The following is a 106,720-nucleotide window of genomic DNA, read 5'->3' as shown; positions in this document are numbered from 1 at the left end:
CTCGCGTGAGGCTCTACCCGGCCTATCCGAGCAACCCTCGCAAGGCGCATCGAGGACGGGCCGCCCCGCCTCCGCAAGGACATACAGTCTTCGTCGCTTTGCTCCTCGCAATGACGGGGTTGGGAGCTACCCTTCGCCGCATCGGCGTTCCGGCGTCTTTCTGCCCCCGCGAAAAAAGCGAAAATCGAGGCCGCCGGGCCACCGTCCCTTCGCTCGGAGCCGCCGTGGCGTTGCGTCGACCCCCGGCGCCCCTCACGACTCCTTCATCGGGCTCAGGACCATCGTCCCCGCGAACGCGACTGGATTGCCGCGCCGTTGTCATCTGGTAACGTTGACTCCGGAACGCCGGTCACATAGCCTTCGTCAAGGTCTTGTAAGCGTTGAACCGCTGGATGTTTGTAACATTCAGGCGCTGCGGGCTGACATAATAGGGGGTTTGACTACATGAGCGGAATCTTGACTGCGGCTCTCGCCGCCGCTGGCCTATTCGTGGCCGCTTCGGCAAGCGCAACCACGTTGGATGTCACCCTGTTCGACGGCAGCGGAACGATCGCGTCCTGGACGCAAGACTCGCAGCCTGCACTGGCCGGAAGTAACGATGGGTTCGGGACTGCCCCCTACGTCTCCAATTTCACGTCCGGGACTCTGTCTTCGGTCAGCTTTGTGTGGTACTACGACTCTACGGCAAGCCAGTTTGCCTTCATCCCTAACGACGGCAACTTCTACGTATCGACCCCTGGTCAGGCCTATACTGGAAGCGAAAGCTCCCCGACGTTCGCAGCGGGCACGTATGACGGCACGTGGGTCCCGTTCACCGGCTCGACCGTTTCGGCGACGCTGAAATTCAGCGTGGAGGGTTCGACCCCGACCGTGCCCGAACCCTCGACCTGGGCGATGATGATCGCGGGCTTCGCGGGGCTGGGCTTCGTGGGGTATCGGGCCTCGCGGAAGGCCGCCGCCGCCACGGCGTAATCGCCGTTCGATCCATCGATCCTGCGACGCCGCCTTTAGGGCGGCGTTTTGCGTCGGCCGCCGGTCTGGTCGTCGACCCGCGCCGGGGGAAGCTCGCTTTGCGCGCGGAGCGCGGCGCGGCGCGCGCGCCTCGACTGCGGACGGCCGATGGCGTTTTCCCTCACTTCGGCCGCATTTCGCGCACCGGCGCCGCCCAGTCGAGGCCGACGTCGTAGATCGGCGGCTCGGTGTTGGAGAGCAGGTTCCACAGGCCGGTCTGCGGGCTCTTCTTCAGCGCCTTGATCAGCACCCGGCCGTCGGTCAGGCCGCACACGCACATGCGCCCGATCAGGCTCTCGTCGGGCGGGTCGCGGACGTCGTCGTAGAAGACGAGCCAGTTGTCGAACAGCGCGCCGAGCGAATGGCCGCGGATCTGCACCGCGACGGTGTTGGGCTTGGCGCCGATCGGGGCGTCGACGTCGTCGAACGGGCCCTGGCCTTCGGCGTAGAAATGGGCGACGGCGCCGGCCCCGACGTAGCCGACGAGGGGCGCCTTGGGCTGGATCGGCTTGCCGCCGCCGCCCAACGGTCGAGGCGGATCGATGCCGAGGTATTCGGCGACGATCGGGATCTCGTCGGCGCGCAAGCGGCGATGGCCGTTGAGCAGATCGGTCACGGCCGAAGGCGAGCGGCCGAGCGCCTTGGCGAGGCCGCTGCGGGTTTTGCCGGTGTGCTTGAGCCCGGCGCGGATCCAGTCGACGGTCACGTGCTCCATCCCCTGTTTCGCAGGCGCCGGGCGCATTTTGCGCGCCCGAATCGGCGACGCCTTGCGACTGGTGTGATTAACCACGCTTTCCGAAAAACAGCAATATCGAAAAAACAAAATGTTGACGAACGATTTGGATTCGCAGAAAGTGAACAAACCAAGAACGTGACTTGAAGCGTCCCTTACCGGCCGTGTTCCCGGCCACGCCGAACAGACCATGAGGAGGCCATCGATGAAGGCCCCCCGCAAGCCCGCCAAGACGGATACCGCTCGCGCCGAGGCGAAACGCGCCTCAGCCGCCCATCTCGCCGACCTCCGCCGCGCGCATCGGTCGCCGCCGCCGGACGTGGGGCTTCCGAGCCGCGCGGCGGTCCGGCTCGTCTGTCCGATCCCGGACGCCTCCTGGTGCTCGTCGCCGGCGCAGCTGTGCGCGGAGCTGGCCGAATGAGCGCCGCCTGCAAAAAACCCGCTGCCAAGGGCTCCGGCAAGAAGTCCGGCCGTTCGGCCAAGACCCTCGCCGAGGCTGCCGAAGCGCGGCTCGACGCGACGCCCGAGCGGCTCGCCCGGGCGCAAGACGCGGGCGCGGCGGCCACCCGCGACGCCGACCCCCGGGCCGAGACCCGGGGGGTGCGGCGCATCCTCGACCCGTTCGACGTCATGCGGGCCAACCGCGTGCTCGCGCCGCACGACCCGAAGCTCAACGACATCCGCTGGCTGATCGGCGAGCAGCTGCGCAGGACCCACCAGCGCGCAAGGCTCGACAACCTGCGCGCCGTCGCCCTGGACCGGGTCGGAACCACCGGCTTCGGCCCCCGCCCGGGCTTGCCGCAGGGCGAGGCGGCGCTGCACGCGCGCGACAAGCTGCGCAAGGCCGAAGACCGGGTCGGCCCGGCCGCCTGGCCGATTCTGACCCGCATCGTCATCGACGGGGCCGGGGTGCGCGAGTGCCGCGGCTTTATCCCGGAACTGGCGACGCCGTGGCGGGCGGACGCGGTGGTGACGGACCGGCTGCGAGTCGGGCTCGACCTCCTGGGCGAGCTTCTGGGCGTGACGGCGAGGGGAAGGGGCGCGGGCGACCGTGGCTGAGGGCCGCTCGTTTCGCGCGCCGTCCGACGGCGCGGCCGCGCTCCCCGAGCGCGGTTAGCGGTCACAAGAGCGGCCGGCGGCCGGATTCCCCCGGTCGCCGCGCGACGCCTCGGCCCCTCACCCCCCGCCGACCGCCAGCGTCACGATCCGGACCAGCACCAGGCCGCCGGCGACGACGAGGTAGAGGCGCATCGCGCCCATCCAGGTTTTCGCCGCGAACGACACCCTTGCGGGCGGCAGGGTCGCAAGCGGCGGCATGCGCCAAGTGTCGCGGTTGATCGCAAGCGTCGAGGCCGGTTCGGCCGCGCCCTTGCGCCCGAACGCCATCGACATGAGCGCGATCGCCGCCGCCGCGACCCCGCCGAGGACGAGAATGACGACGATGGTCCGCGGGCCGGTCGAGTCGGGGAACAGGACCGACGCGGTCAGGATCACCGACAGCGCGACCAGCCCCGCGATCACCGCGCCGGTCAGCGCGTTGACGAAGCGTCCGTTGACCCACGGCCCGAGCACCGCCCTGTCGTTGCACAGCAGCAGCAGGAACACGGTCGCGCTCGGCAGCAGCACGCCAGCCAGCGTCTGCACCGCGACGGTGAGCAAGCCGAGCGGCGCGCCCGGCGTGAGCACGATTCCCGCCGCGATCGCGATCAGGAGGACGTAGACGGCGTAAAAACCCTTGGCGTCCTTGACCCCGCGATGCAGCGAGTGGCGCACCGAAAACACGTCGCCGAGCGCATAGGCCGTCGACAGCGACACCGCCGAGGCGCCGATCAGCGCCGCGTCGATCAGCGCGATCGCGAACATCACGCCCACCGCCCGGCCGGCGTATTTCTCGAGCCCGACCGCGATCGCGCCGGCGTCGCTGAAGTTGCCGAATTCCGGCGTTCCGGCAAAGGCCTGCGCGGTGAAGGCGATGATCGCCGCGGCGCCGACGATCACGAGCGCGATGCCGAGCCACAGGTCGAGCCGCTCGTAGCGGATGAACCGGGGCGTGATGCGCTTGTCAATGACGTAGCTCTGCTGGAAGAACAACTGCCACGGCGCGACCGTCGTGCCGACGATGGCGATGACCAGCAGCATCACGTCGCTGAGCTTTCCGGTCGCCGGCAATTGCGGAACGACGAAGTCGTGCGCCGCCTGCCCGAGCGGCGGGTTCACCATCAGACAGATCGGGATCAACAACAGGCTGCCGAACACCAGCGCCAGCGAGAACCGCTCGAACCGCCGGAAATCGCCCGTGCTCGCCGCGGCCACGATCAGCCCGGCCGCGATGACGACGCCCACGACCTTGTTGAGGCCGAGGTAGTCGAGCGCCAGGCTGATGCCGATGAACTCGGTGACGATCGTCAGCGCGTTGAGCAGAAACAGGTCGACGACGCTGAAGGCGCCCCAGAATTTTCCGAACCGCTCGAAGATCAGGCGGGCGTGGCCGACGCCGGTGACGGCGCCGAGGCGCAGCACCATCTCCTGGTTGACGTAGAGCACCGGAATCAGGAGCGCGAGCGTCCACAGCAGCGTCGTGCCGTAGGTCTGGCCCGCCTGTCCGTAGGTGGCGAACGCGCCCGCGTCGTTGTCGCCGGCCATGACGATCAGGCCGGGGCCAATGATGGCGAGCAGGGTCGTGAGGCGATGCTTCCAGGTTTCGCGCGGGGCGACGTCGCCGTGCAGGATCGTGCCGAAGGCGCCCTGGATGTGGCCTATGTGGGCGACGTCGAGCACGGCGGCCTCGACCGGCTCGGCGATTGTGACGTTTACGCTCATGGGGTTCGCTCCTTTCGCCGACGCCGGCGCGAGGCGCGAACCCGCCGACGATCAGTCGGCGACAGGTCGCAACGGCGCGGAGGCGGCGTCGGGTCGGATGGGGAAAACTAGGGGTCCCGCCGGACGCCGGAGCGCTGCGACGGGGCGACTAGGGCCGTCGTTCAAGTCTGTCTCCTCTTTACGGCCGCGAGCGATCGCGGGTCCCTGACGGGACGCGCCGTTCGTGCGGCAATCGAACCGTCGCGCGCCGGCCGACCGTCATCGAATCGTCACAACCCACGCGAACGCGTTCAAAGTGAGCATGATCGAAGGCCGAGGTCAACCGGGGCCATGCGGCGCGATTTGTCGCGCTCACGCCCGCCAAACCAAAAACCGGCGCGGCTGAGCCACCCGCAGGCGGCGGACCTCAGTCCCCGTGCTTGCAGTCGCGCATGAAGCGTTTGCGCGGCTTGCCGTGCAGGTCCTTCGCGTCGGCCTTCTGCGAACATTCGAGCGACCTGGCCGTGCGGGCGCCGGCGTCGCCAGGGGCGCCGCCCGTCGGCGCCGCCGGGTCGGATGCGGCGTCGAACGCCCAGGCGCCGCCGGAGACGAGCGCCGAGAGCGCCGCCGCGCAAGCCAGTCCCTTGATCCGCATGTCGAAGCCCGTCCCGTCCTGTTCGGCCCGCGCCGCCCGGGCGCCGCTTATAGGCGCAGTCGACGGAAATTCAACCGGAGTTGACGGACGTGACCGCCACAGTCCATGGGCGAGCGCGCAACGCCTGCAGTCGATCGGCTCCCCGACGACAGCCCCGCGTGTCTAGCGCTTCGCCTGCCCGAGCAGCGTCTCGACCGACGGCAGGATTCGCCCGACGATCACGGCCGCGCCGGCCGCGGTCGGGTGCAGGCCGTCCGGCTGGTTGAGCTTTGCGTCGCCGGCGACGCCGTCGAGATAGAACGGGTAGAGGACCGCGCCGTACTCGGCCGCCAGCGCCGGATAGATCGCGTCGAACGCCCGGTCGTAGTCGGCGCCGAGGTTCGGCGCCGCGCGCATGCCGGCGACGAGGGTCGGCAAATGCGCCGCCTTCGCCCGGTCGAGGATCGCGGCGAGCGTCTGTTTCGTGCGCTCGGGCGGCAGTCCGCGCAGCATGTCATTGGCGCCGAGCTCGACGATCAGCGCGTCGGCGTCGGGCGGAACCGCCCAGTCGAAGCGCGCGAGGCCGTCCTCGGCCGTGTCGCCGGAGACGCCGGCGTTGACCACCGCCACGTCCCAACCCTTGGCGCGCAGCGCCGCCTCGAGCTGGTCGGGAAAGGCCTTTCCGGGCGGCAGGCCGTAGCCCGCGGTCAGGCTGTCGCCGAGCGCGACGACCTTCAGGGTTCGAGCGGAAGCGGGGGCGGCGAAGGCGAGCGCCAGAAGCCAGAGGAGGGCGGCCATTCGCAACGATCGGGGCGCGCCGCCTTGCCGGACCCCGCGAGGCGCCCTTTCGACGTCGTGACGCCCGGCCGCCGGGGCGGTCGGCTGGACGAACGCCCGTCCGTAACCATATGTGTGCGGCCCCGCCGTCAGGATTTCCCGCATATGAGCCTTCCCGCAGTCGCGATGCGCGGCGTCGACCTCAGCCTCGGCCGAGGCGCCGCCCGCGTGCATATCTTGCGCGACGTCGGCCTGACAATCGCGCGGGGCGAAGCGGTCGGAATCGTCGGGCCGTCCGGATCGGGCAAGTCGACCCTGCTCATGATCATGGCCGGTCTCGAGCGGCCGGACCGCGGCGAGGTTGCGATCGACGGGGTGAGCGTCACGACGTTGAGCGAGGACGCCCTCGCCCGATTCCGCGGCGCCCGGGTCGGCATCGTGTTCCAATCCTTTCACCTCATCCCCACCATGACGGCGCTCGAGAATGTCGCAGCGCCGCTCGAGCTCGCCGGCCGGCGCGACGCCTTCGCCCGCGCCCGCGAGGAACTCGATCTGGTCGGCCTCGCCAGCCGGATGAGCCATTATCCGACGCAGCTTTCCGGGGGCGAGCAACAGCGCGTCGCGCTCGCCCGCGCGCTCGCGCCGAAACCGTCGCTGCTGATCGCCGACGAGCCGACCGGCAATCTCGACGAGACGACCGGCCGCGCGATCATGGACCTGATCTTCGAACTGCCGGGCCGCTTCGGCGCGACGCTGGCGCTCGTCACCCACGACCCGGCGCTCGCTGCGCGCTGCGACCGGGTCATCCGGATGCGCTCGGGCGCGGTCGAGGGTGCGCTCCTGGTCCCGGCATGAACGGGGTCCCCGCTCCCCCGGTTCCGCAAACCCTCGCGCTGCTGCGCTTCGCGCTGCGCGATCTGCGCGGCGGCCTCGCGGGATTGTGGATCTTTTTCGTCTGCATCGCGCTCGGGGTGACGGCGATCGTCGGCGTCGAGAGCCTCGCCGGCGCGCTGAACCACGGCCTCGCCCGCCAGGGTCGCGTCCTTCTCGGCGGCGACGCCTCGTTTTCTCTGATCCACCGCCAGCTCACGCCCGAGGAGCGGGCGTTTCTCGCGCGTTCCGGAACGCTGTCGACGGTCGCCACCCTGCGGGGAATGGCGCGCGCGGCGAGCGGCGACGCGGCGCTGGTCGAGGTCAAGGCGGTCGAGCCGTCGTGGCCGTCGCTGGGCGAGGCGACGTTTGCGCCCCCGATCGCCCCCGCCGAGGCGCTTCGCGAAACGAACGGCGTGTTCGGCGCCGCGGCGGAGGAGGCGCTGCTCGCCCGCCTGAACCTCGCGGTCGGCGACACCTTTCACCTCGGCGAGGCGACCTTCGTCCTGCGCGCGGTGGTCGCGAGCGAGCCCGATCGGCTCGCCGTCGGCGTCGGCTTCGGGCCGCGCCTGCTGATCTCGCAGGCCGCGCTCGAGGCGACCCGCCTGGTGCAGCCCGGCTCACTGACGCGCTGGACCACCCGGATCGTGATGGACGGGCCGCACGGCGCGCCGGACGAAGCGGCGGTGCGGGCCTTCGTCGCGGCGGCGAACACGGCGTTCCCGGAAGCCGGCTGGGAGACGCGCTCGCGCCTCGCGGTCTCGCCCGACTTCAGCCGCAGCGTCGACCGCTTCGCCGAATTTTTGACGCTCGCGGGCTTGCTGTCGCTGGTCGTCGGCGGCGTCGGCGTCGCCAACGCCGCGCAAGGGTTCGTCGAGCGCAAGCGCGCGACGCTGGCGATTCTGAAAGCAATCGGGGCGACGGGAACGGGCGTCGTGGCGATCGCCGCGGTCGAGTTCCTGATCGTCGCCCTCGCTGGGGCGCTCGCGGGCGCAGCCGCCGGAGCAGCCATTCCCTTCGCCGTCGCGGCGCTGCTGGCGAACATCATTCCCGTTCCGCTCGAGCCTTCGGTCGAGGTCCGCGTGGTCGGGCTCGGGCTCGCCTACGGACTCCTGACGGCGCTCGCCTTCGCCCTGCCGCCGCTGTCGCGCGCCCACGACCTGCCGGTCACGACGCTGATCCGCGACCTCGCCGAGGAGCGGCAGGGTTTTCCACGCGCCCGTTACCTCGCCGTGGCCGGGCTCGCCGCCGCGGCCCTCGTCGCGCTCGCCGTGCTCACGAGCCCGCAGCCGACGATCGCGCTCGCCGTCGCCGGGGCGACGCTCGCGGCCTTCGTCGTCCTGCGGCTGGTGGCGCTCGGCCTCGCGCTGGCGGCCCGGCGCGCGCCGGTCAAGCGGCCGGTGGAACTGCGCATGGCGCTCGCCGCCATCCATCGCCCGGGCGCGCTGACGCCGTCGATCGTGCTGTCGCTCGGCCTCGGGCTCGCGGCGCTGACGAGCCTCGGCCTGATCGACTTCAACATGCGCAACGAGCTGCGCGAGACCCTGCCCGGGGTGACGCCGAGCTTCTTCTTCCTCGACCTGCGCGGCGCCGAGGCGCCGCGTTTCCTCGACTTCCTGAAACGCGAGGCGCCCGGCGCCAAGGTCAGCGAGACGCCGATGATGCGCGGCCGGTTCGTCACCCTGGCCGGGACGCCGGCGGCCAAGGTCAAGGCGAGCGAGAAGGTCGCCTGGGCGCTCGAAGGCGACCGCGGCGTGACCTTCGCCGCGACCCCGCCCGAGGGCTCCGAGGTCGTGGCGGGACAATGGTGGGCGAAGGACTATGCCGGGCCGCCGCTCGTCTCGATGGAGCGGGACGTCGCCGAAGGGCTCGGCGTCAAGGTCGGCGATGCGGTCACCGTCAACGTGCTCGGGCGCGACATCACGGCGACCGTCGCGAACCTGCGCAAGGTCAACTGGCGCAGCTACGCCATCAATTTCGTCCTCGTCTATTCCCCGAACACGTTTAGGGGCGCGCCATTCAGCGAGCTGGTGTCGGCCGCGCTGCCGGCGGGCGGCGCGCCGGAGACGGAGATCGCGCTCTTGCGCGCCACCGCGCGCGATTTCCCGTCGGTGGTCAGCGTGCGCGTGCACGACGCGCTGGAGACGATCGAGGGGCTGGTGGCGAAGCTGGCGCTGGCGATTCGCGCCGCGACCGGTGTCGCGCTCACGACCTCGGTGCTGGTCCTGGCCGGCGCGCTCGCCGCCAACCGGCGCGCCCGCCTCGCCGACGCGACGATTCTGAAGATTCTCGGCGCGACCCGCACCCGCCTCAGCGGCATGTTCCTGATCGAATACGCGATTCTGGGCAGCGCGACCGCCGCGTTCGGGATCGCGGCCGGGACGCTGATCGCCTGGGCGGTGGTGACCCGCATTCTGTTCGCCGAGTTCGTGTTCGACTGGACCTCGGCGCTCGCCGCGGCGGGCGGCGGCCTCGCCTTCACCGTGATCCTCGGCATGATCGGCGCGTGGCGGATTCTCGGGACAGCGCCGGCGGCTTTCCTGCGGGAATTGTGACAGGCATCGCCTTGAGGATAGAGTCTGTACCTCTTGATTAGCGACGTATCTTCCAACCCCGTCATTGCGAGGAGCAATGCGACAAAGCAATCCACGACGCCATTTGCGTCCATTTAGCAAGGATTGCTCCGTCTTCTGCTCGCAACGAAGCCCGAGGGACGGCATGGCGGTTCACGAGCCGCAACAGCAGCGCAAGCGGCCCCTGGATCGCCGCGCTTCGCTCGCGATGACGGCGTTCTTCGGCGTCCACCTTGGGCGTTACCAAACGACTCTGTTGTTCAGACTTGCTATTGAAGTCATTCTTTCTAGAGCATGATGAAATCAGGGGGAAAGACCGCCGTCCTTGCGAGCCGAAGGCGAAGCAACCCAGGCGCCGCAGCGTCCCTGGCGTAGATTGCTTCGCTTCGCTCGCAAGGACGGACCTCGAGTCATCCTGCGCTGGTTCTTCGGCCATTTGCCCGAAGTCGCGCATTTTCCCACATGAGCCGGGCTCTGTCTGCGGGACTTGGGGCGCCAACCGCATCTGGGACGCCGCCCCCTCGAGATCGTGATCGGATTGCGCGGAAGGGATCAGGCCCATGACGTTCACCGCCGCCCGCGTCACCGCCGCCGCCGAGGGGGCGCCGCGCCGCCGTTTCACCGTCGCCGAGGTCGAGGCGATGGTCGCGGCCGGCGTTTTGGACGAGGACGAGCGCATCGAGCTGATCGGGGGGAGTTGGTTCCGATGTCGCCCAAGGGGAGCCGCCATGAAGCCGTGAAGATTGCGCTCGTGGACAGATGGATCCGCGCGCGTCCCGCCGGCCTCGTCGTCGCCCAGCAAGCAACCAGCGCTGACTGAACGCAAATGAAGAAACGTTCCGCGCCGCGGGTCGTGTCCCACGAGCAAAAGCCCGCGACATCCCTGCGCGCATCGTGATACGGAAGCGGATCGGAGACGCGGTCGGTCGGCGATCGGATTCGCCGAGAGCGGCTTCAAAAACGATCGCGGGGGAGGGAACGTCGTGGCCTTGTTGACCCAATCCTACGTCCATGGCGCGAGCGCGACTCCGCTGCTGGGCGAGACCATCGGGGCGATGCTGCGGCGCGTGACGGCGGAAGGACCCGGCCGAATCGCCCAGATCACCCGCCATCAGGCCGTGCGCTGGAGCTACGCCGATCTCCTCGGCCGCGCGGAAGACCTCGCCGTCGGCCTTCGCCGGCTCGGCCTTAAGCCCGGCGACCGCATCGGCGTCTGGGCGGCCAATTGCAGCGAGTGGGTGCTGGCGCAGTTCGGGACGGCGCTCGCGGGGCTGATCCTGGTCAACATCAACCCGGCCTACCGGGCGCACGAGTTCGAATATGCGGTGAAGAAATCCGGCTGCCGCGCGCTGATCCTGAGCCCCGGCCACAAGAGCAACGACTATTTCGCCTGCCTTCGCTCGGTCGCCCCCGAGATCGACAGGGCCGCGCCCGGCCGGCTCAAGGCGGCGAAGCTGCCGAAGCTCGAAATCGTCATCCGCCTCGGGACCGAGCCGACCGCCGGCATGTTCAATTTCGAGGACGTGGCGGCGCCGGCCGACGAGGCCGAGCGCGCGGGGCTCGCCGCCTTCGGGGCGACGCTTCAGTTCGACGACCCGATCAACATCCAGTTCACCTCCGGCACCACGGGGGCGCCCAAGGGCGCGACGCTCACCCACCACAACATCCTCAACAACGGCTTCTTCATCGGCGAGGCGATGCGGCTGACGCCGGCCGACAGGCTCTGCATCCCCGTGCCCTACTACCATTGCTTCGGCATGGTGCTCGGCAACCTCGCCTGCGTCACCCACGGCGCGACGATGGTGAGCCCGTCCGAAGGCTTCGACCCCGTGGCCACGCTCGAGGCGGTCGAGGCCGAGGGCTGCACCGGCCTGCACGGCGTGCCGACCATGTTCATCGCCATGCTCGACCACCCCGAGTTCGACCGCTTCGACCTGAGGACGCTCAGGACCGGCATCATGGCCGGCTCCCCCTGCCCGGTCGAAGTGATGCGACGGGTGATCGAGATGATGCACATGCGCGAGGTGACGATCGCCTATGGCATGACGGAAACGAGCCCGGTCAGCTTCCAGAGCGCCTGCGACGACCCGATCGGGCGCCGGGTGTCGACGGTGGGGCGCGTCCAGCCGCATCTCGAAGTGAAGATCGTCGATCACGAGGGGCGGATCGTCCCGCCCGGCGTCGCCGGCGAACTGCTCACCCGCGGCTACAGCGTCATGCGCGGCTATTGGGACGATCCCGCCGGGACCGCGGCCGCGATCGACCCCGCCCGTTTCATGCACACCGGCGACCTCGCGACGATCGACGCGGAAGGCTATTGCAACATCGTTGGCCGGCTGAAGGACATGGTGATCCGCGGCGGCGAGAACATCTATCCGCGCGAGATCGAGGAGTTCCTCTACACCCACCCGGCGATCGCCGACGTCCAGGCGTTCGGCCTGCCGGATCCGAAATACGGCGAGGAGTTGTGCGTCTGGATCCGCCGCCGCGACGGGGCGGCGCTGACCGAAGAGGAGGTCGTCGCCTTCTGCAAGGCCTCGATCGCCCATTACAAGGTCCCGCGCTACGTCCGCTTCGTCGACGAATTTCCGATGACGGTGACCGGCAAGGCGCAGAAGTTCCTGATGCGCAAGGCGATGATGGACGCCCTGGCGCTGAGGGAAGAGAAGACGGCGTGACGGTCGCAGTCCCTCATCCGCCGCCATAGCCGGTCGTGAGGCGGGCGTCCTTTCGGACGCCTATGGCGGCCACCGGTCCCCCCTCCCGTGGGGGCAGGATCGCCCTCTCCCACAGCGAGAGGGACAGCCGCGAAGCGGCAGGGCGAGGGTCCGAGACGGGCGCCCTCCCGTTCATCCCGGCGCCCCGCCCAGCGCTCCCGTGGCGAGCGCGAGCGTCGCTGCTGCGGTCAGGACGGCGTTGGTGGAGTCGGCATAGGCGAGTTTCGCCTGCAGGAGCTGGGTCTCGGCGATGGTCGCGTCGGTGATCGAGCCGACGCCGTTGCGGTAGGCGGCGAGCGCGGCGTCGAACGTGGTCTGCGACGCCGACACGAGCGCGCTCGCGGCCGAGACCGCCGCGAGGCCGGTGCGCAGCGCGTTGTCGGCGACGACGATCTGGCGGACCGCGTCGTTGCGGATCTGGTCGAATTTCGCGCCGGCGCTGTCGGCGTCGGCCTCGGCCTGTTTCAGCGCCGCTTCGCGCGTTCCGCCGTCGTAGACGGGGACGGTCACCCCGGCGAGGATCGCGGCGCCGAGGCGGTTGTTGTTGATGTTGACGGTGGAGGACGCGGCGCCCAGCCCGGGAAGCGCGGTCACATCCAGACTGCCGGGATTGTAGGAGCCGGTGGCGCTGGTGAACACCTTCGGCAGGAACTCGGCTTCCGTCGCCCGCACCTTCGCCACAGCAGCCTTTTGCGCGGCATAGGCGCTCTGGATGTCGGGGCGACGCGCGATCGCCGCGGCGATCACGCCCTCGACCGGCTTCAGCATCGATGGCGAGAACGTCCGGCGCCCCGTGTCGGCGATCCGGATCGTCGTCAGCGGGGAGAGGCCGACCGCCGACAGCACGGCGACATAGGCGTCCCGCGCGCCCCCCTCCGCCTGGACGAGCGCCAGCCGCGCCTGCGCCGTCGCCTGACGCGTCTGGTCGCTCTCGACCACCGTCCCGACGCCGCGCCTGAACCGCTCTTCCGCGGCCGCCTCGACCGCGAGCGCGTTCGCCAGCGACTGCTTCGCCGTCGCAAACCGCGCCCGCGCGCCCTGGCAGCGATAATAGGCGAGCGAAACCTCGTAGATCACCTGCTGATGGGCGGCGGTGAAGGCGACGTCGGCGATGAACGAGGCCTGTTTCGCCGCCTCCACCACCGCCGCGCGCTCGCCGAAATCGAACAGCAGCCATTCGACCGAGACGACCGAGATCGCGCCGTGGCTCGAGCCGGCGCCGGCGAGGTTCACGCCGGCGGTCGAGTCGGAGCCGTTGGTCGCCTGGTAGCCGCCGACGACGCTGGCGCTGACCCTCGGCAGGTAGGCGCTCTCCGCGACTCCCGCCGCCAGCGCTGACCGCCGGGCGTCGTTCCAGGCGACGCGCGTGGCCGGATTGGTCGATTCGGCGAGGTCGATCAGTTGCGGCAGCGTATAGGTCTTGGCGCTGTCGATCTCGGGCGAAGCGGGAAGCGCGCGCAAGGCCGGATTGGGCGGCAGGACGTAGCCGGCGCCGCCGCCCGAGACGCCGGGCGCGCCGGCGATCGGTTCGCCCGCCGCGGTCGTCGCGGGCGTCCACGGCTTGTCCGGGCGGTCTGGCGCCATGTCGAGCGCGGAGGTCGCGCAGGACCCGAGCGCCAGCGCCGCGGCGAGCGCCGCCATGCGTTCAGGCGGGCGCATGACGCAATTCCTGCTCGTGAGGGGCCGGGGCCTGTTGCGCCGCGATCTGTTCCAGCGCAGTCAGCGGACCGTCGATCAGCGCCCGGACGGCTGCGGCCGCGTCGTCGTCAGGGGCCGCGCCCCCGCCCTGCGGCGGGGCGTCCGCCGGGACGGGGACGCCGGAAAACGCGTCCGCGATCCGCTCGAGGCGCCAGCGAACGGCGTCGCCCGGACCGGAAAGGAGCAGCATCGGCGCCGGCAGCGCCCTCATCTCCGCGACCGTCTCCCGGCGCCGGTCGAACCAGGCGCGGCTGGGCAGGATCGACTTCGGCTCATAGCGGGCGATCGCGAGGTCCTGGGCGAGCGCGTCGAGGTCGGTCTGCGCCGCCGCGACCAGCGCGCGGCGCGCCGGGGCGGATGCAGCCGCGGCGAGGGCGGCGAGCCGCCTCGCGAGCGCGGGAATCGCCCGGTCGACCTTCGCCGCGACGCTGACCGGCCGGACGCTGGTGAAGATCGCCGCGACCACCAGTTCGCCGAACAAAATGCCGACGATGCGGTCGCGGATGTCGCTCATGTCGAAGCTCGGGCCGGAACCCTGGGCGACGCAGATGTAGAAGGCGAGCGCGAGCTGGAACCCGACATAGCCGATGCGCGGGCTTCCGGCGGAAATCCAGGCCGACGCGAGGGCGCCGGCGAACACGATCGCCATCAGGGCGCCGATCGATTCGAGATGCGGCATCACGAACACGAGGGTCGCAAGGCCGACAGCGGCGCCGATCAGGCAGCCGGCGATGCGCAGGGTGATCTTCTCGATCGTCTCGGCCGTGGTTTCGAGGGCGACGACGTAGCAGGTGATGAGGCAGGTGTGGATGCCCGGCCAGTCGATCACCGAATAGACGAAGTAGCAGAAAAGCGCGGCCGCCGTGGTTTTCAGCGCGAAATAGACGTGAGCCGGGTCGGTGAAAGCGTCGTCGCGAAAGAAGCCGCTGTGTTCTTCCTTGGTGGATTCGGCCGCCGCGTCCGGCGGAGGCGGCTCGGCGAACGTCGCCATCGCGCCGCGCAGTCGCTGCAGCGCGCGCGCCGCGAGGGGCGGCAGGGCCGGGTCGTCGGCGCCCGGGTCCACGTCGACCGGATAGCCGCCGCTGTCGAGGATGTCGGCCATGTCCGCGAGCTTTGCGGACAGGTCCGCGCGCACCGAGGCGGGCCATTCCGCTCCGGGCGCCCGGTCGGCGAGGCCGATCAGTTCGAGAATCACCGCCGTCGAGCGGTCGGCCTCGGCGAGGGCTGCGACGATCGTGGGCGGCGTGCGCTCGACGCCGGCGAGCCGCAGCCGCGCCGGGACTTCCCCCGGGCCCTCGCGCAGGGCTTCCTCGAACGCCTGCCTGGCGCGCGCGTCGGGGGCGCCGAGCATCGCGGCGGCAAGTCTGAGCCGATGCGCCAGCGCGCGCTCGACCAGCCGGCGCGGCGACGGGCCGAAGGCGACGCTGACGACGATTGAAACGGCCGCGGGAATGCCGACGAACAGCCAGGCGTAAAGGAGCGCGCGCGTCGCGATCTCGCCGGACGGGACGGAGCCGAGCTTGTCCAGCGCATAGACGACGACGAGCGCGATCGTGCTCGCGACCGGCTTGAGCTTCGAGGCCGACCCGAGGAACAGGAGCCCGAACGACAGGACCGCAATCGCGACGACGCGCCGCAGCGGATCGTCCACCACTTCGGCCGCGATCAGGAACAGGAAGCCGACCAGCAGCGTCACCAGCGCCGTCATGACCACGCCGCCGAGGACGCTCGCCGTCCGGTCCGGCTTCATGATGAAGAAGACGAGGTAGATCGCGAGCCACGGCTCGGGGGTCTGGTAGACTTCCGTGATGAGCGCGACCAGGGCGCTGACCGCCGCGAGCCGCAGGGCGAAGGCGAGACGGCCGGGGAACGGGGCGAGGAGGTCGGCGAGCCTCGCGAGCCGGGGCGGCTCGCGGTCAGCGGCAGGCGGCGCCATGCTTCACCTCGACGACGGCGGAGGCGCCGAGCCTCATGAGCCCGGGCGGCGGGTTGTCCAGCCGCACGCGCACGGGGAATCTTTGCGCGACCCTGACCCAGTTCAGCGACCGCTCGACATAGGGCACGGATCGCAGCAGCGGGATGCGGTCGGTCGTGAGCACGCCGGCCGCGACGCCCTGGACGGTCCCCCGGATCGGCCGGGCGCGGTCGATCATCGAATAGACCGTGGCGCAATCGCCGACGGCGATGGCGGAGAGCTCCGTTTCCCGGAAATTCGCGATCGCGGCCCAGTCCTCGTCGCCGACCAGCGTGAACAGGTTCTGCGACGGCGCCACCATCTCGCCCGAAAGGACCGAGAGTCCGACCACGTGGCCGGACTGCGGCGCGCGCACCGCGGCGTCGTCGAGCGCGCGCTCGGCGATGGCGAGCGCGGCCGTGCGGGCGGCGACCGCGGCCTCCGCCCCGGCGACGCTGTCGATCGCCGCCACCGCGGCGGCCTGCTGGATTCTGGCCTGGCGCAGCGAGGTCGCGGCGTCCCGCTCGGCCGTCTCCGCCTGGTCGAGCTGCTGTTTGGGCGCATAGCCCTGTTGCGCGAGCGGGCGGAGCCTGGCGACGGTCCGGGTCGCGAGGTCGAGATTGGCCTCGGCGCGCCTGACCTGGTCGGCGGCGAGCGCCGCGGCGGCGCGCTGGGTCTCCACCGCGCGCGTCTGCGTCGCCAGCGCCGCGCGCGCCACGCCGAGGTCGGCGCGCGCCTGGTCGGCGGCGAGCCGGTACGGCGTCGGATCGATCTGAAACAAGAGGTCGCCCCGGTTCACCCGCTGGTTTTCGGCGACCGCAATGTCGACGATCCGTCCCCCGACCGCGGAGGCGATATGGACCACGTCGGCGTCGATCGTCGCGTCGTCGGTCGCGGGCGCCTCGGCGGCCCTGCGCAGCATCGAGGCGGAAAAGGCGATCGCGCCGGCGATGATCGCCAGCGAGACCAGCCAGCCGAGCAGGCTCTTCCGGGACTTCCCCGCCGCCCGCATCGCTAGCGCCCGAACCAGACGAGGGAACAGCCCAGCGCGGCCAAGACGCCGATCGCGCCGCAGACGAAAAACTGCAGCGGCAGGACGCCGGCGAGCCCGGTCGCGACGAAGATCCCGCGCGCGCCGGCGGCGGCGGCGAAACCGATCGCCGCGCACGCCATCCAGGCGGGAAAGAATGCGCCGGCGACCACGAAAGACGGAGCGCCCTGAACCGCGCAGCCGCTCAGGCACAGGGCGGAGACGAGGCCGAGGAGCCATGCCGGCGCGCGAAAAAGAGAATCCGGCAACCGCGCAACCCCGCTGAAACCATGCCCGTTGCGCAACCCGTCACGCGAGTCCTCGGCGCGAGGCGGCCTTTCGCCGCCACTATAGGCGCAAACCCGGTCGGCAGGCCACTCCGCAAGAGGCCCGCAATTCACCCTCCCGCGAGAGGCGACTTTTTTTCGGAGCGGCTCGGCCTCGGCGATCGGCCCCGGCGCGCTCGATCGACGGCGTCACCGCGCCGCGCCGCTCACGCCTCCCTTCCAATCGGCGGCTCAGGCCGGCTGGGCTCGGGAGCGGCGCGCCGGCGCACGACCAGATTGGCGACCAGCTCCTGCACCGGCTCGTCGTTCTGGTTGAAGGTCGTCGAACGCATCTTGACCAGTCCCTGCTGCGGACGCGACTTCGACGGGCGAATCTCGAGGACTTCGCTTTCGACGCGCAATTCGTCGCCGGGACGCACAGGGCGGCTCCAGCTGATCTCGTTGCCGGCGCCGACGAGGCCTCCGGCGGGCTTGAACGCTCCGGTCACCAGGAGTCGCATGGTCAAGGCGGCAGTGTGCCAGCCGCTGGCGGCGAGCCCGCGGAAGATCGAATTCCTGGCCGCCTCCTCGTCCAGATGGAACGGCTGGGGATCGAATTCGGCGGCGAAGGCCTTGATCGCCGCGGCCTCCACGCGCACCCGGCCCGAGCCGAACGTCTGTCCGACGGCGAGATCCTCGAGGTAGAGTTCTGTCATGTGGTCCTCCCGATGAATGGATCCGGCGCCGCGTCGGGTTGCCTCGTCAATGGCCGCCGGCAGCCGCGCCCGTTGTCTTGCGCGCGAACAGGAGCGCGATCGCAGCGACGACCAGGACGACGCCGACGACGGCGAAGGCGTCGCTGAAGGCCATGATCAGCGCCTGCCGATGCACAATCCTGCCGATCGCCACGATCGCCTCGCGCTGGGCGGCGGCCGGGTCGGCCATTCCGTGCGCCTCGAAATAGGCCGTCATCCCGGCGATCCGCCGGCGGGTCTCCCCGCTGGCGAGGGTGATCGACTGGCCGATGACGTTCGAGTGAAACTGCTCGCGCTTGGTGATGATGGTCGCGAGCGTCGCCGTGCCGACCGCGCCGCCGAGGTTGCGCAGCATGTTGGACAGGCCCGAGGCGGCGCCGGCTTCGCTCGGAGCTATGCCGGCGGTGGCGATGGCGCTGATCGGCGTCAGCACCAGCGCCTGCCCCAGCGCGCGCACGACGTTTGGAATGAAGAACTGATCCCCCGAGCTGTCAGCCGACAGCGTGACGTTCATGAAGCAGCTCGCGGCGAAGACGCCGACGCCAACGAAAGCGATCGCCCGCACGTCGAACCGCCTCATGAGCATGGGCACGAACGGAATCACGACGAGTTGCGGCAGACCGGTCCAGGCGAGCACCGCGCCGATCTGCTCGGCGTTGTAGCCCTGCGCCTGCGCCAGATATTGCGGCAGGATGTAGATCGTGCCGAACAGCGCGTAGCCGACGAGGACGAAGACGAACACGCCGACGGCGAAATTGCGGCGCTTCAGGAGCCGGAGGCGCACGAGCGGCTTCCCGACGGTGAGTTCGATCGCCACGAAGGCGGTCAGGAAGACGGCTGCGACGACGGCGAGGCGGAGGATGAAGGGCGACGAGAACCAGTCGTCCTTGTTCCCCTCCTCGAGCACCGTCTGCAGGGCGGCGAGGCCGATCGCCATCGTCGCGATCCCGGCCCAGTCCCCCTCCTTCAGCAGCGACAGACGCATCGGCTGGCGCTCGAGAGTGAACGCCAGCGCGCCGACCATGACCGCGCTCGGGACGGCGTTGATCGAGAAGATCGTCTGCCAGCCGTAGGTCTCGGTCAGGTAGCCGCCGATGGTCGGGCCGATCGCCGGCGCGAAGGTCACGGCGATCGCGAACAGGGCCAGACCGATCGGCTGCTGCGGCTTCGGCAGCCGGGTCAGGACCATGGTGAAGGCGACGGGGATCAGGATGCCGCCCGTGAACCCCTGCAGGCCGCGCATCAGGATCATCGAGCCGAGATCGTGGGTGAAGCCGCAGGCGATCGAGAACACCGGAAACAGGACGGCGTTGACGAGCACGTAGCGCCGGAACGAGAACACCCGGCTCAGGTAGTCGGTCAGCGGGATGACGACGATCTCGCCGACGAGATAGGCGGTCGAGATCCAGGACCCGTTGTCGACCCCCGTCCCGATCCCGCCCTCGATGTCGAGGAGCGACGCGTTGGTGATCTGGATGTTGAGGATCGCCATGAAGGCGCCGATCATGCCGGCGAGCACGGCGATCCAGGCCGTGAGGCTCGCCTTTTCGGCGGAATGCGCGACAGCGGCGGGCAGGTCTCGCCCGCCCTGCGCGACCTCGGCGGCGCTGGCCATGGCTTATCCGTTCCTGATGCTGGAGGCGGCGCTCAGCTCGCGGGCGCGGCCGCGGAAGCGGCTTGAAGCGCCGGGGCCCTGGTGTCGATCGTCGGCGTGACCGACATGCCCGGCCGCAGCCGGTTCGCCAACGGGCTCCCGGCTTCGAGCACGATTTTCACCGGGATGCGCTGCACGACCTTGGTGAAGTTGCCGGTCGCGTTGTCCGGGGGCAGGAGCGCGAATTCCTGGCCGCTCGCCGGCGCGATGCTGTCGACGCGGCCGACGAGCGGGCGCCCCGGGAAAGTGTCGACCGTGATCGTCACCTTCTGCCCCGGCCGGACGTCGCGGAGCTGCGTTTCCTTGTAATTGGCGACGACGTAGGCGGTCGCCGCCGGGACCACCGCCATGAGCTGCGCGCCCGCCTGAACGTATTGGCCGACCCGCAGCGACCGCGCGCCGACGACGCCGTCGACCGGTGACACGATGGTCGTATAGGCGAGGTTGAGCTCGGCCTGCCGGACGGCCGCCTGATCGCGCGCGAGCGTCGCCCGGGCCTCGGAAAGCTCGGCCTCGAGCACGCCGCTCTGGCCGATCGCCGCTTCGAGCGCGGCCTGATCCCTCTGGATCGTGGCGCGCGACGCCGCCGAGCGTGACGCTGCGGACTGCGCGTTCTGCAGGCTGCCGTAGCCGGAGGCGGCGAGCGTCGCGTAGCGCCTGTCGTCCTGATCGGCGAAAGCGGAATTGGCCTCGTCGACCCGGATCGCCGCACGGGCGGCCGCGATCGCGGACTTCTGCGCCTCGATCGAGGCCTGCCGGGTCGCGATCGCCGCCGAGGCGCCCGCCACCTCGGCTCTCGCCTGGTCGAGGGCGACCCGGACGTCGCGGTCGTCGATCCGCGCCAGGATCTCGCCGGCTTTCACCGGCTGGTTGTCGCCGACCAGAACCTCGGCCACGTAGCCCGAAATCTTCGGCGCGATCGTCGTGGTGTCGGCCTGGACATAGGCGTCGTCGGTCGACACCTGGAACCGGCCGACGGTCCAGTAGTCGGCGCCGAAAACGCCCGCGGCGGCGATGGCCGCCGCGCCTGCCGCAACGAGCAGCGCCCGGCGGAGCGCGAGCATGGATGTGCGCGAAGCCGGCGTCGCCAGCGCCGCGGGCAGGGCGTGCGCGGCTTCCTCGACGTCGACCGGTCGATCGGGCGCAAACGCTCGTGGATGCTGACTCATCGAACCGTTCCCCGCGTTCGACCGGGCCGCGCCGAGCGCTGCCCGCGACAATTTAGAAACTTGCCGCTTTCCAAAATAGGCGGTAGTGGTCGCTTGTCAAGAGAATTTGGAAAACGGACATGGTCGAAAATACGCCGGAGGGCGCCTCCCGCCGTTGCCGGGGGCGCCCGCAAGTGCGATCGGACGAAGAGACGCTGGCGTTGATCCTGGAGGCGGCGGGCCGCGAGTTCCAGGCGAACGGCTACGGGGCGACCTGCATCGCCGATGTCGCCGAACGCGCCGGCGTTTCCACCAAGACGCTCTATCGGCTGGTTCCGACCAAGGCGGATCTCTTCGCCAGCGTCGTCGCCGACCGGATCGGCCGGTTCGTGCTCGAATACGATCTGAGCCGGCTCGATTCGCTGGGCGCGCAGGCGGCGCTGGAGCGGATGCTGACCGTTTTCGGCGCGTTGACGCTCGAGCCGCGGACCATCGCCCTCACCCGGCTCGTGCTCGGGGAGTGCTGCTCCTTTCCCGAAGTCGGCGCCGCCTTCTACGACAATGCGATCGTGCGCACGAGCCAAGCGATGGAGGAGGGACTCCGCCGTCTGTGCGCCCGCGGCCTGATCGCCCTCGACGATCCGCACGAGGCCGTCGGCATGCTGCGCGGCATGATGATCCTCGAGCCGCAGCGCGCGGTCATGCTCGGCCAGCGCGAGCCGCCGGACCCGGCCGAGATCGCGGCCCGCGCCAACCGGTGCGCGCGAATGTTCCTGAACGGCTGCGCAACGGGGCGGACCGGCTGACGCACGGGACGACCCTCGATCCGGGGCAACGGCGCCGCGTCGACGCATTGATCCTGCGCCGCTTTGTCGCGCCTCGCTTGCGCGAAGCATTCGTCGGCGCCTGCGCCCAGGAAGCGCCCGGCTTGCCTATGCCCTATGCAAGATTTGCGTGCTCCTTGGGCAGCGGCGCGGGAGAACGCCCAGTCCATTGCCAGGAGGGGCGCCGCGTCCTCTTTTGTAAATTGATGCATATCAACAAGGAGCGCCGCCGTTTCCCTGTAACTCGTCAACCGCGCCTGTCTCGATGCGACGCCGGCGCAGGCTCGCAACGGCAAGGCTCGCGAGAAAGGGAACCAAGATGGCTATCGGACTTCGACGTCGAGATTTTCTGGCCGCCGCCGGGGCGACCGTCGCCGGGGCCGCTCTGCCCTGGAGTCCGGCGCGCGCCGCTTCGACCGAGATCGTCTGGAGCACCTGGAACAACCTCGGCCTGCCCGACTACATCGACCCCTTCACCAAGGAGACCGGGATCAAGGTCGACCAGACCTACATCACCACTGACGACGAGCAGTTCGCCAGATTCAAGGCCGGCGGCGCAGCGGACGTCGATGTGTTCGTCCCCGGCCAGTGGGAGATGTCGCGCTACATCGCTTCGAACCTGGTTCAGCCGCTCGATCTGCGAAAGATCCCCAACGCCGCGCACATGTACCCGGTGTTCCGCGACAACGCCCTCAACAAGAAAGACGGCATACAATATTCCCTGCCTTATTACTGGGGAATCAACACCATCGTCTACCGGGCCGATCTCATGGACGAGAAGCCGGACTGGTCGGTGTTCTTCAAGGGCGACAAATATAAAGGCAAGCTCGCCATGCGCGACTATGCGGTGGAGGGCATCATGATCGCGGCCCTCTACCTCGGCATCCCGCAGACAGAGATCTTCAGCATGGACGACCGCCAGCTTGCCGAGTGCAAGAAGGCGCTGATCGCCGAGAAGGCGCTGTTGCGCACCTACTGGACCTCGATCGCCGATCTCACCAACCTGTTCGCCACCGGCGAAGTGGTCTGCGCCTTCTCGTGGCTGCCGCCCTACTACGACCTCACGAAGCGGGGGATCAAGATGGCCCTGTCGCTGCCGAAGGAAGGCGTGCCGTCCTGGTGCGACGTGCTGGCGATCCCGGCCGGCGTCGAGGGCGAGAGGCTCGAGGCCGCCTACAAGCTGGTCAACTACCTGCTCGGTCCCGAATACGGGCTCAAGCTCGCCTACGGCGGGCCGTACGCCCAGTCGACCGACCTCGTTCGCGACAAGCTCCCGCCCGAGCAACAGGAACGCATCTTCATCAAGGACCCCGCCGTGATGGACTCGTTCGTCTGGCCGCAGATTCCGCGCCGCTACAACGAATGGGTCACGATGTGGAACGAGGTGAAGGCGAGTTGATGTGAAGGCGGCGGCGTTGGCCCCGGGAGAGGGAGGCCAGGCCCCTCTCCTCGCGGGGCGCGGGTTGCACAAACGCTATGGCGCGGTCCACGCCGTGCGCGGAGTCGACATCAGCTTGTCGACCGACCGATACGTGACCCTGCTCGGCCCTTCGGGCTGCGGCAAGACCACGATCCTGCGCATGATCGGCGGCTTCGAGACGGTGACGGCGGGCGTGATCGCGCTCGACGGGCGGCCGCTGCTCGACACGCCGCCGAGCCGACGTCCGGTCAACACCGTGTTTCAGAGTTATGCGCTGTTCCCGCACCTGAACGTGGCCGATAACGTGGCGTTCGGCCTCGCCCTGCGGCGTCTGCCGCGCGACGAGATCGCGCGGCGGGTGGCCGAGGCGCTGCAGATGGTGCGCATGGACTCGATGGGCGCGCGGCGGCCGCGCGAGCTGTCGGGAGGCCAGCAGCAGCGGGTCGCGCTCGCCCGCGCGATCGTCAACCGGCCGCGCCTGCTCCTGCTCGACGAGCCGCTGTCGGCGCTCGACCGCAAGATGCGCAAGGAGATGCAGATCGAGCTGAAGGACCTTCAGCGGCGCCTGGGTCTGGCGTTCCTCCATGTCACCCACGACCAGGAGGAGGCGTTCGCGCTGTCGGATTCGATCATCGTGATGAACCACGGGGTGATCGAGCAGGAGGGCGACCCGGAAACCATCTACCGCCGGCCGTCGAACGCCTATGTCGCCGACTTCATCGGCGGCTCCAACCTCGTCGCCGGCAAGGTCGTCGCCTGCGCCGGCGGGGAAGCGACGCTGGAGACGGCGTTCGGGCCCGCCCGCGCGCCTTGCGCGCCCGGCGTCGCCGTCGGCCGGCGCGCGTCCCTCTGTCTCAGGCCGGAGCAACTCGTCATCGGAGTCGGCGGAAGCCTCGGCGGGACGGTCCGCCACACGGTGTTCCAGGGCGCCGACTGGCTGGTCGAGGTCGCGGCCGGCTCCGCCGCCCTGCGCGTGCGCTGTCCCGACGAGGAGCCGCCCGCCGTCGGGGGCGCCGTTTCGCTCCGCTACGATCCGGCCAAGGCCTGGATCGCCGACGGCGCGCTCGCCGGGGACGCCTAGGCGATGGACGGCGGACGAACATTTCTCGCGGCGACCGTCGGCCCCGTGCTCGTCGCCCTGATCGTGCTGTGCCTCGCGCCGCTCGGCGTCCTGCTCGTCGTGAGCTTCTTCCGCGTCGATTTCGTCTCCATCGTGCCGGACCCGAGCCTGCACAATTATGCGCAGGTCCTGTCCAGCGGCTCCTATCGCTATTTGATCGCCAAGGCGCTGATGAGCGGCGCGACCATCGCCGCGATCACCGCCGTCATCGCCTATCCCGTCGCGTTCTTCATCGCCAAGCGGATCCGCGAGGTGAAGGCGGCGCTGCTCACCGCGCTGCTCATTCCCCTCTATACCGGCGATCTCGTCCGCATCTTCGCCTGGCGGCTGATCCTGGGGCGGGAAGGCGTGCTCAACAGCTTCCTGATCTGGACCGGCGCGATCGACCGTCCGATCGAGACCCTGCTGTTCAGCCCGACCGCGACGACGATCGTCCTCGTGTACAATTATCTTCCGTTCATGGTGCTCGGGCTGTGGCTGAGCTTCGAAACGCTCGATGATCACCTGTTCGAGGCCGCGGCCGATCTCGGCGCCGGCCGGACGACGATCCTGCTCCGACTCGTTCTGCCGTTGACCGCGCCCGGGCTGGTCGCCGGCGCGCTGATGGTGTTCGCCCTGGTCGTGGGCGACTTTATCACCCCCCAACTCATCGGCGGCGCCTCCGGCGTGACGGTGATCAGCGCAATCGCGGACCTGTTCGGCGCGGCGTTCGATTGGCCGCTCGGCTCCGCCATCGCCTGGACGCTGCTTGTGGCCATGGTCGGGGTGGTCGCCGCCGTTGTCGTCATCCTTGGGCGAACGCCCTGGGGAAGCGCTGCGTTCGGCAGGGGCTAGCCGGCGATGGAGCGCCTCCTCAGGACCTATGTCGCGCTGGTCTACGCGTTCATGTACCTGCCGGTGGCGGTGGTGGCGCTGTTCTCGTTCAACAGCTCCGAGATGCTGGCCTTTCCGATGACCGGGTTCACGCTGGGATGGTACGACGTCGCGATCCACGACAGTCGCCTGCTCGGCGGTTTCCTGAACGCCCTCACGATCGCGGCGCCGACGGCGGCGATCGCGACCACCCTCGGCGCCATGGCGGCGTTGGCGCTGACCCGCCGACGCTTCCGCGGCTGGACCCTGTTCGCGGCCTTGCTGATCGTCCCGTTCTTCATTCCGAAAATCATACTGGCCGTCGCCGACGTCATCGCCATGGCGGCGCTCGGCGTCCCGCACGGCGTTCCGGCGATCATCGCGGCCCAGTCGCTGATCATCCTGCCGTTCTCGGCGATGGTGATCGCATCGGTGCTGATCCGCCTCGATCGCAGGCTCGAGGAGGCCGCGGCGGATCTCGGCGCGTCGGGCTGGCAGGTGTTCACGCGGGTCCAGCTGCCGCTGATGCGCAACGGCCTGATTGCGTCCTTCTTCATCGCCTTCGTGCTGTCGACGTCCGAATATCTCGTGACGTCCTTCGTCAGCGGACGGACGCAGCCGCTCGCGATCATGATTGCGTCGGACTTCCGCTTCCGCCTGTCGCCGAAGCTCGACGCGCTCGCCACGCTGATCGTGTCCGCCAACGTCCTGCTGGTGGCGGCCAGCGAACTCGTGCGCCGCCGCGCCAAGGGCGCTGTCGGATGAAGCGCGTCCTGATTCGCGGCGGCGAGGTGACGACCGCCGTCGACCGCTGGCGCGGCGACATCCTGATCGAGGACGGAAGGATCGCCGCGCTCGGCGCGGCGCTCTCGGCCGACGCCGAAATCCACGAGGCGGCGGGCCTGCTGGTCCTGCCCGGCGGCGTCGACGTGCACACCCACATCGACTACGACACCGGCTCCGCCCGCACCGCCGACACGTTCGAGACCGCGACGCGCGCGGCGGCCTTCGGCGGAACCACGACGATCGTCGACTACGCCTTCCAGCCGCGCGACGTCCCCAGTGTCGCCGCGGCCTTCGACGACTGGCTCGGGCGGGCCGCGACCGCCTGCGTCGACGTCGGCGCCCACATGATCCTCACCGCCGTGACGCCGGCGACGCTCGCCGAGACGCGCCGGCTCGTGCGCCACGGCGGCGTGACCAGCGTCAAGCTGTTCATGGCCTATCCCGACACGCTGATGGTGGACGACGGCGCGCTCTGGCGCGTCATGCGGCAAGTGGGCGACGATGGCGGCCTGGTCTGCCTGCATGCGGAAAACGGCCCGCTCATCCAGGCGCTGGTCGAGGAGGCGCTCGCCGCCGGACACACCGCGCCGCGATGGCACGCAGCGACCCGGCCGAGTTGCGCGGAAGGCGAGGCGGTCGATCGCGCCGTCGCCGTCTCGGAACTCGCCGGCGCGCCGGTCTACCTCGTCCACCTCTCAACCCGCGAGGGGGTCGAGGCGGTGGCGCGGGCGCGCGACCGGAACCTGCCGGTCTGGGCCGAGACCTGCCCCCATTACCTGTTTCTCGACGAGAGCGCCTACGACACCGACGATGTCGAGGCCGCGGCCAAGGTCGTGTTCACGCCGCCGCTGCGCGGGCTCGAACACCAGCGGGCGCTCTGGCGCGGCCTCGCGACCGGCGATCTGCAGGTCATCTCCACCGATCACTGCCCGTTCTGCATCTCGGAGACGACGCTGACGCCCTATCACGCCAAGCGCGCGGCGGAGGCCTGCGATTTCACCCGAATCCCGAACGGCGCGCCGGGGATCGAGACGCGCATGCCGCTGCTGTTCGACGCCGCGGTGGCCGGGCGGCGGATGGACCTCCATCGCTTCGTCGCGCTCACGGCGACCAACCCGGCGAAACTGTTCGGCCTGTTTCCGCGCAAGGGCGCGATCGCGGTCGGCTCGGACGCGGACCTGGTGCTGTTCGACCCTGACGCGACGACGACGGTTCGGGCGAGCGAGCACCACAGTCGGGTCGATTACAGTTTGTTCGAAGGCTGGTCGCTGCGCGGCGCCATTCGCAAGGTGTTCTCCCGCGGCGAGCTGATCGTCGACGGCGCGATCTGGCGCGGGCGCGCCGGCGCGGGACGCTTCCTCAGACGCGAGGCCTCCGGCGGGCTGTAAACAGGAGACGCTTTCCGCCGCGGCGCGCGCCAATCGGCCGCCGCGGCCCGCCCGGCCCGGCCGTCCGCATCCCGGATCGGGCGGCGCCGCGACGGGCGCAATCGCCATCCGCCGCCAAAAGGCTGCAATTTTCGGATTGTCTCAGGTTCGTCAAGGTCGCCGTTCCCTTGGCAATCCGGACCGGCGCGCTTAAATGGACAGTGATCGACGGCGTCTGGACGGTCCAGAAGGGCTTCCTTGTCCGTCACGGGAAGACGATGAACGCAAATTATCGAAACTTCGCCCTTTGGGTGATCATTTTCCTGCTGGTTCTGGCCCTGGTCACCCTGTTCCAGAGCCCTGGCCAGAAGGCGCCGTCCAGCGAGATCACGTTCAGCCAGCTCCTCACCGACGCCGAGGGGGGCAACGTTCGCGACGTCACCATCGCCGGGCCGGAGATCACCGGCCACATGAAGGACGGCCGCGCGTTCCAGACCTACGCGCCCAACGATCCCTCGCTCGTCCAGACCCTGTTCAAGAAGGACGTGACGATCACCGCCAAGCCGCCGTCCGACGGCAACAACTGGCTGCTGACGATCGTCTCCAGCGTCCTGCCGGTTCTCCTGTTCCTCGGCCTGTGGATCTACATGACCCGTCAGATGCAGGGCGGGGCGGGCAAGGCGATGGGTTTCGGCAAGTCCAAGGCCAAGCTTCTGACCGAGGCCCAGGGCCGGGTCACGTTCGAGGACGTGGCCGGCGTCGACGAGGCCAAGGAAGACCTGCAGGAGATCGTCGAATTCCTGCGCGATCCGCAGAAGTTCCAGAAGCTCGGCGGGCGCATCCCGCGCGGCGTCCTGCTGGTCGGCCCCCCCGGCACCGGCAAGACGCTGACTGCGCGCGCCGTCGCCGGCGAAGCCAATGTGCCGTTCTTCACCATCTCGGGCTCCGACTTCGTCGAGATGTTCGTCGGCGTGGGCGCGAGCCGCGTGCGCGACATGTTCGAGCAAGCCAAGAAGAACGCGCCCTGCATCATCTTCATCGACGAGATCGACGCGGTCGGCCGGCATCGCGGCGCGGGCCTGGGCGGCGGCAACGACGAGCGCGAGCAGACTTTGAACCAGCTGCTCGTCGAGATGGACGGCTTCGAACAGAACGAAGGCATCATCATCATCGCCGCGACCAACCGGCCCGACGTGCTCGACCCCGCGCTGCTGCGTCCCGGCCGCTTCGACCGCCAGATCGTGATCTCCAATCCCGACTTCATCGGTCGCGAGAAGATCCTCAAGGTCCATGTGCGCAAGGTGCCGCTCGCCCCCGACGTCGACCTCAAGGTGGTTGCGCGCGGCACGCCCGGCTTCTCGGGCGCCGACCTGATGAACCTCGTCAACGAGGCCGCCCTGCTCGCCGCCCGTCGCGGCAAGCGCGTGGTGACAAGAGCGGAGTTCGAAGACTCGCGCGACAAGATCATGATGGGCGCCGAGCGCCGCACCCTGATCATGACCGAGGACGAGAAGCGCCTCACCGCCTATCACGAGGCGGGCCACGCGCTGGTCTCGGTGTCGATGCCGGCGTCGACGCCCATTCACAAGGCGACCATCATCCCGCGCGGACGTGCGCTCGGCATGGTCCAGTCGCTCCCCGAGCGCGACCAGATCTCGCAGAGCTACGAGCAGCTGATCGCCATGCTGGCGATGGCGATGGGCGGACGCGTCGCAGAGGAGCTGGTGTTCGGCAGGGAGAAGGTGACCTCAGGCGCCGCCGGCGACATCCAGCAGGTGACCAAGATCGCCCGCGCCATGGTCACTCGGCTCGGCTTTTCCGACAAGCTGGGCACGGTGATGTATGGCGAGAACCAGGACGAGGTGTTCCTCGGCTATTCGCTCGGGCGCCAGCAGAACATTTCCGAGGCGACCGCCGAGACGATCGACCAGGAAGTTCGCCGTCTGGTTCAGGAAGCGCACATCACCGCGACCCGCATCCTGACCGAGCGCCGCGCCGACCTCGAGGCGCTCGCCAATGGACTCATGGAGTTCGAGACGCTGACGGGCGACGAGATCGTCGGCCTGATGCAGGGGATCCGGCCGGTTCGCGAATCGGCCGCCGATCGCGAGCCGCCGGCGCCGCCGCGCGCCGTGGTGCCCTCGACCGGCAAGCCCCGGCCGCTGGGTCCTGAGGCTGGCGGCCTCGAGCCGCAGCCTCAGACCTGAGAATGGGGGCCGAGCCGGGGGGTTTTCCTCCGGCCCGGCCGCCTGGCGGGACCTTTCGACAAGGTGAAGTCGGCTCACCGAGCCGCCGGGGAGAAATGGGGCGACGCAAGCGTCGCTCGGACGGCTTGAGTCGAGCCGGCCGCCGCCGCGGACACGGGCCGCCCACTCCGCCGATCGGGCGGCCGTCGCCATGAAACGTCCGGGGCTTTAGCGATCCTGTCGCAGCGCCTTCTCGACCGCGTCGAGCACCGGCTGGACATCGATGGCGGCGATGCAGGGGCTCGGGCCGAACTTGCCGGTCAGACTGCAGCGCAGGTCCTCGTTTCGCCAGCATGGCGCGCAGGCGAAGCGGTCGTTGGCGGTGATCACGGTCGCCTTGCGGTGATGCCGGGTGAACAGTTTGCCGTCGGTCGGACCGAACAGCGCCACGACGGGAACGTCGAAGGCGGAGGCCGCGTGGAGAAACGCCGAATCGACGCACACCATCGCCTCGATAGCGGAAACGAGGGAGAGCGAATTGGCGAGCGACAGGCCCGCCGTCGACACGATTCCCGGGCCTTCCCCGAAGCGGGTTTCGAGGTGATGGAAGATGATGAGATCGTAGCGCTTGCTGAGCGCGGCGATGAAATGGGCGATCTCCTGGTGGTCCTTGTAGGAGTCCCGGGCGTAGGGCTGGACGCCGACGATGGGCCGCGACCCGAGCCCGGCCGCGCGCAGAAAGTCCTCCCGGAATGTCTTCTGCGCCTCGTCGAGATCGTATTCGACGTGCCATCCGTGGGCGTTCAGAAGGCTCTTTCCGACGCCCATTCCGCCGGCGAACAGTTGGACACGGCCTTTTTTCACGAACGGAGTCCGTTTCGACTCGTATTTCGCCGCGGGGCAGAGGGTGAGGTTGCGCCAGACCTTGCATTCGGCGACGTCGAGCGGGGGTCCGTCGATGTCGACCAGTTCGACATAGGGGTTGTTCCGGAACAGGTCGAAGAATTTTCTCTCGATGACCAACTTGATCCGTGTCGACCGCTTCCTGGAGAGCGCGCGGAGGCCTGCGGTCATCATCAGCAGGTCGCCGATTCCTCCCATCGCCCGGGTGACCACGATGTCCTTTTTCGCCGCCTTGCGATCGACACCGTGGGGACGCTGCGTCCAGCGCAAGTCCCCCCAAAGCAGCAGAAACAGGCAGACGGACGCGATCGCCTGACTCGTCGCCAGGGCGGGAATCCGCCCGGCGCGCCGCAGCAGCGGCCCCCCCGGAACCCGCGAGCGGACGGCCAGACGGGCGCTGGCGGCCAGAATCCAGGCGAGCGCCCCGTCGCCGACGGGGGCGCGGTAGAAACTGATGAAGTCGCACAGGGACGCGGCGATGGAGCGCACCCCGAACGGCCAGAGCCTCGTCACGGCCCGCGCCCGAGCGATGGCGATCTCGCCGAGCCCCTTGATCCTTCCCAGCGCAGCGCGGGCCTCGCAGTCGAGCCGCATGATCCGGAGGATGTCGTCGCGGTCACCCTCGATCTTGTAGATGCGGTCCGCATAGGGACTGACGAGTTCGAGCGCTTGGCGCGGGTTGTTGAGCAGCAGCAGCGCCTCGGCCTGAAGCGTGCGGGCGCGCATCAGCTCGCGCGGATAGGAGCGCACGTCGGTCTTCTGGAAGTTTTCCAGAACCTCCTCGAAACGGCGCACGATCCAGGGATCCGCGGTGACGAAAGAGCGATGGTACGAGTCGAACACGAGGCGCATCGCGCCGAGAAACCGGTCGCAGTCCGCGGGGCGGATCCGCGGATAGCCCGAAATCGTCTTGCCCTGACGCTCGAGGGCGTCGACGATCCGTTCCGCGCCGCGGAACTCCGACGCTCCGAACTCGTCGAGCAATTGCCCGACGAACTCCGAAAGCCGGTGCGTGGGCAGCTCTGTGGCGTTGAGTCGCCCGATTCCCTCCCGCACGTGGAAGTGCGGGCCGACAGAGCTACGCTGAGCTTCCTTCGTGGTCATGCGGCGGTCCGTGAATCGGCGCCCGAGGATCGGGTCGGCCTGGAAAATTCGGCGCCGCCGCTGTCCGCGGGGACGACACGCCTCAAATGAATGCCGCGGAGCATGAGCTGGCCTTCGATGGCGCCGGTCAGCAGCTGCAACCGAAGTTCCACCGGATTCGCCGGAACGGTGATCTCGAACGGAATTTCGCAGCTGTAAACGCCTTGCGGCGGGAGCTTCATCTTGCGCGCTGTCAGAATGGTTCCCGAGACGACGTCGATGGCGATCTGGTTGTCCGAAAGGCACTCGCTGACTTCGATGACGAGATCAGCCAACCACCGGCCTTCGGGGAGCGCGAAGTACGGTCCATAATGAATGAAGCGCGCGGGACCGGTCAGGTCGATCGGACCGACCGTGAGACGATCGGGGAAATCCGGGCGCAACAAGGCGAAGGGCGGCCATTCCAGCGCTTCCAGGCTGCGACCCTGTGCGATTGGCGCGTAACTCCCGGCGAGAACGTCGAGGAGTTCGTTTTCGAGCGGACTGCGGTCCTCGAGCATCGCGCGGGCGGGTCGGAAGTCCGTCAGACATGTCGCGGCGTAGTCGTTCAGACTTTCGTCGCCGTCTTCGGCTTGTCCGAGCACGCGCCGCACGACCCGGAGCGCCGCGTCGTCGAACGGAAGCTGATAGAGATCGGCGAGGCGAGCGGCGAGATCGCGCAACCGGATCGAGGGATCGTTGACGAGGAGCGACAACGCCGGCGGGGCCGAGATCACCGGCTCGATGTTGACCAGGGCCATGGAAGCGAAACGCGCCGCGTCGACTCCGCCGTATTCGCGCGAAACCACGGAATAGTGGGCGACGGTCAGAAAATCGTCGGCGCAGATCACGAGCGGCGCGCTCAACGCGCCGTAGGCCGCCAGGACCTCCCTCTGAGGGTAGTCGGAATACGCCATGGCGCAGCGATCGCCGGCCCGGGACAGGTCGGCCAGCCGCGCCTCCAGTTCAACGGCCGTGTTGGCGCAGAAGACGTCATGGTCTCCAAAGGCGACCTGGATCAGCGCTCGCACCATATTCATGGTCGCGTAGAGGACAGGCGAGGGCGTGCCGATCAGAGCGAAGACTCTGCTCATCGCCGTGAACCCTCCCCCTCTCGAGCGGCGGCGCGACGGCGTGTCATCAGCCCGCTCGAATCAGCGTCCAGGCGCTCCAGTTGGGGTACGAATCGAAGAAAGAGCGCGGGTCGCCGGCGGTCGGTCCACGCTGCGAGCGCGCGAAGCGGTTGTACGCCTCGATGTCGAACAACAGCCCCCGCTTCTGCAGCTTTTCGGTCCAGTACAGAACCGGCTGGATGTTCACGTGCGTCGGGTCCCCCATGTACATTTCCTTCGTTTCGCCCTCTCGCATGGCGTCGAGACAGAGAAACGCGCGCCCGCCCGGGCGGAGCACCCTGGCGAACTCGTCGAAAACGCGATCGATGAGTTCATCGGGAATGTGTTCGAGCACCTGGGCGGAGTGCATGAGGCTGACGCTCCCCGACTCGACCGGGATCTCGGCGATCGACCCCGCGATCAGTTCCTCGTCCCGGTACCGGAAATGCTTTCGGCCGATGGCGATCATGTGTTCGGACAGGTCGACGCCGAGAACCCGCTCGAAAATCTCCGTGTTCTTGAAGCCCTTGAGGATGGAGCCGCAGGCGCAGCCCGCGTCGACGACGAACGGGCTGGCGTAGCCGGCCTGCAGCGTCGCCTCGGACACCATCGCCCCGTAGCTCTCGTGCCAGAACCCGTGTCCCAAATAGTCGAGCCCGGCGTCGGCGTGTTCGCGGTAATACTGCTCGTCGTAGCTCGTCGCCGTCAGCGGCGAAGCCGCAGGTCCTTGCTCCGACCGAGTCGCGTCGACCGGGTCGGAATTCGATGCATCGCCTCGCTCGGATCGTGATGCATTGCGATCCGAGCCCAACAATTTACTGACTAACCACATCGTTTTGTCCAAGCGTCGCCAACGTCAAGTCACGGGATGTTTTACAGTGTTCTCCCAACGCCGTAAAGATTATTGCGACACGGCCTCGGGCCGCCCCTGGCGTCAGAGAGTCGAGTAGATCTTCAGCGCGAGTTCGAGGTCGTCGAAAACTCTTCCACGCCCGGCCTTCAGAACCAGGGCGGTGCGGCAATATTCCCTGATGATGCCCGGGTCGTGACTCACCAGGATCATGGCGTGGTTTTTCCGCCCGAACAGCATTTCATGGCACTTGGCGTGAAAACGCTGATCGCCCACCGACATCACCTCGTCGATCAGCAGGCATTCGAAGTCGACCGCGAAGGTGAGCGCAAACATCAGGCGGGAGCGCATTCCCGAAGAATAGACCGAGAGCGGGATGTAGAGCTGTCGCCCCAGCTCGGCGAAATCGTCGACGAAATCGAGCACCTCGCGCTCGTCGCGATTGTAGAGCCGCGCGACGAAGCGGGCGCTCGCGGCGCCGGTCATGTTCGACGTGACGCCGCCGACGAAACCGAGCGGCCAGGACATCGACAGGCCGCGTGTGATCGTGCCGGACGTCGGATACTCGACGCCGCCCAGCAACTTGACCAGCGTGGATTTGCCGGAGCCGTTGCGGCCGAGCACGGCGATCTTTTCTCCTTCACGCACCTCGAAGGAGATGCCGTCGAGCACACGCCTGACGCCGATCTGGGAGTGGTACGCTTTCGTCAGGCGCTCGACCCGGAGGGAGCGCTGCGGCGCGCCGCCAGTCTGCGGCAGCGCGGGGATTTGACGACGGTCGCCCGGATTGCCGTCGATGACCGCGAGCGAAGGGAGGGTGGTCACAAGCGATGCTCCGCGGCGATGCCGCCCAGCTGGCGAAGCAGGAAAAAGACACCGAGGCAAATCGCCAGCAGCGCCAGCAGGTCCAAGCTGACACGCGGGTACTTGGCGAAATCGGTCGACAGGTTCGGCTTGCTGATCAACTGGACGTAAAGGTGCTGGCTCTCCGTATCCTGCTGCGCCTGGTCCCGCTCCGCTGAGGCGACGGCCAGCGCCTTGCCCGCGAGGTCGCGCTGCAGGACGAGTTTTTCGTATTGCTCGAGCTTGGCGGCCTCGGACCCGACGGAACCGGCGATCTCCAGCTGACGCTTTCCGATTTCCTTGCGATACGAATCGGCCTGCGCGCGGAGCCCGGCGAGCGACGGCGCGTTCGGCGCAATCGTCGCCTGCTGGGCGATCGAGGCCTCGACCTCGGCCAATTCGGTCGACAGGCCCTGAATCACCTGAAGCTTGGATTGCGCGACGAGGCTGGGATCGACCGAGCCCGAGGCGTTGCGAAAGGCCTTCAGGGCGCTTTCGACCGAATCGAGATCGTCCTTCGCCTCCGTGACGGAGCGCTCGGCGTTGTCGAGCCCGTCCTTGTAGGCGCGCTCGTTCATCTGATTCACCAGCGCCTCGGCATAGCCGAGCATCGCCTCGGCGACGGCCTTGGCGTCTTCGGCGGTGAAGGCGTTGACCTCGATCGTGCTGATGTTGGTGATCGGATCGACGTTGACGTCCGCCATCCACTGGAATCGTTCGTAGAGATACTCCTTGTTGTCCGGCAGCCAGAAGGTCGGATACCGGAACAGGAAATCTTTGTCCGCCCGCCCGAGGATCGCGCGCAGATTGTCGTTCTTCGCCAGTTCGTCCACGACGTCGCGCGAGGTCAGGTAGGCCTGGACCGCGTTCGTCTCGTCGAGCGCGATCGTGCTGCTGGCTCCCTGCGTCACCGAGGAGAGGGGGGCGGCGGCGGCCTGCGGCGTGGCCGAGCGGATGATGAAGCTGACGGACGAGGCGTACCGGGGCGCGGCGTAGGTCAGAAGGTAGACGCAGGCTGCCGCCATGGGCAGCACGACCGTGAGGACGAACAACCAGCGCCAGCCGATCGCGCCGGCCTGGGGCTCGAAGGCCGGCGCGTCCGCCATCGCCGTGAGGAGTTGCGGACGGACAGCCAGCGTCTTCAGGCTGGCTTCCGCAATGGCGGGCACGCCCTCCCCGGCCATGACAGCGATCGCACTCTTGGCGGGATCCGTGCGGGTCGCCGGAGGCTTCTCCACGTCGCTGTCGCTCACTGACCGTGCTCCCTAACTCCGACTGTGAGGAGCCACCATATCGCCGCTGCGGCGCAGGAGACGGCGAACACGGTCGCAACCGATCGAATCCGCCGCGGTTGCGTCGACTCGTCGGGAAGATTCGGCGCCGAGATCACCTCGAGATACACGTGCTGGCGGCGGGCGTCGGCCCGCGCCTGGGTGAGCGCCGTCGTGGCCGCATCGAGACCCGAGTCCGCGAGGGTCCTCAGCAGGGCCAGCCGCTCGTAGGCCGACACCTTGTCGGCGACGGCGGAGCGAGGGCCCGCCAGCGCCCTCTGCTCGGACGCGATCTGGGCGGCGAGCGCATCCGCCTTCGCTCTCAGCGGGGCGACCGACGGACTGGAGGGCGAAATCGTGTTGGTCTGCGCAATTTGCGCAAGAACCTGATCGACCTGGGCAGAAAGCGTGGAGATCGTCGTCAACTGCGCAATTGCGTTCTGCGCCGGATCGACCACCAACTCGGCGTTTCGGAATCGCGTCACCGCGTCATGCGTCTCGAGGACGGCCTTCCTCGCCTCCGCGACCGTGGTTTCGGCGGTTTGCACGGTGCCGGCCTCGAGGCGGGCGTTCATGGCGTTGACCAGCGCCTCCGCCTGCGCCAGAAGGCGCCGCGTGATGGCCTGGGCGTCTTCCGGCCGAAAGGCCTCGGCGGTGACGGTCACGATGCCGGTGTCCGTATCCAGGATCGCCGAGACGCGATCGCCGTAGTAGTGGTAGAGCCACTCGAAGCTGTCGCCGAGAAACGGGCGAGGGAAGCGCGACAGAGCGTCGGCCTCTTTGAGACCGTACATCTGGCGCAGCGGCAGCGCCGCCTCGAGTTCGGACAGGACTTGCCGCGAAGCCAGGTAATCCATCACCACGTTGGAGTCGTCGCTCGAGCGCGAAATCCCGAACGCATGCATCAGGCTTTCCAGGCCGGGAGCAGCCGTGCTGCTGCTGATGCCCCTGACAATGAACTCAGTTTCCGACTCGTAGCGCGGCGACGCCACGAGACCGAAGTAGATCGCCGCCAGGATCGTGGGCGCCGAGAAGACGCCGACGGTCAGCCACCGTCGAGCCCGTTCCCACACACGGCCGAGCGGGGAACCGTCCCCTCGCGCGCCGCTGTCCGTCCTCGGATCGACCTCGCCGGAAGACACATCGAGCAAAGATACCCTCATTCCCAGAATCAGGCCCCCGTCGTCCGACATACCAACACCGTCAACCGGCCTTATATCGTGCCGGCGCCGGAAAGTCAGCGTCCGTTCCAAATGCTGCGTCTGCGGACTTGACGTAGCGCCCGACTGTGTTCACGCTGTGTCAGACGCCTGCAGGAGGTCCGCTCAGAGCGTGTCCCGTTTATCCGAATGATTGCGACCGGTCGACCTCCCTTCACGCGAGCGCGGACGGTCTCGCCTTGGCGGTTTCGCGACTCTCCGCTAATTGAGTTTGATGACGCTCCACTTTGACTTGACGGACGTGGCCGCCCATGCGTCGGCGTGTCGTTCCATGACCGGCGTGCAGCGTGTTCAGATCGAATACGCTCGCTATCTTCTCGGCCATCGCGAACTCAGCGTCGACGTGTTCGCGAACCTGCACGGCGCCCATGCGGATCTCGCGCCTCTCTTTCAGGACCCGCATTCGCTCGGGGACGAGGCGGTCTTTCTGCAGATTCGCCGCCTTTTTCAACTGGCGCCGCCGGTTGGATTTTCGCGCCGGACGTTCGCCGACGCCCGGGCGAACGGCGCACTGAAGGTTCGCAGCGCGACAGCGCGGCTGCGAGACGCGGTGGCGTCGCCGATGCCCCGATTCGGCCCGTCCAGCTCTCTCTACGTTGGCGGGGCCTTCTGGGCGCATCCGCGCAGCGTGCGAATCTACGAGCAGGCGGCGAAGGCCGGTTGCGATGTCGTGGTGCTGTATCACGACGTTCTTCCCATCGTCGCGCCCGACCTGGCGAACAGCAATTGCCGCCCGCTCTACGAGCGCATGCTTCGGCTGCCGACGCGCGCGCTGACCGTTTCGAAGCATTCGCAGGCCCAGATCGAACGCGCCCGCCATGCCGTCGGCGCGCCCCGCAATGCGTCCCCGGTTCGGATCGTGCCGCTGGCGCACGAGTTCTCGGCCGCCCCGCGCAATTTTGTCCCGGACGAAGCGCCAAGCCCGCGCGTCGCCGCGCTCGACCGCGACGGCGAGCCCTTCGTCCTCTGCGTCGGCACGATCGAGGCGAGAAAGAACCAGCTTCCCCTGCTCGGCCTGTGGGAAAAGCTCGCGCGCGAGATGGGCCCCGGCTGGCCGCGGCTGGTGGTGGCCGGAAAGCGCGGATGGCGAGCCAGCGAAGCGATTCGCGCCCTCAGGCGCGGCGATCCCGCGGGCCCTTATGTCTGGCTCGAGACGCCGACGGACGCGGAACTCGCCTTTCTCTACGCGCGGGCGAAATTCACCGTCTTTCCCAGCCTCATCGAGGGCTGGGGACTGCCGATCGGAGAAAGCCTCTGGTTCGGCAAGCCCTGCGTCGTGTCGAACACCTCCTCGATGCCGGAAGTCGGCGGGGCGCTCTGCTCCTACGCGGATCCGCACGCAATCGACAGTTTCGCTTCGCCGATCATCCGGCTCGTCCAGGACGCCGAATTCTTCCGGTCGTCGGTCGCGGCCATTCGGGCGAGCCGCCTGCGGACCTGGCGGGAGTCGGCCGAGGCGCTGTTCGAGGCCCTGACGCTGCACGAGGGCGTCCGGACGACGAGCGCTCGGACGGCCGACGAGCGCGAGGCCGCCGTCTAGTCGCCCAGCCCGGGTCGCCGACTCACAAGATCGATCGTTCGATCGCCGCTTCCGCTTCGGCGATCGCTTCCGGGCGGCCGACGTGCAGCCACAAACCGTCGAGGCGAACGCCGTAGAGCCGGCCGCGGGCGGCGGCGGCGTGAAAATACGGAGCGAGGCGGACGACATCGCCGGTTTCGTCGGCGAACAACCGAGGCTTCTGCATCCCGACCCCGGTATAGACGAAGGGCGCGACATGGCGGTCGAGGCGGGACCCGAGCCGTCCGTCGCGCGTCATGGTGAAATCGCCCGGCCAGTCGACGCCGACCGAGCCGGCGCTCGCAGCCACCAGGAGCGCGATGTCCATGGTCTCCGGATCGAACGCCTCGGCGAGGCGGGCGATGTTCGAGCGCGGCCCCTCGATCCAGAACGCGTCGGTGTTGCAGACCAGAAACGGCGCCTCGCCAAGCAGCGGCAAGACCCGCTTGATGCCGCCACCCTGGTCGAGCAGCTTGTCGCGCTCGTCGGAGATGACGATGCGCGGACGCTCCCGGCGCGCGAGATGCGCCTCGATCTGATCGGCGAGCCAATGGACGTTGACGATCGCAGTCTCGACGCCGTTTTCCGCCAGCCGATCGAGACAATGGTCGATGAGCGCGCGGCCGCGAATCCTGACGAGGGGTTTGGGCAACGTGTCGGTGATCGGGCGCATGCGCTGCCCCAGCCCCGCAGCGAACACCATGGCCGTTTTGGGAATCGGCGCGCTCATCCTCATGGGTTCCCGAAGGCCACGATCAGGCGTCCTGCGGCCCGAAATTCGGGCCGAGCGCGCGCGGCAGGTGCGTTTGATACCAGAGCGCCACCGGGCGAAGCAACGGATGAGCGAGGTTTTTGGCGAGGTATCGCTCGATCCGGGGCAGATGACGGAGGTATTGCGGCTTGCCGTCGCGCTTGTCGAGCCGGGCGAAAATCCCGAGGATCTTGGTCGTGCGCTGCGCGGCCATGGCGGCGTAGGAGGCCGCGAAGCGCTCGGCCGCGAAAGCGGGAGACGCCGTTTTTCGCAGCCGCACATAAAACGCCATCAGCCGCATCTCGAGGTCGTCCGGCACATCGATCCGCGCGTCCTGGAGCAGCGAAGCCAGATCGTAGGCCGGCGGGCCGATGACCGCGTCCTGGAAATCGATCAGGCCGATCCGCGCGATTCCGGTGCGCCCGGGCAGCCAATGCAAGTTCGGCGAGTGGAAGTCCCTGAGCGTCCAGGTGGTCGGTTCCTCGAGAATGGGCGCCAGAATCTCGCGCCAGGCGGCGAGAAACTGCATGCGGGCGCCCGACGGCACCGCCATCCGGGCGATGGAGGAGGCATACCAGTCGACGACCAGTTCGACCTCGATCAGCATCGCCTCGACGTCGTATGCCGGCAGGCGATAGGTCTCGCTGCCGACCGGAAGCGCGTCGGGCAGCGCGCGCCCGTGCAGGTCGGCGATCAGCGCCACCGCTTCGGCGTAGCGCGCGGGGTTCGGCGCGCCGGCCTCGGCGACGGTCTCGGCGCCGAGGTCCTCGATCAGCGCCAGCCCGTCGTCGACGCTTCGCGCGAAGACTTTCGGGGTCGAATAGCCAAGGGCCCGCAGCCCCTCGGCCATGGCGAGAAAGGCGCGGATGTCGGGGGAGAGCTTCGCGATCGCGGCATAGGGCTTGCCGAAGCGGATGACGGGACCCTCGGGCCGAGGCGGCGACACCATGAGAATGGCCGTCGTCCCGTCGGGCCTGGTGAGGCGCTCGTACAGCCGCACCGACGCGTCGCCCTGCACGAACTCCCGCCGCGCCTCGGTCCACCCGGCGGCGTGCAGGAGGGTCCCGACGCTGAGCGCACGCGCCAGGCGCCGCCCCATCCGGCCGCGACCGCGCATCTCGAGCACGCGCGCCTCGATCCCGCGCGCGGGATCGAAGCGGATCGTCACCTCGAGCCGGTCCGCCGGAAGCGCTTCCGCAACGCGCTCGGGCCACTCGACGATGGCAATCGCGTCGTCGATCGCCTCGCTCCAGCCGAGGTTCTCCAGTTCGGCCGGCCCGCGCAGGCGGTAGAAGTCGGCATGGACAACGGCGCCGCGGGGCGCGTCATAGACCTGCATCAGCGTGAAGGTCGGACTCGGCGCCTCGAGCGAAGGATGTTCGGCGAGGGCGCGCACGAGGCCTCGGGCGAATGTCGTCTTGCCGGCGCCGAGGTCGCCCGAGAGCGCGACGAAATCGCCGGGCTCGAGCCAGGCCGCCTGCGTTGCCGCGAGCGCCAGCGTCGCGGCCTCGTCCGCCACCTCGAAGCGCCACACTTTCTGGGGACCCTCGTCCCGCGAGCGCTCGGTCATGGGCGTTCGCCGGAGCGAGACGCCCGCTCGCGTCGGCGAGGTCCGGGCGTAAGATGGGCGCAGCGGCGCGCGTCGGTCATCGGTCGCCTCCCGTCAGCGCGCCATTCTCGGCATTGCCGAGACGGCGCCGGCTTCCTCGATGGCCGCAGTGGCGCCCGCCGGGTCGACCGGAAAAATGCAGGTGACGGTCGTGCCCTCGTTCGGGGCGGTGTCGATCAACACCCGGCCGCCGTGCAGCTCGACGAGCGCCTTGACGATCGACAGCCCGAGGCCGGGTCCGCGGTGGCGCGAGCCGTTGGGGAAGGTCTCGAACCGGTGGAACACCCGCTCGATCATTTCCGGCGGGATGCCGCGTCCGCGGTCGCTCACCTTGAACACGATCTCGTCCATGCGCCGCATCGCGGCCAGCGTCACCGTTTGGCCGGGCTCGGAATAATTGATGGCGTTGGACAGGAGGTTGAACAACGCCTGGCGGACCCGTCGGCCGTCGGCGGTGAAGGCGCCGACGCCGTCGGTCGTCACCATCCTGAGCTCGATCGACGCCTCGTCGAGCCGGTCCTGGACGCCCGCCGCGGCGGCCCGCATCGCATCGGCGACGTCGACCGGCTCGAGGCGCAGCTCCAGCGCCCCGGCGTCGATCGAGGCGAGGTCGAGGATGTCGTCGATGATCGCGAGCAGCGCGTGCGAGGAATTGGTGATGAAGCCGGCGTATTCGAGTTGCTTCGGGTTGAGCGGCCCGACGCCGCCGGCCGCGAGCAGCTGGGTGAAGCCGATGATGTTGGTCAGCGGCGTGCGCAGCTCGTAGGATACGTGGTTGACGAAGTCGTTGCGCAACCGCTCCGCCGCCACCAGCGCCTCGTTGCGCTCGGTCAGGGCGCGCTCGACATTGGCGCTCGCCGTGACGTCGAGGAAGGTGAGCAGGGTCGCGCCGTCGGGCAGCGGCAGGGCGGCGCAATCGAAGGTGAGGTCGTCGATCCGCTCGAGCCGGGCCGCGAGGGTGGCGCGATGTTCGTGCAGGCCGACCACCATGCCTCTCAGTTCGTCCCACTGGGCGGGATCGCGACAGAGCGCGCGGAACCCCCCGGCGATCGCATCGACGTGCGGATGGTCGCTCAGGCGCGCCGGATCGATCCGCCACACCTCGGCGAACACGGGGTTGAACAGCTTCATGCGCCCGTCGGCCCCGAACACCGCCACGCCTTCCTTGAGGGCGTCGAGCGTCTCGCCTTGCACGTGCGTGAGCGCCGTGACCTGCGAGGCGAGGGCATAGCTCTGGGTCGCGTCGTCGAACAGATAGGTGACGCCGCCCTTGGGGTTGGGGCTGGTGACGACGCGCAGCGCGCGCCCGTCCGGCAGGTACCAGACGAACTCGCTCGGCTCGAGCGCCTGGTAGGCCTCCATCAGCTTCGCCTTCCAATCGCGGAAATCCACTTGCTCGGGGAGGCGCCGCGTGGTCCGGAGCCGGTCGAGGATCTCGCCGTCGGTCGGATGGGTGTCGAGAAACGCCGGCTCGAGCGACCACATCTGGCTGTAGGCGGCGTTGTGGAAGGTGAGCCGCTTGGACTTGTCGAAGATCGCGACCCCGGTCGACAGCCGGTCGATGGTGCGGGCGTAATCCTCCTCGTTGCGCTCCATCTCGGCGCGGAGCGCGGCGGCTTCGGAGACGTCGTAGGCGACGCCGGCCGAGCCCTGGGGCACGCCGACCTCGGCGACCTCGAAGGTTCGCCGCTGGCCGCCGACGACGGCGGCGACGCGCCGCCTCCAGACGCCCGACTGGCGCAGCGCCGCCGCCGCCTCGCGCCGGACGCCGGGATCGAACAGGTCCGCGCCCTGATCGACGGCGGCGATTTCGTCGGGCGCCTCGACGGCGCGCGCATAGGGAGCGTTGCACCAGAGCATCCGCCCCTCGGCGTCGCGCCCCCAGGCGAGAACCCCCGCCTCCTCGAGCGCCCGGCGCTCGGCGGCGACCACCGACTCCGTCTCCGCCACCTTCTCGCGCAACCGGATCGCCTCGAGGCGATCGCCGCAGACGTCGCGCACGCGCACGACCGCGCTGCCGGAAACCGGACGGCCGACGATGTCGAGATGGCGTCCCCGCGGTGTCGCCGCGGACAGGGAGAAGGCCTCTCCCCGCCTCAATAGCCGGGTCGTCGCCTCTTCGACCCGCGCCGCCGCGCCCGGCTCGAGCCACGACGCGAAGCGAAGGACCTGTTCGGGGGAGGAGGCCTCGGCGACGATGCCGAGGTCGCCTTCGATCGAGGGCTCCGCGTCCGGGCGCTCCCAGGCGATGACGACCTGCGGTTCGCTGCGCGCAATCAGGATCGCGCGGTCCGCCCGGGCGGCGGCCTCGGCGAGTTCGACCTCCATGTCGCCGAGGCGCCGCGCCCAGGCCCGCCGCGCCCCGATGTGAAACACCGCCATTGCAGCCAGCGCCGCCGACACGACCACGAGCGCGGCGAAGGCGGCCTGGGACGAAGCCGGAAACGAGGTCTGCGGCGGCGGCTCGAGGCCGCGAAGCATGTCGTCCGCACGCGCCCCGGCGGACGCCAGAAACGACACGTTCGCCATGGCGACCGCGCGCGCTCGACGGATCGTCCGCGCCCGCCCTTCCGGTCCGGCGAACCTTCGCGCGCTGAACCCCCGCAACGACATGGCCTCCTCGAGAGCCCGGAGGCGCGAGAGGCGCGTCCGGCCGACCCGCGCCCTCCGCCAGGAGTTCCGAATCAGCTCCGGAACAGGCTTACGAAATGTTTGCCGGAAAGTCGTTAACCACGAATGCAGGCGACCAGGCGGCCAAATCGCGGCAGGATGCAATATCTAGCAGGGCAAGACGAGTAGATCGCAACATCTATGAAGTTTACGCAACGGCGGCCGGATTCTCCGGCGCCGCGACGCGGCAAAAAGAATTCCGGTCGCGAGCGGGCGCCCTGGCGTCAGCGGATCAGGCCGAGAATGTCCTTGACGGCGTCCATGTTGGGCCGCGCGATCGCGCGCGCCTTCTCCGCGCCCTCGGCGAGCACGGTGTCGACATATCCCGGGTCGGCCGCCAGCCGCGCCATTTCGGTCCGGATCGGCGTGAGCTTTTCGATGGTCACGTCGGCGAGCGCCGTCTTGAAGGCCGAGAACTGGCTGCCGCCGAACTCGTGCACGATGTCGGCCTTGGAGCGGTCGGTGAGCGCGGCGAAGATGCCGACGAGGTTCTCCGCCTCCGGCCGGCCGGCCAGTCCGTCGAGATGGCCCGGCAACGGCTCCGGGTCGGTCTTGGCCTTGCGGATCTTCTGGACGATCGTATCCGCATCGTCGGTCAGCGCGATGTAGGAATTCTCCGACGTGTCGGACTTCGACATCTTCTTCGACCCGTCGCGCAGACTCATCACCCGCGTCGCCGGGCCGAGGATCACCGGCTCGGGCAGCGGGAAGAACGCCTCGCCATGTCCATGGGCGGCGATCGACTCGGCGAAGTCGTTGTTGAATTTCTGGGCGACGTCGCGGGCGAGCTCGAGATGCTGCTTCTGATCGTCGCCGACCGGAACGTGCGTGGCGCGGTAGATCAGAATGTCCGCCGCCATCAGCACCGGATAGTTGAACAGACCCACCGACGCGTTCTCGCGATCCTTGCCCGCCTTGTCCTTGAACTGGGTCATGCGGTTGAGCCATCCCATGCGGGCGACGCAGTCGAGCGCCCAGGCGAGCTCGGCGTGCTCGGCGACCCGGCTCTGATTGAAGATCGCATTGCGCCCGGGATCGATGCCGCAGGCGATGAACGCCGCCGTCACCTCGCGCGTGGTGCGGGCGAGTTGCGCGGGCTCGTGCGGCAGGGTCATCGCGTGCAGGTCGACCACGCAATAGATGCAGGGCCGGGTATCCTGCAGCGTCACGAAGCGCTTGATCGCGCCGAGATAATTGCCGAGGTGGAGGTTGCCGGTCGGCTGAACGCCTGAGAACACCAGCTCGGGGAAGGTCGCCATCGTCTTTCGCTTGCCTGAGGTCGGTTTCGCAGGGCGCTCTTATCGCCACCGGGGCCCCATGGCGCAAGGGGCCGCCGATTGTCGCCGATTGTCGCAGGACTTGCCGCTGCGGCTTGTGCGTCAGGCGCGCCCGTCCGCCTCGCCGAATGTCAGGTCCACCATGATCTCGCCGGCGAGCCGCTCGAGGCTCCGGCGCAGTTCGTCGAGCGGCAGCGTTTCCGGGGCGGTGAAGCGGGCGTGCGCGCGGAACATCTCGACGCCGGTGAAAGCGGCGCTTTCGAGTTCGCTCTCGAATTCCACGATGTTCACCCCGAGTGCGTTCAGGGCTTGCGTCACGTCGCGCACGATCCCCGGCCGCTCGTTGCCGAGAATATCGAGCGTCACCACGCGCGGCTGCCGCTCGCCCTCGTCGCGCGCGCCCCGTTCGATGGTGAGGGTGAGCCCCGCCGTGGCGAGGCCGCGCAGGGCCTGTTCCAGCGCCGAGGCGCCATTTTCGGGAACGTTGGCGCGCACCACGCCTGCGAACTTGCCGGCGAGCCTGACGGAGCGGCTTTCGAGCCAGCTGCCTCCGGACGCGGCGATCGTCTCCGCCACCGCATTGATGAGACCAGGCCGGTCGTCGCCGACAAAGGTGAGAACGAGCGGGATCATGCGAAGGCTCCTCGGGGGCGACGTGGCGGCGCGCATCTTAAGTCATCGTGGGGTCGCCGCAAACGCGACACGGGCGCAGAGCCGACCGTCGAAAGCGGAATGACGCGCCGCGCCGCGATGCGTCGCGATCCCAACGCCATGACGCAATTGTCGGTCGCCATCTGCAAAGTCGGCGGCCCGGCGCATTGTCGCCGGCTCGCCCGCAGGCGTAGTCTGGCTGCGCGAAGTTCGCGCGCGTTCGCGCGGATTCGCCCCACCCCCGCTGCAACGAGGCGAACACTTGCGCCCTGACGAGAAGGTCCCGGTCCGGTGAAAGGCTATCGCAAGGGCTACGCCCTGCCGAGGGATTGTTACGTCGATCCAGACATCTACCGCCGTGATCTGGATGCGATCTTCTATTCCGACTGGATCTTCGCCGGACACGATTGCGAGATCGGGAAAATCGGCGACTTCTTCACCTTCAGGATCGGCGACTATCCGATCGTCGTGGTGCGCGGCGAGGACGGAGCGATCCGGGCGTTTCACAACAGCTGTCGCCACCGCGGCTCGCGGATCTGCTCGGCGGCGCGCGGCTCCGCGGTTCGGCTGGTGTGTCCCTACCACAAGTGGAGCTATGATCTCGAGGGACGGCTGCGTTTCGCCCGCGACATGACGAAGCCTTTCGACGCGGCCGAACTCGGACTGAAGTCCGTGGCCTGCGCGAGCGTCGCCGGCTACGTCTGGGTCTGCCTTTCGTCCGATCCTCCCGACTTCGCGACGTTTCGCGCGACGATGGAGCCCTATTTCCGGCCGCACGCGATCGCCAACGCCAAACTCGCGTTCGAGAGCACGATCATCGAAAACGGCAACTGGAAGCTCGTGTGGGAGAACAATCGCGAATGCTACCATTGCGCGCCCAACCACCCCGAGCTCTGCCGAACGTTTCCCGAAGCGCCCGGCGTCACGGGAGTCGAGGGCGGCGGCGACGACCCGCTGATCGCTGCGCACTGGGAGCGGATGGAGCGCGCTGGCCTCCTCAGCCGCCTGCATTTGTCGCCGGAGGGGAATTATCGCATGGCGCGCATGCCGCTCTTGGGCGACAGCACCACGATGTCGGGCGCCCCGGCGGTGCGCCGGCCGCTCAGCCCCGACGTCATCCAGCCCGGAATCGGCTCGCTGCTGATGTTCAACTATCCGAGCAACTGGAATCACGTGCTCGGCGACCACGCCGTGACGTTTCGGCTGCTCCCGATCGGGCCGATGCAGACGATGTTGACGACCAAGTGGCTGGTCAACGCCGAAGCCGTCGAGGGCGTCGACTATTCGGTGAAGGACCTGACCGAGGTCTGGCTCGCGACCAACGAACAGGATCGCCGCATCGTCGAGGAGAACCAGATCGGCGTCTGCTCCCCGGCCTACGAACCCGGTCCCTACAACCCCGTCCACGAGGGCGGCGTCATCCAGTTCGTCGAATGGTGGGTCGCGACGATGGCGCGGGCGGATGGCGAGAAGCGGGGGCAGGCCGGCGCGACCTGACGTTTTCGAGGGTGTCGGCCCTCGTCCTCACCGGCGGCTCGCGCGCGCCGGTTACGCAGTCGCGGCCGGCCGTACCCCACATCTTGCCGGGTATCCTGCGGCTCAGGCTCTTGTTTTCGGGCGCCGCTTTCGACGAAGACAAGTCCTGCGCCTTCGGCCACGCTGCGGCGCCTTGACGCGTCGCGGCGTTGCTGCATGACTTGGGTCGGCCGCTTTTCGCGGCGCCATGAACGTTTGTTCCGTCGCGAAGGCGCGAGACGGCCGACGTTGCCGATGATTAGAGACAAGCCTCTGATTTCGTAACGCAAAACAATTCGGGAGGAATGGTCATGAAGGACCTGGCCAACAAGACGGCCTTCGTCACCGGCGCCGCGTCGGGGATCGGACTCGGGATCGCGACCGCGCTCGCGCAGGCCGGCGCGAAAGTGATGCTCTGCGACATCGAGGAAGCCGCCCTCGACAAGGCGGTGCAGGGGCTGAAGCGAACCAACGCGGACGTCGACGGGGTAAAGGCCGACGTCTCGCTCAAGACGGAGCTGGACGCCGCGGCGAAGGCGACGCTCGCCCGCTTCGGCAAGGTTCATATCCTGGTCAACAACGCGGGCGTCGGCGGCGCGGGCCCCTACGGGGCCTGGACCGACGACGATCTCGCGTGGACGGTCGGCGTCAATCTGATGGGAGTGCTCTGGGGCATCGAGATCTTCGGCCCGCTCATCGAGAGCCACGGGGAGGGAGGACACATCGTCTCCACGGCGTCGATAGCCGGACTCCTGTCGCGGGGCAGCCTTCCGTACAACGTGACCAAATACGGTGTCGTTGCGATCTCGGAAGGCTTGCGGATGGAGTTGGCGCCGCGCGGCGTCGGCGTTTCCGTGCTCTGCCCCGGCTTCATCCGCACGCAGATCATGACCTCGCGGCGAAACGAGCCGCCGCGCTTCGACCGCCCGGATCGCGCCGCGCTCGCGAAGGCGGAGGCGTCCGAGTTGCACCAGTTCGTCCGCCAGCGGGTAGAGACCGGCATCGACCCCCTGTACGTGGGCGAGCTCGTACGCGAGGGAATCGAGGAAGACCGGGCCTATATCTTCACCGACACCGAGTTCGAGCCCTATATCGAGGCGCGTTTCGCCGCCATCAAGCAGGGCTTCGACGCCATTCGCGGCCGCGAGCCGAGGCGCTAGCCGGAACCGTCGAAGGAGCCGCGGGGCGAGACGGGCGCGCGGCCCCGACCCGGGGTTCGAGCCACGCGCCGCCTCACAGAATGAACCGGCTCAGGTCCGCGTCGCCCGCGAGGTCACGGACCTGACTTTGGTCGATCTCGACCGCCTCGCCGAATCCGTCGGCGGCGCTGAAGCCGACGCGGGCGGCGCTACGCTTGCCGTACGCCGCCCATGCGGAGTAAGATCGAACCATGAACAGAAGCCCGGCCGACGATCCGATCCTGACGCGGTTCCGGGCCGCGCTCGACGAGGCGTATGGGCGGCGGCTGGAGCGGGTGGTGCTCTACGGCTCTCGCGCCCGCGGCGACGCGGGTCCGGATTCGGATTACGATGTCGCCGTTTTTCTTCACGACATGCCCGATCGGGCGGCCGAGCTGATCGACTCGCCGATCTCGGGACCGACATCCTGTATGAAACCGGAGAACTCGTTCACGCGATGCCCTATCTGGCGGGAACGTACGACGACCCGCGCATGCCGCTCATGCACGAAGTCCGTCGCGAAGGCCGCGATTTGTGAAGCCGCAGTCGGCCGCTTTTCTCGGAAAGGCGCGGGAGCTCCTGGAGCAAGCCGAAACGGTCTTGCGCGTCGGCTATGCCGATGCGGCCGGCCGAACCGCGTACCTCGCGGGTTTTCATGCCGCCCAGGCTCTGATTTTCGAGCGTGAAGATCGCGCTTTCAAATCGCACAAGGGCGTGTAGGGCGAGTTTGCCCGGCTTGCGAAGGACGACCCGCGTGTCGACGCCGAGCTTCGCGCGTTTCTCGGTCGCGCCTACCAGCTCAAAGCCATTGCAGACTACGAAGCCGGTCCTGGCGCGAACGTGACGGAGGCGCAGGCGTCTGAAGCGATCGCGGTCGCCCGGCGTTTTGTCGCCGTCATCGGAGCGATCATCGAATGAGGCCGCGCAGCCGCCGCCTCACAGAATGAACCGGCTCAGGTCCGCATCGCCCGCGAGGTCGCCGACCTGCTTCTCGATGAAGGCGCCGTCGATCTTGACCGTCTCGCCCGAGCGGTCGGCGGCGGTGAAGCTCACGTCGTCGAGCGCCCGCTCCATCACCGTCTGAAGCCGCCGCGCGCCGATGTTCTCGACGGTGCCGTTGACCTTGGCGGCGATGCGGGCGATCGCGGCGATGGCGTCTTCGGAAAATTCGAGCGACACGCCTTCGGTTTTCAGGAGCGCGGTGTACTGCTTGATCAGGCTCGCCTCGGTGTCGGTCAGGATGCGCTTGAAGTCGTCCTCGGTCAGCGACTTGAGCTCGACCCGGATCGGCAGGCGGCCCTGCAGCTCGGGCAGGAGGTCCGAGGGCCGGGCGATGTGGAAGGCGCCGGAGGCGACGAACAGAATGTGGTCCGTCTTGACCGCGCCGTGCTTGGTCGCGACCGTGGTGCCCTCGATCAGCGGCAGGAGGTCGCGCTGCACGCCCTCGCGCGACACGTCCGCGCCGCCGCGGCCGTCGCGGGCGCAGATCTTGTCGATCTCGTCGAGGAACACGATGCCGTTGCTTTCGACCTCGGCCAGCGCGTCGCGCACGATCGCATCCTGGTCGAGCAGCTTGTCGGCCTCCGCCGCCACCAGCGGCTCGCGCGCCTCGGCGACCGTCATGCGCCGCGGCTTCGTCCGCTGCCCCTTGCCGAAGATGTCGCCGAGGTTGATTGCGCCGATCGAGGCGCCGGGCATGTTGGGCAGCTCGAACATCGGCATGTTGGATCCCGTCTGCGGCAGCTCGATCTCGACCTCCTTCCCGTCGAGTTCGCCGGCGAGAAGCTTGCGCCGGAACGCTTCGCGGGTCGACGAGGACGAGGTCGCGCCTACCAAGGCGTCGAGCAGCCGCTCCTCCGCCGCGAGCTCCGCCTTGGCCTCGATGTCCTTGCGCTTTCGCGCCTTGGTGAGCGCGATGCCGACCTCGACCAGGTCGCGCACGATCTGCTCGACGTCGCGGCCGACGTAGCCGACCTCGGTGAACTTGGTCGCCTCGACCTTGAGGAACGGCGCGCCGGCGAGCCTGGCGAGGCGCCGGGCGATCTCGGTCTTGCCGCAGCCGGTCGGGCCGATCATCAGAATGTTCTTCGGCATCACCTCCTCGCGCATCGGCGAGCCGAGGCGCAGGCGCCGCCAGCGGTTGCGCAGCGCGATCGCGACCGCGCGCTTGGCCTCGCCCTGGCCGACGATGTAGCGGTCGAGTTCCGAGACGATCTCGCGCGGACTGAGTTCCGTCATGGGGTCAGAGACTTTCGACGATCAGGTTCATGTTGGTGTAGACGCAGATGTCGGCGGCGATGCGCATCGACCGGCGCACGATCTCCTCGGCGTCGAGTCCGATCGGCAGGAGCGCCCGCGCGGCGGCGAGCGCGTAGTTGCCGCCCGAGCCGATCGCCGTCGCCGATCCGTACTCGTCCGCTTCAGGCTCGAGCACGTCGCCAGCGCCGGAGATCGTGAAACCCGACGTCCTGTCGGCGACGAGCAGCATCGCTTCGAGCCGGCGCAGGTAGCGGTCGGTGCGCCAGTCCTTGGCCAGTTCGACGCAGGCGCGGGCGAGCTGGGCCGGATATTGCTCGAGCTTGGCCTCGAGCCGCTCGAACAACGTGAAGGCGTCGGCGGTCGCCCCGGCGAAGCCGGCGATCACCTCGCCCTTGGCGAGCCGGCGCACCTTTCGCGCATTCGCCTTGACCACGGTCTGGCCCATGCTGACCTGGCCGTCGCCGCCGATGACGACCCGGGGCCCCTTGCGCACCATGAGGATGGTGGTGGCGTGCCACCCCGGAAACGGGGCGGCGGCTGCGTGCGGCATCGGCGTTCGTCCTTCGGTCACAGGCGCCGCACATATGGGCGGAGGAGGCGGGGCGCAAGTGCGCGCCCGAGACCGGGCCGGACGGCCTCGCGGCGGTCGGGCGTGTCGACCGGACGCCCGCTGATCGGCGCGACCGGTGCGTCCACGTGTCACGGCGCCCGCCGGCAGAAAGCCTGCCGCCGTTCGTGATAGTTTCGCGGCTCCAACCCATTTCGGAGACGCCCCTTCCATGATCAGAACGAGCGAAACCGACCCGATCCATATCGCCGAACTCGACCTCGGCGCCGGATGCGGCAGAATTGGCGTGACCTTCGCCCCCGGCAAGAACGACGGGGAGTCGTTCGGCGGCAGCTGGGCGAGGGATCTCGACAGGGACCTCGACGCCATCGCCGCGTGGGGCGCGAAAATCGTGGTGACGCTGCTGGAGCAGCGGGAGCTGCGCGGACTCGCGATCACCGAGCTCGGCGCCGGCGTCGAGCGTCGCGGCATGGAGTGGCTGCATCTGCCGGTCCCCGACGTGAGCACGCCGGGACCCGATTCCGACGCGGAGTGGCGGGCGGCGAGCCAACGCCTCCGGTCGCAACTGGAAGCGGGCGACAACATCCTCGTGCATTGTCGCGGCGGCGTCGGGCGCGCCGGCATGATCGCCGCCCGACTCCTGGTCGAGACCGGCGTCGACCCCGACGTGGCGATGGGCCGCGTCCGCGCCGTCCAGCCGGGCGCGATCGAAACCGGGGCTCAGGAGCATTGGGTGCGGACCGGGCCGCGGGCGTAGCGCGCGGCCCGGTCCGTCTTCCGGACGATGGCTTCGAGCCGCGGGGCTCGGATTGCGGCGCCGAAGATGGCGAAGCAGGGCGCTCGGCAGACAATTCGTTGCGAAAAAACGAAATGTAGACTATGGTGTTTTCGATTGGGCATGTTTCGCTGACGACGAAGCGCCCGGCTGTCTGACATCCAGAAGCACAACCTGCGCAGGCTCGCGCCTGTCGGCCGGCGGCAGCGCCGCCCTCTCCCTTCCGGGAGAGAAACAGCCGGGCGAAGCCCGGCAGGGTGAGGGCCCGCAACGCCGACGGTCGGCGTGGCGCCCCCTCACCTGGCCGCTTCGCGGCCTGTCCTCTCCCGGAGGGAGAGGGGTTGCGAACCGCCTGCCGCCGCGGCGAGGGTGTTGCGATCGCCCATAACTGCCAAGCCGGCGTCATCGCCCCCGCCTCGGCGTCGACGACCGTCCGTCATTCCCTAAGGCGCCCCAAGGCTTGGCAGGTACAGTCGCCCGGACAATCCCGCGCAAAGCTTTGAAAACGCTCAAAACCGGCCGATATCGGGGGGCGCGCTTCTGCGCTCGGCGCCGCGACCAGAGCGCGGCGCCCGGAACATGGCTGCGCGCTCCGTCGAGCGCCCAGCTCCCTCGGGAGGGTTCGAGGCTCGGACCGCCTTGAAGCGCGTCTCGCGCTCCCGGGCGGCGGGACAGCCGCCCCTCCACGCTCTGCGCCTCGATCGTCGCGAACCTCACGCCGTCCACCCCCGGCGCGCCGTCATTCTCCCGACAGAGCGCGTAGGCGTGAGCCAGAATGTCGATCCGATAAATCTTGTCGTAAAGCATGTAGAAGCGATAGGCCGGCTCCGCCTTCGCCTTGCAATAAAGCTTCCTCTGAAGGCTCCTGATCTTTTCCGGTGTTTCCAGGCTCACGCCAATCCTCCGGTCCTCGTCCTCGCCTTCTTCAACAAGCGCATCTGAAGCAAGGGACCTTCCCTCCCCCGGAGTTACCCGGCTTCGACAGGACTACGTCCCTCTCCGACTCCCGTTCGAACCGCCGCCCAAGGCGACGTTCGAGGCCGCTACCCCCGGCTCAAACGGGTCTCCCCTGTTGCTCGTTTCTCTCTCCCCACGTGCCGCGCCCACTACCCCGGCGGTCGAACAGGTGCTCGTGTCGATTTCTTCCCTGTCCGCGCAGCCTTCCCCAATCGCCATGTGGGTCGGCAGCCGCATCTCCACTTTCGAGGCCTGCTCGGGCTTCATTCACATTGCGGCCCGCCGGATCGCTCAGCCGCCACGCGGCCTTTGTCACGAGGCTTCGATCCCAGCAATCGCTCGCCAAAACCGCTCGTCAGCTACCGGACCTACCGACAAATATCCGGGTGGAACCTTCCTCCACTAGAGAAACGCGCCTTGCAGGGCGCACCGGCGATCCAGGGGGGCGCGGCCAAGGTCCGCCGTATGCCGGAGTCGCCACGCTGCAACGTCGGCGCAGGCGGCCCCTGGATCTCCGCGTCGCCCTTCGGGCTCCTCGCGAGGACGGCGGGAAACGTCATCGCCCCCGCCTCGGCGTCGACGACCGCCCGTCATGCCCTAAGGCGCGCCAAGGCTTGGCAGGTACAGTCGCCCGGACAATCCCGCGCAAAGCTTTGAAAACGCTCAAAACCGGCCGACATCGGGGCGCCCGCTTCTGCGCTCGGCGCGGCGATGAGAGCGCGGCGCCCGGAACATGGCTGCGCGCTCCGTCGAGCGCCCAGTTCCCTCGGGAGGGTTCGAGGCTCGGACCGCCTTGAAGCGCGTCTCACGCTCCCGGGCGGCGGGACAGCCGCCCCTCCCAGCGCGTCCGCCCCTGGCGAACAACCGCCCCGGGCGTTACGGTCGCCCGGAAAATCCCGCGCAACCTGTTGAAAACGCTCAAAACCGGCCGACATCGGGGGGCGCGCTTCCGCGCTCGGCGCGACGACGAGAGCGCGGCGTTCCGGAACCGCCGCTGCGATCACACGGAAACCGTCTCATACCCCGCGCAGAGGTCGAGGCCGCCCGGCCGCCGGCTCACGCCTTCTTGGGCTCGCCCGCCACGTAAGTCTGGCGCACGGCGCGGTCGTCGCCGAGGGTCATGAGCACGAACAGCTCCTGTTCGAGGTCGTCGACCCGCTCCATCCGGTGCGCCATGGCCGGGGTGGCGTGCGAATCGAGCACCACCAGATCGGCGTCCTTGCCCGGTTCGATCGAGCCGATCGCGTGGTCGAGGCTCAGCGCCCGGGCGTTGCCGAGGGTCATCTGATAGAACGCCTCCGCCGCCGGCCACGACTGGCCGCCGAGCTGCAGGACCTTGTAGCCCTCGGCCGCGGTGCGCAGCATTGAGTAGCTGGTGCCGCCGCCGACGTCGGTGGCGAGCCCGATCCGCACCCCGGCTCGGGCGAGCCGCGTGCGGTCGAACAGGCCGGAGCCGAGAAACAGATTCGAGGTCGGGCAGAAGGCCGCAACCGAGCCCGTCCCGGCCATCGCCGCGATCTCGTCGCCGGTCATGTGGATGCAGTGGCCGAACACCGAGCGCGGCCCGAGCAGCCCCGCCCGCGCGTAGACGTCGAGATAGTCGCGCGCCTCCGGGAACAGCTGGCGGACGAACTCGATCTCGTCGGTGTTCTCGTCGACGTGCGACTGCATGTAGACGCCGGGGAATTCCTTCATCAGCGCCCCCGCCGCCTCGAGCTGTTCGGGCGAGGAGGTGACGGCGAAGCGCGGCGTGACCGCGTAGTCGAGCCGTCCCCGGCCGCGCCAGCGCCCGATCAGCGCCTTCGAGTCGTCGTAACCCGTCTGAACGGTGTCCAGGAGCCCCTTCGGCGCATTTCGATCGAGCATCGCCTTGCCGGCGATCATCCGAGCGTCGGCGCGCTCGGACGCGGCGAAGAAGGCGTCCGCGGACTGCGGATAGACGGTGCAATAGACGAGCGCCGTCGTCGTGCCGTTGCGAAACAGTTCGGTGAGAAAGAACTCGGCGACCCGCGCGCAATGGTCCGGGTCGGCGAACCGCTGCTCCTCGACGAAGGTGTAATTGTGCAGCCAGTCGAGGAGCTGGGCGCCGTAGGAGGCGATCACCTGCGTCTGCGGATAGTGGATATGGACGTCGATCAGCCCCGGCATGACGAGCGCGCCCGAATGGTCATCCACGACCGCGTCCGCCGGCGCGAGGTCCAGAATGGCGCGCGCCTCGCCCACGGCCGCGATCCGTCCGCCCTCGACGAGGACCGCGCCGTCGTCGATCCTGCGGAGCGCGTCCGTGCCGGCCGCCGCCGGATCGTCGGCGAAGCTCAGGACGCGCCCGCGGACGACCCGCGTCGCCCGGCTCACGACAGGATCTCCTGAAGGCGCAGCGCCGCGATGCGGTCGATTTCGGCCAGCGCCGTCCGCGTCTCCGCCTCCGCATCGTTGCCCAGCCGGCGCCGGAAGGCCGCGAGAATCTCGGCCTTGTCCTTGCCCTTGACCGCCATGATGAACGGCATGCCGAAGCGGGCGCGGTAGGCCTCGTTGAGATCGGTGAACGCCTTCAGCTCGTCCGGGCTCAGCCGGTCGAGCCCCGCGCTCGCCTGCTCGCCAGTCGATTCCGCGGTCAGGAGTTTCGCCTGCGAGAGGCGTCCGGCGAGATCGGGGTGAGCGAGAATCAGCGCGCGCTTCTGCGCGTCGCTCCCGCCCACGGCCGCTCCCGCCATCGCGCGCGCGAGCCCCTCGGCGGCGGCGGCGTCCGCGCCGAGCCCGGCGTCCCAGGCCGCGGCCGCGACCCAGGGGGAATGCTCGTAGACGCCGCCGAACCGCTCGAGGAACAGCGTCCTCGTCAGCTCCGCCGGCTTCCAGCCGCCGGCGGGCGGGTGTTTCTGAATCCAGCGGCGCGCGATGTCGAGCCGGGTCGGAACCCAGGCCTTGTCGTGGGCGAGCACGTAGTCGAGGAACCGCGCCAGCGCCGCCGCCCGTCCGGGACGGCCGACGAGACGGCAGTGCAGGCCGACCGACAGCATTTTCGGCGCGACGTCGCCTTCGGCGTAGAGGGTGTCGAACGAGTCCTTGAGGTAAGCGTAGAACTGGTCGCCGCAATTGAAGCCCTGCGGCGTGGCGAAGCGCATGTCGTTGGAGTCGAGCGTGTAGGGGACGAGGAGTTGGGGCCCGCGCGGGCCTTCGATCCAGTAGGGCAGATCGTCGGAATAAACGTCGGCGCAATAGACGAAGCCGCCCTCCTCGGCGCCGAGGCGGATGGTGTTGACCGAGGAGCGCCCCTGGTAGAAGCCGAGCGGACGCGCGCCCGCGACCTCGGTGTGGATGCGGATCGCCTCGGCAATGTGCCTGGCTTCGACCTCGGGCGGCGTATCTCGATAGTCGATCCACTTCAGGCCGTGGGTGGCGATCTCCCACTTGGCCTCGTTCATCGCCGCGACCGCCTCCGGGTTGCGCGCCATCGCGGTCGCGACCGCATAGACCGTGACCGGCGCCGAGCGCTCCGTAAACATGCGGTGCAGGCGCCAGAAGCCGGCGCGCGAGCCGTATTCGTAGATCGACTCCATGTTCATGTGCCGCTGGCCCGGCCAGGGCGCGGCGCCGACGATCTCCGACAGAAAAGCCTCCGAGGCGGCGTCGCCGTGGAGGATGTTGTTCTCGCCGCCTTCCTCGTAATTGATGACGAACTGCACCGCGACGCGCGCCCCGTTCGGCCAGTCCGCGAAAGGCGGCGTGCGTCCGTAGCCGACCATGTCCCGCGGATACTCGTCTCTGCTTGTCATGCCGCTCCTCGCGCGCGTCGCGCCCCGTGATCGGCGCAACGCTACGACACGCCGCGGTTTGCTCCAACCCGGCAAATGCTCCAGAAAGGGCGCCGCGCGTTCCCCGCCTCCTCGTAGGGCCTCATGACCGACATCACCCTGAGCTTCGAACCGCCGTTCGCCCGGATCGTCCTCAACCGGCCGGACCGGCGCAACGCCATCTCGCGCGCGATGTGGCGCGCGCTGCCGGCGATCCGGTCCTCGATCGAGGCGCGGACCGACGCGCTCGTCGTGCTGCTCGAAGGCGCCGGCGGCCATTTCAGCGCCGGCGCCGACATTTCCGAATTCGATGAGGTCTACCGTGACGCTGCCGCCACGCGCGACTACGGCGATGCGATCCAGGACGGCCTCAGGGCGCTGAGCGCTATCGACCGGCCGACCGTCGCGGTCATGCAGGGCAATGTCGTCGGCGGCGGCATCGCGCTCGCGATCGCCTGCGACCTCCGCTTCTGCGCCGCCGACGCCTATCTCGCCATTACCCCGGCGAGGCTCGGCCTCGTCTACGGCCACGCCGAGACCCGGCGTCTCGTCGAACTCGTCGGCCCGGCGCGCGCCAAGGACCTTTTGTTCACCGGCCGGCGGATCGAGACGGACGAAGCGCTCGCGATCGGCCTGATCGACCGGCGAATCGAGACGGCGCTGCGCGAAACCGCGCTCGGCTACGCGCGCGGCCTCGCCGATCTCAGCCAGACCTCGATCCGCAGCGCGAAGCGGACGGTTGACGCGATCGCCGGCGGCCTGACGGTGGAGACGCCGGCGTTCCGCGCGCTGGTCGAGCGGGCGGCCCTCGGTCCGGACTTCGCCGAAGGCCGCGCCGCCTTCGGCGAGAAGCGGCCTGCCCGCTTCGCCGCCCGCGACGCCACCTCTCCGGTCGCGGAGAGTTGAGCCCGGGCGCGGGACGGTCGCGATGACGCTGTCCTTTCTGGCGACGCTCGCCGCCGTCGGGTTCGGCTCCGGCTTCGTCGATGCGATCGCCGGCGGCGGCGGACTCGTGACCCTGCCGGCGCTGGCGCTCGCGGGACTGGATCCTGTGGCGGCGGTCGCCACCAACAAGCTCGCCTCGACCTTCGGCTCCGGTTCGGCGACGCTCAGCTTCTGGCGCGCGGGCAAGATCGAGTCGGGGATGGCGCCGTCGGCCCTCGCCGCGCTCGGCGGCGCAGCGCTCGGCGCGCTCGCCCTGCCGTGGGCGCCGAGCGCCTTCCTCGCTCGGGCCCTGCCGGTCGTCCTCGTCGCGGTCGCGCTCTATTTCGCGCTCGCGCCCCGTCTCGGTGAGATCCAGAAGCCTGCACGCCTTTCCGTCCGCGGCTTCGCGGCGACGCTCGCGCCCGCAATCGGCTTCTATGATGGGGTGTTCGGACCCGGGGCCGGCGCGTTCTACATGGCGGCGCTCGTCGTCCTTTGCGGGTTCGGCCTCACCCGGGCGATGGCGGGGGCGAGGTTCGCCAATTTCGGCAGCAACGTCGGGTCCCTCGCGGTCTATGCGCTCTCCGGGCATATCGTGGTCGCGGCGGGCCTCGCGATGGGCGCCGGCGCGTTTCTCGGCGCCCGCGTCGGCGCGAACGCCGCCTTGCGCGCCGGGGCGCGCCTGGTCCGGCCGCTGATCGTCACGATGAGCTGCGCGATGGCCCTCAAGCTCATGACGGCGCCGGGCGGGCTTCTTTCCCTGGCCTGGCGTTTCGCCGGCGGCGGTTGACGCGGTCGGGCGAAAAAGCATATAAGCCCGCGATCAAGGCTGGGCCCTCGCCCGGCCTCATTGTTTTTGCGCGAATGCGCGGCGAGCCGCGCTCCGAGGGAATCGAGTTCATGGCCAATACCAAGTCGGCCCAGAAAGCCGCCCGCCAGACCATCCGCCGCACCGCGGTCAACAAGTCGCGCCGCAGCGAGATGCGTACTTACGTCCGCAAAGTCGAGGAGGCGCTCGCCTCCAAGGACCCGAACGCGGCGGCCGAAGCCCTGCGCGCGGCGGAGCCGAAGCTCGCGCGCGCCGCGCAGAAGGGCATCGTTCACAAGAACGCCGCCTCGCGCAAGATTTCGCGCCTCGCCAAGCGCGTCAAGGCGCTCGCCTAAGCGAGGGTACCGGACCGACCGCTAGGGCCGCGGGTTCGCCGCCCCGTGTTGCGATCGACGGACGCCACGATGACCGCTCAGACGACCGACGCCCCTCCCGATCGGCTCAGCATCGACCCGGCGAGCCCGCACTATGACGGGGTGGCGCTGGCGCGCGGCGTCGGCATCCGGTTTCGTGGGTCGGAGCGCACCGACGTCGAGGAATATTGCGTCAGCGAGAACTGGATACGCGCTCCGGCCGGCAAGACCCGCGACCGCAAGGGCAATCTGCTGCTGGTGAAACTGACCGGTCCGGTCGAGCCCTATTTCGTCGCGCCGGCTGCGCCGACCGCTGCTGACGGAAACTGACAGCGCCGCGGGCTACGGATCGTCCCGTTCACCGGAGTCGATCCCCATGTCCAACGTCAGTTTCATCCTCGTCTATGTCGACGACGTCGCCCGAAGCGCGGCGTTCTACGCTTGGCTCCTCGACCGTCCCGCCGTCGAATCCTCGCCGACATTCGCGATGCTTCCCGCCGCCCCGGGCCTGATGCTGGGCCTGTGGAGACGGGACGGCGTCCAGCCCTCCGCGACCGCCGCAGGGGGCGTCGAGATCGCCTTCACGGCCGAAAGCGACGGCGATGTCGACGCCCTGTGCGCCGCCTGGCGCAGGAAGGGCGCGTCGATCGTGATGGAGCCGACGGCGATGGAGTTCGGCTACACCTTCGTGGCGCTCGACCCGGACGGCCAGCGCCTGCGGGTGTTCGCTCCCGTCGCGGGCGGCTGATCACTTCCCGATCTGCGCCCGGAACTTCGCGACGACGTCGCTGAACTGGTCATAGTTCAGCGACGCCGCCACCAGATAGGGGCCGACCAGATAGACGGGCGTGCCCTGAAGGTGGAGCGCGTTCGCCTGCGTCCCGTTGCGGCGAAGACAATCCATGATCGCGTCGCCATGAGCGTCGAGATCCTTGTCCAACCGGGCGATGTCGACGCCCGCCGACGCGACCGCGGCGCGCATCGCGGCATCCGAAGATCGCCCATGCAGGGCCATCAGAGCCGCGTGCGCGGGCTCGTATTTACCCTGGTAGTTTGCGGCGAGCGCGAGCCGCGCGCCCGTGACCGAGCTTCGCGCGAGGATCGGCCAATCCTTGTAGACAAGGCGGATCTTGCCGTCGCTCGCCACCAGTCGCTGCAGGTCGGGTTCGGCCCGCTTGCAGAACGGGCAGTTGTAGTCGATGAAGGCGACGATCGTTACATCGCCGGTCGGGTCGCCGCCGACTGGCGCGTCCGGATCATCCAGGATCGCATGGATGTCGACCGTGTTCGCCGCCGCCGCGCGTCCGGCCTGCGGCGCGGCGGCCTCGCCGATCAGGACCGACGCCGCGCCCGCCGGGAAGGCCAACAGAAAACGCCTGCGGTCCATGTCATTCTCCTCGACCCTGCGCTCCGCCGGCGACCCTCGGACGAGCTTGCGCGTGGGTCTGACGCATCACGACATCCGAAGCCAATCATTTCTCCGCGAGCGGCAAGCGGGGCCCGTCGGGCGCGCGCCCTTCACAAGCCTTCGAACAACGCCGTCGACAGGTAGCGCTCGGCGAACGACGGGATGACGACCACGATGGTCTTGCCGGCGCTTTCCGGGCGGCGGCCGACATCGATGGCGGCCGCGATCGCCGCGCCGGACGAAATGCCGACCGGCACGCCTTCGATGCGCGCGGTGAGCCGCGCCATGTCGAAGGCGGTCTGGTTCCCGACCGCCACGACCTCGTCGATGATCCCGCGGTCGAGAATCGAGGGCGCGAAGCCCGCGCCGATCCCCTGAATCTTGTGCGGCCCCGGCGCCCCGCCGGACAGCACTGGCGAGTCCTCCGGCTCCACCGCGACGATTCGCACGCCCGGCTTGCGCGCTTTCAGCACCTGCCCCACGCCCGTGATCGTGCCGCCGGTGCCCACGCCGGCGACGAAGATATCCACCTCGCCGTCCGTATCGTTCCAGATTTCCTCGGCGGTGGTGCGTCGATGAATCTCGGGGTTGGCCGGGTTTTCGAACTGCTGCGGAATAAGCGCGCCCGGGGTCGTGGCGACGATCTCGTTTGCCTTGGCGATCGCGCCCTTCATGCCGAGCGCGGCCGGCGTGAGCACGAGTTCGGCGCCGAGCAGCGCCAGCATCTTGCGCCGCTCGATCGACATCGACTCCGGCATCACCAAAATCAGCTTGTAGCCGCGCGCCGCGGCGACGAAGGCGAGCGCGATGCCGGTGTTGCCGGACGTCGGCTCGACGAGAACGCCCTTGCCCGGCGCGAGCTTGCCCTGCGCCTCGAGCGCGTCGATCATCGCCACGCCGATGCGGTCCTTGACGCTTGATATCGGATTGAAGAATTCGAGTTTGGCCAGGAGACGCGCGTCGACGCCTTTTTCCTTGGCGAGACGGTCGAGCGCGACGAGGGGCGTATCGCCGATGGTGTCGGTGATCGAGGCGTAGACCCGCCCCCGGCCCGGCTTGCGTCCGGCGCCTGCATCCATCATCATCACGTGCGTCTCCGTAAACAGACATCGTCCGGGCCGTCGCTTGCGCGGCTCGGTCCGGACGATGCGCCTTTAACCGAGGCTGATCTATATATCGTCGGTTATATCGCCGCTAGATAGCAAAATCGCCCGAGGTCTTCTCGTCGTCGAGCACGTGCGCCTGTTCCGCCGTTTCGCACATGTTCTCGACCGTGATTGCGTCCAGGTTGGCGAGGAACGACTCCCCGGCCTTCTTGACGGTCGGGTCGATGACCCGCTCCAGGAGGAGCGAGTTCGCGCCCAGATCGTCCGGATCCGCCGTGCTCAACGACATCGCAGTGCGGACGATTTCGCCGACCGTGATGCGCCGGCGCTCCCGGGCCAGTTCATAGCCGCCCCGAGGCCCGCGCACGCCCTTGAGAATCTTGGCGTGAACGAGACCCTGGAGCAAGGTCTCCAGGTGTCGGGGAGGCAGTTTGTGACGCGCGGCGAGGGCCTTCGCCGCAACCGGCGCGGACCTCGAGTGCAACGCGACATCGACAACGGCGGCGATGGCGAGGACGCTCCGTCGCGATAGCAGGTTCATATCAATCCTCCTCTGATGAGCGCCCGGTGGAGCCGAATCCATTTGCACCCCTTGCGCTCGCAGTGAGCCGCCCGCCCGCAATGAGAGCGACGCGTTCCACAGGACAAACGACGAGTTGCGCAATGCGCGCGCCCCGCCGAACAACAAAGGGCTTGGTTCCAAAATTGATGAGTATGACGCCGATTTCCCCTCGGTAATCGGCGTCGACCGTTCCCGGACTGTTGAGGACGGTCACACCCTCATGCAGTGCGAGCCCCGAACGCGGTCTGATCTGCCCTTCAAAACCCTTGGGCAGCTCGATTGCCAACCCGGTCGGGATCAACGACCGGGCCCCGGGGGCCAGAACAACCTCCCCGTCGGCCGGCAACGCGGCCAAGAGGTCCATCCCCGCCGCATCTTCACTCTTATACGCCGGCAATTGCAAGCCCTCGCCGTGCGGAAGCTGTGTGTAAACAACTGGAATCACGAGCGCTTCGCCAATTCTACAGCGAGCTTCGCAACGAGCCGGTCGGCGACGGCCGCCTTGCTCATCGACGGCCAGCGCTCGACGCCTTCCGCGCCGATCAGCAGCACCTCGTTTGTTTCGCCGCCGAAAGTCGTGGTTCCGCTCGCGACACTATTGCCGATGATGAAATCACACCCCTTGCGCAGCAATTTGGATTTCGCATTGTCGACTAAGTGATTCGTTTCCGCTGCGAACCCGATCACGACAGCGGGACGTGGCTTGTTCATCTTGGCGACTTCCGCAAGTATATCGGGGTTTTCAACAAGTCGCAGGGTCGGGGCGCCGCCTTCGCCCTTCTTGATCTTCTCGTTATCGACACGTTCGACTCGCCAATCGGCCACCGCAGCCGCCGCTATGAAGGCGTCGGCAGGCAATGCGGCGGCAACCGCAGCTTGCATCTCAAGCGCGGTCTCAACGTGAACGACAGTCGCACCGGGCGGATCGGGCAGCGCGACGGGCCCGGTGACGAGGATAACATTTGCGCCGGCGCCAACAGCCGATTGCGCGATTGCATGGCCCTGGCGACCCGACGACCGGTTGCCGATGAACCGGACCGGATCAATGGGCTCATAAGTCGGACCCGACGTGACAATCACTCGTCGCCCGGCAAGCAAGCTGGGCCTTTCCGGCGAATCAGCCGTCTTCGAGAGCGCCCTCTCGATCGCATCAACGATCGCCGCGGGTTCGGCCATGCGACCGGGGCCGAATTCGCCGCACGCCATCGGACCTTCGTCGGGACCGGCAAATGCGACGCCATCGGCCCCGAGCCGTTCGATGTTCCTCTGGGTTGCCGGATGCAACCACATCCGTACGTTCATCGCCGGCGCGACGAGCACGGGCTTGTCGGTCGCCAGCAGGAGCGTCGTCGCCAGATCGTCCGCAAGCCCTCCCGCCATTCGCGCCAGCAGATTGGCGGTGGCCGGCGCCACCACCACCAGGTCGGCGGAACGGGACAGTTCGATGTGGCCGATCAGCGATTCGTCGGTCAGGTTGAATAACGCGTCCCGAACCGGCTGCCCGCTAAGCGTCGCAGCCGACAGCGGCGTGATGAACTGGCGCGCCGAATCGGTCATCACCACCTGCACCGCGGCGCCGCGGTCTCGAAGGCGCCGAATCAGCTCGAGCGACTTGTAGGCGGCGATCCCGCCTCCGATGACCAGAAGAATGCGCGCTGCCGCTAGGGGAACGGCGGTCATCGGTCTTCAAGGCCGGTCGCGTGGGAACGGACTGTCCGCATCTGATCTGGTCTCGCCGCCGCAAATCTCAGGAAAGGGGACGACGTGGGCGCCCTTCGGCGCGGTCATCGACTCCCGGGCCCCCGAATCGTGTCGCGCCGGAGGGATGCGCCTTAACTCCACTTGATCAGCGCAAATAACAAAATCGTGACGAAAGCGCCAGTAAAAATATAGCCCAGTCTGGCGAGGCCGCGCCCTTCCGGTTCACTTTCCACAGGCGGCGTTTTGGCCCAGGCCTCCAGCCTCGCGGCGATGGCCTCGAGCCGGCGCGGCCCTTCGACGATCAGCGTCGCGAGGGCGGCGGCGCCGCGGCCGGCGTCCTCCACCTTCGCTTTTGGGCCGAGATTGTCCGCGATCCAGGCGCCGACCACCGGTTCCGAAATCGACCACAGGTTCAGTTGCGGATCGAGCTTCCGCGCCACGCCTTCGGCGACCACCATCGTCTTCTGCAGCATGACCAACTCGACCCGTGTCGTCATGTCGAACAGCGCCGTCACCTCGAACAGCAGCGTCAACAGCTTCGCCATGGAGATCTGGTCGGCGGTCCGCGAGTGGATCGGCTCGCCGATCGCCCGGATGGCCTGTGCGAAATCCTCGACGCGGTAGGTGTCCGGCACGTAGCCCGCCTCGAAATGGACCTCGGCGACCCGCCGGTAGTCGCGCCGGATGAAGCCGAACAGGATCTCGGCGAGGAACCGGCGCTCCTTCCGCCCCAGGCGGCCCATGATGCCGAAGTCAACCGCGACGATCCGCCCGGCCGAATCGACGAAAATGTTCCCCTGATGCATGTCGGCGTGGAAGAAGCCGTCGCGCAGCGCATGGCGGAGAAAGGTCTGGATGAGCGTCCGCGCGAGCGCGGGCGGATCGAACCCGAGCGCCGCGAGGCGGTCGGGATCGGCGAGCGGGACGCCCTCGACCCACTCCATCGTCATCACTTCGCGGGTGGTCCGGTCCCAGTCGATCGCCGGCGCGCGGATGTCGGGATCGTCCTTCGCATTGTCGGCGAATTCCGACGCCGCCGCGGCCTCGAGCCGGAAATCCATCTCCATCCGCACCGACCGCGCCAGCGTGTCGACCACCTGGACGAGGCGCAGGCGGCGCGCTTCCGGCGCGATGCGCTCGGCGAGCCGCGCCGCGAAGACCATGTCTTTGATCTCGCTGGCGAAGCGCTTCTCGACGCCATCGCGCAGCACCTTCACCGCCACGTCGCGCCGCCCCTCCGGGCCGTCGACCGAGGCCCGGTGGACCTGGGCGATTGAGGCCGCCGCGACCGGCTCGCCGAATTCGGCGTAGACCGTCTCGATCTTTGCGCCGAAGGCTCTTTCAATGATGGCGATCGCCGCCTCGCGGCTCATCGGCCTCACCCGGTCCTGCAGGCTTTCGAGTTCGAGCGCGACCTTGGGCCCGACGATGTCGGGCCTGGTCGACAGGAACTGGCCCATCTTGACGTAGGAGGGCCCGAGCCGATCGATGGCGCGCGACAGGCCCGCGAGCCCGCGGACGTCGCGCCTGGCCACGAGATTGACGAGCGCAAGCGGCAGGCGCGCGCCGGGAGGCAGGAGCGCCGGGTCGACGTCGACGAACGCCCCTTCGCGGGCGAACACGAACCCCGCGCGCGCGAGCCGCACGCCATGGCCGACCGCGGTGACGAGTCCCATGAATCAGAGCTTCCAGCCCGAGTGGATCGCGACCACGCCGCCGCTGAGCTTCACAGCGTCCACGCGCGAAAAGCCGGCGGCGGCGATCATGTCGGCGAACAGGTCGGCCGAGGGAAACTTGCGGATCGACTCGACGAGATAGCGATAGGGGGCGCCGTCGCCCGCAACCACTTTGCCGATCGCGGGAATGGCGGTGTACGAATAGGCGTCGTAAACCCGGTCGAGAACCGGAAGGTCGACGTGCGAGAACTCGAGGCAGAGGAACCGCCCGCCGCGCCGCAGCACGCGAAACGCCTCCCCGAGCGCCTTCTCGATTCGCGGCACGTTGCGGATGCCGAATGCGATCGTATAGGCGTCGAATTCGCCGTCGCCGAACGGCAGTTCCTCGGCGTTGGCCTCGACGAAGGTCAGGCGTTCGTCGAGCCCGCGCTTGCTCGCACGCTCGGCGCCGACCCTGAGCATGTCCGCGTTGATGTCGGCGACGGTCACCCGCGTACGCGGGCCCCCGGCCCGGGCGATCCGGAAGGCGACGTCGCCGGTCCCGCCGGCGACGTCGAGGTGGGCGAAGGCCCTAGTCGCCGAAGGGTGAACCTTGGCGGCGAAAATGTCCTTCCAGACGCGATGCAGACCGAACGACATCAGGTCGTTCATCACGTCGTAACGGTCGGCGACCTTGTGGAAAACGTCGTCGACCAGGCCCTGCTTCTCGTCAAGGCGCACCTGGCGCTCGCCGAAGTGCGTGTGCTCGGGGCTCGTGGACATTTCGATCTCCGTGGAGGGCGCGCGCCTTCTAGCGCGCCGCGCGGCGCCCGTACACCGTCTCAGTCCATCCGGACGGGAATGCCCGCCTCGGCCATGCGGCTCTTCGCCTCACGGATCGTGTATTCGCCGAAGTGGAAGATCGAGGCGGCGAGCACCGCGCTCGCGTGGCCGACCTTCACGCCGTCCACCAGGTGGTCCAGAGTCCCGACGCCGCCGGAGGCGATCACCGGGATCGGCACGGCGTCGGCGATCGCGCGGGTGAGGTCGAGATCGAAACCGATTTTCGCGCCGTCCCGGTCCATCGAGGTGAGGAGGATCTCGCCCGCGCCGAGCTCGGTCACCTCGCGCGCGAAGGCGACCGCCTCGATGCCGGTCGGCCGCCGGCCGCCGTGGGTGAAGATCTCCCAGCGGGCGGGCTCGCCCACGCCCGAGACGCGCTTCGCGTCGATGGCGACGACCACGCACTGGCTGCCGAATTTCTCCGCTGCGAGGCGGACGAACTGCCGGTCGGCGACCGCGGCCGAATTGATCGACGCCTTGTCGGCGCCGGCCAGCAGCAGGTTGCGGATGTCGTCGGTGGTGCGCACGCCGCCGCCGACGGTCAGCGGCATGAAGCAGACCTCGGCGGTGCGGCGCACGACGTCGAGCAGAATGCCGCGGTCCTCGTGGCTCGCGGTGATGTCGAGGAAGCAGAGCTCGTCCGCCCCGGCCCTGTCGTAGGCGATCGCGCTTTCGACCGGATCGCCCGCGTCGCGCAAATTGACGAAATTGACGCCCTTGACGACACGGCCGTCCTTGACGTCGAGGCAGGGAATGACGCGGGCCTTGAGGGTCATGGCGGCGCTCCTTCGGGGCGGACCGGCGCGCCGCGGCCCCGCAACACCGCCAGCGCCTCGCGCGGATCGAGCCGGCCATCGTAGAGCGCGCGGCCGGCGATGGCGCCGGCGAGCCGCACGCAATCGGGCTCGGTCAGCCGGCGCACGTCCTCGATCGAGGCAAGGCCGCCGGAGGCGATGACGGGAACGGCGAGCGCCTCGGCGAGCGCCACGGTGCTGGCGATGTTCAGGCCCTGAAGCGCCCCGTCGCGCGCGATGTCGGTGTAGATGATCGCCGCGACGCCAGCGTCCTCGAACCGGCGGCCGAGGTCGAGAGCGGAGACATTGGACGTCTTGGCCCAACCCTCGACCGCGACCCAGCCGTCGCGCGCGTCGATCCCGACCGCGATCCGGTCCGGATAGAGCCGGGCGGCCTCGCGGACGAAGTCCGGATCGCGCACCGCGGCGGTGCCGATGATCACCCGCGTCACGCCCGCCTCCAGCCAGCCGCGCACGGTCTTCATGTCGCGCACGCCGCCGCCGAGCTGCATCTTCATGGTGAGGCTGGAGAGGATACGCCTGACTGCATCGGCATTGACCGGATGGCCGGCGAACGCCCCGTCGAGGTCGACGACGTGCAGATATTCGAACCCCTTCGCGGCGAAGGTTCTGGCCTGCGCCTCCGGATCGGCGTTGAAAACCGTCGCCTGCGCCATGTCGCCGCGCAGCAGGCGCACGCACTCGCCGTTCTTGAGATCGATCGCGGGGAACAGGATCACGGGCGCCACTTCAGGAAATTGGCGATCAGGCCGAGGCCGAGCGTCTGGCTCTTCTCGGGATGGAACTGCGTGCCGACGATGTTGTCGCGCGCGACGATCGCCGTCACGGGTCCGCCGTAATCCACGACCGCGAGGACGTCGCTGGCGTGGTCCGCGTAGATCTGGAAGGAATGGACGAAATAGGCGTGCAGGCCGTCCCGTCCGGTGCGAATCCCGTCGAGCACGGGGTGAGGGCGCGTCACGTCGAGCGTGTTCCAGCCCATGTGGGGAATCTTCAGCGTCGGATCCCCCGGCCGGATCGGCGCCACGTCGCCGGGAATCCAGCCGAGGCCCTCGGAGGTCTCGTATTCGAGGCCGCGGGTCGCGAGCAGTTGCGCGCCGACGCAAATGCCGAGAAAGGGTTTTCCCCGCTCGCGCACCGCCTCCGTCAGCGCCTCGACCATGCCAGCGACCGAGTCGAGCCCACGGCGGCAGTCGGCGAAGGCGCCGACGCCCGGCAGCACGACATGCGAGGCCGCGAGCACATCTTCGGGTCGCGACGTGACCTTCACCGCGCGGTCGAGCCCGGCCTCGCGCGCTGCGCGCTCGAAGGCCTTGTGCGCCGAATGCAGGTTTCCCGAGCCGTAATCGATGATCGCGACGGTCATGGCTAGAGCGCGCCCTTGGTCGAGGGCACAACACCCGCCTGCCGCGCGTCGATCGCCACCGCAGCCTTCAGAGCGCGCGCGACGCCCTTGAAGCAGGATTCCGCGATGTGATGGCTGTTGACGCCGTAGAGCGTCTCGACGTGGAGGGTCAGGCCGCCGTGGCCGGCGAAGGCCTGGAAGAATTCGCGCACGAGCTGGGTGTCGAAGCCGCCGATCTTTTCGGTCGGGAACTCGGCGCGGAAGACGAGAAACGGCCGCCCCGACACGTCGACGGCGACGCGGGTCAGCGCCTCGTCCATCGGCAGCAGGCAGTCGGCGTAGCGGGTCAGGCCCCTCTTGTCGCCGAGCGCCCGCGCGAGCGCCTGCCCGAGCGCGATGCCGACGTCCTCGACCGTGTGATGGTCGTCGATGTGGCGGTCGCCCTCGGCGACGATTCGCATGTCGATCAGCGAATGGCGGGCGAGCTGGTCGAGCATGTGGTCGAAGAAGCCGACCCCGGTCGAGATGTCCGAGACGCCGGTCCCGTCGACGTCGACGTCGACCTCGATGCGGGTCTCATTGGTCTTGCGTGCGACTGCGCCCTTGCGCATGGAAATTGCCGTGGCCTCGCGGGATTGGGGCAGCCGTGATAGCAAGCCCGGCGGCGGTTGGCCACCCGCATAAGGACGGATGCGCGACTGATCGACCCGGTGTAGGGCCCGCAGGAGCCTTGCCGTCCGTCGCGCGCGGCGCCAACACTTCGCGCTTATGGGAGGACGCGTATGGCCGACACGCTTGCAGGCAAGACCCTGTTCATCACCGGCGCCTCGCGCGGAATCGGGCTTTCGATCGCGCTCAGGGCCGCCCGCGACGGCGCCAATGTCGCGATCGCCGCCAAGACCGCGGAGCCCAACCCGAAACTGCCGGGCACTATCTTTTCCGCGGCCGAAGAGATCGAGAGGGCGGGGGGCAAGGCGCTGCCGCTGGCGGTCGACGTGCGCGACGAGGCGCAGGTGCGCGCGGCGCTGGAAACAACCGCCGCGACCTTCGGCGGTCTCGACATCGTGGTCAACAACGCCAGCGCCATCTCGCTGACCACCTCCCAGGCGACCGACATGAAGCGCTTCGACCTGATGCACGGGGTCAACGCGCGCGGGACCTTCATGGTGTCGAAGTTCGCCGTCCCCTACCTGGAAAAGTCGGCCAACGCCCATATCCTCATGCTGTCGCCGCCGCTCGACCTTCAGGAAAAGTGGTTCGCGCCGAACACGGCCTACGCCATGGCGAAATACGGCATGAGCCTCGTCGTGCTCGGGCTCGCGGGCGAGCTGCGTCGCAAGCGGATCGCGGTCAACGCGCTCTGGCCGCGCACCACCATCGCGACCGCGGCGATCCGGAACCTGCTCGGCGGCGACGCGGTGATGCGCGCCTCCCGCACCCCCGACATCCTCGCCGACGCGGCGCATATGATCTTTCTGAAGGACGCCGGGAGCTTCACCGGAAACTTCCTGATCGACGACACGTTTCTGTCCGAGAACGGCGTCGCGGACTTCGACCGCTATCGCGTCGACCCGACGGTCGACCTCGCGCCCGACTTCTTCGTCCCCGACGATTCGAAGCCGCCGGCGAGCCTGAAGAAGCTCAGCGGATAACGGTCGACGACCGTGTTCGCCCGAGCCGGTTTCGGGCCTTTTCAACAGTTTGCAGGGACTTTTCCGGGCGAGTGTAACTCCCAACCCGTCATTGCGAGGAGCAAAGCGACGAAGCAATCCATGCGGCCGCTTGCTTCCTGCGGAAGAAATTGCTCGCAAGGAAGGACGGCGGGACGACCAGAGGGCGCGACAGCGGCCCAGCGGCCCTGGATCGCTTCGCTTCGCTCGCGATGACGGCGCTATTCGCTGCCGGCTTGGGAGTTACGGGCGAGTCGCGTCTCCCGTGGGGCGCCCCGCGCGCGGCGAGAGGCCCGCAGGGCGCCGCGGGCGATCCAAGGCCGCCTGCGCGCCCGAAGCGCCGCGCCGCGCACCACCTGAACCGGTTTCCATGTGGTTGCAGCAACGGATCCGGAGCCGTCTGCGCTGTCTGCGGCCGCCGGCGCGAATCGGCGGGGCGTCACGGGCCATGACCGGTCGGCATTGTCGGCTCCGCGCCCATTGTGACGCGCGTCGAGGCGTTCGGAGCCTCGAACCCTGCCGAGGAAACTGGGCGTTTGCCGCGCCGGAGCGCTGAAGCGCGCCCGATGTCGGCCGGTTTTGAGCTTTTTCAATAGGTTGCGCGGGATTTTCCGGGCGGGTGTAACTCCCAAGGTGCGCCGAGGCTTGGAAGTGACAATTGGACGTAACTCCCAAGCCGGCAGCGAACAGCGCCGTCATCGCGAGCGAAGCGAAGCGATCCAGGGTCGCTGGGCCGCTGTTGCGCCCTCTGATCGTCCCGCCGCCCTTCGTTGCGAGCAGAAGACGGAGCGATTTTTTCCGCAGGAGGCAAGCGGCGGCATGGGTTGCTTCGTCGCTTCGCTCCTCGCAATGACGGGGTTGGGAGTTACGGGCGGGTGTAACTGCCAAGGTGGCTGCCCGCGAGGAGCCGGACAGGGCGCGCGCTGGGAGGGGGCGTCCCGCCGCCCGGGTGCGCGAGACGCGCACCCTCCCGTTGAGCGCCGCGATCGCCGCTTGCGCGCCCGGCTTGGGAGATACGGGCGGTGTCGCAGCCGAGCCGCCTCTTCCGACCTCTTCCCGAGCTTGTCGAAGGACGCTCGCGGGGACACCCACGTCTCCGCGCACGGAATCCTTCGACGATGTCGGGATGAGGACGGCGGAATGCTCGCCGATCGTCAAGCCGGCTCGGCTGTCACGCGCGACCCACCCATCGCCGGTGCGTTGGGCGCGGTGCGCGGCCAGCGGCCGCGTCTTCAGCCGGGCGTGGACGACAGGGGCGAGCCCGTGCAGGTTCTGCTTCTGGATGTCAGACAGCCGGGCGCTTTCGTCGCAAGCGATTCACGTCCAATCGAAAGCACCCTAGTCCTTATTTCTTCTTTTCGCAACAAATTGTCCGCCGAGCACTCTGCTTACCCCGCTCCCTCGGCGTCGCATCCGAGCCCAGCGTCGCTGAATCGCCGCGTTCCCCGGATCAGACGGTGGCGCTCCTCGCGATCGCGCCGGAGACGGAGGAGCGAAACGTCTCTCATCCGAAATATGATCCTGCTTCGTTCTATCTTGCGCAATATCTGACCCCGCGCCCGACCGGCGCGGGCCCGGGCCGCAAGAGCGAGGCCCCGCCGATCCTTCTTGTCCGGCGCGCGCGGCGGCGCCATGGACGGGACGAAAAGCATCGAGGAGACGAAAGATGGCCGCCAGCCTGTCCGGAAGAACCCTGTTCATCACGGGCGCTTCGCGCGGCATCGGGCTCGCGATCGGGCTGAGAGCGGCGCGCGACGGGGCCAATGTAGCGATCGCCGCCAAGACCGCCGAACCCCATCCGAAACTGCCCGGAACGATCTACACGGCGGCGGAGGCCGTCGAGCAGGCGGGCGGCCGGGCGCTGCCGCTGGTCGTCGACGTGCGCGACGAGACGAAGGTGCGCGCCGCCCTGGAGACGACCGTCGCGACCTTCGGCGGCCTCGACATCGTGGTCAACAACGCCAGCGCGGCCAACCTCGCCGCCTCCCAGGCGACCGACATGAAGCGCTTCGACCTCATGCATCAGATCAATGCGCGGGGTACGTTTCTGGTGTCGAAATTCGCCGTTCCCTACCTCGAGCAGGGGACGAACCCCCATATCCTGGTTCTGTCGCCGCCGCTGGTCTTCGACGAGAAGCAGGTCGCGCCGATGACCGCCTACGCCATCGCCAAATACGGCATGAGCATCGCGGCCCTCGGCCTCGCGGGCGAGTTGCGCGCGAGCGGGATCGCGGTCAACGCGCTCTGGCCGCGCACCCTGATCGGGACGTCGGTGGTGAAAAACCTGCTCGGCGGCGACCCGGCGATGCGCGCCTCGCGCACCCCCGACATCATGGCCGACGCGGCCTACGCGGTTCTCCTCAAGGATTCCCGGAGCTTCACGGCCAACTTCCTGATCGACGACTCGTTCCTGTTCGACTGCGGCGTCAGGGATTTCGACCGTTACCGGGTCGATCCGACCTCCGATCTCGCCACCGACGTCCTCGTCCCGCACGATCCCCCGCCGCCGGCAAGCCTGAAGAAAGTGGGGCGGTAGGCGGTAGGCGGTAGGCCGGGAGAGTGGACAGTGGGGCGCTATGTCTCCGGCGCCGGAATGAACTCGTCACGGTCGTCGGGCGGCAGGTCGAAGCGGCCAAAACCCCAGTCGGCCTTGCGCCATGCCTCCTTGGCGGCCTCGATCCGCTCGCGGCTCGAGGCGACGAAGTTCCACCACAGATAACGCGGCCCGAGCGTGGCGCCGCCGAGCGCGAGGATGCGCGCGCCTTGCTCGCCGCCCGCGACCGTGATCCGGTCGCCGGGGCGGAACACCATCATTTGCCCCGCCTCGAACGTCTGGCCGGCCACGACGAGCGAGCCCTCGACGATATAGACGCCGCGGTCTTCGTGGTCGTCCGGCAAGGGGATACGGGCGCCGGGACGAAGCGCGACGTCGGCATAGAAGATCTCGGAAAACACCTTCGCCGGCGCGCGCTCGCCATAGGCGCGGCCGAGAATCAGGCGCAAGGCGGCGCCCGCGTCCTCGAGTTCGGGCAGATCATGGCGGGCGTGGTGGGCGAAGCCCGGCGGGTCGTCCTCGTTCGCCTCCGGCAGGGCGACCCAGGTCTGGACGCCGAACAGTTCGTGCGGCGCGGCGCGGACGTCGGCGCTCGTCCGCTCGGAATGGGTGATCCCCTTGCCAGCGACCATCCAGTTGACCGAGCCCGGATGGATGACCTGGTTCGACCCCAGGCTGTCGCGATGCTGGATTTCGCCGCGATAGAGATAGGTGACGGTGGCGAGCCCGATGTGCGGATGCGGGCGCACGTCGATGCCCTGGCCGGTGATGAATTCGGCCGGCCCCATCTGGTCGAAGAACACGAACGGCCCGACCATGCGCCGGCCCGGCGCGGGCAGCGCGCGCCGCACCTCGAAGCCGCCGATGTCGCGGGCGCGCGGCACGATCACGGTTTCGATGGCGTCCGGCCCGGTCGTGTCGGGATAGCCGGGTCGAAGGGCGGGATTCCAGCTCATGACGGCGTTCCCCAAGCGCGAGGCGGGCCGAGGATAGCCGATCTTTTCGCCGAGGGCAGCCAGGATCAATCGGGTGGACCGCTCCCCGGCTGCTGGCCGGGGCGTGCTTCGCAGGCCGAAGGGTCAGCCGAGCCGGTCGAGACAGTCCTCGACCACCGCGTCGACCGCCATGGCCGGCGCATAGCCGGCGTAGTGTGTGGCGAAACCGGCCGCCGCCTGCCGGAACTGCGGCTCCTCGGCCAAGCGGCCGAGCAGCGCCGCCGCGTCGCCGGCGCCTTGCTTCGGGTCGAGCGCCAGCCCGAGGCGCTGAAGCAACAGCCGGTTCGCCAGCGCGGTCTGCTCCAGATGCTCCGGCGCCGCCAGGACCGGGCATCCGGCGGCGAGCGCGGCGGACATCAGGTTCAGGCCCTGGCAGACGACGATCGGACGCTCGGGCAGGATCAGGTCGAGGCGCAACGGGCCCGGCGCGAGCCAGACGTTCGGCGGAATCGTCGCATGGGAGGGGAGGCCTCCGCGCAGGTGCAGCGCCGTCGGGAAGCCGGTCCCGCCGATCCCGCCGAGAAGCGCCGGCAGAGCGGGATGGGCGCCGCTGAGATAGGCGAGGCAGCGCGGCCCGCTCGCCGCCGGCCACCGCGGGGCGCCGCCCTCGGCCTCGGCGTAGACGGGGCCGCAATAGCCGACGCCGCCGCGATCGGGATAGTGGTCGAGCTCGGGAAAGCTGCACAGGCAATTGTCCTCCGGCGGAACCAGCGCCGCCAAATTCGGCAGCGGCGCCCCGCCGAGCGCGCGCAGCGCCGGATTGAGCGCGTCGAGCAGCCGCGCCTCCGAGGCCGCCAGAGTCTCCGGGGCGGGCGGCTGCCAGAAGCGGATGGCCGGCAGCGGCGTCGCGGCGGGCGGGGTGCCCCAGCCCGAACCGACCGAGACCGCCGGCACGCCGGCAATTCGCGCGGCGAGCAGCGCGCCGGGCGAGAACTCGGCGACCACGAGGTCGGCGGCGCTGTCCTGGACCACCCCGAGCCACCCGCCGACCATCCCCGCGGCCGACTCCGCCGTGTCGTAGCCCGCATTGAAGACGATGTCGGCCCAGCTTTCGATCCGCACCGGCCTTGCGATCGTCCGCGCCGCCGGCGCCGCCAGCAGCGGGTGGCGGCGATCACCCAAAAGGGCGCGGCCGGTTTCGACCGACTGGACCGCCAGCGACGCCTCGTGGCCGTCGGCGACGAGCCGATCGGCGAGGGGCAGCATCCGGTGGACGTGCCCATAGCCGCCGCCGAGTTCCCAGGCGATCAGAATCCGGCGGCGGGGGCCTGCGGCGCTCATGCGCGCCGCAGAAGGGACGCAGTCGTCACGGGCGTGCGAGTCAGACGGCCGCCGCGCGGGCGAGCTTGCGGGACTTGCGCAGGCCGAGCGTGCCGACGCCGGCGAAGCCGAGCGCCATCAGCGCCCAGGTGGCCGGCTCCGGCGCCGCAGGAGCCGACGGAGTCGTGTCGACCAGGCTGACGTCGTCGATGTAGCCGTAGGAGGTATCGGAAACCGAGAAACTGATCACCGAGGTGGCGCCGGTCGCCGTGACAGACCACGAGAATTTGTCCCAGCTGGGATTGCTCTGCCCTTGATCGATCGTGCCGACCGCAACGCCGTTCCACTCGACGGTGCCCGTGTTACCCCAAATCCAGTATGTCGCCCACGCCGTCAGATCGTAGGTGTCGCCGGCAGTCGTGGCGACCGTCTGGCTCAAGCTGTCGGGAAAACCGTCGCCGCTCCCCACGCCAGCGCTATTGGCGCCGCTGTTCACTTGATTAGAGGATTGATACAGGCCGGACCAGCTGTCCGTGGTTTCGAAACTGCAATTCTGGACCAGATTGCCCGCGACCGCGCCGCACACGGTCGAGTCCGCCCGAGCCCCGCTCGCGGCCATGATCGCCAGCCCCGAGGCCCCTGCCAGCAACGTCCGATTTATCCATCCGTTTCTCATGGTATACGCTCGTTGATCAGTCAAAGACGCGATTTCTTGGCATATGTTTATGTCGTAATCAATGCGCGGCGGCGCGGCTTTTCCAGCCGCTTTGCAGGAGACCGCTCGCGGGGCGTCGACGGTCGCCGGCGGAGCCGCGCGCCGCTCTCCGCATCTGCAAGATGGCGAGCCGCCCCTCAGTTCATCCCCAGCGCCGAGAGATAGAGGTCGAGAATCGTCTCCTCCTCGATCCGCTTGTCGCGGTCCTGCTTCCGGATCGACACGATCTTGCGCATGATCCGGACGTCGAAGCCGTTGCCCTTGGCTTCGCCGTAGACGTCCTTGATGTCGTCGGCGAGCGCCTTCTTCTCTTCCTCGAGCCGCTCGATGCGCTCGATGAAGGCGCGCAGGTGGCCGGCGTTGACCTCCGCGGTCCCGGTCGCGATCTCGTCCTTGTTCGCCGGCTCGGCCATGATCGATTCTCTACCGCCCAAGTGGATGCGGCGGCGACGTGGCGCCAAAGGCCCGCCTCCGTCAAGGCCGCGCGGACAGGCCTGTGGAGGAAGCGCGGCGCGGTGGCGTTGTCCTGGGCGCGGCGGCGGCCCGCCGCCGGCCGGCGAGACGCCGACCCTCCCGGTCAGCCGCGCCTGACCCGGCTGCCGAGGTCCCTGGGCGCCCGCGCGTCGGGATTGGCGAGAATGGGCGCGAGCAACCGCGCGAGGCGGCCGGCCCAGGCCTCGGCGCCGGCCAGGTCCCCGATCAGGTCCTGGCGCACCTCGATCAGCGCGTTGGCGAGCCCACGGGCGGTCGCGACCGCGTCGATCGTGTCGCCTGCGAGCGCCCCGTCATAGGGCTCGTTGTCGCCAACCTCGCAATCGGCAAGATCGTGCTCGCCGCGCAGCGCCGCAAACAGCGGCGCAAAAATCCGATCGTCGCGATCCCACAGCACCCCGACCTGCCACGGCCGCGCCGCACCGCGCCACACCGGCGTGAAGGAATGAATGGCGATCAGCGCCGGCGGCTCGCCGGTCGCGATCATCGCCTCGACCGTCGCGGCGACGGTCTCGCGATAAGGCGCCCAGCAACGTTCGCGCCTCAGCGCGATCTCGGCGGCGTCCGCGTGCGCGTTGCCCGGAACGATCGCCCCGTCGGAAAAGCGCATCACCAGCGTCGGGTCGTCGCAGCCTCGATTGGGGTCGATCAGCAGGCGCGAGAAGGTCGAGAGCACGGCGGGCGCGCCGAGGCGCCGGGCGAGCGCCCGCGTCAGCGCCGCCGCGCCGATGTCGTAGGCGATGTGCCGCTCGAGCGCCGCCGCCGGCAGGCCGAGCGTGCCGTATTCCGGCGGCAGGGCGTTGGAGGCGTGGTCGCAGACGAGCAGCGCGCCGGCGTCGAGCGGACCGGCGATCGTCTCGACCGGGGAAAAGGCGGTCGCATCCGATTCGGGAAAGAGGTTCGGCGTTCGGTCCATCGCGCGGTCTTGCCGTAGGGTTGGGGCGAGACTAAGGACGAAAGCCCGAAACGGGTGTTTTGTCTATTCGCCCGCTGACGGATTTCCCCTTGCCCCTGCTGCCGAACGCCGCCGCGCGCGGCGCCCTCGCCCCCTTCGCCGCGCTCGTCGCCGGCGCGGTCGCGATGGGCGTTTCGCCGATCTTCGTCCGGCTCGCCGACGTCGGCCCGTTCGCCAGCGCCTTCTGGCGCGTCACGCTGGCGCTGCCGCTGCTCTGGGCCTGGACGCGGATCGCCGACGGCCCGGCGCCCAGCGGCTCACGCTTCGCCCGGCCCGCGATCCTGTCCGGCCTCGCCTTCGCCGGCGACCTGTTCTTCTGGCATCTGGCGATCGTCCACACGAGCGTGGCCAACGCCACCTTCTTCGCCACTTGCGCGCCGATCTGGGTGGTGCTGTTCGGCTGGCTGCTGCTGCGCGAGCGGGTGAAGGCGAACGTGCTCGCCGGCCTGGCTTTGTGCCTCGCGGGCGGGGCGGCGCTGCTCGCCCGGAGTTTTCAGCTCCAGCCCGCCGGCGCGATCGGCGACCTCTACGGGATCGCCACCGGCGTCTTCTTCGGCCTCTATTTTCTCGCCGTGCAGGCCGCGCGCAAGACGACCTCGGCGGCGCGGCTGACGTTCGAAGCCACCGTGGTGACGGCGGCGATCCTGTTCGTCGTGGCGCTCGTCGCCGAGCCGGTCCTGCTGCCGCACACGCTCCGCGGCCTGGCGGCGCTGCTCGCCATGGCCTGGATCAGCCACACCGGCGGGCAGGGGCTGCTGGCGATCGCGCTCGGCCGCCTGCCGGCCGCCTTCTCCTCGCTGGTCATCTTTCTCGAGGCGATCGCGGCGGCGGGCTTCGGCTGGCTGATCCTGGCCGAGCCGGTCAGCGCCGTGCAGGCGCTCGGCGGCCTCATGATCCTTGCGGGGATCTATGTCGCGCGGCCGCGGTAGCCGAGCGGACGGCCGTCTCCCTGCCGCTTCCCCGTTCCCCCGGCCGGCCGCCCGTGCTAACGAGCGGCGCATGAGCGAACGCATCGAACGCCGCTTTCAGCGGCTGGCCGCCGAGCGCAGGCCCGGACTGGTCACCTTCGTCATGGCCGGGGATCCCGACGCGGAGACGTCGCTGGCCATCCTGAAGGCGCTTCCCGACGCCGGCGCCGACGTGATCGAGGTCGGCATGCCGTTCACCGACCCGATGGCCGACGGGCCGGCGATCCAGGCGGCGGGCCTGCGAGCGCTGAGGGCCGGGCAGACGCTGCGGGCCACGCTGAAAATGGTCGCGGCCTTCCGCACGGACAATGCCGACACGCCGATCATCCTGATGGGCTATTTCAATCCGATTTATTCCTACGGCGTCGAGCCGTTCCTGCGCGACGCGAAGGCCGCCGGCGTGGACGGGCTGATCGTGGTCGACCTGCCGCCGGAAGAGGACGACGAACTGTGCCTGCCGGCGATGCGCGCGGGCCTCGCCTTCATCCGGCTCGCGACGCCCACGACCGACGACGCCCGCCTCCCCGCCGTGCTCCAGAACACCTCGGGCTTCGTCTACTACGTGTCGATCGCGGGGGTGACCGGCTCGGCGACGCCGGACCCGGCGCTCGTGCGCCAGGCGGTCGCCCGGATCAAGCGGCGCACGCCGCTGCCGGTGGCGGTCGGCTTCGGGGTCAGGGACGCGGCCAGCGCCGCCGCGATCGCCTCGGCCGCCGACGCGGTCGTCGTCGGTTCGGCGATCGTCGAGGCGGTCCGGACCTCGCTCGACGACGGCAGGGCGAGCCCGGCCACGGTCGGCGCGGTCAGCCGGCTCGTCGAGACGCTTGCGCGCGCGGCGTCGACCGCCCGGCCGGCCGCGTGATCCGCCTGGAGACGCCTGCACCGATGAACTGGATCGCCAACGTCGTCCCGCCAAAAATCCGGTCTCTGTTGCGCCGCGAGACGCCGGACAATCTCTGGGTCAAGTGCCCCGAGAGCGGGCAACTCGTCTTCCACAAGGATCTGGAAGCCAATCTCATGGTGGTGCCGGGCTCCGGCTACCACATGCCGATCGGCGCCAAGGCGCGACTAGCCGCGCTCATGGACGAGGGGCTCTACGAGGAGCTTCCCGCTCCGGAAGTCCCGGCGGACCCGCTGAAGTTCCGCGACGTCAAACGCTACGTCGACCGCCTGAAGGAGAACCGCCTCAAGACCGGCGCCTACGACGCGGTGACGCTCGCCCACGGCCAGCTCGAGGGTCAGGCCGTCACGGTCGCGGTGCAGGACTTCGCCTTCCAGGGCGGCAGTCTCGGCATGGCGGCGGGCGAGGCGATCATCGCCGGCATGACCGCCGCGATCGAACGCCGCACGCCGTTCATCATCTTCACCGCCTCCGGCGGCGCGCGGATGCAGGAGGGCATGTTCGCGCTCATGCAGATGCCGCGCACGACCGTCGCCGTGCGCCGCTTGCGCGCCGCGCGCCTGCCCTACATCGTCGTCTTCACCAACCCCACCACCGGCGGCGTCACCGCCTCCTACGCCATGCTCGGCGACATCCACCTCGCCGAGCCCGGCGCGGTGATCGGCTTCGCCGGCGCGCGGGTGATCGAGCAGACGATCCGCGAGCGGCTGCCCGAGGGGTTCCAGCGCGCCGAGTATCTCAAGGTTCACGGCATGGTCGACATGGTCGTGCCGCGACCGCAGCAGCGGGCGACGCTGGCGCGGCTGTGCCGGCTGCTCATGCGCGAGCCGAGACCGGCGCCGGAGCCGGCCCCCGAGCAGGCCGCGGCCGCATAAGGTTTCTCGCGCGACGCCGGGGAGGCGCCGATGCTGTTCGCCGCAGCCAGTCTGATCGGATGCCCCGTCGCGGCGAGCGACGGCCGCATCGGGGCCGTCGAGGACTTCCTGCTCGACGACCGGCGCTGGACGGTGCGCTGGCTCGTGGTCGACACCGGCGACTGGCTGCCGGGCCGCAAGGTCCTGATCCACCCCTCCGCCGTCGCGCCGATCCGTCTGCCGCCGCGGCCGGCGTTTCCGATGCTCGCCGTCGGCGAGCAGATGGCGCTGCCGGTCAACCTGACAAGGGCGCAGGTCGAGGCCAGCCCCGAGGCGGCCGCGGACGAGCCGGTCACCGAGGACATGGAGCAGCGCCTGTTCGATCATTACGGATGGGACCCGTTCTTCAGCGCGCCGCAGCTCGGGGGCGAGCCGGCCATCCTGCGGCCGGCGGCCCGCGCCATTCCCGCCGAAGGCCCGGCGGGCGGCGGCCCGCGGCTGGGCTCGGCCGCGGCCCTCAAGGGATTCTCGGTCCACGCGGCGGACGGCGACGCCGGGTCGGTCGACAACGTGTTTCTCGACGACGTCCGCTGGACCGTCGGCCATCTCGTCGTCGCGACGCGCGGCTGGCTGCGCGGCCGGCTCGTCCGGGTTCCAATCACGGCGGTCGCGAGCGTCGACTGGACGGCCCGCAGCGTGACCCTCGACGTCGCCCGCGAGCGCGTCGAGTCGGCGCCCGTCTGGGACCCGACCAGGGTCATGGCCGACGACCTCGTGGAGGCGCGCCTGCGGGAACACTTCGGGCCGCCGGAACGGGGGGCTTAGGCGGGCGACAGGTCTCGGCCCCGACGACCGAACTCTTGGGGGTCGACGCCGCCGTTGGCCGCGGACTCGTCCTCGGCAAAAGCCTCGGCCTTCTCGAGATCGAGCGCGGCAAGGGCGAGACAGGGGTCGGTTTCGGCTCCGGAATCGAGGGATTCCAGGAGCTTGCGGCGCGTTTCGGTTCCGCGCGCGCCGCCGTCCAACCCCTGATAGCGATCGAGTTCGCGCACGATTTTGACCACCCGGTCGACCGCCGGAAGGTTTTCGGCCGACATCGCGCCGAAGCTGACGAGCAGCGCCTCGTTGAGACGGTTCATCTGCGTCGCGACGAATTCGCCGGTCGCCTCGGGCGCGCGCCGGGCGAACAGGGTGCGGACATATTTGCGCATGCCCCGCTCGGAGATCCCCTCGCGCCGCGCGATCTCGGCCATCGCCACGCCGCCCCTGAGCCCCTCGACCACCCGCCGCTCCCGCGCGGATTTTTCTGGCTCGGACCGGACCGCGCGCGCCGCGGGCGCGCGGGCGACGCGGATGTCGGGAACGGAGAGGGGGTCGGACACGCGCGCGCCTCGATTTCGGGTACTGAGAACAAATGTGGAACGGATTTGGGCGGCTGTCAAGGAATTGTTCGAATCGCGCCGCGTGCAGGAGAGTCGAACGACCCGTCTCGGTTCAGACACGACCTTGGCGCGGGCGCGCACGCGAGAGATGTTGACCGGGTTCGGACGGGTTTTGAGACGGGCAGCTCGGCCGAAGGCCGCGGCTCGCCATTGATTGCTTGAAGGCGATTTTGCGCGGAAGGACTTTGAACGCAAGGACGGTCTGCTTAGCCCGTCGAAAGACGGGCGTCCTTCCGAACGCCCTATGCGCGCATCCTTGACTTCAAAGTCCTTTCGCGCCCCGCTCCGCCAAGCAAACAATGACGAGATCTATCTAAAGCGCCTGCCCCTTTGTCGGTTCGGTCTTGGCTGGCCCTTCGGACGGTCTGGCGGCCGACGCGCGGGCGTTCAGGACCAGCGCCAAGAGGTTCGGGCGCATCTCCTTCATGAGCCCGTCCAGCCAATCGACGGACTTGGCGATTCCGTGGCGCTCTAACGCGCTTTCGAGGGCAACCTCTTCCTTGGGACATTCGCCCTTTGCCGCGTCCACGACCGTTTGCGCCGGCTCGTTCGAGATTGCCGCGAGCGCTACAGTCGCCGCGTCCACGCAATCGAGGAACTTCTTGATTTCGGGGTCCGGCAAGGTGGGAGAGGGCGAGGGCTGCGGGGCCTGGATTGGCGGCGGCGGCGCACTCTGCGGAGGCGACGAGGCAACTTCGCCGTAATCCAGGCGCCCCCCGTCGCAAAGCGACGTGACTTGCGCGACAGTCCTTCCGCCTTGGAGATTGTCGTGGACGGTCTCAAGATAAAAAAGCCGGCCCTGGTTGCGCTGGAATGAGCCCATGATCCCGACGTTCGGATTGTTGCGCAATCGACCGACCCAGTAGCGGAAATTGCCTTCCTGTCCGTTCATGTTCTGGTATTGGGCGGCCCGGTCAATGACGGCGCCATTGGCGGCCCTGTAGACGACGGAGGCGAACGCCCCATTCGGCTTTAACCGGATTTCGACGGACACGAGTCGATCGGGCGCGGTTACGCGAGGTTCGTCCGGCACACAGTCGTAGACGGTGTCGGCGGCCTGCGATGGCTTCGGCGCCGCAAGAGCCATTACGGCGAGCCCAACCAACAAGATGGTCCGCAACATGGCCCACCCCCAGTTTCGGGAGGAAAGCTAGGCCAATTAGTCCGCACCGTCTATGGCGAACAGTGTCGCACGCCCATCCGGTTCTTGTTTCGTTAGCGAGGCATGGCGTGAAGGATGACAATTAGGGGTTTCGTAAGCTGTCGCCGCAATCCCCGAGCGTCAGGGGTTTCGTCGAGCGCAATGTGGTGGTCAGCGCCACCGTTGTGAGCGACGGGATTCCGGACTATCGCAAGCTGGCCGAACATCGCGCGCATGTCGGCAAGGTGGTCGGCAAGACGGCGGCGCACGCCCTACTGCCCTGGATCCACCGGGCAGTCTCCAACCTGAAGCGCTGGTTCATCGGCACGCTGCACGGCGTCCGGAAACAGCACTTGCGGCGCTACCTAGACGAGTTCACATTCCGATGGAACCGCAGGCGGCGCACTGCCTCGGCCTGCGACAGGCTGCTCGGCTTGGCGACACGATTGGGGCACGCTTCATACACTGATTTCGTCGAGCAGCGGGCGTAGTGTAGCCCACACAGAGCCGGGGAGATGCCTGAATTGGGCGTGGGCTACCAAGCATCGGCGCTGCACCTCATTTCGTATCTCGTCGTCGACGCGAAGGCTCCATATACGACTGAGCCGCCGCCAGGATGGAAGTTACCCCCCATTCCGGGCGCAAGATATATGACGGAACCCGCCAGATTTCGGTCTCCGGCAACGGAAGACATCATCGCTTGGCGTGACAAGCTTGCGACAAAATACGCGCCCCAACTCGGCGAACTCCTCTCCTGGGACGAGCCCAGGGATTTCTATAAGTCGGAAGACGCCGCGGTGAGCGGAGACCTTCTCCTTCGCTATGTTGCCGCAGTGGCCCAACAAGGCGCCGACGAGCTTGCCAAGCTTGTCGGTCGCCAGAAACCGGCGCAAGAGGAACTCCGCCGCGCGCTCGACGGCGCGATTCAGCGAGGCTTCACGGGCCGGTTTCCACAAATATTGCTCGGGGCACAAATTTGGCTGCCGTTCCAACGCAACTTGATTATCGAGGAGCCGGATTGGCAGGGAAAGACTAACCGGTTCGGATCAGCCTATCGACTTGAAGACGAGGTGCGCGAGCTGAGAGCCGCAATCAAGAAAGCCGACCCGCAATCGGTCCAGTGGACGTCGGAGCGGGAGGTTCCGGAGCAGATACTCGGCGCAGCATGGCAGGCCAGCGGGACAATTGCCCGGATCTGCGCCGTGGCCACAGCCCAGCATTCTCCATTGTGGACGACAGGCTAAGAGACCCGCGAGCGATGGCTTTTCGGTCCGGATACAATATCTGGGCTTACCGGAACCAGCGTTTTTTTCCGACATTTACAAGCCCGCGCAGGGCAATAACTTCATAAGAATCTTACCTTTTCAAAGGAATCACGCTCGATACCCAGTATAGAGGCTAACTCCTTCACAAGAGGAGGCTCCTCCAGCGCTCTCGAAACTTACCCGCGCTGGGGTAACACCAAAGCCACCGTCATCGCGAGGAGCGACCCCCGGACTTGGTCGCCGCGCTTCAACGTCGGCGCAGGCGGCCCCTGGATCGCCGCGTCGCCCTTCGGGCTCCTCGCGAGGACGGCGGGAAGCGTCATCGCCCCAGCCTCGGCGTCGACGACCGACTTCGGTCGACGAGAGCGGAGGAAAGCGCGAGGTAGCGGGCGTGCAAGCCGAAGCGCTTGGGGCGCAGTTCGACCCAGCGGCCATTTTGGCTTGTCCCAGCAGCCCGTATGCGGATATATCCACAGCCTCATAGAGCGGATCGCGTCAGGCTAGCCGCCCGACGGAAATCCGAGAGTCCGTCCGGCTGACGATTGACAGATATAGCTTAGGAGCTATATGGATAAGAGGTGGAAGGTCGCGTTCGTCGACGCGTTCGAACCAGAGTTCGAGGCGCTGCCGGAAGCGGTGCAGGACGAATTGCTGGCGTCCGCCAAGCTCTTGGCTGCGTTCGGTCCGCAATTGGGCAGGCCGCACGCTGACACGCTCGATGACTCGGTGTTTGCGAACATGAAGGAGCTGCGCTTCGACGCCGATGGCGGCGTTTGGCGCGTGGCCTTCGCGTTCGATCCCGAGCGGCAGGGTGTCTTGCTGGTCGCGGGCGACAAGCCAAGGTAGTCCCCTTCCGCCGTCATCGCGAGGAGCCCGAAGGGCGACGCGGCGATCCAGGAGCCGTCTGCGCGGACGGCGAGGAACGACTGCGCCCGCCAATCCGCTGGAGCATTGGCCCGGCCCCCTGGATCGCCGCGTCGCTTCGCTCCTCGCGATGACGGAGAGCCCTGTCGTCCGCCCAGCTTGGCAGACACGGCGGAAGCGAAAAGCGGTTTTACAGGTCGCTCATCGCCAAGGCGGACAAGCGCTACGAGACCCACCTCGATCGACTTGGAGCCGCGAAGAGGAAGAAGACGTGATGAGCAGATCCCTGGATGACGTTCTCGCCTCGCTTCCCGAGGAGCGCCGCCAGCGTGTGGAGGCGCGTGCGCAAGAATTGATGGACGAGGTCGAGAGCCTCGGTAAATTGCGCCGTGTCGCTGGCAAGGCCCAGGTCGATATTGCCTCGGCTCTCAAGGTCAAGCAGCCCTCGGTGTCAAAAATCGAGAAGCAGACCGACATGTATCTGTCCACTCTCAGAAGCTACATCGAGGCCGTCGGCGGGCAGCTTGAACTGGTCGTACGATTGCCGTCCCACGCGCCCTTGCGCCTTCAGCGCCTCGGCGACCTCGCCTTGGACGGCGCCGCCTCGCGAACCCGCAAGATCACTGCCAAACGTCGAGCGAAGCCGAAGGCGCCCCCAGGCTGAGAGACCGATACAGATACACATGAGGAGGGATTTCGCGGAGCGGTCTGTAGCATGACAGCGTATCGGCCACGGGGCCTAGGCGGTTACGCGTTGCCCGGAGGGGAAGGTCGCGCGTAAGCGAGTGGTGATTGCGGGCCTGTCACCGTAACACCCGCTCTCACTATCGGCGCCGAATATGAAATGTGATCCCATCGAAGGGCGGGAACGCTAGGCCTTGTCTGGCGAGATTTTCTTGAGCCTCTCTTTCAAGCGCCTCGCGAATAGGCTGCGGCGGCGGTCCGGCGAGCGTCTCGGCCTGAGAAAGTTCGTAGGTCTGGAGCAGTTCCCCGAGCCGTTTGCAATCGACAAGGTATGTAATCAGATCGCTCATGCTGGTCTCGGACTTTGAACCACGCGTACGCTGCGTTACCCTCAATCGCGCGAGGATTCTATGTCCGGCGGGTAGGATTCGGTTCACAACAACGCGCGCGCTCCTTCGGCAAAGCACAGTCCGCCGCATCGGCAGCCCGATTGGGCTTTGACCCTAACGCGGCCTCCGTCTCACCCCGCCCCGACCAGCTCCCCCGCCAGCGCGCGGTCGATCAGCGCCCGCGTCTCCGCCAGCCCGTAAAGCGCGATGAACGACCCTAGCCGCGGGCCGCGCTCCTCGCCGAGCAGGACGGCGTAGACCATGTTGAAGAAATCGTTGGAGACGCCGGGGCGCTCGGGCGTCGCGCCCTTGGCCTTCAAATCCTGGTAGCGCGGGATCGGCCGGGCGATGTCGTAGAGGGCGTGCTGGACGGTCTCGGCGCTGGCGCTGGCGGGCAGCTCGCCAAGCTTCGCCGACACGGCGGCCAGCGCCTCGCGCTCGACCGCGTCGGCGAGCCGGTAGCGCTTCTTCGGCGCCACGAAGTCGCGGAAATAGGCGACCGCGTAGCGGACCAGGCTGTCGAGCCGCGGATGGTTTTCGGGCGAGGCGTCGGGGGCGTAGCGGCGCAGGAAACCCCACAGCACCGCCGGGTTGTCGCTGTTGGCGACCGCGGCGAGATTGAGCAGCATCGCGAACGAGACCGAGGTCCGCCCGTCGCCGTGCTCGAGCGCTTCCGGCTGCGGCGGTTCGCCGGAATGGATGTGCCAGACCGGGTTGCCGAGACGCTCCTTCCACGGCTGGTCGGGGTAGGCCTCGAGGAAGCCGAGATAGTCGTCGACGGTGCGCGGGATGACGTCGAAATAGAGCCGCTTGGCCGCCGACGGCTTCTGGAACATGAACTGCGACAGGCTCTCGGGGCTGGCGTAGGTCAGCCATTCCTCGATCGTCAGGCCGTTGCCCCGAGACTTGGAGATCTTCTGGCCGTTCTCGTCGAGGAACAGCTCGTAGTTGAAGCCGGCCGGCGGCTCGCCGCCGAGCGCGCGGGCGATTCGCGACGAGAGTTTTACCGAATCGATCAGATCCTTGCCGGCCATTTCATAGTCGACGCCGAGCGCGCACCAGCGCATCGCCCAGTCCGGCTTCCACTGCAGCTTGCAGCGCCCGCCGGTCACCGGCGTCTCGTAGGTTTCCCCGCTGTCGGGATCGCGCCACGCGATCGTGCCCGCCTTCGCGTCGTGCGCGAGCACGGGCGCCTGCATGACGACGCCGGTCACCGGGTGGATGGGCAGGAACGGCGAGTAGGTCGCCGCCCGCTCCTCGCGCAGCGAGGGCAGCATGATCGCCTGGATTTCGTCGAACCGCTCCAGAGCCCGCAACAGCGCCGCGTCGAACCGCCCGGAGGTGTAGGCTTCGGTCGACGACATGAACTCGTAGTCGAAGCCGAACCGGTCGAGGAAGCGGCGCAGCATGGCGTTGTTGTGGGCGGCGAAGCTCGGATATTCGCCGAACGGGTCCGGCACGCGGGTCAGCGGCTTGCCGAGGTGCTGCGACACCAGCTCGCGATTGGGGATGTTGTCCGGCGTCTTGCGCAGGCCGTCCATGTCGTCGGAAAACGCGATCAGACGGGTCTTGACCGTGTCGCCGGTCAGCACGCGAAACGCGTGCCGGACCATGGTGGTGCGCGCCACTTCCCCGAACGTCCCGATATGCGGCAGCCCGGACGGGCCGTAGCCGGTCTCGAACACGACCTCGTCCTTGTTCGCCGTCGCGAGCCGCGCGATCAGCTTGCGCGCCTCCTCGAAGGGCCAGGCCTTGGAGACGCCGGCGGCCTCGCTGAGGGACTGTGAAGACATCGATTCCGTTCCGCTCCGGACGCCGGCGTCGTTTCTCGCGGGCGTCGAAAGCCGCGCACACTAGAAGGCCCGGACGACGTGTCAACCGACCGCCGGCTCGCGCTCGGGCCGGGCGCGTCGCAGGAGGGGAACCGGCGCAGCGTTCGACCGGGCGCGGCCGTGCGCGGTCTTCGCCCAGAAATGGGGCCGGAGCGCCAGATCGACGATCGCCGTCCAGATCGACGATCGCCGTCCAGGCGGCCGCCGAAACGAGGACGTAATAGAGCGGAAGCGTCGCGAACGCGGCGACGCCGACTCTCAGGCGCCGCTGCCCCGCGGCGACCGCCGCCGGAACCACGATCGACCACACCCCGGCGGCCGCCAGCAGATAAACGAACAGGTCCTCGGCCTCGCGCCAGCGCGAGACCTCGGCGTCGCCGGGCCCGAAGGCGCGCCACAGCGTGGCGACCGCGAAGGCCGGCCACGCCAGGGCGCTCGCCACCGTGCCGAAAATCAGGATCGCCGCCGCGAAGGCCTTGAGCGCGCCGAGGTCGCGGACGAAACGGACTATATCGCGCGAATGGACGATGCAGGTCTGCATCCAACCCTTCTGCCAGCGCACGCGCTGCGCGAACCAGTTGCCGAACTCGCACGGCGCTTCCTCGGACGTCTCGGAGTCGAGCGTTCCGACCCGGTAGCCGTAGCGGGCCAGCCGCACGCCGAGATCGGCGTCCTCTGCGACGTTCCATTCGTCCCATCCGCCGACGTCGGCGAGCGCGGACACCCGGAAATGATTGGAGGTCCCTCCGAGCGCGATCGGCAGGCGCAGGGCGCACAGCCCCGGATTGATGAGATCGAACAGCACCGCGTATTCCAGCGCGAACAGACGGGAGAGCCAGGAATCGTCGGCGTTGCGCACGGTCAGGCGCGCCTGGAGGCAATCGACGTCGCGGTCGGCGGCGAACTGCGACGCCGCGAGCCGAAGTTGCCCCGGCGCCGGGATGTCTTCCGCGTCGTAGACGACCAGATAGGCCCCGCGCGCCTCCATGAGCGCCAGATTGAGGGCGCGAGGCTTGGTCGACGGCCGTCCGGGCGGAGCGACGACGACCTCGATGTGAGCGGGCAGGTCGAGCGCGACGAGGCGAGACAGGGTCTCGCGGTCGCGCCGCTCGACCACGAGCTTGATGTCCAGTTTACTCTTGGGATAATCGAACGCGTTCAGCGCGCCGACGAGCTGCGAAACGACCTCCTCCTCGCGATAGGCCGCGACGATGACGGTATAGACCGGCAATTCCTCGTCGGTGAGACGGCGCGGCCGCCGCTCCTCGGGGTTCGCCACCGCCGCCAGCGACCTGAACCCGATCGACGACAGGAACAGGATCCACAGCATGGCGGAGGCGACCGCCGACAGGGCCCCGGCGCTCGCGGCCGCGAGCGCCGCCCCGAGCGCGGCGACGAGCCCGACCGCGGCGACCTGCCCGCGCGCCAGTCCGGTCCTGGCGGAGAGCGCGACGGGGAGGCGCGCGAGCGCCCGGTCGAGGATGTCGCCGGCGCGTTGCGCGCGAACGAGCGCGTTGAACCGCTTCGGCGACGTGACCGCGAAGCTCTCGGGACGCAGGCGCCCCGACAGCGTCATGTCGATCAGCCGGGGAACCACCGCCGCGCGCGGCGCGATCACCGCCCGGGCGCCGCCGTGAGGCGCGGCGAGCGGGGCGACCCCGCAGCACAAGGCCTTGGCGGCCTCGAAGTCCTCGGCGAAACGGGGCGAGCCGAGATAATAGGCGCAGCCGAGCCGGCGCGACAGCGCGCGGTAGTAGCTTTCCTCGTCGATTGCGCCCGAGGCGAGAACGGCGTCGAGCGGACTGACGTCGGCGGGCGCGCGCGCGACTGCGGCCATGAGCGCATCGAGCGTCGCCCCCGCTTCGATCGCGATCTGGAGTTCGGGAGGGATCGGGCGGTGCGTCGCCCGCGTCGCAGACAGGCCGCGACGCGACGTGCGCACGAGTTGCGCCCCGCGAGGCTCGGCGCTTCCCGGCCCTTGAGACCAAGCCTCCATCGAGTGACGCGACGCGCGCTCATGCGGCCGGAACGTTGACACGTGTCCGGTCGGAGTAGGGCACAGAATCCCCGCTTTGTCAGGCGGAATTCGCGGCCTTTTTGCAATTTTTTTCAGAGCTTGGGGGCGACGCCGGCGGCGGCCCGGGTTCGACCGGCTCCCTTTTCCGAAATCGGCGGCTATCGAGCGCGTCCGGGCGCCTCGGCCGCGGTCACCAGCCTGTCGATTGTCGCCTTGTCGGTCGGAAAGCCCGCGTCTTCCCAGAGCGCATCGAAGGTTCTGAGGATCTCACCGACGCGTCGCCCCGCCGCCGCGCCGCGGGCCACGATCGACTTTCCGCTGACCGGCGACTTCGGCGCCGGCGCCTCGGCCAGGAAGCGATGGGCGCGCGCGAAATCGGGGTCGTCCGCAGCGGCCCCGGACTCGACGTGCGCGAGCAGCAGGGCGTCGGACGCGCCGCGCCGGCCGGCGCGAAACAGGAGACGGCGCAGGGCGTCGGTCGACGGGGCGACCGTGAGGCCATGCAGGGGCGCGAGCGCGGCGGCCGCCCGCCGCAGGCGCTCGCCTTCGCCGTTCGAGAGACGCAATCGTTCGCGCAGGCGCTCCGAATCCTCCTCGACGAAGACGGCGAGCGCGGCCAGCCGCAAGAGCCCGTCCGGCGCCGTGTCGATCGCGACCGCGCGCGCCAGCCGGTCGGGCGCCGAGAAGCCGAGGCATTCCGCCAGAATTCCCGCCTCCCCCATCGCCCGAACGACCTCGGGAACGTGCGGGGCGACCAGCAGCTTGAGGACTTCGGCGCGCACCCGCTCCCGCGACAGCCGCGCGAGGCTCGCGCGGTTGCGGATCGCGGCGCTCAGGCCGTGCGGATCGAGCGCGCCCCGCCCGAACCGCGCCGAGAACCGGAAGAACCGGAGAATGCGGAGATGATCCTCGCCGATGCGTGCGTCCGCGTCGCCGATGAAGCGGACGCGGCCGGCGGCGAGATCCTCGAGGCCGCCGAGCGGATCGAAGATCCGCCCCTCGGCGTCGAGCGAGAGGGCGTTGATGGTGAAGTCGCGGCGGCGCGCGTCGGCGAGGAAATCCCGGCCGAAGACGACCCTCGCCCGGCGGCCGTCGGTCTCGACGTCCTCGCGCAGCGTCGTCGTCTCGATCGTCCGGCCGAGCATGATCAGCGTCACCGTGCCGTGGTCGATGCCCGTGGGCGCGACCTTGAATCCCGCGGCCTCGGCGCGCCGGATCGTCTCGCTGGGCAAGGCGGTGGTGGCGAGGTCGAAGTCTTCCGGCTCGAGGCCGAGGGCCAGATCGCGGACGGCGCCGCCGACCACCCGCGTCTCGACGTCGCCGTCGTTCAGCGCCGCGAGCGCGTCGGCGAGAGGCCTGCGACCGAGCGCTTCGCAGGTCCTCAACCGGCCCGCCTCGGCGCCGGGAAGGCCGGTCACTCGAAGCGCCCCGGGACCAGCACGCCGTTCTCCCGATGCGCCGGAACATACGCACCTTGGCCGCGGGGCGCGAACAGGTTGACGGCCACGAGGCCGAGGATCGCGGCCGCGACGCCGATGACGGTCAGAATCGAGACCCGGACGCCGGTCCAGTGCTCGACTTCGAGCGGCCATCGCGCCCGCAGGACGAGATAGATCGCGTAGACCGCAAACGGCGTGAGAAACAGCGCGAGCGGTTCGAGGACGGCGCGGCTCATGAGGCGACAAGCTTCTCGTACAGGATCCGCAGGATTCCAGCGGTCGCGCCCCAGATATACCGGCCCTCGTGCGGCATGGCGTAGAATCTTCGCACCCGGCCCTGCCATTCGCGCTCGTCCACCCGATGATTGGCCGCGTCCATCAGGAAGGCGAGCGGCGTCTCGAAGGCCTCGTCGACCTCGCGCGCGTTGATCGACAAGGTGAAGCCGGGATCGACGATCGCCACCAGCGGCGCGATCCGGAACCCGGTTCCCGTCAGATAGGGATCGAGCCAGCCGAGCGGCTCGATGAAGGCGGGATCGAGACCGACTTCCTCCTGGGCTTCCCGCAGCGCCGCCTCCAGCGGGGTTTCGCCCGGATCGATCTTGCCTCCGGGAAACGCGATCTGCCCGGAATGGGTGCTCAGGTGCGAGGCGCGCAGGGTGAGCAGCACGGTCAGGCCCTCCGGCCGCGCCACGATCGGCGCGAGCACCGCGGCCGGCCGCGCCCGGGCGATCAGGGCGGCGTCGGGAACGAGGCCGCTCAGGAGAAAGTCGCTGGATTTCGGCGCGCCGGGGCTGGTCAGGTCGTCGAGCGTCAGCGTCGCCTTGAGCCGGCGCCGCGCCAGCGCCGAGAACGATTCGCGATCGAGGCCGGTCACATCGACGATGGTCAAAGGCCCTCGATCTCGCTTGCCGGACACATGGGGAAGAAGACGCCGCCCGAACGCACCCCGAACCACGAAGCGCCGCCGGAACGCTCGCAGACGCCGAGGGCGACGAGATCGTAGAACAGCGCCCGCTTGACCAGGGCCCACAGATCGCCGCGCACGCGGACATAGGGCTTCAGGCCATCGGCGGCGCCGGGCTCGAAACGGAGCGGGTGCTCGTCGTCGACCGCCACCTCGTCGTCGACATTGGTCCGGAAAGTCAGCGCCTGCCCGCGCTCGCTCGACCCGACCCGCATCTCGACGGCGAGGAACGGGGCGTCGTCGACCTTGACGCCGACCTTTTCGACCGGCGTGACGAGACAAAAGCGATCGCCGTCCTTGCGCAGGATCGACGCGAACAGCCGGACGAGCGCCGGCCGGCCGATCGGCGAGCCGCAATAATGCCAGACGCCGTCGGCGGCGATCCGCATGTCGATGTCGCCGCAGTCGGGCGGGTTCCACAGATGCACCGGCGCAGGTCCCCGGCGCGCGGCGAGCTCTCCCAGCCCCGCAAGCGCGGCGTCCGGAGATTTCGTGAGGTCCGCCATATTCTGGCGCTCGTTTGTGGGCGAGTTTGGCGGGGGCATGGTGCGGTTCGATCATGTTGCGACCGACGCAATGTATCGCCGCCGGCGCAAAAGCGAAACCAGCGAGGGGTTCTGTGGCGAAGAGGGACTGGACATGAACGCCGCCGCCGCTCGGGACCCGGACATCCTCGTCCGCGACATCGACGCCGTCCTCGAACGCGTGGCCGAGGCGCGGGCCGAGATCGCCGCGACCATCATGGGGCAGGAGCGCGTCGTCGATCTCAGCCTGACGACCCTGCTCGCGGGCGGTCACGGCCTCCTGATCGGCGTGCCGGGCCTGGCGAAGACGAAACTGGTCGAGACGCTCGGCGTCGTCGTCGGGCTCGACGCGCGACGCGTGCAGTTCACGCCCGACCTGATGCCGTCCGACATCCTCGGATCCGAGGTGATGGAGGAAGGTCACGACGGCCGGCGGGCGTTCCGCTTCCTGCGCGGTCCGATCTTCGCCCAGCTCCTGATGGCGGACGAGATCAACCGCGCCAGCCCGCGCACGCAATCGGCGCTGCTGCAGGCGATGCAGGAGCATCACGTCACGGTCGCCGGCGTTCGCCACGACCTGCCGCGGCCATTCCACGTCCTGGCGACGCAGAACCCACTCGAGCAGGAAGGCGCCTATCCCCTGCCGGAGGCGCAGCTCGACCGATTCCTGCTGCAGATCGACGTCGGCTATCCGGACCGCGACGCCGAGCGCCGCATTCTGATCGCCACGACGGGCGAGCGGGAGAAGCAGCCGAGGCCGATCATGACCGCCGACGACCTGCTCGTGGCGCAACGCGTCGTGCGCCAGGCGCCGGTCGGCGATCGCGTCGTCGAGGCGATCCTGGATCTCGTCCGCGCCGCGCGCCCCGGCGAAGGCGACGCCGAACTCTCCCGCGGGATCGGCTGGGGACCCGGACCGCGCGCCGCGCAGGCGCTGATGCTCGCCGCGCGCGCCCAGGCGCTCGTCAGCGGACGGCTCTCGCCGTCGCTCGACGACATCAAATCGCTGGCGGAACCGGCCCTGAAGCACCGCATGGCGCTCACCTTCGCCGCGAGAGCCGACGGCGAGACCATCCCGGCCGTCATTTCCCGGCTCGCGGCGAAGACCCTTCGATGAGGGCGCGAACGTCGGGACTTCGCCCATTGCCGCCGCCATGACCGTCTCCCCGTCGATCCGCCTCGAGGCCGCGACCCTGTCCGCGAGACTGCCGAGCCTCATCGTCGCTTCGCGCAATGTGGCGCAGACCGTGCGTCACGGCGTCCACGGGCGGCGCAAGGCCGGCTCCGGGGAAATCTTCTGGCAGTTCCGGCCGTTCGTGTCCGGGGAGCCGTCCTCGCGGGTCGACTGGCGACGGTCCGCCCGAGGGGAGCACGCCTTCGTGCGCGAACGGGAATGGGAATCGGCCCACACGGTCTGGATCTGGTTCGACCGGTCCGCCTCGATGCGTTTCGGGTCGAGCCTCGCGCCGGCGACCAAGATCGACCGCGCCGCGGTCATCGCGCTCGCCTTCGCCGATCTCTGCGTCGGCAGCGGCGAGCGCGCCGGGTTGCTCGGGCTGACGCGACCGATGGCGACGGCGGGGGTGATCGAGAGCCTGGCGGAGGCGATCGCGACTGACGAACGCCTGAACGGGGCTTCCGACGCGCCGCTGCCGCCGCCGGCGCCCGCCAGCGCGCGCTCCCTCGTCCTGCTCGTCGGCGATTTTCTCGGCCCGGCGTCCGAGACCGAGCGGAGGCTCCGGACGATCGCGGCGAACGGCGCGGTCGGGGAAATCGTGACGGTCGCCGATCCGATCGAGGAGACCTATCCCTACACGGGCCATGTCGAGTTCCAGCACCCGGGGGGGTCGATGCGCCTCCTGGCGCCGAAGGCGCAGTCCCTGCGCGAAGCCTATCTCGCCCTGCTTTCCGCCCACCGGGACGAATTGAAGCAGATCTGTTCGCGGCTCGGCTGGGGAATGAGCCTGCACCGGACCGACGCCTCCGTCGCAGAGGTCCTGCTGACGCTGCGCATGCGCCTGTCCGCGCCGGAGATCGGCGCAGGAATCCGGAGCGCCTGACGCCATGCTCGGTCTCCCGCTCGCGTTCGGCGCGCCCGCCGTCCTGGTCGTCCTGGCCGGCCTCGGCGCGCTCTACTACCTCCTGCGCGTAACCCCGCCTGCGCCGCGGCGCGTGAGCTTTCCGCCGCTGCGGCTGCTTCTCGGGCTGTCGACCAACGAGACCGAGCCGGCGAGGACGCCCTGGCCGATCCTCCTCTTGCGGCTGGCGATCGCGGCGCTCGTCATCGTGGCGATGGCGCAACCGCTGTGGCGCGCGCTCGCCGGGCCGGCGGGATCGGGGCCGCTCCTGGTCCTGATCGACGACGGCTGGCCGGCGGCGCCGACATTCGAGAAGCGGATCGCGTTCGCCGAGCGACAGATGAGCGCGGCCGCGAGGGCCGGGCGCGCGGTCGCCCTCAAGGCGTTCTCGGAGACCGGCCGGGCGATCGCGCCGCTCGATGCGGGGGAGATCGAGGGGCGGCTGCGCTCGCTCGCGCCGACCCCCTACGCTTCGTCGCGGGCGGCGGCGCTGCCGGCGATCGAGCCGTACCTCGCCGCGCGGCCGGGGACGGACGTGCTGTGGATCGCCGACGGCGTCGAACTCGGGGGCGCCGGCGCGTTCGCGTCCCGCCTCGCGGGGCTCGCCCGGTCGGCCGAGGTCGTGACCGACGGGTCCGGCGCGCGCGCCGTCGCAGGCGCCGACAACGAGGCGGGCACGCTCGCGGCGCGGCTCGTCCGGTCTGACCCGGGCGCGCCGGCGCGCGGGGTCGCGCGCGCGCTCGACGCGCAGGGACGGGAGATCGGGCGCGCGCCGTTCGACTTCGCCGCCGGCGCCGCAGCCGAGGTCCGCTTCGACCTGCCGGTCGAACTGCGCAACCAGGTCCAGAGTCTCGTGATCGACGGCGATCGCTCCGCCGGCGCGACCTGGCTGATCGACGATCGCTCGCGGCGACGCCGGGTCGCGATCGCGACGGGGACGAGCGCCGACGCGGCGCAACCGCTGATCGCGCCGGGCTACTATCTCAGGCGCGCGCTCGAGCTGTTCGCCGACGTCAGCGAGTGGCGGGATTCGGCGAGCGATCCGATCGTGTCGCTGCTGGCGGAAAAGCCCTCGGTCCTCGCCATCGCCGACATGAGCATCGCGCCGGGGCCCGAGCGCGACGCGGTGCAGCGGTTTCTCGACGACGGCGGCGTGCTCGTCCGCTTCGCCGGCGCCCGGCTCGCGGCGGGCGACGACGACTTCACCCCGACCGCGCTCCGGCGCGGCGGCCGGACGCTCGGCGGCGCGCTGTCGTGGGATGCGCCCAGACATGTGGCGCCGTTCGAGAAGACGAGCCCGTTCTTCGGCCTGCCCGTCCCCGACGAGGTGACGGTGTCGCGGCAGGTGCTGGCGGAGCCGGAGGAGGGCCTCGCCGACAAGACCTGGGCGCGCCTCGCCGACGGCACGCCGCTCGTCACCGCGGCGCGCCGCGGCAAGGGCCTGATCGTGCTCTTTCACGTCACGGCCGACACGACCTGGTCGAACCTGCCGCTGTCGGGCCTGTTCGTCGACCTGCTGCGTCGGGTCGTGGCCGAGGCCGATTCGTCCAGCGGCGCGGCGGACGCCGCGGGCGGGCGCGCGCGCGCGGCGAGCCTTCCGCCGTGGCGGACGCTGAACGGGTTCGGCGCGCTCGGCGTTCCGCCCTCCGTGGCCGAGCCGATCGCCGCCGATTTCGCCGGCGTCGGCGACGCCGCCCACCCGCCCGGCCTGTACGGCGCGCCGGAATCCTTGCGCGCGGTCAACGCTCTCGCCGCTGGGCAGACGCTGGCGCGCGCCGATTACGGCCCGCTCGCGGTGCGCCTGGACGCGCTCGATTCGGCGCCGCCGGTCGACCTGCGCGCCTGGCTGCTGCCGATCGCCCTCGTCGGACTGATGGTCGATGCGCTTCTCTCGCAGTGGATCGGGGCGGGCGCGCGGCTGCGCGGGCGCGGCGCGTTCGCGGCGATGATCGTCGCCGCCGCGCTCGGCGCCGCGACTCATCCGGACGCCGCCCGGGCCGCGGACACGGCCGTCAGCGCCCGGGACATGGACGCGGCGCTGTCGACCCGGCTCGCCTACGTCACGACCGGCGATCCGACCGTCGACGAGACCTCCCGACTCGGGCTCGCCGCGCTGACCCGCGTGCTGTCGAACCGCACCTCGGCCGAACTCGCCGACCCCGTCGCGGTCGAACCGGCGCGCGACGAACTGGCCTTCTATCCGGTGCTCTACTGGCCGATCGTGGCCGGGCGGCCCCAACCGGCCCCTGGGGCCCGGGCGCGCCTGGCGGCCTACATGAAGAACGGCGGCACGGTCGTGTTCGACACCCGCGACGCGCTCGTCGCCAGTCCGGGCGGTCCGCCGACGCCGGAGGCTCTGTGGCTGCGCGCGCTGCTCGACGGCGTCGACGTGCCGCAGCTCGAACCCGCCCCCCGCGATCACGTGCTGACCAAGACGTTCTATCTGCTCGACCGCATCGTCGGCCGGACCGCGATCGGCCAGACCTGGGTCGAGGCGCTGCCGTCGCCCGACCCGAACGACCGGGCGCCGAGGCCGGTGCGCGCAGGCGACAGCGTGTCGCCGATCATCATCGTATCGGACGATCTCGCCGGCGGCTGGGCGACGGACGCCGATGGGCGCGCGCTCTATCCGCTCGTTCCCGGCGGCGCCCGGCAGCGCGAGCTGGCCTTCCGCAGCGGCGTCAACATTGTCATGTACACCCTCACCGGGAACTACAAGGCCGACCAGGTTCACGCCAAGGACATCATCGAAAGGCTGACGCGGTGACGTCCTGGTCGATCGACTTCGCCCCGCTCGTCCCCCTCTGGCTCCTCTATGGCCTGGCCGCGGCGGCGCTCGCGATCGCGGCGGCGCTCGTCTGGCGGCGGGCGCCGGGAGCCTGGCTGAGGGCCGCCGCCTTCGCGCTCGCCCTCGTCGGCCTCGCCGATCCCAATCTGGTTCAGGAGAACCGCCGGCCGCTGAAGGACATCGTGGCGGTCGTGGTCGACCGCTCGGAAAGCCAGCAGCTCGGCGATCGCCCGCGCCAGACCGACCAGGCGCGCGACGAGGTCGAAGCGCGCCTCAAGGCTCTGGGCGACGTCGACCTGCGCGTCGTCGAGACCTCGCGCGCGGAATCCGACACCGAGGGGACGCGGCTGTTCGCGGCGCTCCGCGGCGCCCTCGCCGACGCGCCGCCCGACCGCGTGGGCGGCGCGATCCTGATCACCGACGGCGACGTCCACGACATCCCCGGAGCCGCTTCGGCGCTCGGGTTCAACGCGCCGCTGCACGCCCTGATCACCGGCCACGAAGGCGAGCGGCAGCGCCGGATCGAGCTGATCGAGGCGCCGCGTTACGGCATCGTCGGCAAGGATCAAACGATCGCCGCGCGCGTCCTCGACAGCGCGAGCCAGGGCGAGCCGGTCAGGCTCACTGTGCGCCGTGACGGCGAAACGATCGCCACGATCGACGCCGCGGTCGGCGAGCGCATCGAGGTGAAGACGCCGATCGAGCACGCCGGCCGGAATGTGGTCGAGCTCGAGATCGCCCCGGTCCCCGGCGAGCTGACGACCGAGGGCGATCGGGCGGTGGTCGACATCGACGGCGTGCGCGACAAGCTGCGCGTGCTGCTCGTCTCGGGCAAGCCGCATCCGGGCGAGCGCATGTGGCGCAATCTCCTGAAGTCGGACGCCAACGTCGACCTCGTGCATTTCACCATCCTGCGTCCGCCGGAAAAGGGCGGCGACGGGGTGCCGATCAACGAGCTGTCGCTGATCGCCTTCCCGGTCGCGGATCTGTTCGGGCGCAAGATCAAGGACTTCGACCTGATCATTTTCGACCGCTACGCGCAGCAGTCGATCCTGCCTTACGCTTACCTCGAGAACATCGCGGACTACGTCCGCCGCGGCGGCGCGCTCCTGATGGCGGAGGGTCCCGAATATTCGACCCCGGACGGGCTCTACTATTCGCCGCTCGGCGCCATCACGCCGGCCGAGCCGACGGGCGAGGACCTCGAGGCGCCGTTCCGGCCGCAGGCTGCCGAACTCGGCCTTCGTCACCCGGTCACCCGCGGCCTCGTCGGCCCCGACGGGACCGGGGACCCGCCGACGCTCGGCCGGTGGTTCCGGCTCGTGGGGGCGAAGGCCACCGACGGGCAGACGGTGATGACGGGGCCGGACAACCGGCCGCTGCTCGTGTTGTCGCGCGTCGACAAGGGCCGGGTCGCGCTGCTGCTCAGCGACCAGATCTGGCTCTGGGCGCGCGGCTACGACGGCGGCGGCCCCTATCTCGACCTCCTTCGCCGCCTGGCGCACTGGCTGATGAAGGAACCGGAGCTCGAGGAGGAGGCGCTGCGCGCGAGCGCCCACGGCCGCGCGATCACCGTCGAGCGGCAGAGCGTCAGCGGGGAGGCGCGGGAGACGGTCCTCATCGGGCCGGACGGAACGAGGACCCCACTCGCCTTCGCCGCCGTCGCCCCGGGCCTCAGCCGCGCGCAGACCACCGTCGACCGTTTCGGGCTTTACCGCGCCGAGGACGGCGAGCATGTCGCGCTCGTCAACGTCGGCCCCGAGAACCCGCTCGAGATGCGCGACGTCGTCTCGACGACCGAGAAGCTGAGGCCGCTCGCCGAGGCGACCGGGGGCTCGGCGCGCCGGCTCTCGGAGACCAAGGCGGACGACGCGAACGTTCCGCGCATCGTCGGCCTCAACCCCGCGCCCTTTTACGCGGGAGGCGGCTATATCGGGATCAAGCGGACAGGTTCGAGCGAACTGATCGGCGCCCGCTCGACGTCGCTGGCCTCGGGCTTCTTCGGGCTGGCCGTGCTCCTGGGGATGATCGTGGCCGGGTGGATGGCGGAAGCGGGGCGGTTCGGGCGTCGACCCAAGTCGCCCCATCCGAAAGCCCGTCTTGCCGGCCGCGCGCCGCCGGTTTAGGGATGACGGGCTTTTTGGGGAGGGTCATCCGGTGAGAAAAGTCTACGCCACCGCCGACGCGGCGCTCGCGGGCATCGTCAAGGACGGCATGACGATCATGTCCGGCGGCTTCGGCCTGTGCGGCATCCCGGAGACGCTGATCGAGGCCCTGTGCAAGACCGGCGTCAAGGACCTGACCGTCGTCTCCAACAATTGCGGCGTCGACGGCGTCGGCCTCGGCGTCCTGCTCGAGAGCGGCCAGATCCGCAAGATGATCTCGAGCTACGTCGGCGAGAACAAGACCTTCGCCAATCTCTACCTCTCGGGCAGGCTCGAACTCGAGTTCAACCCGCAGGGCACGCTGGCCGAGCGGATCCGCGCCGGCGGCGCCGGCATTCCCGCCTTCTTCACCAAGACCGGCGTCGGCACGATCGTCGCCGAGGGCAAGGAAATCCGCGACTTCAACAACGAAGCCTATGTCATGGAGTTCGGCCTCACCGCCGAGGTGTCGCTGGTGCACGCCTGGAAGGGCGACACCGAGGGCAATCTCGTCTACCGGAAGACGGCGCGCAATTTCAATCCGAACATGGCCACCGCGGGCAAGATCACCGTCGCCGAGGTCGAGCATCTGGTCCAGCCCGGCGAGATCGACCCGGACGACATCATGACGCCCGGCGTGTTCGTGCATCGCATCGTGCATGTCCCCGGCGCCAAGAAGCACATCGAGCAGCGCACCGTGCGCAAGCGCGACGCGGCCTGAACTCAAGGAGCGCCGACATGGCCTGGACTCGCGAACAGATGGCGGCCCGCGCCGCCAAGGAACTCAAGGACGGTTTCTACGTCAATCTCGGCATCGGCATCCCGACGCTGGTGTCGAACTACATCCCCGAGGGCATGACGGTCGCGCTGCAGAGCGAGAACGGCATGCTCGGCATGGGCCCCTTCCCCTACGAGGGGGAGGAGGACGCCGACCTCATCAACGCCGGCAAGCAGACCGTGACCGAACTGCCGACGACGAGCTTCTTCTCCAGCGCCGACTCGTTCGCGATGATCCGCGGCGGCCACATCGACCTCGCGATTCTGGGCGCCATGCAGGTCTCCGAGACCGGCGATCTCGCCAACTGGATGATCCCCGGAAAAATGGTCAAGGGCATGGGCGGCGCGATGGACCTCGTCGCCGGCGTCAAGAAGATCGTCGTGGTGATGGAGCACACGTCCAAGGACGGGCCGAAGCTGCTGCATCATTGCGAACTGCCGCTGACCGGGGCCAAGGTCGTCGACCTCGTCATCACCGACCTCGGCGTGTTCACGATCGACAAGCACGGCTATCGCGGCATGGCGCTGATCGAGACGGCGCCGGGCGTGACGCTCGAGGAGATCGCGGCGAAGACCCAGGCGGCCTACCGGGTGGCGCTGTAGGGCGCGTCGCTGAGCGCGCTGTCAAGCGGGGTCAACGACGATTCCGCCAAAGAAGGGCGGAGACTCCGAGCCGCAACAGCGGCTCGGGTCCGAAACTGGCTGCCCCGCTCAGGCGTTTATAACGAACGGCATTGCGACCCGGATCCGCCGCTCGGGTTCGCGCCCCGTTTATGTTAGTCTCCAACCATGAAACCATCCGCAGCCCTTGATGCGCATCGCGCTGAACTGCGCCAGCTTCTCCTGGGCTACGGGGTGAGGCGCCCGCGTGTGTATGGCTCCGTGTTGACCGGCGCGGATACTGACGACAGCGATCTCGATCTCCTCGTGGAGGCGACGGACGAGACAACCTTGTTCACGCTCGCCAGGCTGGAACATGCCGCGCAAGCGTTGCTCGGCGTTCGGGTATCGGTTTTGACGCCGGGGTTCTTGCCCGAGACGTTCAGGGATCGCGTGCTGAAACGTGCCGAACCGCTATGAAGCACCCCGAGCGCGTCGAAGAGTATTTGAACCACATTGCGCAGGCCATTCAGCGAGCCACCGACTATATCGACCGGCTTGGCGGTGTGAGCGCCTTTCGGCAGAGTCAGCGCGATCAGGACGCCGTGATCCGCAACATGGAGATCATCGGCGAAGCCGCCCGCCAAATTCAGCAACACGCGCCGCAATTCGTGGCGGCTCACCCTGAGTTGCCGTGGATCGAAATGCGCGGCATGCGCAACAAGATGATCCATGAGTACTTTGACGTAGACGTCGATGTTGTCTGGCGAACGGTCAAGAGCGATCTGCCGGCGCTGAAACAACGAATTGACGATTTGCTGAAGCGACTGCGTGGCGCTGCGCCGCGAACACCGCCGAGGTCGCCGACCTCGTGATCACCGACCTCGGCGTGTTCACGATCGACAAGACACGGCTATCGCGGCATGGCGCTGATCGAGACGGCGCCGGGCGTGACGCTGGAAGAAATCGCGGCGAAGACGCAGGCGGCCTACCGGGTGGCGCTCGGCTGATCGCCCTGCAGGCGGAGCTTTCTCGAACCACCAGGGGTCACAGGGGACCACGAAGGCGGCTTCGTATCCTTGGCGGCGAACAGGGCCGGCGGGCGCGAAGGTCGTCACCCGCCGGTCGGGAGCCCTACTTCTGCACCAGCGGGCAGGCGGAGTCGGACAGCTTGCCGTAGGCCTCCTCGCCGGTCATCGTCTTGACGAGCTTGTAATAGTCCCACTCGCCCTTCGACTCGGCCGGCGTCTTGACCTGCATGATGTACATGTCGTGCAGCAAGAGCCCGTCCGGGCGGATGGTCCCGTTCTGGGTGAACGCGTCGTTGATCGTCATCTTGTGCAGTTCGTCCATCACCTTGTCGCCGTCGGTCGTGCCGGCCGCCTTGACCGCGGACAGATAGGTCAGGGTCGCCGAATAGAAGGCGGCCTGCGGCATGGTCGGCTCCCGTTTGACCTTGTCGTAGAACCGCTTGGCGAAGGCGCGGGTGCGGTCGTCGAGATCCCAGTACCAGCCGTCGGTCAGGATCAGCCCCTGCGCGGTCTCGAGGCCGACGGAGCGGATGTCGGTCAGGAAGACGAGCAGCGCCGCGGGCTTCATGCTCTTCGTCAGGCCGAATTCCGAGGCCGCCTTGAGCGAGTTGGAGAAGTCCGCGCCGGCGTTGGAGAGCCCGAGCACCTGCGCGCCCGACCCCTGCGCCTGCAACAGATACGAGGAGAAGTCGGAGGTGCCGAGCGGCACGCGCACGTCGCCGACGACGCTGCCGCCGCCCGCCTTTACGATATCCGAGGCGTCCGCCTCGAGCTGCTTGCCGAAGGCGTAGTCGGCGGTGATGAAGAACCAGCTTTTTCCCCCCTCGGCGACGATGGTCTTGGCGGTGCCGTTGGCGAGCGCCTTGGTGTCGTAGCCGTAGTGGATCGTATAGGGGTTGCAGGCCTTGCCGGTGAGCTGCGCGCCCGCCGCGCCGATGGCGAAGAACGGGATCTTCTTCTCCTTGGCGGCCGCGGACATGGCGAGACTGACGCCGGTGTTCGAGCCCCCGAGGGTCATGGTCATGCCCTGAGTGTCCGCCCACTCGCGAAACTTCTGCTGGCCGATGTCGGGCTTGTTCTGGTGGTCGGCGGTCAGGACGTCGATCGGCTTGCCGAGCACGCTGCCGCCGAAGTCGGCGATCGCCATCCGGATCGCCTCGACGCCGCCGGCGCCGATCACGTCGCCGTAAGGCCCTGACATGTCGTCGATGTCGCCGATCACCACCTTGTCGGGCGCCGCCTGCGCCGCGCCCGCGGCGAGCGCCGCGCACAGCGCGCCGGCGCGAGCCACGCGATTGAACTGTCGCATTCGTATCCTCCCAGAAATCTCGCGAACCACAGCCCGCCCGACTTTCTGACAACGGCCTGTTCGCGCATATTGCGTGCCGACCGAGCCCAAAGCAAGACGCGCCCGACCGGGCTCGCCGCCGGCGCCCGACGGTCGAGGACAGCGAGGCTCCATGGCGGCAAGACTTTCCCTCAGCAAGCGCAAGGCGCTCGCGGAGGCGGTTTTCGAGCGGCTGGCCGCCGCCAACCCGACGCCCAAAGGCGAACTCGAGTCGGTCAACCCGTTCACGTTGCTGGTGGCGGTGGTGCTGTCGGCGCAGGCGACGGATTCGGGCGTGAACCGGGCGACCAAACCGCTGTTCGCGGTCGCCGACACGCCCGCCAGGATGGCGGCGCTGGGCGAGGAGGGTCTGGCCGAGCGGATCCGGACGATCGGGCTCTACCGCTCGAAGGCGCGGCACGTGATCGCGCTGTCGAAAGCGCTCGTGGAGCAGCACGGCGGCGAGGTTCCGCGCGACCGCGCGGCGCTCGAGGCCCTTCCCGGCGTCGGGCGCAAGACCGCCAACGTGGTGCTCAACATCGCCTTCGGCGAGCATACGCTCGCGGTCGACACCCACGTCTTCCGCGTCGCCAACCGGCTCGGCATCGCGCCGGGCAAGACGCCGCGCGAGGTCGAGGACGGGCTGATGACGGTCGTCCCCGACCGCTTCCTGCCGCACGCCCACCATTGGCTGATCCTGCACGGCCGCTACGTCTGCAAGGCGCGCAAGCCCGCCTGCCCCGTTTGCGTGCTGAAGGCGATCTGCCCGTTCGAGCCGAAGGCGGAGGCCGGCTGACCGGGCGCCGCCGCGGCGGAAATCAGGGGCGCGCGAGCACCTCCCGCACCCGCTCCACCAGCTCCGCCTCCCGCGCCGAAAACTGTGCCTGCTGGCGCAGCTCCAGATAGTCGGCGCGGTCCTTCGTGCCCTTGGCGAGCTCCGCGCCGAGCTTCAGGTCGCGGATCGTCACCTGCGCTCCGCCCGGCGCCTCGCGCTCGTTCGAGCCCTGGATGACGGCGACCCGGGCGCGCCGCCGGTCGGCGTATTTGAGCTGGGCGTTCATGCCCGCCTGCCCGAGGTACAGTTCGGCTGCGATTCCCGCCCCCCGCAGCCGGGCGACGAGGCGCTGGACGCTCGCCATCGCGGCTTCGTCCCGGTCGAGCGCCAGCACCACGACCGGGCCCGCGGTCGCCGCCGCCCGGACGATCGGGCTGTCGATGGCGCGCAGCGCCGCGAGCAGCCGCGAGACGCCGACGGAAAAGCCGGTCGCCGGCACCGGCTCCTCGCGGAAGCGCGCCACCAGCCCGTCGTAGCGCCCGCCGCCGCCGACCGAGCCGAAGCGCACCGGCCGCCCGGCCTCGTCCCTGACCGCGAAGGTCAGCTCGGCCTCGAAGACGGGGCCGGTGTAATATTCGAGGCCGCGGACGACGGAAGGGTCGACGATCACCCGGTCCGCCGCCCCGCCCGCCTCGACCAGGCCGACGATCTCGGCGAGTTCCCGCAGCCCCTGCTCGCCGACGGTGGAGCCGGCGACCGCAGGCGCGAGCGCGGCGACCGTGGCGCGATTGTCTTCAGCGCGCGCCGCGGTGTAGGCGAGCACCCGGTCGATCGCGTCGGCCTCGAGTCCCGCGCCCTTGGTGAAATCGCCGCTCTCGTCCTTGCGGCCGGATCCGAGCAGCGCGCGCACGCCCTCGGGGCCCAGCCGGTCGAGCTTGTCGATCGCCCGCAGAACGGTGAGGCGGCGGCCGGCGTTTTCCGAGCCGCCGAGGCCGATCGCCTCCATCACGCCGTCGAGCACCTTTCGGTTGTTGACCTTGACGACGTAGTCGCCGCGTTTGATCCCCAGCGCCTCCAGCACGTCGGCCGCCATCATGCAGATCTCCGCGTCGGCGGCGACGCTGGCCGCGCCGACGGTGTCGGCGTCGAACTGCATGAACTGGCGGTAGCGGCCCGGGCCGGGCTTCTCGTTGCGGAACACCCAGCCAGCCCGATAGCTGCGATAGGGTTTCGGCAGCCTGTCGAAATGCTCGGCGACGTAACGGGCGAGCGGCGCGGTGAGGTCGTAGCGCAGCGACAGCCATTGCTCGTCGTCGTCCTTGAACGAGAACACGCCCTCGTTCGGCCGGTCCTGGTCGGGCAGGAATTTTCCCAGGGCCTCGGTGTATTCGATGAACGGCGTCTCGACCGCCTCGAAGCCGTAGAGGGCGTAGACGCTGCGGATCGTCGCCATCATCGCCTCGGCCGCGGCGATGTCGGCGGGGGTGCGGTCGACGAGGCCGCGCGGCAGCGCAGGCCGCACGCGGTTCGAAACAGGGGATTCGGTCATGGGGATTCGGTCCGGTCGGCGGCGCGCGTTCAGAAGAACCCGGCCGCGATGTTGATGGCGAGGGCGACGATGATGGTGTTGAAGAAGAAGGCGACGACGCCCTGGATGACGCAGATGCGCCGCATCCGGGTCGAGGTGACGCTGGTGTCGGAACTGGCGAAGGTGCAGCCGACCGTGAAGGCCTGGTAGACGAACTCGGTCCATTCGGGGTCCGGCTTGCCGGGAAAGTCGAGCCCGCCCGGGCGGCCGCCGGCGACCGCGGCGAAGAAGACGCCGGCATAATGGATGGCGAACAGCACCTGAATGTAGGTCCAGGCGCTGAGCAGGCTTGTCACGACGAGCGCGACATGCTCCGCCTTGCCGAAGCCGTCCATGGTCTTGACCGGGCCGAGGTCCCAGACGATCGCCGCGAGCGCGGCGCAGCTCGCCGTCACGCCGAGGACCACGAGCACCCATTGGTTCTCGTCTTCCGGGCGGGCTTCCACGCGCGGATCGGCGGTCGGCCGGCGCATCATCTGCGCGATCAGCAAGAGATAGGCCCATGACCCGGCGTTCCACGCGATCAGAAGCCGGGTCGACTCCCGCATGACGAGCGGCGCGAACAGGAGGACGAAATAGGTCGCAATCATGATGGCCGCCCCGGCGAGCAGGCGGGGACGGTGCGCGAGGGTGACGAGAAACCCTCCCGGCTCTTCGTCGGCGGCCGGCGACGGCGGGGGGATGGTCATGCGGAGCCGTTCATCGTTCGAGCCTGCCTTGCCCGACCGCGGGCGGAGGGTCAAGCGCGGCGCGCGGTCGCGGTCGCCCGACTTATCGGCCGATCGGTTCCGCGCTAAACCAATCCGGCGACGATGCGAGGGAAGAGACGATGACGACCCCGGTTTCCGTTCGCGCCGAGGGGCGCGTGACGATCGTGACCATCGAACGGCCGGAAAGACGCAACGCGGTCGATCTTGCGACCGCGCGGGCGCTGTACGACGCCTTCAAGCGGTTCGACGCCGATCCGGACGCCGACGTCGCGGTTCTGACCGGCGCGGGCGCGGCCTTCTGCGCCGGCGCCGACCTCAAGGCGCTCGCGGCCGGAGAGCCGGGCCGGTTCCTGAAGGACGGCGACTTCGGTCCGATGGGGCCGACGCGGCTGACCCTGACGAAGCCGGCGATCGCCGCGATCGAGGGTCCGGCGGTGGCGGGCGGCCTGGAGCTCGCCCTCTGGTGCGACCTCAGAATCGCCGGCCGATCGGCGACCTTCGGCGTCTTCAACCGCCGCTTCGGCGTGCCGCTCATCGACCTCGGCACGATCCGCCTGCCGCGCATCGTCGGGCACGGCCGGGCGATGGAGCTCATTCTCACCGGCCGTCCGGTCGACGCCGAGGAGGGGCGCCGCATCGGCCTCGTCAACGAGGTGACCGAAGACGGCGCGGCGCTGGCGCGCGCGGTCGCGCTCGCCCGCAGCCTCAGCGCCTTTCCGCAGAACGCGATGCGCAACGACCGCCTCTCGGCGATCGCACAATGGGATCTCGACGCCGAGGCGGCCGTTGCCTACGAGGCGGAGCGCGGTCTCGCCACCCTCGCCAGCGGCGAGGCGGCCGAAGGCCCGGCGCGTTTCGCGGGCGGCGAAGGCCGCCACGGAGCTTTTGGAGGCGGCTAGGGTCTGCCGGTCGCCCAGCGGGTCGCGGGCAAGGACGCCGTCGGCCGTCGCCGGCTCCGCGCGCAGTTCTGGCAGGCGCAGCATCCCTTCAGGGACTTGGGCGCCCGAACCTGTCACTTTGTCACTTTGATCGACGCTTCCCGCCGTCCTCGCGAGGAGCCCGAAGGGCGACGCGGCGATCCAGGGGCCGCGTGCGCCGACGTTGCAGCTCGGCGACGCGCGGCGCATACGGCAGACTTGACGGCGGCTTGGGTATTGCGTCACTTTGCAACTGCCGGAGGAGCGGCGCTGCCCGACTCCGCCAGACCTTGGCCCTGCCCCCCTGGATCGCCACGTCGCTTCGCTCCTCGCGATGACGGCGGCTTGGGAGGTCCGTCACTCTGTAATACGGTTTCCGCGTGATTGACTCGATGGTTGGGGATTCCTGAAGCGGAAACAGCGTGATAGATAGAAGGGCCATGATTCGCGGGAGGCGGGCAT

98 protein-coding genes and 3 pseudogenes are annotated in these 106,720 nt (G+C 69.0%); 46 read left to right on the top strand and 55 right to left on the bottom strand.

Annotated elements, in window-relative coordinates:
* Window positions 1–444: 444 nt before the first annotated feature.
* Window positions 445–972, top strand: a complete 528-nt coding sequence (locus tag DFR50_RS20355; protein WP_113891087.1) for a PEP-CTERM sorting domain-containing protein — start codon at window positions 445–447, stop codon at window positions 970–972.
* Between the two features lie 160 nt (window positions 973–1,132).
* Here DFR50_RS20355 and DFR50_RS20350 read toward each other — a convergent pair whose 3' ends face one another.
* The gene (locus tag DFR50_RS20350; RefSeq protein WP_170153306.1) at window positions 1,133–1,726 is read right to left on the bottom strand and encodes a LexA family transcriptional regulator; all 594 of its coding nucleotides are present in this window, start codon (window positions 1,724–1,726) and stop codon (window positions 1,133–1,135) included.
* Between the two features lie 223 nt (window positions 1,727–1,949).
* On the opposite strand from DFR50_RS20350, the gene DFR50_RS20345 reads away from it, so the two are divergent.
* Together DFR50_RS20345 and DFR50_RS20340 are read left to right on the top strand one after the other, a co-directional pair.
* On the top strand, window positions 1,950–2,165 hold the full coding sequence (locus DFR50_RS20345) for a hypothetical protein (protein WP_113891085.1): 216 nt from the start codon (window positions 1,950–1,952) through the stop codon (window positions 2,163–2,165).
* Complete coding sequence (locus DFR50_RS20340; protein ID WP_113891084.1) at window positions 2,162–2,803, top strand: hypothetical protein; 642 nt, start codon at window positions 2,162–2,164, stop codon at window positions 2,801–2,803. Before DFR50_RS20345 ends, DFR50_RS20340 begins: the two co-directional genes overlap by 4 nt.
* Before the next feature lie 117 nt (window positions 2,804–2,920).
* On the opposite strand, the gene DFR50_RS20335 is transcribed toward DFR50_RS20340, so the two are convergent.
* The 3 genes from DFR50_RS20335 to DFR50_RS20325 form a co-directional block, all read right to left on the bottom strand.
* Window positions 2,921–4,564, bottom strand: a complete 1,644-nt coding sequence (locus DFR50_RS20335) for an NRAMP family divalent metal transporter (protein ID WP_113891083.1) — start codon at window positions 4,562–4,564, stop codon at window positions 2,921–2,923.
* Window positions 4,565–4,970: 406 nt separating this feature from the next.
* Window positions 4,971–5,198: a PsiF family protein gene (locus tag DFR50_RS20330; protein WP_113891082.1), complete on the bottom strand. Its 228-nt coding sequence runs from the start codon at window positions 5,196–5,198 to the stop codon at window positions 4,971–4,973.
* A 162-nt stretch (window positions 5,199–5,360) separates the two neighbouring features.
* Entirely contained in the window at window positions 5,361–5,975 is a 615-nt protein-coding gene (locus DFR50_RS20325; protein WP_113891102.1) for an arylesterase, read from the bottom strand.
* 144 nt (window positions 5,976–6,119) lie between these two features.
* Between DFR50_RS20325 and DFR50_RS20320 the strand changes: the two genes are divergently transcribed.
* The 4 genes from DFR50_RS20320 to DFR50_RS20305 all read left to right on the top strand — a co-directional run bounded on the left by DFR50_RS20320 (window position 6,120) and on the right by DFR50_RS20305 (window position 12,075).
* A complete protein-coding gene (locus DFR50_RS20320; RefSeq protein ID WP_113891081.1) occupies window positions 6,120–6,809 on the top strand; it encodes an ABC transporter ATP-binding protein in 690 nt (229 codons plus the stop codon).
* Entirely contained in the window at window positions 6,806–9,379 is a 2,574-nt protein-coding gene (locus tag DFR50_RS20315; protein WP_113891080.1) for an ABC transporter permease, read from the top strand. The genes DFR50_RS20320 and DFR50_RS20315 overlap by 4 nt, the downstream gene beginning before the upstream one ends.
* 578 nt (window positions 9,380–9,957) lie before the next feature.
* The gene (locus DFR50_RS20310) at window positions 9,958–10,137 is read left to right on the top strand and encodes a hypothetical protein (RefSeq protein ID WP_245427995.1); all 180 of its coding nucleotides are present in this window, start codon (window positions 9,958–9,960) and stop codon (window positions 10,135–10,137) included.
* A 249-nt stretch (window positions 10,138–10,386) separates the two neighbouring features.
* Window positions 10,387–12,075 carry an AMP-binding protein gene (locus DFR50_RS20305; RefSeq protein WP_245427999.1) on the top strand — a complete coding sequence of 563 codons (1,689 nt, stop codon included), beginning with the start codon at window positions 10,387–10,389 and terminating at the stop codon, window positions 12,073–12,075.
* A 171-nt stretch (window positions 12,076–12,246) separates the two neighbouring features.
* Here the strand turns inward: DFR50_RS20305 and DFR50_RS20300 are convergent, their stop codons facing one another.
* The 7 genes from DFR50_RS20300 to DFR50_RS20270 form a co-directional block, all read right to left on the bottom strand.
* Window positions 12,247–13,773: a TolC family protein gene (locus DFR50_RS20300; protein WP_113891079.1), complete on the bottom strand. Its 1,527-nt coding sequence runs from the start codon at window positions 13,771–13,773 to the stop codon at window positions 12,247–12,249.
* Window positions 13,760–15,748, bottom strand: a complete 1,989-nt coding sequence (locus DFR50_RS20295; RefSeq protein ID WP_113891078.1) for an FUSC family protein — start codon at window positions 15,746–15,748, stop codon at window positions 13,760–13,762. The genes DFR50_RS20300 and DFR50_RS20295 overlap by 14 nt, the downstream gene beginning before the upstream one ends.
* Window positions 15,729–16,778 (bottom strand): multidrug transporter subunit MdtN, encoded by a 1,050-nt coding sequence (gene mdtN, locus DFR50_RS20290; protein WP_113891077.1) that lies wholly within the window; start codon window positions 16,776–16,778, stop codon window positions 15,729–15,731. Before mdtN ends, DFR50_RS20295 begins: the two co-directional genes overlap by 20 nt.
* Window positions 16,779–16,780: 2 nt before the next feature.
* On the bottom strand, window positions 16,781–17,065 hold the full coding sequence (locus DFR50_RS20285; RefSeq protein ID WP_113891100.1) for a hypothetical protein: 285 nt from the start codon (window positions 17,063–17,065) through the stop codon (window positions 16,781–16,783).
* A 224-nt stretch (window positions 17,066–17,289) separates the two neighbouring features.
* Window positions 17,290–17,778, bottom strand: a complete 489-nt coding sequence (locus DFR50_RS20280) for a MaoC family dehydratase (RefSeq protein ID WP_113891076.1) — start codon at window positions 17,776–17,778, stop codon at window positions 17,290–17,292.
* Window positions 17,779–17,824: 46 nt separating this feature from the next.
* Window positions 17,825–19,432, bottom strand: coding sequence for a DHA2 family efflux MFS transporter permease subunit (locus tag DFR50_RS20275; protein WP_113891075.1), 1,608 nt, complete (start codon window positions 19,430–19,432; stop codon window positions 17,825–17,827).
* Between the two features lie 32 nt (window positions 19,433–19,464).
* Window positions 19,465–20,640, bottom strand: coding sequence for an HlyD family secretion protein (locus DFR50_RS20270; RefSeq protein ID WP_113891099.1), 1,176 nt, complete (start codon window positions 20,638–20,640; stop codon window positions 19,465–19,467).
* Window positions 20,641–20,759: 119 nt separating this feature from the next.
* Between DFR50_RS20270 and DFR50_RS20265 the strand changes: the two genes are divergently transcribed.
* The 7 genes from DFR50_RS20265 to ftsH all read left to right on the top strand — a co-directional run bounded on the left by DFR50_RS20265 (window position 20,760) and on the right by ftsH (window position 29,195).
* Entirely contained in the window at window positions 20,760–21,425 is a 666-nt protein-coding gene (locus DFR50_RS20265) for a TetR/AcrR family transcriptional regulator (protein ID WP_113891074.1), read from the top strand.
* A gap of 337 nt (window positions 21,426–21,762) precedes the next feature.
* A complete protein-coding gene (locus DFR50_RS20260; protein WP_113891073.1) occupies window positions 21,763–22,842 on the top strand; it encodes an ABC transporter substrate-binding protein in 1,080 nt (359 codons plus the stop codon).
* Between the two features lie 64 nt (window positions 22,843–22,906).
* Entirely contained in the window at window positions 22,907–23,944 is a 1,038-nt protein-coding gene (locus DFR50_RS20255; RefSeq protein ID WP_245427992.1) for an ABC transporter ATP-binding protein, read from the top strand.
* 3 nt (window positions 23,945–23,947) lie between these two features.
* On the top strand, window positions 23,948–24,817 hold the full coding sequence (locus DFR50_RS20250; RefSeq protein WP_113891071.1) for an ABC transporter permease: 870 nt from the start codon (window positions 23,948–23,950) through the stop codon (window positions 24,815–24,817).
* A 6-nt stretch (window positions 24,818–24,823) separates the two neighbouring features.
* A complete protein-coding gene (locus DFR50_RS20245) occupies window positions 24,824–25,600 on the top strand; it encodes an ABC transporter permease (protein WP_113891070.1) in 777 nt (258 codons plus the stop codon).
* A complete protein-coding gene (gene hydA, locus DFR50_RS20240; RefSeq protein WP_113891069.1) occupies window positions 25,597–27,009 on the top strand; it encodes a dihydropyrimidinase in 1,413 nt (470 codons plus the stop codon). The genes DFR50_RS20245 and hydA overlap by 4 nt, the downstream gene beginning before the upstream one ends.
* Before the next feature lie 257 nt (window positions 27,010–27,266).
* Window positions 27,267–29,195, top strand: coding sequence for an ATP-dependent zinc metalloprotease FtsH (gene ftsH / locus DFR50_RS20235; RefSeq protein ID WP_113891098.1), 1,929 nt, complete (start codon window positions 27,267–27,269; stop codon window positions 29,193–29,195).
* 207 nt (window positions 29,196–29,402) lie between these two features.
* Here ftsH and DFR50_RS20230 read toward each other — a convergent pair whose 3' ends face one another.
* The 6 genes from DFR50_RS20230 to DFR50_RS20205 form a co-directional block, all read right to left on the bottom strand.
* Window positions 29,403–31,181, bottom strand: coding sequence for a glycosyltransferase family 9 protein (locus tag DFR50_RS20230; protein ID WP_113891068.1), 1,779 nt, complete (start codon window positions 31,179–31,181; stop codon window positions 29,403–29,405).
* Window positions 31,178–32,293, bottom strand: a complete 1,116-nt coding sequence (locus tag DFR50_RS20225) for a hypothetical protein (protein WP_113891067.1) — start codon at window positions 32,291–32,293, stop codon at window positions 31,178–31,180. Before DFR50_RS20225 ends, DFR50_RS20230 begins: the two co-directional genes overlap by 4 nt.
* A gap of 46 nt (window positions 32,294–32,339) precedes the next feature.
* A complete protein-coding gene (locus DFR50_RS20220; protein WP_113891066.1) occupies window positions 32,340–33,143 on the bottom strand; it encodes a class I SAM-dependent methyltransferase in 804 nt (267 codons plus the stop codon).
* 102 nt (window positions 33,144–33,245) lie between these two features.
* Window positions 33,246–33,986 (bottom strand): ABC transporter ATP-binding protein, encoded by a 741-nt coding sequence (locus tag DFR50_RS20215; RefSeq protein WP_245427991.1) that lies wholly within the window; start codon window positions 33,984–33,986, stop codon window positions 33,246–33,248.
* Complete coding sequence (locus DFR50_RS20210) at window positions 33,983–35,257, bottom strand: KpsE/RkpR family capsule polysaccharide export protein (RefSeq protein ID WP_113891065.1); 1,275 nt, start codon at window positions 35,255–35,257, stop codon at window positions 33,983–33,985. Before DFR50_RS20210 ends, DFR50_RS20215 begins: the two co-directional genes overlap by 4 nt.
* The gene (locus DFR50_RS20205; RefSeq protein WP_147262821.1) at window positions 35,254–36,438 is read right to left on the bottom strand and encodes a KpsE/RkpR family capsule polysaccharide export protein; all 1,185 of its coding nucleotides are present in this window, start codon (window positions 36,436–36,438) and stop codon (window positions 35,254–35,256) included. The genes DFR50_RS20210 and DFR50_RS20205 overlap by 4 nt, the downstream gene beginning before the upstream one ends.
* 328 nt (window positions 36,439–36,766) lie before the next feature.
* Here DFR50_RS20205 and DFR50_RS20200 point away from each other — a divergent pair, with 328 nt between their 5' ends.
* A complete protein-coding gene (locus DFR50_RS20200) occupies window positions 36,767–38,035 on the top strand; it encodes a glycosyltransferase family 4 protein (protein ID WP_170153305.1) in 1,269 nt (422 codons plus the stop codon).
* A 22-nt stretch (window positions 38,036–38,057) separates the two neighbouring features.
* Here the strand turns inward: DFR50_RS20200 and DFR50_RS20195 are convergent, their stop codons facing one another.
* From DFR50_RS20195 to DFR50_RS20175, 5 genes are all read right to left on the bottom strand, one after another.
* Window positions 38,058–38,783, bottom strand: a complete 726-nt coding sequence (locus DFR50_RS20195) for a nucleotidyltransferase family protein (RefSeq protein ID WP_425376083.1) — start codon at window positions 38,781–38,783, stop codon at window positions 38,058–38,060.
* A 25-nt stretch (window positions 38,784–38,808) separates the two neighbouring features.
* Window positions 38,809–40,374, bottom strand: coding sequence for a tRNA (adenosine(37)-N6)-threonylcarbamoyltransferase complex ATPase subunit type 1 TsaE (gene tsaE, locus DFR50_RS20190; RefSeq protein ID WP_113891062.1), 1,566 nt, complete (start codon window positions 40,372–40,374; stop codon window positions 38,809–38,811).
* 93 nt (window positions 40,375–40,467) lie between these two features.
* Window positions 40,468–43,026: a PAS domain-containing sensor histidine kinase gene (locus DFR50_RS20185; RefSeq protein WP_113891061.1), complete on the bottom strand. Its 2,559-nt coding sequence runs from the start codon at window positions 43,024–43,026 to the stop codon at window positions 40,468–40,470.
* A 281-nt stretch (window positions 43,027–43,307) separates the two neighbouring features.
* Window positions 43,308–44,342, bottom strand: a complete 1,035-nt coding sequence (trpS, locus tag DFR50_RS20180) for a tryptophan--tRNA ligase (RefSeq protein ID WP_113891060.1) — start codon at window positions 44,340–44,342, stop codon at window positions 43,308–43,310.
* A 120-nt stretch (window positions 44,343–44,462) separates the two neighbouring features.
* Window positions 44,463–44,993 carry a glycine cleavage system transcriptional repressor gene (locus tag DFR50_RS20175; protein ID WP_170153304.1) on the bottom strand — a complete coding sequence of 177 codons (531 nt, stop codon included), beginning with the start codon at window positions 44,991–44,993 and terminating at the stop codon, window positions 44,463–44,465.
* Window positions 44,994–45,302: 309 nt separating this feature from the next.
* On the opposite strand from DFR50_RS20175, the gene DFR50_RS20170 reads away from it, so the two are divergent.
* Together DFR50_RS20170 and DFR50_RS20165 are read left to right on the top strand one after the other, a co-directional pair.
* Window positions 45,303–46,508: an aromatic ring-hydroxylating oxygenase subunit alpha gene (locus tag DFR50_RS20170; RefSeq protein ID WP_245427988.1), complete on the top strand. Its 1,206-nt coding sequence runs from the start codon at window positions 45,303–45,305 to the stop codon at window positions 46,506–46,508.
* 329 nt (window positions 46,509–46,837) lie between these two features.
* The gene (locus DFR50_RS20165) at window positions 46,838–47,686 is read left to right on the top strand and encodes an SDR family NAD(P)-dependent oxidoreductase (protein ID WP_113891094.1); all 849 of its coding nucleotides are present in this window, start codon (window positions 46,838–46,840) and stop codon (window positions 47,684–47,686) included.
* Between the two features lie 73 nt (window positions 47,687–47,759).
* Here DFR50_RS20165 and DFR50_RS32205 read toward each other — a convergent pair whose 3' ends face one another.
* Entirely contained in the window at window positions 47,760–47,918 is a 159-nt protein-coding gene (locus DFR50_RS32205; RefSeq protein ID WP_170153303.1) for a hypothetical protein, read from the bottom strand.
* Here DFR50_RS32205 and DFR50_RS33120 point away from each other — a divergent pair.
* Window positions 47,917–48,042: pseudogene (locus DFR50_RS33120) on the top strand (nucleotidyltransferase domain-containing protein); the annotation flags it as partial. The gene DFR50_RS32205 and the pseudogene DFR50_RS33120 overlap by 2 nt on opposite strands.
* Window positions 48,043–48,238: 196 nt before the next feature.
* Entirely contained in the window at window positions 48,239–48,424 is a 186-nt protein-coding gene (locus DFR50_RS32615) for a HEPN domain-containing protein (RefSeq protein WP_210208982.1), read from the top strand.
* 216 nt (window positions 48,425–48,640) lie between these two features.
* On the opposite strand, the gene hslU is transcribed toward DFR50_RS32615, so the two are convergent.
* Together hslU and hslV are read right to left on the bottom strand one after the other, a co-directional pair.
* Window positions 48,641–49,942: an ATP-dependent protease ATPase subunit HslU gene (hslU, locus tag DFR50_RS20150; RefSeq protein WP_113891058.1), complete on the bottom strand. Its 1,302-nt coding sequence runs from the start codon at window positions 49,940–49,942 to the stop codon at window positions 48,641–48,643.
* A 4-nt stretch (window positions 49,943–49,946) separates the two neighbouring features.
* Entirely contained in the window at window positions 49,947–50,513 is a 567-nt protein-coding gene (gene hslV, locus DFR50_RS20145) for an ATP-dependent protease subunit HslV (RefSeq protein ID WP_113891057.1), read from the bottom strand.
* A 229-nt stretch (window positions 50,514–50,742) separates the two neighbouring features.
* On the opposite strand from hslV, the gene DFR50_RS20140 reads away from it, so the two are divergent.
* Window positions 50,743–51,288 (top strand): cyclin-dependent kinase inhibitor 3 family protein, encoded by a 546-nt coding sequence (locus DFR50_RS20140; RefSeq protein ID WP_113891056.1) that lies wholly within the window; start codon window positions 50,743–50,745, stop codon window positions 51,286–51,288.
* A gap of 2,031 nt (window positions 51,289–53,319) precedes the next feature.
* Here DFR50_RS20140 and guaD read toward each other — a convergent pair.
* Together guaD and puuE are read right to left on the bottom strand one after the other, a co-directional pair.
* Window positions 53,320–54,618, bottom strand: a complete 1,299-nt coding sequence (gene guaD, locus DFR50_RS20130) for a guanine deaminase (protein ID WP_113891055.1) — start codon at window positions 54,616–54,618, stop codon at window positions 53,320–53,322.
* The gene (gene puuE / locus DFR50_RS20125; protein WP_113891054.1) at window positions 54,615–56,036 is read right to left on the bottom strand and encodes an allantoinase PuuE; all 1,422 of its coding nucleotides are present in this window, start codon (window positions 56,034–56,036) and stop codon (window positions 54,615–54,617) included. Before puuE ends, guaD begins: the two co-directional genes overlap by 4 nt.
* A 123-nt stretch (window positions 56,037–56,159) precedes the next feature.
* Between puuE and DFR50_RS20120 the strand changes: the two genes are divergently transcribed.
* The 5 genes from DFR50_RS20120 (at window position 56,160) to DFR50_RS20100 (ending at window position 58,908) form a co-directional block, all read left to right on the top strand.
* Window positions 56,160–56,960: an enoyl-CoA hydratase/isomerase family protein gene (locus DFR50_RS20120; RefSeq protein ID WP_113891053.1), complete on the top strand. Its 801-nt coding sequence runs from the start codon at window positions 56,160–56,162 to the stop codon at window positions 56,958–56,960.
* A gap of 22 nt (window positions 56,961–56,982) precedes the next feature.
* A complete protein-coding gene (locus tag DFR50_RS20115) occupies window positions 56,983–57,768 on the top strand; it encodes a TSUP family transporter (RefSeq protein WP_113891052.1) in 786 nt (261 codons plus the stop codon).
* Window positions 57,769–57,878: 110 nt separating this feature from the next.
* Window positions 57,879–58,142, top strand: coding sequence for a 30S ribosomal protein S20 (gene rpsT, locus DFR50_RS20110; protein ID WP_113891093.1), 264 nt, complete (start codon window positions 57,879–57,881; stop codon window positions 58,140–58,142).
* Between the two features lie 69 nt (window positions 58,143–58,211).
* Window positions 58,212–58,490, top strand: coding sequence for a DUF3297 family protein (locus DFR50_RS20105; protein WP_113891051.1), 279 nt, complete (start codon window positions 58,212–58,214; stop codon window positions 58,488–58,490).
* 46 nt (window positions 58,491–58,536) lie between these two features.
* Window positions 58,537–58,908, top strand: coding sequence for a VOC family protein (locus tag DFR50_RS20100; protein ID WP_113891050.1), 372 nt, complete (start codon window positions 58,537–58,539; stop codon window positions 58,906–58,908).
* On the opposite strand, the gene DFR50_RS20095 is transcribed toward DFR50_RS20100, so the two are convergent.
* The 11 genes from DFR50_RS20095 to hisB all read right to left on the bottom strand — a co-directional run bounded on the left by DFR50_RS20095 (window position 58,909) and on the right by hisB (window position 68,206).
* Window positions 58,909–59,547, bottom strand: a complete 639-nt coding sequence (locus DFR50_RS20095; RefSeq protein ID WP_113891049.1) for a DsbA family protein — start codon at window positions 59,545–59,547, stop codon at window positions 58,909–58,911.
* 131 nt (window positions 59,548–59,678) lie between these two features.
* On the bottom strand, window positions 59,679–60,653 hold the full coding sequence (gene cysK, locus DFR50_RS20090) for a cysteine synthase A (protein WP_281016776.1): 975 nt from the start codon (window positions 60,651–60,653) through the stop codon (window positions 59,679–59,681).
* A 109-nt stretch (window positions 60,654–60,762) separates the two neighbouring features.
* On the bottom strand, window positions 60,763–61,215 hold the full coding sequence (locus DFR50_RS20085; protein WP_113891048.1) for an RrF2 family transcriptional regulator: 453 nt from the start codon (window positions 61,213–61,215) through the stop codon (window positions 60,763–60,765).
* Between the two features lies 1 nt (window position 61,216).
* Window positions 61,217–61,681, bottom strand: coding sequence for a dUTP diphosphatase (gene dut / locus DFR50_RS20080; RefSeq protein WP_113891047.1), 465 nt, complete (start codon window positions 61,679–61,681; stop codon window positions 61,217–61,219).
* Window positions 61,678–62,916 carry a bifunctional phosphopantothenoylcysteine decarboxylase/phosphopantothenate--cysteine ligase CoaBC gene (gene coaBC / locus DFR50_RS20075; protein WP_113891046.1) on the bottom strand — a complete coding sequence of 413 codons (1,239 nt, stop codon included), beginning with the start codon at window positions 62,914–62,916 and terminating at the stop codon, window positions 61,678–61,680. The genes dut and coaBC overlap by 4 nt, the downstream gene beginning before the upstream one ends.
* 152 nt (window positions 62,917–63,068) lie before the next feature.
* A complete protein-coding gene (gene ubiB, locus DFR50_RS20070) occupies window positions 63,069–64,613 on the bottom strand; it encodes a 2-polyprenylphenol 6-hydroxylase (RefSeq protein ID WP_113891045.1) in 1,545 nt (514 codons plus the stop codon).
* Window positions 64,614–64,616: 3 nt separating this feature from the next.
* Window positions 64,617–65,375 carry a bifunctional demethylmenaquinone methyltransferase/2-methoxy-6-polyprenyl-1,4-benzoquinol methylase UbiE gene (gene ubiE, locus DFR50_RS20065; protein WP_113891044.1) on the bottom strand — a complete coding sequence of 253 codons (759 nt, stop codon included), beginning with the start codon at window positions 65,373–65,375 and terminating at the stop codon, window positions 64,617–64,619.
* 59 nt (window positions 65,376–65,434) lie between these two features.
* Window positions 65,435–66,211 carry an imidazole glycerol phosphate synthase subunit HisF gene (gene hisF / locus DFR50_RS20060; RefSeq protein ID WP_113891043.1) on the bottom strand — a complete coding sequence of 259 codons (777 nt, stop codon included), beginning with the start codon at window positions 66,209–66,211 and terminating at the stop codon, window positions 65,435–65,437.
* Window positions 66,208–66,978, bottom strand: a complete 771-nt coding sequence (gene hisA, locus DFR50_RS20055; protein ID WP_113891042.1) for a 1-(5-phosphoribosyl)-5-[(5-phosphoribosylamino)methylideneamino]imidazole-4-carboxamide isomerase — start codon at window positions 66,976–66,978, stop codon at window positions 66,208–66,210. The genes hisF and hisA overlap by 4 nt, the downstream gene beginning before the upstream one ends.
* A complete protein-coding gene (gene hisH, locus DFR50_RS20050; protein ID WP_113891041.1) occupies window positions 66,966–67,616 on the bottom strand; it encodes an imidazole glycerol phosphate synthase subunit HisH in 651 nt (216 codons plus the stop codon). Before hisH ends, hisA begins: the two co-directional genes overlap by 13 nt.
* A gap of 2 nt (window positions 67,617–67,618) precedes the next feature.
* Window positions 67,619–68,206 carry an imidazoleglycerol-phosphate dehydratase HisB gene (hisB, locus tag DFR50_RS20045; RefSeq protein WP_113891040.1) on the bottom strand — a complete coding sequence of 196 codons (588 nt, stop codon included), beginning with the start codon at window positions 68,204–68,206 and terminating at the stop codon, window positions 67,619–67,621.
* A 171-nt stretch (window positions 68,207–68,377) separates the two neighbouring features.
* Here hisB and DFR50_RS20040 point away from each other — a divergent pair, with 171 nt between their 5' ends.
* Window positions 68,378–69,247, top strand: a complete 870-nt coding sequence (locus tag DFR50_RS20040) for an SDR family oxidoreductase (protein ID WP_113891039.1) — start codon at window positions 68,378–68,380, stop codon at window positions 69,245–69,247.
* Window positions 69,248–70,931: 1,684 nt separating this feature from the next.
* Window positions 70,932–71,801: an SDR family oxidoreductase gene (locus DFR50_RS20035; protein WP_113891038.1), complete on the top strand. Its 870-nt coding sequence runs from the start codon at window positions 70,932–70,934 to the stop codon at window positions 71,799–71,801.
* A 38-nt stretch (window positions 71,802–71,839) separates the two neighbouring features.
* Here DFR50_RS20035 and DFR50_RS20030 read toward each other — a convergent pair whose 3' ends face one another.
* The 5 genes from DFR50_RS20030 to DFR50_RS20010 form a co-directional block, all read right to left on the bottom strand.
* Window positions 71,840–72,775 carry a pirin family protein gene (locus DFR50_RS20030; RefSeq protein ID WP_113891091.1) on the bottom strand — a complete coding sequence of 312 codons (936 nt, stop codon included), beginning with the start codon at window positions 72,773–72,775 and terminating at the stop codon, window positions 71,840–71,842.
* A 123-nt stretch (window positions 72,776–72,898) separates the two neighbouring features.
* Window positions 72,899–74,095, bottom strand: coding sequence for a glycosyltransferase (locus tag DFR50_RS20025; protein ID WP_113891037.1), 1,197 nt, complete (start codon window positions 74,093–74,095; stop codon window positions 72,899–72,901).
* Between the two features lie 40 nt (window positions 74,096–74,135).
* The gene (locus tag DFR50_RS20020; protein ID WP_113891036.1) at window positions 74,136–74,750 is read right to left on the bottom strand and encodes a PEP-CTERM sorting domain-containing protein; all 615 of its coding nucleotides are present in this window, start codon (window positions 74,748–74,750) and stop codon (window positions 74,136–74,138) included.
* 176 nt (window positions 74,751–74,926) lie between these two features.
* Window positions 74,927–75,202 (bottom strand): DUF2312 domain-containing protein, encoded by a 276-nt coding sequence (locus tag DFR50_RS20015; RefSeq protein ID WP_113891035.1) that lies wholly within the window; start codon window positions 75,200–75,202, stop codon window positions 74,927–74,929.
* Window positions 75,203–75,366: 164 nt separating this feature from the next.
* Window positions 75,367–76,197 (bottom strand): N-formylglutamate amidohydrolase, encoded by an 831-nt coding sequence (locus DFR50_RS20010; protein ID WP_113891034.1) that lies wholly within the window; start codon window positions 76,195–76,197, stop codon window positions 75,367–75,369.
* 89 nt (window positions 76,198–76,286) lie between these two features.
* Between DFR50_RS20010 and DFR50_RS20005 the strand changes: the two genes are divergently transcribed.
* From DFR50_RS20005 to DFR50_RS19990, 4 genes are all read left to right on the top strand, one after another.
* On the top strand, window positions 76,287–77,165 hold the full coding sequence (locus DFR50_RS20005) for a DMT family transporter (protein ID WP_245427986.1): 879 nt from the start codon (window positions 76,287–76,289) through the stop codon (window positions 77,163–77,165).
* Between the two features lie 70 nt (window positions 77,166–77,235).
* Window positions 77,236–78,066, top strand: a complete 831-nt coding sequence (gene trpA / locus DFR50_RS20000) for a tryptophan synthase subunit alpha (protein ID WP_113891033.1) — start codon at window positions 77,236–77,238, stop codon at window positions 78,064–78,066.
* A gap of 23 nt (window positions 78,067–78,089) precedes the next feature.
* Complete coding sequence (gene accD, locus DFR50_RS19995) at window positions 78,090–78,980, top strand: acetyl-CoA carboxylase, carboxyltransferase subunit beta (protein WP_113891032.1); 891 nt, start codon at window positions 78,090–78,092, stop codon at window positions 78,978–78,980.
* Between the two features lie 30 nt (window positions 78,981–79,010).
* On the top strand, window positions 79,011–79,784 hold the full coding sequence (locus tag DFR50_RS19990; RefSeq protein WP_113891031.1) for a PRC-barrel domain-containing protein: 774 nt from the start codon (window positions 79,011–79,013) through the stop codon (window positions 79,782–79,784).
* Here the strand turns inward: DFR50_RS19990 and DFR50_RS19985 are convergent.
* Both DFR50_RS19985 and DFR50_RS19980 read right to left on the bottom strand, forming a co-directional pair.
* The gene (locus DFR50_RS19985) at window positions 79,781–80,341 is read right to left on the bottom strand and encodes a helix-turn-helix domain-containing protein (protein ID WP_113891030.1); all 561 of its coding nucleotides are present in this window, start codon (window positions 80,339–80,341) and stop codon (window positions 79,781–79,783) included. The two genes, DFR50_RS19990 and DFR50_RS19985, sit on opposite strands and share 4 nt — an antisense overlap.
* A 373-nt stretch (window positions 80,342–80,714) precedes the next feature.
* The gene (locus DFR50_RS19980; RefSeq protein WP_113891029.1) at window positions 80,715–81,524 is read right to left on the bottom strand and encodes a hypothetical protein; all 810 of its coding nucleotides are present in this window, start codon (window positions 81,522–81,524) and stop codon (window positions 80,715–80,717) included.
* A 137-nt stretch (window positions 81,525–81,661) separates the two neighbouring features.
* On the opposite strand from DFR50_RS19980, the gene DFR50_RS19975 reads away from it, so the two are divergent.
* The 4 genes from DFR50_RS19975 (at window position 81,662) to DFR50_RS19960 (ending at window position 84,335) form a co-directional block, all read left to right on the top strand.
* The gene (locus DFR50_RS19975) at window positions 81,662–82,033 is read left to right on the top strand and encodes an IS1595 family transposase (protein WP_113891028.1); all 372 of its coding nucleotides are present in this window, start codon (window positions 81,662–81,664) and stop codon (window positions 82,031–82,033) included.
* A gap of 33 nt (window positions 82,034–82,066) precedes the next feature.
* A complete protein-coding gene (locus tag DFR50_RS19970; protein WP_210208981.1) occupies window positions 82,067–82,786 on the top strand; it encodes a hypothetical protein in 720 nt (239 codons plus the stop codon).
* A 588-nt stretch (window positions 82,787–83,374) separates the two neighbouring features.
* Window positions 83,375–83,653: a type II toxin-antitoxin system RelE/ParE family toxin gene (locus tag DFR50_RS19965; RefSeq protein ID WP_113891026.1), complete on the top strand. Its 279-nt coding sequence runs from the start codon at window positions 83,375–83,377 to the stop codon at window positions 83,651–83,653.
* Between the two features lie 292 nt (window positions 83,654–83,945).
* Window positions 83,946–84,335: an XRE family transcriptional regulator gene (locus DFR50_RS19960; RefSeq protein ID WP_113891025.1), complete on the top strand. Its 390-nt coding sequence runs from the start codon at window positions 83,946–83,948 to the stop codon at window positions 84,333–84,335.
* Window positions 84,336–84,495: 160 nt separating this feature from the next.
* Here DFR50_RS19960 and DFR50_RS31540 read toward each other — a convergent pair whose 3' ends face one another.
* The 7 genes and pseudogenes from DFR50_RS31540 to DFR50_RS19925 form a co-directional block, all read right to left on the bottom strand.
* Complete coding sequence (locus tag DFR50_RS31540; RefSeq protein ID WP_147262819.1) at window positions 84,496–84,705, bottom strand: hypothetical protein; 210 nt, start codon at window positions 84,703–84,705, stop codon at window positions 84,496–84,498.
* 170 nt (window positions 84,706–84,875) lie between these two features.
* On the bottom strand, window positions 84,876–86,537 hold the full coding sequence (locus DFR50_RS19955; protein ID WP_113891024.1) for a lysine--tRNA ligase: 1,662 nt from the start codon (window positions 86,535–86,537) through the stop codon (window positions 84,876–84,878).
* A 511-nt stretch (window positions 86,538–87,048) separates the two neighbouring features.
* Window positions 87,049–87,906: pseudogene (locus DFR50_RS33630) on the bottom strand (glycosyltransferase); the annotation flags it as partial.
* An 845-nt stretch (window positions 87,907–88,751) separates the two neighbouring features.
* Entirely contained in the window at window positions 88,752–90,011 is a 1,260-nt protein-coding gene (locus tag DFR50_RS19940; protein ID WP_245427982.1) for a CCA tRNA nucleotidyltransferase, read from the bottom strand.
* Entirely contained in the window at window positions 90,008–90,268 is a 261-nt protein-coding gene (locus DFR50_RS19935; RefSeq protein WP_113891022.1) for a DUF6111 family protein, read from the bottom strand. The genes DFR50_RS19940 and DFR50_RS19935 overlap by 4 nt, the downstream gene beginning before the upstream one ends.
* The gene (locus DFR50_RS19930; RefSeq protein WP_245427981.1) at window positions 90,265–90,924 is read right to left on the bottom strand and encodes an NUDIX hydrolase; all 660 of its coding nucleotides are present in this window, start codon (window positions 90,922–90,924) and stop codon (window positions 90,265–90,267) included. The genes DFR50_RS19935 and DFR50_RS19930 overlap by 4 nt, the downstream gene beginning before the upstream one ends.
* Entirely contained in the window at window positions 90,921–91,505 is a 585-nt protein-coding gene (locus tag DFR50_RS19925; RefSeq protein ID WP_113891021.1) for a DUF1285 domain-containing protein, read from the bottom strand. The genes DFR50_RS19930 and DFR50_RS19925 overlap by 4 nt, the downstream gene beginning before the upstream one ends.
* A 133-nt stretch (window positions 91,506–91,638) precedes the next feature.
* Between DFR50_RS19925 and DFR50_RS19920 the strand changes: the two genes are divergently transcribed.
* From DFR50_RS19920 to DFR50_RS33110, 9 genes and pseudogenes are all read left to right on the top strand, one after another.
* Entirely contained in the window at window positions 91,639–92,640 is a 1,002-nt protein-coding gene (locus DFR50_RS19920; RefSeq protein WP_113891020.1) for an AAA family ATPase, read from the top strand.
* A gap of 37 nt (window positions 92,641–92,677) precedes the next feature.
* On the top strand, window positions 92,678–93,583 hold the full coding sequence (locus DFR50_RS19915; RefSeq protein WP_113891019.1) for a DUF58 domain-containing protein: 906 nt from the start codon (window positions 92,678–92,680) through the stop codon (window positions 93,581–93,583).
* A 4-nt stretch (window positions 93,584–93,587) separates the two neighbouring features.
* Entirely contained in the window at window positions 93,588–96,368 is a 2,781-nt protein-coding gene (locus DFR50_RS19910) for a DUF4159 domain-containing protein (RefSeq protein ID WP_113891018.1), read from the top strand.
* The gene (locus tag DFR50_RS19905; protein ID WP_113891017.1) at window positions 96,365–98,515 is read left to right on the top strand and encodes a hypothetical protein; all 2,151 of its coding nucleotides are present in this window, start codon (window positions 96,365–96,367) and stop codon (window positions 98,513–98,515) included. The genes DFR50_RS19910 and DFR50_RS19905 overlap by 4 nt, the downstream gene beginning before the upstream one ends.
* A gap of 31 nt (window positions 98,516–98,546) precedes the next feature.
* Window positions 98,547–99,254: a CoA transferase subunit A gene (locus tag DFR50_RS19900; protein WP_113891016.1), complete on the top strand. Its 708-nt coding sequence runs from the start codon at window positions 98,547–98,549 to the stop codon at window positions 99,252–99,254.
* A gap of 17 nt (window positions 99,255–99,271) precedes the next feature.
* Window positions 99,272–99,913, top strand: a complete 642-nt coding sequence (locus DFR50_RS19895) for a CoA transferase subunit B (RefSeq protein ID WP_113891015.1) — start codon at window positions 99,272–99,274, stop codon at window positions 99,911–99,913.
* Window positions 99,914–100,099: 186 nt separating this feature from the next.
* Window positions 100,100–100,390 carry a nucleotidyltransferase family protein gene (locus tag DFR50_RS19890; RefSeq protein ID WP_113891014.1) on the top strand — a complete coding sequence of 97 codons (291 nt, stop codon included), beginning with the start codon at window positions 100,100–100,102 and terminating at the stop codon, window positions 100,388–100,390.
* The gene (locus DFR50_RS19885) at window positions 100,387–100,785 is read left to right on the top strand and encodes a HepT-like ribonuclease domain-containing protein (RefSeq protein ID WP_113891013.1); all 399 of its coding nucleotides are present in this window, start codon (window positions 100,387–100,389) and stop codon (window positions 100,783–100,785) included. Before DFR50_RS19890 ends, DFR50_RS19885 begins: the two co-directional genes overlap by 4 nt.
* Window positions 100,770–100,920, top strand: a pseudogene (locus DFR50_RS33110) (succinyl-CoA--3-ketoacid-CoA transferase); the annotation flags it as partial. The gene DFR50_RS19885 and the pseudogene DFR50_RS33110, both read left to right, overlap by 16 nt.
* A gap of 124 nt (window positions 100,921–101,044) precedes the next feature.
* Here DFR50_RS33110 and DFR50_RS19875 read toward each other — a convergent pair.
* Entirely contained in the window at window positions 101,045–102,250 is a 1,206-nt protein-coding gene (locus DFR50_RS19875) for an ABC transporter substrate-binding protein (RefSeq protein ID WP_113891012.1), read from the bottom strand.
* 151 nt (window positions 102,251–102,401) lie between these two features.
* Between DFR50_RS19875 and nth the strand changes: the two genes are divergently transcribed.
* Window positions 102,402–103,064, top strand: a complete 663-nt coding sequence (gene nth / locus DFR50_RS19870; protein WP_113891011.1) for an endonuclease III — start codon at window positions 102,402–102,404, stop codon at window positions 103,062–103,064.
* Window positions 103,065–103,086: 22 nt separating this feature from the next.
* Here the strand turns inward: nth and hisS are convergent, their stop codons facing one another.
* Both hisS and DFR50_RS19860 read right to left on the bottom strand, forming a co-directional pair.
* Entirely contained in the window at window positions 103,087–104,592 is a 1,506-nt protein-coding gene (hisS, locus tag DFR50_RS19865) for a histidine--tRNA ligase (protein WP_113891010.1), read from the bottom strand.
* Between the two features lie 29 nt (window positions 104,593–104,621).
* On the bottom strand, window positions 104,622–105,320 hold the full coding sequence (locus DFR50_RS19860; RefSeq protein ID WP_113891009.1) for a DUF1345 domain-containing protein: 699 nt from the start codon (window positions 105,318–105,320) through the stop codon (window positions 104,622–104,624).
* Window positions 105,321–105,460: 140 nt separating this feature from the next.
* On the opposite strand from DFR50_RS19860, the gene DFR50_RS19855 reads away from it, so the two are divergent.
* Window positions 105,461–106,240, top strand: coding sequence for a crotonase/enoyl-CoA hydratase family protein (locus tag DFR50_RS19855; protein WP_113891008.1), 780 nt, complete (start codon window positions 105,461–105,463; stop codon window positions 106,238–106,240).
* Window positions 106,241–106,720: the final 480 nt, after the last annotated feature.

Origin of the sequence: Roseiarcus fermentans, from assembly GCF_003315135.1 — a bacterium.
Classification (GTDB): domain Bacteria; phylum Pseudomonadota; class Alphaproteobacteria; order Rhizobiales; family Beijerinckiaceae; genus Roseiarcus; species Roseiarcus fermentans.
The sequence above is the reverse complement of the archived record's forward strand: the minus strand, read 5'-3'. Positions and strand labels throughout refer to the sequence as shown.

What these genes read in the sequence shown, in the direction of transcription:
- hisS (WP_113891010.1), bottom strand. Translation starts at nt 104,592, where the DNA reads ATGACCGAATCCCCTGTTTCGAACCGCGTGCGGCCTGCGCTGCCGCGC.
- DFR50_RS20280 (WP_113891076.1), bottom strand. Translation starts at nt 17,778, where the DNA reads ATGACAGAACTCTACCTCGAGGATCTCGCCGTCGGACAGACGTTCGGC.
- DFR50_RS20295 (WP_113891078.1), bottom strand. Translation starts at nt 15,748, where the DNA reads ATGGCGCCGCCTGCCGCTGACCGCGAGCCGCCCCGGCTCGCGAGGCTC.
- DFR50_RS20250 (WP_113891071.1), top strand. Translation starts at nt 23,948, where the DNA reads ATGGACGGCGGACGAACATTTCTCGCGGCGACCGTCGGCCCCGTGCTC.
- DFR50_RS20010 (WP_113891034.1), bottom strand. Translation starts at nt 76,197, where the DNA reads ATGGACCGAACGCCGAACCTCTTTCCCGAATCGGATGCGACCGCCTTT.
- DFR50_RS20185 (WP_113891061.1), bottom strand. Translation starts at nt 43,026, where the DNA reads ATGTCGTTGCGGGGGTTCAGCGCGCGAAGGTTCGCCGGACCGGAAGGG.
- mdtN (WP_113891077.1), bottom strand. Translation starts at nt 16,778, where the DNA reads ATGCGGGCGGCGGGGAAGTCCCGGAAGAGCCTGCTCGGCTGGCTGGTC.
- DFR50_RS20225 (WP_113891067.1), bottom strand. Translation starts at nt 32,293, where the DNA reads ATGAGCAGAGTCTTCGCTCTGATCGGCACGCCCTCGCCTGTCCTCTAC.
- DFR50_RS20350 (WP_170153306.1), bottom strand. Translation starts at nt 1,726, where the DNA reads ATGGAGCACGTGACCGTCGACTGGATCCGCGCCGGGCTCAAGCACACC.
- DFR50_RS20230 (WP_113891068.1), bottom strand. Translation starts at nt 31,181, where the DNA reads ATGACCACGAAGGAAGCTCAGCGTAGCTCTGTCGGCCCGCACTTCCAC.
- DFR50_RS19990 (WP_113891031.1), top strand. Translation starts at nt 79,011, where the DNA reads ATGCTGTTCGCCGCAGCCAGTCTGATCGGATGCCCCGTCGCGGCGAGC.
- hisF (WP_113891043.1), bottom strand. Translation starts at nt 66,211, where the DNA reads ATGACCCTCAAGGCCCGCGTCATTCCCTGCCTCGACGTCAAGGACGGC.
- trpS (WP_113891060.1), bottom strand. Translation starts at nt 44,342, where the DNA reads ATGGCGACCTTCCCCGAGCTGGTGTTCTCAGGCGTTCAGCCGACCGGC.
- DFR50_RS19980 (WP_113891029.1), bottom strand. Translation starts at nt 81,524, where the DNA reads ATGTTGCGGACCATCTTGTTGGTTGGGCTCGCCGTAATGGCTCTTGCG.
- rpsT (WP_113891093.1), top strand. Translation starts at nt 57,879, where the DNA reads ATGGCCAATACCAAGTCGGCCCAGAAAGCCGCCCGCCAGACCATCCGC.
- hisB (WP_113891040.1), bottom strand. Translation starts at nt 68,206, where the DNA reads ATGCGCAAGGGCGCAGTCGCACGCAAGACCAATGAGACCCGCATCGAG.
- coaBC (WP_113891046.1), bottom strand. Translation starts at nt 62,916, where the DNA reads ATGACCGCCGTTCCCCTAGCGGCAGCGCGCATTCTTCTGGTCATCGGA.
- DFR50_RS31540 (WP_147262819.1), bottom strand. Translation starts at nt 84,705, where the DNA reads ATGAGCGATCTGATTACATACCTTGTCGATTGCAAACGGCTCGGGGAA.
- DFR50_RS20015 (WP_113891035.1), bottom strand. Translation starts at nt 75,202, where the DNA reads ATGGCCGAGCCGGCGAACAAGGACGAGATCGCGACCGGGACCGCGGAG.
- DFR50_RS20095 (WP_113891049.1), bottom strand. Translation starts at nt 59,547, where the DNA reads ATGGACCGCAGGCGTTTTCTGTTGGCCTTCCCGGCGGGCGCGGCGTCG.
- DFR50_RS20315 (WP_113891080.1), top strand. Translation starts at nt 6,806, where the DNA reads ATGAACGGGGTCCCCGCTCCCCCGGTTCCGCAAACCCTCGCGCTGCTG.
- DFR50_RS19965 (WP_113891026.1), top strand. Translation starts at nt 83,375, where the DNA reads ATGGATAAGAGGTGGAAGGTCGCGTTCGTCGACGCGTTCGAACCAGAG.
- DFR50_RS20115 (WP_113891052.1), top strand. Translation starts at nt 56,983, where the DNA reads ATGACGCTGTCCTTTCTGGCGACGCTCGCCGCCGTCGGGTTCGGCTCC.
- DFR50_RS19890 (WP_113891014.1), top strand. Translation starts at nt 100,100, where the DNA reads ATGAAACCATCCGCAGCCCTTGATGCGCATCGCGCTGAACTGCGCCAG.
- DFR50_RS19920 (WP_113891020.1), top strand. Translation starts at nt 91,639, where the DNA reads ATGAACGCCGCCGCCGCTCGGGACCCGGACATCCTCGTCCGCGACATC.
- DFR50_RS32205 (WP_170153303.1), bottom strand. Translation starts at nt 47,918, where the DNA reads ATGGTTCGATCTTACTCCGCATGGGCGGCGTACGGCAAGCGTAGCGCC.
- DFR50_RS20265 (WP_113891074.1), top strand. Translation starts at nt 20,760, where the DNA reads ATGGTCGAAAATACGCCGGAGGGCGCCTCCCGCCGTTGCCGGGGGCGC.
- DFR50_RS20200 (WP_170153305.1), top strand. Translation starts at nt 36,767, where the DNA reads ATGACCGGCGTGCAGCGTGTTCAGATCGAATACGCTCGCTATCTTCTC.
- DFR50_RS20245 (WP_113891070.1), top strand. Translation starts at nt 24,824, where the DNA reads ATGGAGCGCCTCCTCAGGACCTATGTCGCGCTGGTCTACGCGTTCATG.
- DFR50_RS20120 (WP_113891053.1), top strand. Translation starts at nt 56,160, where the DNA reads ATGACCGACATCACCCTGAGCTTCGAACCGCCGTTCGCCCGGATCGTC.
- DFR50_RS20355 (WP_113891087.1), top strand. Translation starts at nt 445, where the DNA reads ATGAGCGGAATCTTGACTGCGGCTCTCGCCGCCGCTGGCCTATTCGTG.
- DFR50_RS19855 (WP_113891008.1), top strand. Translation starts at nt 105,461, where the DNA reads ATGACGACCCCGGTTTCCGTTCGCGCCGAGGGGCGCGTGACGATCGTG.
- puuE (WP_113891054.1), bottom strand. Translation starts at nt 56,036, where the DNA reads ATGACAAGCAGAGACGAGTATCCGCGGGACATGGTCGGCTACGGACGC.
- DFR50_RS20325 (WP_113891102.1), bottom strand. Translation starts at nt 5,975, where the DNA reads ATGGCCGCCCTCCTCTGGCTTCTGGCGCTCGCCTTCGCCGCCCCCGCT.
- DFR50_RS20260 (WP_113891073.1), top strand. Translation starts at nt 21,763, where the DNA reads ATGGCTATCGGACTTCGACGTCGAGATTTTCTGGCCGCCGCCGGGGCG.
- accD (WP_113891032.1), top strand. Translation starts at nt 78,090, where the DNA reads ATGAACTGGATCGCCAACGTCGTCCCGCCAAAAATCCGGTCTCTGTTG.
- DFR50_RS19895 (WP_113891015.1), top strand. Translation starts at nt 99,272, where the DNA reads ATGGCCTGGACTCGCGAACAGATGGCGGCCCGCGCCGCCAAGGAACTC.
- DFR50_RS20165 (WP_113891094.1), top strand. Translation starts at nt 46,838, where the DNA reads ATGAAGGACCTGGCCAACAAGACGGCCTTCGTCACCGGCGCCGCGTCG.
- DFR50_RS20340 (WP_113891084.1), top strand. Translation starts at nt 2,162, where the DNA reads ATGAGCGCCGCCTGCAAAAAACCCGCTGCCAAGGGCTCCGGCAAGAAG.
- DFR50_RS19960 (WP_113891025.1), top strand. Translation starts at nt 83,946, where the DNA reads ATGAGCAGATCCCTGGATGACGTTCTCGCCTCGCTTCCCGAGGAGCGC.
- DFR50_RS20300 (WP_113891079.1), bottom strand. Translation starts at nt 13,773, where the DNA reads ATGCGCCCGCCTGAACGCATGGCGGCGCTCGCCGCGGCGCTGGCGCTC.
- DFR50_RS20310 (WP_245427995.1), top strand. Translation starts at nt 9,958, where the DNA reads ATGACGTTCACCGCCGCCCGCGTCACCGCCGCCGCCGAGGGGGCGCCG.
- DFR50_RS20035 (WP_113891038.1), top strand. Translation starts at nt 70,932, where the DNA reads ATGGCCGCCAGCCTGTCCGGAAGAACCCTGTTCATCACGGGCGCTTCG.
- DFR50_RS19885 (WP_113891013.1), top strand. Translation starts at nt 100,387, where the DNA reads ATGAAGCACCCCGAGCGCGTCGAAGAGTATTTGAACCACATTGCGCAG.
- DFR50_RS20175 (WP_170153304.1), bottom strand. Translation starts at nt 44,993, where the DNA reads ATGATCCCGCTCGTTCTCACCTTTGTCGGCGACGACCGGCCTGGTCTC.
- DFR50_RS20100 (WP_113891050.1), top strand. Translation starts at nt 58,537, where the DNA reads ATGTCCAACGTCAGTTTCATCCTCGTCTATGTCGACGACGTCGCCCGA.
- cysK (WP_281016776.1), bottom strand. Translation starts at nt 60,653, where the DNA reads ATGATGATGGATGCAGGCGCCGGACGCAAGCCGGGCCGGGGGCGGGTC.
- DFR50_RS19955 (WP_113891024.1), bottom strand. Translation starts at nt 86,537, where the DNA reads ATGTCTTCACAGTCCCTCAGCGAGGCCGCCGGCGTCTCCAAGGCCTGG.
- ubiE (WP_113891044.1), bottom strand. Translation starts at nt 65,375, where the DNA reads ATGTCCACGAGCCCCGAGCACACGCACTTCGGCGAGCGCCAGGTGCGC.
- hydA (WP_113891069.1), top strand. Translation starts at nt 25,597, where the DNA reads ATGAAGCGCGTCCTGATTCGCGGCGGCGAGGTGACGACCGCCGTCGAC.
- DFR50_RS20335 (WP_113891083.1), bottom strand. Translation starts at nt 4,564, where the DNA reads ATGAGCGTAAACGTCACAATCGCCGAGCCGGTCGAGGCCGCCGTGCTC.
- DFR50_RS20270 (WP_113891099.1), bottom strand. Translation starts at nt 20,640, where the DNA reads ATGAGTCAGCATCCACGAGCGTTTGCGCCCGATCGACCGGTCGACGTC.
- DFR50_RS20030 (WP_113891091.1), bottom strand. Translation starts at nt 72,775, where the DNA reads ATGAGCTGGAATCCCGCCCTTCGACCCGGCTATCCCGACACGACCGGG.
- DFR50_RS19875 (WP_113891012.1), bottom strand. Translation starts at nt 102,250, where the DNA reads ATGCGACAGTTCAATCGCGTGGCTCGCGCCGGCGCGCTGTGCGCGGCG.
- DFR50_RS20025 (WP_113891037.1), bottom strand. Translation starts at nt 74,095, where the DNA reads ATGAGCGCCGCAGGCCCCCGCCGCCGGATTCTGATCGCCTGGGAACTC.
- hslV (WP_113891057.1), bottom strand. Translation starts at nt 50,513, where the DNA reads ATGCCGCACGCAGCCGCCGCCCCGTTTCCGGGGTGGCACGCCACCACC.
- DFR50_RS19915 (WP_113891019.1), top strand. Translation starts at nt 92,678, where the DNA reads ATGACCGTCTCCCCGTCGATCCGCCTCGAGGCCGCGACCCTGTCCGCG.
- DFR50_RS20320 (WP_113891081.1), top strand. Translation starts at nt 6,120, where the DNA reads ATGAGCCTTCCCGCAGTCGCGATGCGCGGCGTCGACCTCAGCCTCGGC.
- DFR50_RS20085 (WP_113891048.1), bottom strand. Translation starts at nt 61,215, where the DNA reads ATGAACCTGCTATCGCGACGGAGCGTCCTCGCCATCGCCGCCGTTGTC.
- DFR50_RS20140 (WP_113891056.1), top strand. Translation starts at nt 50,743, where the DNA reads ATGATCAGAACGAGCGAAACCGACCCGATCCATATCGCCGAACTCGAC.
- trpA (WP_113891033.1), top strand. Translation starts at nt 77,236, where the DNA reads ATGAGCGAACGCATCGAACGCCGCTTTCAGCGGCTGGCCGCCGAGCGC.
- DFR50_RS20330 (WP_113891082.1), bottom strand. Translation starts at nt 5,198, where the DNA reads ATGCGGATCAAGGGACTGGCTTGCGCGGCGGCGCTCTCGGCGCTCGTC.
- DFR50_RS19860 (WP_113891009.1), bottom strand. Translation starts at nt 105,320, where the DNA reads ATGACCATCCCCCCGCCGTCGCCGGCCGCCGACGAAGAGCCGGGAGGG.
- DFR50_RS20345 (WP_113891085.1), top strand. Translation starts at nt 1,950, where the DNA reads ATGAAGGCCCCCCGCAAGCCCGCCAAGACGGATACCGCTCGCGCCGAG.
- DFR50_RS20220 (WP_113891066.1), bottom strand. Translation starts at nt 33,143, where the DNA reads ATGTGGTTAGTCAGTAAATTGTTGGGCTCGGATCGCAATGCATCACGA.
- tsaE (WP_113891062.1), bottom strand. Translation starts at nt 40,374, where the DNA reads ATGACCGAGCGCTCGCGGGACGAGGGTCCCCAGAAAGTGTGGCGCTTC.
- DFR50_RS20105 (WP_113891051.1), top strand. Translation starts at nt 58,212, where the DNA reads ATGACCGCTCAGACGACCGACGCCCCTCCCGATCGGCTCAGCATCGAC.
- DFR50_RS20195 (WP_425376083.1), bottom strand. Translation starts at nt 38,783, where the DNA reads ATGAGCGCGCCGATTCCCAAAACGGCCATGGTGTTCGCTGCGGGGCTG.
- DFR50_RS20205 (WP_147262821.1), bottom strand. Translation starts at nt 36,438, where the DNA reads ATGAGGGTATCTTTGCTCGATGTGTCTTCCGGCGAGGTCGATCCGAGG.
- DFR50_RS20275 (WP_113891075.1), bottom strand. Translation starts at nt 19,432, where the DNA reads ATGGCCAGCGCCGCCGAGGTCGCGCAGGGCGGGCGAGACCTGCCCGCC.
- ubiB (WP_113891045.1), bottom strand. Translation starts at nt 64,613, where the DNA reads ATGGGACTCGTCACCGCGGTCGGCCATGGCGTGCGGCTCGCGCGCGCG.
- hslU (WP_113891058.1), bottom strand. Translation starts at nt 49,942, where the DNA reads ATGACGGAACTCAGTCCGCGCGAGATCGTCTCGGAACTCGACCGCTAC.
- ftsH (WP_113891098.1), top strand. Translation starts at nt 27,267, where the DNA reads ATGAACGCAAATTATCGAAACTTCGCCCTTTGGGTGATCATTTTCCTG.
- DFR50_RS19910 (WP_113891018.1), top strand. Translation starts at nt 93,588, where the DNA reads ATGCTCGGTCTCCCGCTCGCGTTCGGCGCGCCCGCCGTCCTGGTCGTC.
- hisH (WP_113891041.1), bottom strand. Translation starts at nt 67,616, where the DNA reads ATGACCGTCGCGATCATCGATTACGGCTCGGGAAACCTGCATTCGGCG.
- DFR50_RS19925 (WP_113891021.1), bottom strand. Translation starts at nt 91,505, where the DNA reads ATGGCGGACCTCACGAAATCTCCGGACGCCGCGCTTGCGGGGCTGGGA.
- DFR50_RS20040 (WP_113891039.1), top strand. Translation starts at nt 68,378, where the DNA reads ATGGCCGACACGCTTGCAGGCAAGACCCTGTTCATCACCGGCGCCTCG.
- DFR50_RS19935 (WP_113891022.1), bottom strand. Translation starts at nt 90,268, where the DNA reads ATGAGCCGCGCCGTCCTCGAACCGCTCGCGCTGTTTCTCACGCCGTTT.
- nth (WP_113891011.1), top strand. Translation starts at nt 102,402, where the DNA reads ATGGCGGCAAGACTTTCCCTCAGCAAGCGCAAGGCGCTCGCGGAGGCG.
- DFR50_RS20020 (WP_113891036.1), bottom strand. Translation starts at nt 74,750, where the DNA reads ATGAGAAACGGATGGATAAATCGGACGTTGCTGGCAGGGGCCTCGGGG.